A 108,506-nucleotide genomic window follows, 5' to 3' on the forward strand; every position below is an offset into this window, starting at 1 on the left:
GGGCGGGTCGCCGATGCGGCCGACAGCGCGCGTTCGATCAGGTCATGCAGGTTGGCGGGCGTGATCGAAAGCTGCGCCTGGCCGCTTTCCAGGACCGACAGATCCAGCAGATCGTCCAGCAGGCGCGTCAGGCGTCCGGCTTCGTCATAGATGATCTTGGCAAAGCGGTCCCGGTCCGCATCCGACAGGTCAGGGGTGCGCAGGATTTCGGAAAAAGCCCTGACCGAGGTCATGGGCGTGCGCAGTTCGTGGCTGATCTGGCCCAGGAAGGCATCCTTCTGCACGGACAGGGCGGTCAGCTTGTCATTCGCCTCCTGCAACTGGCGCGCGGTGCGGGCCAGTTCGGTTGTCGCATTTTCCAGGCGCTGCGTTTCCTCCTTGGCGCGCTGCGCCTCGGTCGCGACCTGCATCAGGTCCGATACGGTCAGTTCGGACCCGCCCGCCACGCTGTCGATCATCGCATGGGCCGTGGCGGCCCCGATGGACCCTGCCAGCCGCCGTTCCAGCCGCGTCAGAAAACGCGGCGTCAGGTCGGGCAGATAGCCCGATTTGCCCTGGAACGCGGCCTCGGACTGGAAAAAGCGCAGGGCATCCTCGGCCCCCCAGACGCGGCGCGCCATGACCAGAAGGGGTTCCACCTGATCAGACCCGCGCGCGACGCGGCTGTGGCGGACGGGATCGACGGCGCTGACGAAGGACAGGCCCTGCAGACGCTCGACCGGGTCGGGCATCCCGAAAATCGACAGGCCGATGAAGGCCAGGGTGTTGACCGTCAGCGACAGGAAGATCGCGAAGGCCAGCGGATCGACGCCGGGCGGCACGGGCAGCGGGCTGCCGATCCCGACCGAGGGCAGGAAGATCGTGGCCAGCCACAGCGCAAAGCCCAGGCCCACGCCGCCAAAGGCACCCCGCCGGTTGGCGCCGCGCCACAGCAGCCCGCCGATCATTGCGGGCAGCACCTGCGCCATGCCGGTGAAGGCCACCAGCCCCATCGCCGCCAGCGCGGTGGTGCCGCCCGTGGCCTGATAGTAAAGCCAGCCCACCGCCATCACCGCCAGGATCGCCAGACGCCGGGCGTTCAGGACGAAACCGCGCAGGTCCTCGGGGTCGTCCCCCTGCGGCTTGCGGCGCAGCATCAGCCACAGCGGCATCAGCCAGTGGTTCGAGATCATCGTGGCAAGCGCGATGGTGCAGACCACGACCATTGACGTCGCCGCCGAGAAGCCGCCCAGGAAGACCAGGAAGGCCAGCCAATTCTGGCCGGATTGGGCAGGCAGGGTCAGCACGTACAAATCCGGGTTCGCATCAACCGGCAGCAGCTCCTGCCCCATCACCGCGATGGGCAGCACGAACAAAGACATGGCGAACAGATAGGCCGGGAAGGCCCAGCCTGCGGTGGACAGGCGATCCTCGTCCGCGGCCTCGACCACCAGCACCTGGAACATGCGCGGCAGGGCGACGATCGCCGCGCCCGACACGAACAACAGCGCGGTCCAGCGGTCGGGTTTCAGAATCCAGCCGGGATCGCCCGCGCGTTCTGCAATGCGGGCCAGCATGTCTGCCGGGCCGTCGGCCAGTCCCCAGACGACAAACACGCCAAGCGCCAGAAAGGCCATCAGCTTGACGATGGCTTCCAGCGCGATGGCGGTCACCACCCCGTGGTGGCGTTCGTCCGCGGCCAGGTTGCGCGTGCCGAACAGGATGGTGAACAGCGCAAGGCCGCCCGCCACCCACAGCGCCGTGCCGCCGCCACCCGCCATGGGAATGTCGGTCAGGCTGTCGGTGGCGAAGACATCGAAGGACAGGCTGACCGATTGCAGCTGCAGCGCGACATAGGGGGTGGCGGCAATCACCGCGATCAGCGTGACGAAGGCCGCCAGGCGATTCGACTTGCCGAACCGCGCCGAAATGAGGTCGGCGATCGAGGTGACGTGGTGCATCCGCGCGACCCGCACCAGCCGCCGCAGTCCCCACCAAGCGCCCGTGAACACGATCGTCGGCCCTAGATAGATTGTCGCGAATTCCAGCCCCGACCGGCTGGCGTAACCGACCGCTCCGTAAAAGGTCCAGGCCGAGCAATAGACCGACAGCGACAGCGTATAGACCGCCGGATGGTCAAGCCACCGCACCCTGCCCCGCGCGGCGGCGCGATCGGCGGCGAAGGCCACGCCGAACATCAGCGCGACATAGGCCAGACAGCCCGCGACAAGCGCCTCAAAGGGCATGGTCGTGGTCCTGGGCGATGTCGCGGCGGGCGCGCAGGGTCGCGGCGTCGGCCCGATGCAGCGCACGGTGAAGCGCCCAGATGGCGGCGATCAGCACGGCCCAGGTGCCGAACAGCCAGACCGCGCCCCAGGCGAAGCTGACCTGGGCAGGCATCCACCAGACCGGCACCAGGATCAGGCAGGCCGCCAGCACCGGCAGGACGCGGGCCGCATCGCCCAGCCGCCTGCGGCGGAACGAGGCGCGTTCAAGAAACAGCGGCTGGTCCGGCATGGCTCAGTTCAGCATCCGGCGCACCATGGCGCGCAGGTCGTCATTGGCAAAGGGCTTGGCCAGAACCGCATCCGCCTGCGGCAGGTGCAGCGAGGCCTGCCCCCGCGCGGTCAGCATCAGCACCGGCGTCGCGGCCAGGCCTGGATCGTGATCGCCGCGCAGTTCCGCAAGAATTTCCGTTCCCGACCTATGCGGCAGCATCACATCCAGGATCACCAGCCGGGGCTTCGTGCCCCGGATCGCCTCGATCCCGCCCAGGCCGTCGGAATGCAACCCCACCTGCCAGCCTTCGCGGGTCAGGATAAAGCGCACCGCCTCGGCGATGTTGGGTTCATCCTCGATCATCAGGATGTCGAGCATCGCGCCAAGGCCCCCTCACTCTGGCGTTTCAGCACATAATGTGACGCCAAGGTCAGGGCTGTCAAAGCCTGTCTTCAGACGGTGGCCAGGATCGACGGTTCGCGCCGCGCCACGCAATTCGCGCGCGGGCAGATCCGGCAGGCGGGACCGATCAGAAGATCCGGACTGCCGGGGGATCCAGGCTCCTCGGGCAGGATCAGCATCTGCGCCTGGGTCAGGACCGGGCCGTCCGTGCCCATGGGCTGAAGGCGGGTAGCCAGGCTCAGGGTGCGGAAGCGTCGGCCTGAGGGCGCCTCGACCAGTCGGGCGATGGCGGTCTGGGGGGCGGCAAGTGCCTGGAACAGCGGCCACAGGGGGCAGGCGTCGCCCGGACGGGGCAAGGGAAAGCCCGGAGCGGGACGGCGCAGGATCAGCGCGCCGGACCCGTCGCAGACCAGCAGGCCCGCGGAGTCGAAGCCTGCGGGCTTCAGCACCGCCAGCCGCCGCATGACCAGATCCAGCGGTTGGCGCAGCCGCGCCGCCATGCGCAGCGGATCGGAATCCTCGGCCGCCACCGCCAGGGCGGCGTCGGGCAAGGCCGCGCGCTCATCCTCCATCCGCCGCAGATGGACGCGGGCCAGGGCGCGCGCGGCGTCCGAGGCAAGGTCGCCCGCCTCTTCGACCGGGGGCGCGCCGGCGGCCAGCCAGGCCTCGACCTCCTCCTGCGGGGTGAAGATCGCGTCCTGGGTGTCGAAGCTGTCCAGATAGGCCACAAGCGCCTGCGCCGTGTTCGACAGGCGCAGGCTGTCAGCATCCAGATTGGCGTGGAACCGCTGCCGCCAGTCGGGCGGGATCTCGCCCCCCTCGGCCAGGATCGACGCCGTGGACCGGACCGAGGTGACGGCAGACAGAACCTCGTGCAGCGTGGTCAGCAGATAGGGATCCTGCCGCATCCGGTCCGACAGGGTGACAAGCTGGCGTTCCAGCGCATCGGCCCGCCGCGCGGTGGCGATCAGGGCTGCGGCCCAGCCGGGAAAGCGTGCCAGCAGTTCCGGCGCCTGGTCCAGTTCCGGGGCCACGTCGTCGGGCAGGCGCACGGCAGCCTCGCGCAGGGCGGCGATCTGGGCCTCCTCGCGGCCTTCGGCCAGTTCCGCGGCCGATACCTCCAGCGCGGCCGCAAGGCGCAGGACCAGGTGGTCGCCCACCGGACGGCGGTTGTGTTCGATCAGGTTCAGATAGGCGGCCGAAATCCCTGCCGCCCGCGCGACATCCGCCTGCCGCCGCGACAGCGCCAGGCGGCGTTCGCGGATGCGGGTTCCGGTCAGGATGCGGCTGCCGCTGCGCTGCTTCATGACGCAATGAAGCCCGCCCCTGCCTGCCTTTGCAAGCCGCAACGATATCTTAGGATGTTTGCGCGATGATCCCCCCATGATCCTGACTCGCGCCCTTCCCTTTCCGACCATTGCAGGCCTTGCTCTGGCCGCTTTGCAAACGCTAATGCGGCTTTTGCAAAGGTGGGGGGACATCATGGCCACGCAGAAGATCTATGCAGGCACATCCTTGCGCGAAACGCGGGCGCGCAGCGGGCTGACCCAGAAGCGGTTCGCCGACCGGCTGGGGGTCTCGCTGCCCTATCTGTCGCAGATGGAAAACAACCACCGCCCGATCTCGGTGGGCGTGCTGCTGCGGCTGGCCCAGGAATTCGGGGTGGACCTGTCCACGCTGGCGGCGGGCGACGCCGAACGCATGGTGATCGACATGCAGGAAGCCCTGGCCGATCCCCTGTTCGACGCCGTGCCGCCCCTGGCCGACCTGCGCCTTGCCGCCACCAATGCGCCGGTGCTGGCCCGCGCCTTCCTGGATCTGTACCGCGCCCACCGGCAGGGCCAGGAACGCCTTGCCGCATTGGACGAGGCGATCGGCGCATCGGGACAGAACGCCCTCTCCACCCCATGGGAGGAGGTGCGCGACTTCTTCCATTACTGCGACAACTACATCGACGCGGTGGACCGCGCGGCGGAACGCTTTGCCTGCCCGACGGGACAGCGGCTGGACCCGTGGGATGCAGGCGTGGCGGCGCTGGCGCAGCGCGGCATCCGCGTGACGCGCGCCGAACTGCCCGCCAACGCCGTGTTCCGCCGCTCGGGATCCGAGATCCATGTGAATGCCGCCGCCGAACGGCCGACGCAGTTGTTCCAGTTGCTGCACCTGGTCGCCCTGGAACGGCAGGCCGACCTGTTGGAGGCGACGCTGGATCTGGCCCGTTTCCGCAGCCAGACCGCCCGGGACGTGGCGCGGGTGGGTCTTGCCAATTATTTCGCAGGCGCGGCGCTGATGCCCTATCGCGCCTTCCTGTCCGCCGCGCAGGCGGAACGGCACGACCTGGAACGGCTGGCGCATCTGTTCGGCGCCTCGCTGGAACAGGTGGCGCATCGGCTGTCCACCCTGCAACGGCCGGGGGCCAAGGGCGTGCCCTTCTTCTTCGTGCGCGTCGATCAGGCCGGCACCATCACCAAGCGCCATTCCGCCACGCGGCTGCAATTCGCCCGCTTCGGCGGCGCCTGCCCCTTGTGGAACGTCCACCAGGCCTTCGAGCAGCCGGGCCGCTTTCTGCGCCAACTGGCGGAAACGCCGGACGGGGTGCGCTATCTGCTGATGTCGCGCGACGTGTCGAAGCACGCGGGTGCCTTCAACGCGCCGGTCCGCCGCTTTGCCATCGGCCTGGGTTGCGAAGTGGCCCATGCGGGCAGCGTCGTCTATGCCGACGGACTGGATCTGACTAAGCCGCGGGCCTTCGAACCCATCGGGATTTCCTGCCGGATCTGTCCGCGCCCCGACTGCCATCAGCGCTCGGTGCCGCCGATCGATCGCCCGTTGCGCATTCCGGGGGATCGCAACGGACCACTACCTTATGAAATTTCCTAGGGTTAGAAGCTATATCTTGTGTGGTTCGGCGGATTTTCGCCCGAAGGGGCGATGTTCCGCGCATCGGCGGAACCGAGTTCGTCACCAATGTTGCCAGGAAGGCACACATGGGCTTTACCCGCTGCAACTGGAACCAGATCGCCTGAACAAGATCGGGCATGCCGTCGGGGGACATGACTTGCCAAACGTGACGAACCGCCTCAACGCCTCGCTGGAACGCGTCCTGCCCGAAAAGCGCCTGTTCCTGCGATCCGATGACGATACGCGGTTTGTTCGCCTGCGCCCGCTGACGCAGCTGGTTGCGATCAGCGGCATCACGCTGGCCTTCGGCTGGACGCTGGTGGCAAGTTCGGTCCTGGCCATCGACGCGATCAGCGCCGGCTCGTCGCGCGACACCATCGTCATCACCCAGGCCGCGTTCGAGGAGCGGCTGGCCGAACTGTCCCAGGAACGCGACGCCCGCGCGGCCGAGGCGCTTGCCGCCCAGAACCGCTTTGCCGCCGCCCTGGATCAGGTCTCGCAGATGCAGTCCCAGCTGCTGGAATCCGAGGAACAGCGCCGCGAGTTGGAAGCCGGGCTTGACATCGTCCAATCGACCCTGCGTGACGCGATCGGCGAACGCGACAGCGCCCGCGCCATGGCCGAGGCCACGGATGCCCAGCCCGACGCCGCCCACCCCGAGGAAGTCACGGCTGCCCTGGACATCGTGACCGGCGAACTGCGCCAGGCCGCCGACGAACGCGCCACCGCCCTGCAAGAGGCCGAGGCAGCCCGCCGGACGGTCGAGGAACTGTCCTTGGAGCGCGAGGAAATCCTGGCCCGCAACGATGAAATCCTGACCCAGCTGGAAAGCGCCGTGACCATCTCGGTCGAGCCGCTGGACGATGTGTTCCGGTCCGTCGGCATGGACCCCGAGGATGTGCTGGAAACCATCCGCGAGGGTTATTCCGGCGAGGGTGGCCCGCTGACGCCGATGGGCCGTTCCACCCGCGGCGACGCGGCGCTGACCAACAGTGAAGCGAAGGCGAACCAGATCATCGTCACGCTGGACCAGATGAACACCTATCGCATCGCCATGGAAAAGCTGCCGCTGGCCATGCCGGTCAAGAACTCGTTCCGATATACCTCGGGCTTCGGGCGCCGCTGGGGGCGCGCGCATGAAGGAATCGACATGGCAGCCCCGGTGGGCACGCCGATCCATGCCACGGGCGACGGGATCGTGACCTATGCCGGCCGGCAGGGCGCCTATGGCAACCTGATCAAGATCGAACACGAACTGGGGGTCGAAACCCGTTATGGCCACCTGTCCCGGATTCGCGTGAAGACCGGCCAAAGGGTGTCGCAAGGCGAGCTGATCGGTGATATGGGCAACACAGGACGCTCGACCGGGCCGCACCTGCACTATGAAGTGCGCATGAACGGTCGGGCCGTTGACCCGATGAGCTTCATCAAGGCTGCGAGCAATGTTCAGTAAGACCCGAGTGACCGAAAAACCCCAGACACCAGGCACCCCCGCACCCGAATCCTATCAGGCCCCCTTGCCCGAGCGGAGCGAAGCCCCGGTTGCAGCACCTGCCCGCAAGGCCTCGCCCTCGGTCCTGTCTTCGGATCTGACCGTGGTGGGAAACATCCGCACCGAAGGCGACATCCAGATCGAGGGCACGGTCGAGGGCGACATCCGCGCGCATCAACTGGTGATCGGCGAAAGCGCCACCATCCGGGGCGAGATCGTGGGCGACGAGGTGGTGGTGAACGGCCGCGTGGTGGGCCGCGTCCGCGGCCTGAAGGTGCGCCTGTCGGCATCCGCGCGGGTGGAAGGCGACATCATCCACAAGACCATCGCGATCGAATCCGGCGCGCATTTCGAAGGTTCGGTCCAGCGGCAGGAAGATCCGATCGCCAACGGACCCACGAAGAAGCTGGCGCCCCCGGCATCGGAATAGACATCCCGCTTCGACATGAAGGCCCGCCCCAGTGCGGGCCTTTTTTCCGTGCCGACTTTCGCCCGCTGCCGCATAAAGCATCTGGCAATCAAGGGAAATCGGGCGGCGCCACTTGGGCTAGGCTTTGCCAGGCAACGCATGGGAGAATACATGAAACTCGTCAGATATGGCGCAAAGGGCGCGGAGAAGCCGGGGCTTCTGGACAATGACGGGCAGGTTCGCGACCTGTCGGCGCATGTCGCGGATATTGCGGGCGACTGCCTGACGCGCCAGGGCCTGGATGCGCTTCGCGCCCTGGATCCGGGCACGCTGCCGCTGGTCGCGGGCAGCCCCCAGCATGATCTGCGCCTTGGCGCCTGCGTGGGCCAGGTGGGCAAGTTCCTGGCGGTGGGCCTGAACTATGCCGATCATGCCGCCGAGGCCGGGATGGATGTCCCGACCGAGCCGATCCTGTTCACCAAGTGGACAAGCTGCATCGCGGGACCGGACGACGACCTGGCTCTTCCCCCGGATTCGGCCACGACCGACTGGGAGGCCGAACTGGGCATCGTCATCGGCGACGGCGGCAGCCATATCGCAACCGAGCAGGCGACGGATCATATCGCCGGATACTGCGTGATCAACGACATCAGCGAACGCGACTGGCAGTTGCGGCGCGGCGGCACCTGGGACAAGGGCAAGGGCCATGACGGCTTCGGACCCATCGGTCCCTGGCTAGTGACAGTGGACGAAATTCCCGACCCGCGCACGCTGCGCCTCTGGCTGGAGGTGGATGGCCACCGCTTCCAGGACGGCACCACCGAGACGATGGTGTTCGGGCCCCCGGAAATCGTGTCCTATATCTCTCGGTTCACGACGCTGCATCCGGGCGACGTGATCGCCACCGGCACGCCGCCCGGCGTCGGCATGGGGCAGAAGCCGCCCGTCTATCTGCGGCGGGGCCAGGTCATGCGCCTTGGCATCGATGGTCTGGGGCAGCAGCGGCAAAAGGTGGTCTGACATGGGACAGGCGCGATCCATCATCATCACGGGTGCAGGCAGCGGCATCGGGCGGGCCACCGCGCAGCGCTTTCTGACGGCCGGATGGCGGGTCGCGCTGCTGGGACGCAGGGCGGACGCCTTGATTGCCACGGCGGGCGGTGCCCCCGCGCTGATTCTGCCCTGCAACGTGACCGACGAGGATGCCGTGGACGGCGCCTTCGACCGCGCCCATGCCGAATGGGGCCGCCTTGACGTGCTGTTCAACAACGCCGGGCGCGGAGCGGACCCCGCCACGCCGGACCAGATGGACGCCGGCACCTTTCGCGACGTGATCGCCACCAATGTGACGGGCATGTTCCTGTGCGCGCGTGCGGCATTCCGTCTGATGCGCGCACAGAACCCGCAGGGCGGGCGGATCATCAACAACGGCTCCATCGCGGCCCATTCGCCGCGCGCCGGATCCGTCGCCTATACGACCTCGAAGCACGCGGTCACGGGGCTGACAAAGTCCCTGTCGCTGGACGGGCGGCCCTTCGACATCGCCTGCGGCCAGATCGACATCGGCAATGCCGCGACGGACCTTTTGATGCAGGTCAGCACCGGTGGGCCGGGCACTGAGCCGCTGATGGATGTCGCGGTCGTAGCCGATGCGGTGCTGCACATGGCATGCCTGCCCGCGGGCGCGAACGTGCAGTTCATGACCGTGATGGCGACCAACATGCCCTTCATCGGGCGGGGTTAGAGAACCCCCATCGCAGGCGGGACCAGGAAACGCGACGAGCGTTTCCCCCGCCCTTTGTGCGATGGTGCCATCAGAAACATTGCCATCCCGCGATCCGGGTAGGCCGGCGCCCGCCGGGGGCCGGGCGGGCGCTGGCCGGGCTTTTTGAAGCCCGGCAGCATTTGCGGCACCCGCAACGCGTGGCGAAGGCGATGGCCTTCGCTAGTGAAGACGGAACGCTGAACCAAATGTCGATCCTGTCTAACCCGCCAGCACCCGGCGATAGACATGCCAGCTTGCGTGCCCCAGCACCGGCAGCACGACCAGCAGTCCCAGAAATCCTGGCAGGATCGCCAGGAACAGCCAGATCGCGATCATCGCTGCCCAGACCGCCATCACCCCCGGGTTTTCCGCCACCGCGCGGCATGAAGTGATGATGGCGGTGATGAAATCGACCTCCCGCTCCATCAGCAGGGGCAGGCCGACGACGGTAAAGCTGAACAGCACGACGGCAAAGCCGCCGCCGATGATCGTGCCCAGCACCAGCATCACCAGCCCCCTGCCCTGAAACAGAACCTCGGGCGAGGAGGTGATGTTGGTCAGCGCCGAGACGCCCATGAACAGCGCAAAGACAGTATGGGCCACGAAGACCCAGAACATGAACAGCAGCAGGATGACCATCGCCATCGACGGGATCTGGCGCTGGCGCTGTTCGAAGACGACGCGCAGGATGCGGGCGGTATCCAGGGGCTCGCCCGCCTCGATCCGGCGGCTGACCTCGTAAAGGCCGGTGGCGGCGAAGGGGGCGATCAGCGGAAAGCCCAGGATGAAGGGGATCAGCCACCACTCCTCGCCCGACGCGAAGGCGACCGAGGCCAAGGCCCAGCCGCCAAGGACATAGAAGGCCGAGAACATCAGCCCGAAGACCGGCGCGCGGCGAAAGTCGCGCCAGCCCAGGGTCAGGGCCTGTGACAGGTCCGACAGGGCAATATGGCGGGGATCGGGAATTTCATCGGGCAGGCCGTGGTGATCGCGCGCGGGCAGGTCGGATCGGGGCAAGGAATCCCTCCGGTATCAAGACTGGGCGCGCGTTCGGAGATGATGCTAGCAGCGCGGCGAAATGTCGCAAGCCTTAACCGCGATATCGGTTGACCAGGGCCTCGGCCACCGGGGGCGTCACGAATTTCGACACGTCGCCACCCAGGCGGGCGATTTCCTTGACCAGCTTCGAGGCAATGGCCTGGCGGCGGGCGTCGGCCATCATGAAGACCGTCTCGATGCTGGCATCAAGGGCGCGGTTCATGCCGACCATCTGGAATTCGTATTCGAAATCGGCGACGGCGCGCAGCCCGCGCACGATCACCTGCGCGCCCACGTCGCGGGCGCAGTCGATCAGCAGGTTCTCGAACGGGTGGACGACGATCTCGCCCCCGGTGCGGCCTGCGATCTGGTCGCATTCGGCCCGGACCATGGCCACCCGTTCCTCAAGCCCGAACAGGGGCGACTTGTCGCGGTTGATGGCGACGCCGATGACAAGACGATCAACCAGGGCCATCGCACGCTGGATGATGTCGACATGGCCCAGCGTGATCGGATCGAAGGTGCCGGGATAAAGACCGATGCGCATGGATGGGCGCCCTTATGCTTGCCTGCCCCGCAGGGAAAGCCGATTCCCGTTCGGTTTGCAAGCGGTTGGCCGCCGGATCAGGCGCCCATGATCATGCCGGTCAGCGCCTCCTTCTCAGCCGCCAGTTCCTTGAGCCTGCCGCTGACCGCATCGCCGATGGACACGACGCCCAGCATGTTGCCGTCGCCATCCACGACCGGCAGGTGACGGAACCGGCCCTGCGTCATGCGTTCCAGGATCACCAGCGCGTCGTCGCCCATGGCGCAGGTCTGCGGGTCACGGGTCATCACGTCGCGGATCAGGGTGGACAGCACCTCGGGGCCGTTCTTGCCCAGTTGGCGCACGATGTCGCGTTCCGAGAGGATCCCCTGCGGCTTCTTTCCGTCGTCCGACACCACCACGGCGCCGATGCGCTTTTCGGCCAGCATCTTCACGGCATCGGCCAGGGTCGCGTCGGGGCGGATGGTCAGGATCGTCTGCGCCTCGATCCCCGGCTTGCCGGATGTGGATTTCATCGAAAGCAACTGGTTGACGAGCATGAGGCATCCTCCGTTGGCAGTATCGCTGAAGCCCATCCTTTTCCCCGAATCGTGATCCGTCAAGTGCGACCAAGGCTTGGCGCGGCAAGCAGGGCTTCCAGCCGCGCGACCTCGGCCCGCAACCCCTGCGCCAGCAGATCGGCCAGCAGCGACAAGCGGCGGGATGCGCGGTCGTCCGCGTGGCGGATCAGCCAGAAGCTGCGCTTCAACGCGATGCGGTCGGGCAGGACCAGTTGCACGCCCGGCGCGAAGGGGATGGCGAAGTCATGCACGATCCCCACCCCCGCCCCCGCCCGGATCGCCTGCATCTGCACCGAAACCGAGTTCGAGGTGATCGCCGCCGACTGCACCCCGGTTTCGGACAGGTAGTCCAGCTCCCGGTCGAAGATCATGTCGGGGATATAGCCGATCATCCGGTGCTGGCGCAGGTCGGCCAGATCCCGGATTGGCGGGGCCGTGCGCAGGTAATCCTCATGCGCGGCTAGATGCAGGTGGTAATCGGTCAGCCGCTGCACGGTCAGCCGCCCCGTATCGGGCGGGGACACGGCCACCGCCATATCGGCCTCGCGCTTGGTCAGGTTCACCACGCGCGGCAAGGCGACGATCTGGATTTCCAGCCCCGGATGGGCGGCGCACATGTTGCGCGCGACCTGGGGCAGCAGATAGTTCGCGCAGCCGTCCGGCGCGCCGATGCGCAACTGGCCGGTCAGCCCGGCCTCGTGCCGCACCGCCTCGGCCGCGGCATTGGCGCCCTGCTCGGCCGCCTCGGCCGGGGCGACCAGCCGCGCGCCCTCGGCCGTCAGGACATAGCCCTGCGGCGTCTTGGCAAACAGCGCCGCGCCCACCGCCCGTTCCAGCCGCGCGATACGGCGGCCAATGGTGGATGCGTCCATGCCCAGCCTGCGTCCCGCCCCCGACAGGCTTTCGGTCCGCGACACCGCCAGGAAGATGCGCAGGTCGTCCCACTCCATGTCCTGCCCTTTGCAAAAGTGCAAAACGTCTTTGCCATCCTTCCTCTTTATCCGGCAAATCCGCAAGGCTAGGCTGCGCCCAACCAAGGAGGATGTGATGAAAGAGATTCACCACTGGATCGACGGCAAGGAATACAAGGGCACCTCGGGCCGGTTCAGCGACGTCTTCAACCCCGCCACGGGCGAGGTTCAGGCGCGTCTGTCGCTGGCCACCAAGGCCGAACTGGACCACGCCGTCGAACGCGCAGCCGAGGCGCAGGTGAAATGGGGCGCAACCAACCCGCAGCGCCGCGCCCGCGTGATGATGGAGTTCGTGCGCCTGATCAACCGCGACATGGACAAGCTGGCCGAGGCGCTGTCCTCGGAACACGGCAAGACCCTGCCCGACGCAAAGGGCGACGTGCAGCGCGGGCTTGAGGTGATCGAGTTCTGCATCGGCGCGCCGCATCTGCTGAAGGGCGAATTCACCGACAGCGCCGGCCCCGGCATCGACATGTATTCCATGCGCCAGCCGCTGGGCGTGGTGGCGGGCATCACGCCCTTCAACTTCCCGGCCATGATCCCGCTGTGGAAGATGGGTCCCGCCCTGGCCGCCGGAAACGCGATGATCCTGAAGCCCTCGGAACGCGACCCCTCGGTTCCCCTGATGCTGGCGCAACTGCTGCAAGAGGCCGGGCTGCCCGATGGCGTGCTGCAGGTCGTCAACGGCGACAAGGACAGCGTGGACGCGATCCTGGACAACCCGGTGATCCAGGCGGTCGGGTTCGTGGGGTCCACGCCGATCGCGCAATACATCTATGAACGCGCGGCGGCGACCGGCAAGCGTGCGCAATGCTTTGGCGGCGCCAAGAACCACATGATCATCATGCCCGACGCCGACCTGGACCAGGCGGCGGATGCCCTGGTGGGCGCGGGCTATGGCGCGGCGGGCGAACGCTGCATGGCGATCTCGGTCGCGGTGCCGGTGGGCGAAAAGACCGCCGACGCGCTGATCGAACGCCTGGTCCCGCGGATCGAGAAGCTGAAGGTCGGCCCCTATACCGCAGGCAACGACGTGGATTACGGCCCGGTCGTGACCCGCGCCGCCAAGGAAAACATCCTGCGGCTGGTGCAGTCGGGCATCGACCAGGGCGCGGAACTGGTCGTCGATGGGCGCGACTTCAACCTGCAGGGATACGAGAACGGCTTCTTCGTCGGCCCGCACCTGTTCGACCGCGTGACCCCCGACATGGACATCTACAAGACCGAGATCTTCGGCCCGGTCCTGTCCACCGTCCGCGCCGGTTCCTATGAGGAAGCCATCGGCCTGGCGATGAGCCACGAATACGGCAACGGCACCGCGATCTATACCCGCGACGGCGACACGGCGCGCGATTTCGCCAGCCGCATCAACATCGGCATGGTGGGCATCAACGTGCCGATCCCGGTGCCGCTGGCCTATCACACCTTCGGGGGCTGGAAGAAGTCGGGCTTCGGCGACCTGAACCAGCACGGCCCCGACGCCTTCCGCTTCTATACCCGGACCAAGACGGTGACGGCCCGCTGGCCCTCGGGCATCAAGGAAGGCGGGGAATTCAACTTCCGCGCCATGGACTGAAACGGGAAAGGGCGGGGAAAAACCCCGCCCTTTTGTCATGTGATTTCCGGTGATCAGGCCCGCTTGCGCCGGCGCGACAGCACCAAGCCCCCAAGACCGGCCAGCAACAGGACACCCGTCGCAGGCAGGGGCACCGCCGCCGGGCTGACGTCGATGTCGTCAAAGCGCAGGTTCCCCTTGAAGACGCCCGTTCCGGGGGTGCCCAGGGTCAGGTCCACGATGCGCAGGAAGCTGATGTTCCGAAAGATGGCATTGCCGGTGAAATCGACCACATAGCCCTTGTTAACCTCGATGGTCTGATCGCCGATCGTCGATCCGATGCCATAGGAGACCGAGCCGCGATCGGTCTCGAAGGTGATGGGCACCGAGGTGACAAGGCTGATCCACATGCTTGCCAGATCGAAAAGCCCGCCGCCAACCCGGGTCAGCGTGGAATCGACGAACTGGTTTTCCGATCCGCAGTTCTTCGGTGCGCCCTGACAATAGGCCCGGACGACGCGAATCTTGTCGAAGGTGAAGCCGTCCTCGACGTAATTGGTATGAGTTCCCAACGTGGCATCATCGAAATCGATGACGGCAGCCGACGCCCCAAGGCCAGGGACAGCCATCAGCGCAGCAAGCGCCAGGCTCCGCAGAGCTTTCATGTAACACCAAAATCGCTAACAAACACTAAGCTTTGACATAGCTTGCCGATTGCATCCGAGCAAGCTGTTCATTTGATCAGGCGCTCACTGCAACTTGGCTGGAAAAGGCCACACGTGGGCAGGAAAGCTTCGCCCGGCACTTGCAAGGGCGGGTGGCAACGGGTTCCATCGGTCCTGAACCATGAAGGCCTGCCCATGACCGACGCACCCGACCTGACCCTTGGCATCGAGGAAGAATACCTGCTGGTCAGCCCCGACACGGGCGATCTGGCCCCCGCCCCCGATGCGATGATGGCGGCCTGCCGCGAGGCCCTGGGCGACAGCGTCAGCCCCGAATTCCTGCGCTGCCAGATCGAGGTGGGAACGCCCGTGTCCGCCGACATCGCAGAGGCGCGCGGTCACCTGGCCCATCTGCGCCGGACAGTGGCGCGAATCGCGGGGGACTACGGCCTGGCGCCGATCTCGGCATCCTGCCATCCCTTCGCGGACTGGCGCGATCAGTTCCATACCGACAAGGACCGCTATCACCAGCTGTCGCGCGACATGGGGGCGGTGTCGCGGCGGATGCTGATCTGCGGGATGCACGTCCATGTGGGCATCCAGAAGCCCGCGCAGCGGATCGACCTGATGAACCAGATGACCTATTTCCTGCCGCATCTGCTGGCGCTGTCGGCCTCCAGCCCCTTCTGGCAGGGCAGCGACACGGGGCTTGCGTCCTATCGCACCACGGTCTTTGGCGGGATGCCGCGGACGGGCTTTCCGCCGCAGTTCGGCGGCTGGGACGAATTCGAGCGGTCGGTGCAGGTGCTGATCGACCTGGGCGTCCTGGAGGACAGCAGCAAGATCTGGTGGGATCTGCGCCCGTCGTCCCGGTTCCCGACGCTGGAAACGCGGATCTGCGACGCTTCGCCCCGGCTGGACGACACGATCACCCTGGCCGCGCTGAACCAGGCCACGCTGCGGATGCTGTGGCGCCTGTCGCGGCAGAACCAGCGGTGGCGGCAATATGACCCCTTCCTGATCGAGGAGAACCGCTGGCGCGCCACCCGCTATGGCATGGCCGAGGGGCTGATCGACTTTGGCGCAGGGCGGATCATCCCCTTTGCGGAAGGGATCGAGGAATGGCTGGCCCTGATCGCCCAGGACGCCGACGCCCTGGGCAGCCAGCCGCATGTCGCCCGCACCCGAGAGATGGTGGCGTCCGGCGGGTCCGCCGCCCGGCAGCGCGCGGTGCTGGCGCAGGCCACGGCGGCCGGCGCCACGCCCCCCGAAGCGATGCGCGAACTGGTTCGGCATCTGATCGCCGAATTTCATCACGGTCTCTGACCTTGCCAAGCCACCGTCCCATGATGCAATTAAACGCATGTTCAATTTCATCGGGGGGATGAGGACATGGATTTCGCACTGACCGAGGAACAGGCAGCCATCTTCGACATGGCGCGCGATTTCGGCGCGGACCGCATCGCCCCCCATGCCCATGACTGGGAAAAGCAGGGCACTATCCCGCGCGACTTGTGGGCCGATGTCGCGGCCCTGGGCCTTGGCGGGTTGTATGTGTCCGAGGAATACGGCGGATCGGGCCTGTCGCGGCTGGACGGGGTGCTGGTCTTCGAGGCGCTGTCGATGGCCTGCCCCTCGGTCGCGGCCTTCCTGTCGATCCACAACATGTGCGGCGGCATGATCGACAAGTTCGGCTCGGCCGAGACGAAGGCCCGCTGGCTGCCGGGTCTGAGCAGCATGGACAAGGTCTTCAGCTATGCCCTGACCGAACCGGGCAGCGGATCGGATGCCGCCGCCCTGCGCACGCGGGCCGAACGCACCGACACCGGCTGGCGGCTGAACGGGACCAAGGCCTTCATTTCGGGCGGGGGCTATTCGGATGCCTATATCGCCATGGTCCGCACGGGGGCCGAGGGGCCAAGGGGCATCAGCGCGGTGATCGTCGAAGACGGCACCCCCGGCCTGTCCTTCGGCGCGCCCGAGGACAAGATGGGCTGGCGCGCCCAACCGACCGCGCAGGTCCAGTTCGACGATTGCCAGATCCCCGCCGACAACCTGCTGGGCGAGGAAGGTCGCGGCTTTGCCTATGCCATGGCTGGGCTGGATGGCGGGCGGCTGAACATCGCGGCGGCGGCGCTTGGCGGGGCGCAGGCGGCGCTTGAGGCATCCCTGACCTATATGGGCGAACGCCGCGCCTTCGGGCAGTCGCTGGACCAGTTCCAGGCCCTCCAGTTCCGCCTGGCCGAGATGGAAACGGCGCTGCAATCCGCGCGCATCTTCCTGCGCCAGGCGGCCTGGAAGCTTGACACCGGCGCCCCGGATGCGACCAAGTTCTGCGCGATGGCCAAGCTGCACGTCACCGACCGCGCCTTCGAGGTCGCGAACCAGTGCCTGCAATTGCATGGCGGATATGGCTATCTGGCCGACTACGGGATCGAGAAGATCGTGCGCGACCTGCGCGTCCACCAGATCCTGGAAGGCACGAACGAGATCATGCGCCTGATCGTGGCGCGGGCGATGCTGGCCGAACGGGGGTAAGACGTGGAAGACCTGAACATCCGCAAGGCGGGGCGTGCCGGGCGCATCACCTTTACCCGGCCCAAGGCGCTGAACGCGCTGAGCCATGACATGGCACGGGCGATCCACCGCGCCCTGGACGGCTGGCGCGATGACCCGGATGTGGCGCTTGTCATCATCGACGCCGAAGGGGACCGGGCCTTCTGCGCGGGCGGCGACATCGCGGCCGTGTATCGCGCGGGACTGGCGGGCGAACATGCCACCGGCCAACGCTTCTTTGCCGACGAATACCGCATGAACGCGGCGATCGCGGATTATCCCAAGCCCATCGTTGCCTTCATGCAGGGCTTCGTGATGGGCGGCGGCGTCGGCGTGGGGGGACACGCCAGCCACCGCATCGTCGGCGACACGACCCAGATCGCCATGCCCGAATCCGGCATCGGCCTGATCCCCGACGTGGGCGGCACCTGGCTTCTGTCCCGCGCGCCGGGCCGGATCGGCGAATACCTGGCGCTGACGGGCGCGCGGATGGGCGCGGGCGACGCGATCCATGCGGGCTTTGCCGATACCTACCTGCCTGAAAGCGAATGGCCCGACCTGATCGCCCGGCTGGAAGACACCGGCGACGTATCCTTGATCGAGGGCGGGGATGCACCGACCGCCCCCCTGCGCACGATGGACCTGTCGCCCTTTGCCCAGGACACCGTGGCCGACATCATCGACGCCCTGGAGGAGGACGGCAACGCCCAGACCCTGAAGATCCTTCATGCCAATTCGCCCCTGTCGATGGCGGCGGGGCTGGCCATGGTGCGGGCGGCGCGGGGCGACAGCCGGATGCAGGAATCGCTGGCCCGCGAATACCGCTTCACATACCGCGCGACGCAGGACACCGACTTCCTGGAAGGCGTGCGCGCGCAGATCATCGACAAGGACCGCAAGCCCCGGTGGATGGCCGATGCCAGCCCCGCCAATGTCGCGGCGCTGCTGGCGCCCCTGGGGCCGAACGAACTGACCTGGAGTGAACCGGCATGAAGATCGCATTCATAGGACTTGGCAACATGGGCGCGCCGATGGCGCTGAACCTGGCGCAGGCCGGGCATCAGGTCACGGGCTTCGATACCGCCGCCCGCCCCGAGGGCCTGACCCTGGCCGACAGCGCAGCCGCCGCCGCCAGGGATGCCGACGTGGTCATCACCATGCTGCCCAATGGCCAGATCCTGCGCGCCGTGGCCGATCAGGTGATCCCGGCCATGAAGCCAGGCGCGATCCTGTGCGACTGTTCCACGGTGGACGTGGACAGCGCCCGTGCGGTCGCGGACCAAGCCCGTGCGGCGGGCCTGGGGGCGCTTGACGCACCCGTGTCGGGCGGGATCGGCGGCGCCCAGGGGGGCACGCTGACCTTCATGGTGGGTGGCCCGGACGACGCCTTCGCGGCGGTTCGGCCGCTGTTCGACGTCATGGGCCAGAAGGCCGTTCATTGCGGCGATGCAGGTGCGGGACAGGCCGCGAAAATCTGCAACAACATGATCCTGGGCGTGACCATGATCGCCACTTGCGAGGCATTCGCGCTTGCCGACAAGCTGGGCTTGGACCGCCAGAAGATGTTCGACGTCGTATCCACCAGTTCGGGATACAGTTGGTCGATGAACGCCTATTGCCCCGCGCCGGGGGTGGGTCCGAAATCGCCTGCGGACAACGACTACAAGCCCGGTTTCGCCGCCGAACTGATGCTGAAGGACCTGAACCTGTCGCAGGCGGCGGCGTCCTCGGCCGGGGCGGACACGCCGATGGGGGCGCTTGCGCAACAGCTTTATCACCAGTTCGTGGAACACGAGGACGGGCGAGGCCGGGATTTTTCGGCAATGCTGCCACGCTTCGTGGAAAAAAATCGTGAACAAGACGGAACTGTGACGCGGTAAGGGAACCAGGGCGCCACTTGCCCGGTTTTCACCAACGGACGGACAACCGGGCCAAGGGAAATGATGCGCAAGGTGATGGTGATCGCGACCGCTGCCGTGGCAGCCACGCTGATCGCTCTTTTCAGTAACGATACCCCGCAGGCGCAGGGCACGATCCAGGCCAACGCCACCCGGGCCGAGACACGGTCCCTCATGCCCGGTGACATCCTGCCCGCCGAAACCGTCGATTTCATCGAAAGGCCCGGCATCTATGGCCTGGGGTCGGAACTGCCGGGCAGCCGGTATGCCATCGTCGATGGTCACCTGGTCCGCGTCAATCCCAACACGATGCAGCTCCAATCCATCCTGCGAAGGGGAAGCTCCGTCGAATGATGGGGTGAGGGATTGGAGCGGGTGATGGGAATCGAACCCACGTATTCAGCTTGGAAGGCTGCTGCTCTACCATTGAGCTACACCCGCATGGCGGCAGGTATAGCCATGCCGCGCGACAGGTGCAACCGTCATCGGCGGCTTTGAAAGAACCCCGTCAGCAGCGTCCGCGCCCGCTCCGCGTCGATCCCGTCATAGACGTGCGGACGGTGATGGCACTGCGGATGGTCGAAAACCCGGGCGCCATGTTCGACCCCGCCCATGCGGACATCGCTTGCCCCGTAATACAGCCGACCGATGCGTGCGGCGGATATCGCCGCAGCGCACATCGGGCAGGGTTCCAGCGTCACCCACAGGTCATGGTCAGGCAGGCGTTCCGACCCCGCAGCCTGGCACGCCTGGCGGATCGCCAGGATTTCGGCATGGGCGGTGGGATCGGACAATTCGCGCGTGCGGTTTCCCGCCGCCGCCACCACACGCCCGTCCGGGGCCACGACCACCGCGCCCACCGGAACCTCGCCCCGCCGGGCGGCGGCTCTTGCCTGGTCGAGGGCCAGGCCCATATGAGAGGTGAAGCGGCTCATGCCCGCTTGTCGCAAGGGCGGTGCCCCCGCGCAAGTTGCCCTTTCCCCGGACCCGCGCTTTCGCTAGAAGCGCGGCTTTGCCACCGCAGCGATGCGCAGGAGAGATCGCCATGACCGACGACAGCACCCCGAAATCCGCCGACCAGTCCCCCGCCCAGTCCCCTGACCGCATCGCCAAGGTGATGGCCCGCGCAGGCGTCGCCAGCCGCCGTGAGGCCGAGCGGATGATCCTGGAAGGCCGGGTGACGGTGAACGGCAAGAAGATCGACAGCCCCGCGCTTGACGTCCTGCCCACGGACCGGATCGTCGTGGATGGCAAGAAGCTGGACGAGCCGCAGGAAACCCGGCTGTGGCTGTATTACAAGCCCCTGGGACTGGTGACGACCGAATCGGACGAAAAGGGCCGGCAGACGGTGTTCGACGCCCTGCCCCGCGACCTGCCGCGCGTGATGACCGTGGGCCGCCTTGACCTGAACTCCGAAGGCCTGCTGCTGCTGACCAACGACGGCGAACTGAAGCGCCGGCTGGAGCTGCCCTCGACCGGCTGGCTGCGGCGTTACCGTGTGCGCGTGAACGGCACGCCCAGCGACATGACCTTTGCCCCCCTGCGCCGCGGCGCGACCATCGACGGCGAGGAGTTCGCCCCGATGGAGATCAAGCTGGACAGCCAGCAGGGCGCGAACGCCTGGCTGACCGTGGGCATCCGCGAAGGCAAGAACCGCGAGATCCGCCGCGCCATGTCCCATGTCGGGTTGCAGGTGAACCGCCTGATCCGCATCGGCTATGGCCCCTTCAAGCTGAGCGGCATGGAAAAGAACGAGGTCGTCGAGGTCAAGAAACGCGTGCTGCGCGACCAGCTTGGCGGGCTGCTGACGGGCGAGGAGACCGCCCCGAAAGAACGCGAAATGCGCCCCCGCGGCGCGGAAGGCCCGCGCGGCCCGCGCCGGGACGATGGCGACCGCCCGGCCCGCAGCTTCCGCAGAGAGGGCGGCGGCGAAGGCCGTTTCGCCCGCAAGCCTGGCCCGCGACAGGACGGCGACCGCCCCGCCCGTCCCTGGTCCGGCAAACCCCGGTCCGAGGAAGGCGGCGACCGTCCGCAGTTCCGCGGCAAGCGTCCGCAGGGCGAAGGGGATCGTCCGGCCCGCCCCTGGTCGGACAGGCCCCGCGCCGAACGCGACGGCGCGTCCGCTGACCGCCCCCGCTTCGGCAAGCCCGCTGGCGACGGACCGGCCGGCAAGCCGGCCTACAAATCTCGCGGCGACCGGCCCGAGGGCGGCTTCAAGCCGCGCGGGGATCGTGCCGAAGGTGGTTTCAAACCTCGGGGCGACAGGCCCGAGGGAGAAAGAGGCTTCAAGCCGCGTGGTGATCGTCCAGAGGGCGGGTTCAAGCCCCGCCGCGATGCCGATGACGCCGGGCGGGGCTTCAAGCCGCGGGCAGAGGGAAAACCCGGCGACAAGGGGTTCAAGCCGCGCGGCGACCGGGCCGAGGGCGGCTTCAAGCCTCGGGGCGACGGACCCCGTCCGGGCGGAAAACCCGGTGGGGACCGCAAGCCTTTTGGCAAACCGGGCGGGGCCAAGCCCGCGCGCGGGGGTTCAGGCGGCGGCTTTTCAGGCAAGCCCGGCGGTCGCGCTGGCGGCGGGCGACCGGGCGGCAAGCCGCGCGGTTGACGGGTCCTTCCCCCGCCAAATGGCCGGGGGCAGCCTTACTTCGTCAGGATCAGCTTGCCGGCCCGCGTGATGCGAAGCTGATAGATCTGGTCGTCCAGGATGATCAGCGCCTGATTGCCCCCGCGCGTCAGCTGGGTCGCGTCATGCTGCGGGATCCGGGCCAGAACACTGGTGCCGGATTGCGCGAAGTCTGCGGGACGTACTGCGGTCATGGTCAGCCTCTCGAAAATTGGGGTCCGTCTTCCTTCACTTGAAATCTGACCAATTCAGTCTGGATTGTCAAAGTAAAAGAGTCGGAATTATCTGGAGGGGCGGATTTACTCTGACAGGCAGCCGGTGATGGCCCCCGCCATCTGCGAAAGGATCTGCCCGTAAAGCTGCGGCCCTGGCTCAAGATCGCCGCCTTCTGGCGTCAGTTCGTCGCCGGTGCGAATGGCACCGCCGTCCGTCACTGCCTGCACCAGCTTGGGGTCGCTGCCGTATTCGGGAAAGGCGCAGACCGCACCCCCTTCCGTGATACGGGCGCGAATCTCTGCCAACCTTGCGGCCGAAGGCGTGCTGGCATCGCCCAGCGACACCGCGATCGCGGGCTGAAGGCCGAAATGTTCGGTGAAATAGCCGTAGGCGTCGTGAAAGACGACAAAGCTGGCCCCGGCATGGGGCTGAAGCTGCGCAAGAAGTTCTTCGTCAAGGCGGCGGATTTCCTCGGCTGCCGCCACTGCGTTCTGCCTATAGGCGGCCGCATTGTCAGGGTCGATCTTTTCCAGCGTCTCGGCGATGGCAGAGACCCAAAGCTGCGCGTTTTCCGGGTCCAGCCAAGCGTGCGGATCCACGTTACCATGCGCGTCGTCGTGACCATGGTCGTAATCGTGACCACCCTCGTGGCCGTGGTGGTCGTCGCCATGCGCCGCGCCGTGGTCATGCGCCTCGTCATACCCCCGCAGATAGGTGCCCGGCACCTCAAGCAGCCGCAGCTGCGCGACATCGCCCCCGACCGAGGACGCGGCGCGATCCAGCCAGGGCGTCAGTTCCGGCCCCGTCCAGACCAGCAGCCCCGCGTCCTGCAACCCCCGCGCGTCCGAAGGGCGCATCTGGTGGTGATGCGCGCTTGCCCCCTTCGGCAGCAGCACCTGCACCTGCCCCAGATCCCCCATCACCTGCTGGACCAGCGAGGCGGTGACGGGCGTATCCACCACCACCTGCGGCGGTTCGGCCAGCACGGGACCGGCGGCCAGAAGGCCAAGGGCGGAAAGGATCATGCGCATCATGTCACCTCGACAGGTTGGTTTCTTGCAGGGCCGTGCTTATTCATGTTACATGATAACAAGTCAAACAGAATGTGATAAAGTAACAAGATTGCCCGATCACGAACCCCATTCCGCCTTTGCCCCCCATGACCACCGCGCCTGCGAGGCGCGCGTGCTTGACCAGGCGCGTGACCGCCTGGCCGCAAACGGCGCCCGGCTGACCCCCGTGCGGCAGCGGACGCTGGAGATCCTTCTGGAATCACATCGCGCCATGGGCGCCTATGAGGTGCTGGACCGCCTCGCCGCCGAAGGTTTCGGCCGCCAGCCGCCGGTCGCCTATCGCGCCCTTGAGTTTCTGGTGGAACACGGACTGGCGCATCGCCTGCAACGGCTGAATGCCTTTGCCGCCTGCCTGCATCCGGGCCATGACCACGCGCCCGCCTTCCTGATCTGCCGCGACTGCGACATGCTGGCCGAACTGCCCGCCGCGCCCGTTCGCGATGCGCTGACGGACCTGGCTGCCGAATCCGGCTTCCAGGTGGAACGCGTCACGATCGAGGCCCTGGGCCTTTGCCCCGCCTGCGCCGGCGCGGCCCGGCCATGACCGCCCTGATCCAGGCCAGCGGCCTGACGATCCTGCGTCCCGGCGGGTCCGAGACGGTCCTGCAAGGCGTCGACTTCCAGATCCGCCCCGGAGAGATCGTGACGGTCGTCGGGCCGAACGGGTCGGGCAAGTCGTCGCTGGTGCGCGCGCTGCTGGGGCATATGCCGCTGGCGGCGGGCCGGGTCGAACGCAGGGCGGGGCTGCGGATCGGCTATGTCCCGCAGCGGGTTCAGGTGGATACCACCATCCCCATGACCGTGCGCCGCTTCCTGTCCCTGCCCCGCCGGGTCGGCGACCGCGACGCGGCCCGCGCCCTGGCCCGCACCGGGGTCGAAGGGGTCGAGGCCCGCCAGCTGACCCAGCTTTCGGGCGGGCAGTTCCAGCGCGTCCTGCTGGCCCGCGCGCTGCTGCACGACCCGCAGCTTCTGGTGCTGGACGAACCGACCCAGGGGCTGGACCAGCCCGGCATCGTCGCCTTCTACAAGCTGATCGAGGAGGTGCGCCGCCAGACCGGCGCAGCCGTCCTGATGGTCAGCCATGATCTGCTGGTGGTGATGCGCGCGTCCGACCGCGTGATCTGCCTCAACGGGCATGTCTGCTGCGAGGGTACCCCCCAGCATGTCAGCAGCGCCCCCGAATACCGCGCCCTGTTCGGGGCCGAATCCGAAGGCACGCTGGCCTTGTATCGTCACCACCACGATCATGACCACAGCCACGATCACCACCACCACGCCGGGGCGCATTGATGCTGGACGACTTCTTTGTGCGGGCAATGCTGGCGGGTCTGGGCGTCGCGGCGGTGGCGGGTCCCCTGGGCAGCTTCGTCGTCTGGCGGCGCATGGCTTATTTCGGGGATGCGACGGCCCATGCCGCAATCCTGGGGGTGGCGATCAGCCTGGCCTTCCATATCTCGATCTATGCCGGGACGACGCTGGTTGCGGCGGCGATGGCCGCGGCGATCTCGGCCTTGGTGTCTCGGGGGCAGACGGTGGATACGATGCTGGGGGTGCTGTCCCATTCAGCCCTGGCGATCGGTCTTGTGGCGATCAGCTTCGTGCCGCAGGCCCGGTCGGATCTGTCGGCCTATCTGTTTGGCGACATCCTGGCGGTCGGCCCGGGCGATCTGGCGCTGATCTGGGCAGGCGCTGCAGGGGTGCTGGGACTGCTGGCCTGGCGGTGGCAGCGGCTGTTGACGGCATCGCTGAACGAAGAACTGGCGATGGCCGCAGGCATAGACCCCAGGACCGAGCGGCTGGTGCTGTCCCTTGCCCTTGCAATCGTGGTCGCCCTGTCGATTCGAGTCGTCGGATCGCTGCTGATTTCGGCCATGCTTATCGTCCCGGCGGCGGCGGCCCGCGGATTGTCGCGCAGCCCCGAACGGATGGTCGGCAATGCCACGCTGATCGCCGCCGTGGCGGTGATGGCGGGACTGTGGGCCAGCCTTTATCTTGATACCCCCGCCGGGCCGTCCATCATCACGGCCGCGGCGGCTATTTTCATGTTCTCCCAAGCGTTTCGCCGGGCCTAGTGCAGGATTGCAACACCTGGTTCGCAGGCCGTTTCAGGGCGGAACTGATGGTCGGCCAGGGTGTTGGCCAATATGCAACAGTTGCCGCGAACCAGCGACGGATTTGAACCAATGCAGCTTTCAAACGTCTGGGGATTGTGTAACTGTCGCCTCGATGTTGCCGGTGACGGCAGCCTTCAACGAAACGGAGCATGATCATGACCAAATTCGCTACCTTCGCTGCCGCTCTCGGCCTGACCGCCACTTCGGCTCTGGCCGGTGGCTATGTCGCCCCCGTCGTCGACGTCGAGCCCGTCGTTGTCGAGGAGCGTCCCGCTTCGACCAACGCTGGCCTGGTTGTCCCGGCCCTGCTGCTGCTGGGCGTCATCGCCGCCGTTGCTTCGGACGACGACGACTCGGAGTAATCTCTGAACGGAACTTCGGTTCTGTCAGGTATAAGGGCTGGCCTTGGGCCGGCCCTTTTTCGTTGCGCCTCGACATCATCCCGGCGCGGGCGTAGCATCGTCCCGATCGTGCGTGCAGATTGGGGGTATGATGCGCAGCCTTCTGATCCTGGGCCTTCTGGCCTGGCCCCTGGCGGCGAACGCGCAGTCCGACACGGAAGACGGGATCGGCCTTGTCGAGCGCGGCTTGGGGATCATCGCCGACAACCTGTGGAATGAATTCGGCCCGCAACTGAACGAGCTGGGGCAAGGCATGGGGGGCGCGCTGTCGGATCTGGCACCGGTGCTGGAGGATCTGGCGGTGCTGGTCGATGACCTGGGCAACTACCAGGCGCCCGAACGGTTGGAGAATGGCGATATCGTGATCCGCCGCAAACCCGGCGCACCGCCTCCTCCGCCCCTGGGGGCTGGCGAAGCGGACGGTCCTGATGCCCCACAGGTGCCCATCGACCCGGACCAGCCTGAAATCCCCTTGTAGACCGCGCCGTGCCGGATCGGATAAGCTGCGGAAAAACAAGGGGGATGGATTGATGGGCGACCTGTTGGCGGCGCAGGCCGGGGACTTGTTTCGGATCGGCTTGCTGGCGGCATTGCTTTTGACCACCCTGCGCAATCGCCCCATCACGGGGATGCTGCTGCCCCTGGTCGCGGGCGCGGTTTTCGTGGCGGTCATTATCCCGCTGACCGGCGCCACGACACGGCCCGAGCCGATGGCCACGCAGGTCCTGGCCGGACTGCTGGTGAATGCGGCCTATATCGCGATCGGCCTGGGGCTGTGGTCGCTGTGGCAAACGCGCCGGCGCTAGGCCAGAAGCCGCATCATTTCGGCACGCAACTCTGACAGTTCGAACGGCTTGGCGATAAAGCCGTCCGCCCCCAGGGCCAGGCCGCGCCGCCTTTCCACGATGGATCCCCGCGCGGTCATCAGCAGGATGCGCACGTCCGACATGCCGGGATCGGCGCGCAGCAGCTCCACGATCTCATAGCCCGACATGTCGGGCAGCATCACGTCCAGCAGCACAAGATCGGGGCGTTCCGCGCGGATGGCCGCCACGGCGGCCCCACCCTGGGACAGGCGGGAATGGGCATGGCCGTCGCGGGCCAGCAGGAATTCCAGGGCCATGGCGATGTTGTCCTCGTCCTCGACAACAAGAATGCGCGCCATGAGCCAAGCTTTCCTGGACGACAGGGAAATGCCGGGCCGGGGATCGCCCCCGGCCCGGATCGGGATCAGACGTTGTCGTCTGCGAAGATGTTCTTCTTGTGGCTGTCGTTCGGCACGAACAGGGTGCCGATGATCACCGTCATCACGGCGATCACGATCGCATACCACAGGCCAGCATAGATGTTGCCGGTCTGGGCCGAGATCGCGAAGGCGGTCGCGGGCAGCAGGCCGCCGAACCAGCCGTTGCCGATGTGATACGGCAGCGACAGGCCGGAATAGCGGATGCGGGTCGGATAGAGTTCCACCAGCTGCGCCGCGATCGGGCCATAGACCATCGTCACCAGCACGATCAGATAGGTCAGGATCAGCACGATCTGGATGTTCTGGCCGTTGAAGATGTCGAAGAAGTGGTCGGCCTTGGCGACGGTGGTGTTGTCGGCCGCCACCAGGGGATAGCCCGCAGCGGTCAGCGCGGCATTGACCTCGGCCGTGAAGCGGGCCTTTTCGGCCGCCAGGGCATCGCCGGTCAGCGCATTGCCGTCATAGGCCTGCACGACCGTCTCGCCGATCTGGACCGAGGCGACGGTCCCCGCCGGGGCATCGACCGTCTGCTGGACGTTGACCGAGGATTTGGACAGCGCAGCCTTGAGGATGTCGCAGCTGTTGTTGAACTGCGCCGTGCCCACCGGGTTGAACTGGAAGGAACAGTCATCGGGTGCCGCCGTCACGGTGACGGGCGTGTTCTGCGCCGCGGCCAGCGCCGGGTTGGCGACGCTGGTCAGCATCGGGAAGACCCACATATAGGTCGCAGCGGCCAGGGCGCAGCCGCCCAGGATGATCGGCTTGCGGCCGATGCGGTCGGACAGCGAGCCGAAGAAGATGAAGCCCGCGGTGCCCAGGATCAGCGACCAGGCCACGAAGACGTTGGCGCTGAACTGGTCCACCTTCACGACGTTCTGGATGAAGAACAGCGCGTAGAACTGGCCCGAATACCAGACCACGGCCTGCCCGGCGGTCAGGCCCAGCAGCGCGATCAGGGCGATCTTGCCATTGCGCCAGTTGCCGAAGGCTTCCTTCAGCGGTGCCTTGGACTGCGCGCCTTCTTCCTTCATCTTCTTGAAGGCGGGGGATTCGTTCATCTGCAGGCGGATGTACAGCGAGATCAGCAGCAGGAAGACCGAACCCAGGAACGGAATGCGCCAGCCCCAGGCCTTGAACGGCTCCAGCATGACCTGTGCGCCGGTGGCGTCCAGAAGCGGCTGGCCGTCCAGGCCCAGTTGCGGCACGGCCGGATAGTTCGCGTTCACATAGGAGGTGACCAGCAGGATCACGACCAGCGACAGCAGCAGGCCCAGCGTCGCCGTGGTCTGGATGAAGGACGTGAAATAGCCGCGCTGATTGGCCGGGGCATGTTCGGCCACATAGACCGCCGCGCCGCCATATTCGCCGCCAAGCGCCAGACCCTGCAGCATCCGCAGCGCGATCAGGATGATCGGCGCGGCAATGCCCCAGGACGCATAGCCCGGCAGCAGGCCGACCAGGAAGGTCGAGAAGCCCATGATCAGGATGGTGGCCAGGAAGGTGTATTTCCGGCCGATCAGGTCGCCCAGGGCGCCGAAGACAAGCGCGCCGAAGGGACGCACCAGGAAGCCCGCGGCAAAGGCCAGCAGCGCGAAGACGTTGCGCGTGGCTTCCGGGAAGGCCGTGAAGAACTGCGCGCCGATGATCGCCGCCAGCGAGCCGTAGAGATAGAAGTCATACCATTCGAAGATCGTGCCCGCGGACGAGGCCAGGATGACCTTCTTTTCCTCGGACGTCATGGGACGCGAACGGGTCGTCGCGTCGGGCGATGCATAAGCCATCAATCCTCCTCCTGTTGATCCAGCCGTTGGCTGGCATGGGATGCCGACGGTCAAGCCTTCTCCGGCCGCGATTCAGCATGGATCGCGTGCGGGGGATTGCTCGTCGGGTCGGTGTGGCGGCACCCGGTTCCTCCTGCCCGGAGGCCGCCTCGTCATGGGGCGCGTGGCCCCCTTCGCGTCAGGCCCTGTTCATCCGGTTGGCGATCAGGTCTTCCACCACCTCGGGTTCGGCCAGGGTCGAGATGTCGCCCAGGCTGCCATAGTCGTTCTCGGCGATCTTGCGCAGGATGCGGCGCATGATCTTGCCGGAACGGGTCTTGGGCATGCCGGGCGCCCATTGGATCACGTCGGGCTTGGCGATGGGGCCGATTTCCGTGCGGACCCATTTCTCCAGCTCGCCGCGCAATTCGTCACTGGGCTGCACGCCGTTCATCAGCGTGACATAGGCATAGATGCCCTGCCCCTTCAGCGGATGCGGGTAACCGACCACGGCGGCCTCCGCGACCTTTTCATGGGCGACCAGGGCCGATTCGACCTCGGCCGTGCCCATGCGGTGGCCGCTGACGTTGATCACGTCGTCCACGCGGCCGGTGATCCAGTAATAGCCGTCCTCGTCCCGGCGGCAGCCGTCGCCGGTGAAGTAATAGCCCGGATATTGCTGGAAATAGGTTTCCATGAAGCGCTGGTGATCGCCCCAGACGGTGCGCATCTGGCCGGGCCAGCTATCGGCGATGCACAACACGCCCTCGGCCGGGTTGCCTTCGACCACCTTGGCGGATTCGGCCTCAAGGATGACCGGCTTGATGCCGAAGAAGGGCAGCGTGGCCGAACCGGGCTTGGTTTCCGTGGCGCCGGGCAAGGGCGTGATCAGGTGGCCGCCGGTTTCCGTCTGCCACCAGGTATCCACGATGGGGCAGCGGCCCTTGCCGATGTTGTCGTTGTACCAGTTCCAAGCCTCGGGGTTGATCGGCTCGCCCACGGTCCCCAGGATGCGCAGGGACGACAGGTCGTGGCCCTGGATCGGGTCGGTGCCCTTGGCCATCAGGGACCGGATTGCGGTCGGCGCGGTATAGAACTGCGTGACCTTGTGCTTGGCGCAGACTTCCCAGAAGCGGCCGGCGTCGGGATAGGTGGGCACCCCCTCGAACATCACGGTGGTCGCGCCATTGGCCAGCGGGCCATAGACGATATAGCTGTGGCCCGTCACCCAGCCGACATCCGCCGTGCACCAGAAGACGTCGCCGTCCTTGTAGTCGAAGGTGTATTGATGCGTCATCGCGGCATAGACCAGATAGCCGCCGGTCGTATGCACGACCCCCTTCGGCTTGCCGGTCGAGCCCGAGGTGTAGAGGATGAACAACGGATCCTCGGCACTCATCGGGCGCGGCGGGCAGTCGGGGCTGGCGGTTTCCATCAGCGCCTTCACGTCCACGTCGCGGCCCTGGATCCAGGTCGTCTGGTCGCCGGTATGCTTGACCACCAGGCAGCGCACCCGGTCGGAACAATGCAGCAGGGCGGCGTCGGTGTTCGATTTCAGGTTCGTCCTGCGCCCGCCGCGGGGCGCGGTGTCGGCGGTGATGACCACTTTGGCGCCGCAGTCGTTGATGCGGTTCGCCAGCGCATCGGGCGAGAAGCCCGCGAAGACGATGGAATGGATCGCCCCGATCCGCGCGCAGGCCAGCATCGCATAAGCCGCCTCGGGGATCATCGGCAGATAGATCACCACCCGGTCGCCGCGCATGATACCCTGGGACAGCAGGACATTGGCGAAGCGGTTCACCTTTTCCGACAGTTCCGCATAGGTGATGTGCTGGGCAGGCGTCGCAGGATCGTCAGGTTCAAAGATGATCGCCGTCTGGTTGGCGCGGGCGGGCAGATGGCGGTCCACGCAATTCACCGAGGCGTTCAGGATGCCATCCTCGTACCACTTGATCGCCACCTTGCCGAAGGTGAAGTCGGTATTCTTGACGATGCTATAGGGATGGATCCAGTCCAGGCGGCGCCCTTCGCGGTCCCAGAACGATTCGGGGTCTTCGATCGATTCGGCATACAGGCGGGCATAATCCGCCGGTCCCACATGGGCTTTTTCGAAGCCCGCCGGAATCGGATGCTTTTCAATCGCTTCGCTCGTCATGGTCCCCTCTTCGCTGTTGCGCCGCGCCGCTGGTCTTGCCTTTCCGGCCAGTCACAGCAAGCCTTTCAAGCGCGCCCCGAAGCAATGTTAATCACATCTTTGGTTATCTGTTAAGTGTTTTTATTAAAACGATAATTTAGTAAATTAATTGACGAGATAAGATGCTGAACGGTAAATTCTTCACAAGACTTGCAAATCGCGACAGCGGGCGCCAGCGTCCAGCAGTGATGAAGGATCCCGTCCGATCCACCACCGACGAAGCCCGCGACCAGGGCAGACAGATCCTGGCCGCGATGCGCCATGCCGTGCTGGCGGTGAACGATCCGATGACTGGGCATCCGCATCTGTCAAAGATCGCCTGCCAGATCGACGGCGCAGGTGTGCCGGTGGCGCTGCTGTCGGGGTTGGCGGTCCACAGTCGTGTGCTTGCCGGCGATCCCCGCGCCGCGCTGCTGGTGGAAGCGCAGGGCGGCAGGGGCGATCCGATGACCTGGCCGCGCCTGTCCTTGCAGGTGACGGCCAGCGTGATCGCCGATCCGGGCGGGCTGCGTGACCGCTGGCTGGCCGCGCATCCCAAGGCGGCGGTCTTCATCGACCTGCCCGATTTCCGGTTCTGGCGGCTGCTTCCCCAGGCAGGTTTTCTGAATGCGGGCTTCGGGGCGGCGTTCCGGCTGTCGCCCGCCGATCTGGGCATCGCATGAAAAGACCGCCGCGACGGGTCGCGGCGGTTCATCGACGTTGCGGGCCTTCCTACTGCGGCCGGTCCATCCTGGCATAGACGCAGACCTTGCCCCGGACAGCGGACGGCCAATTCAGCCGGATCTGCCGGCGGCTGGTGCCGATCTCCGTCTGGACCCAGGGTGCCGAATCCACCTGGGTCCCGGCGGCATTGGTGATCGCGCTTTCGGCAATGACCGACTGCACCGACTTGGCCCACCCCTTGAAGGGCAGCCCGTCGATCACCGGCAGGATCCAGGCGGCCGATGGTGAAACCTGATTATGCTGCAACATCAGGGGGTTCGAAACATAGTTCTGGATCCCGTTGAAGGTGTTCCCCTCGAACTGCAGGTTCCGCATGTTGTTGTAGTTCAGGTCCGCGATCGAGGTATCGACACGCTCGATCCGCTCGATCTCGCCATAAAGCGCCTTGAAGACATTGCTGGTCACGGTCAGGCCGTGGATGAAATGCCCGGTGCCATAGGGCTTGACCGTCAGCCAGGCAAACCAGGGGGCGGTGTTGGAACACAGGCAGGTGTTGCCGTTGATCGTCAGCCCTCCAAAGCTGAATTCGGAACCCGTATAGTCCGGCTCGGCGCTGTGTTCGTTGGTCCATTCGATCGAGGCATTGTCGATATAGTTGCCGTTGATCGTCGTCTGCACATTGGGCTGGGTCAGAACCAGCCCGGCATAGCGCAGCCCCTCGCCCGATCCGTCGCCCTGGAACCAGTGGTTGCCCGAGATGATGTGCCCGCCGCCATCGGCGACCATGAAATGCGCGAATCGGACAAAGCGGTTGTCTCGGATCTTCACGTCATTCGCGTTGACGTTGATCGCGATGGTGGTCCGCTGCTGCGCGGGCAGGTCCATCTCGTTCGACAGGAACTGGCAGCGGTCCACCAGCAGGTCCTGGCATCCCCGGCCGAGGGAGGTGATGCCCCGGTCCTTGGGCTTGGTCACATAGCAGTCCCGAAGCGCGATCATCTCGCCCTTGGGGGGCAGCATGATCCCGCTGGCCACGCCTTCGCAGTTCAGATCCAGATCGACGAAATTCAGCCGCGACAACTGCTCGACACCCGAAAAGTCGAACAGATAGCGATAGCGTTCGAAGACATAGCTGCGCGTCCCTGCCCCGCCATACAGCGGCTGCGACAGCGTCAGCGTCCTGGCGGCCACGTCCTTGGCGGTGACATAGACCTCGCGTCCAACCCCGTTGCCGGTGATCCGGCTGCCGGTCTCGATGGCGGCGACGTTCAGGACATTGCTCAGCCGCAGGGGCTGCGCGGGATCATAGGTCGCGGCACTGGTCCATCGGCCGGTGTCCCAGGCGGTGCCCGCCTTGGCGCTGAGGCTGCCGTTGCAGATCACGCGGCGGTTGGAAAACCCGGTCAGGTCGGGCGCCAGATTTCCCACGACCAGCGGCTCCTCCAGGTCCACGCGCCGGCCGCACAGATCCAGCGAGACATGGTCAGTATAGCCGAACAGCGCCTGCAACGCCTTCTTCATGCCAAGCGTTTCGTCACCGAAAGCAGCAGCATAAGTCGGGAAGTTGAAGCTCTGCATGAAAGACACGCTTGTGCTCGCGGGTGTGCGGATGGTGCCCTTGAAGCGGATCCGGCTGTTGATGCCCAGATTGCCGTTGATGAAGAACGTTCCTTCGGGCACCAGGATCCAGCCGCCATTCGCCGCTTGGTCGGCCGCGACAAAGGCCGCGCGGTCGTTGGTGACGTTGTCCCCCTTGGCGCCGAAATCGCGCACGTCCACCCAGTCGATCAGCGACGGGATGAAGGCCGCCGTCACATCCTCGATGCGAATCGATTCGATGCGGAACGCCCCGCCGTTGGCGCCCACCAGATCCAGTCCGAAATGACCATAGACCGGGGCGGTGCCCCAGGCCATGTCCACGCCCCCGCGCGATCCGACGCCGACGATGGCGCTGATTTCCACCACCTCGCCATAGGCGGTCAGGGGCACGGTCGGCCCCACCTCGACCAGCCCGTTCACATGCGCGCGCGACCCGTTGCCCGCCCAGCCGGCGATGCGCGCGGAACACAGCGCGCCCGCCACCGCCTTGATCCGGGCCGAGATGCGCAGATAGACGCCGGGGATCATCGGCGTTTCGCCCATGAAGCGGACTGACGTCGTGGTCTGCTGCTTCATCACCTCGAGACAGGTTCCGAAATCCTGGTCGGCCGGAACCAGCGCGGCGTTCATGGCCGATGCCCAAGTCGGGCTGCCTGGCGTGCCGTTCGTCGTGGACCAGGCATTCAGCCCGCCCCGGAACGCGGGCGGCATCAGCAAAAGCCCGTTGGTGATCGCGATGTTCATGACCTATCTCCTTCAGCCGCGGCAGGCGCATGGGTGAAGGGATAGTTACCAAACGGTTAATGCAGGATTGACGGGGCGGGCGTTGCTGCCCCGCCCCGCGCAACGGTTTCAGAAATGGATGGCCCGGCCATAGGCGTCCAGAACCGCCTCGTGCATCATCTCGGAGAGCGTCGGGTGCGGGAAGACCGTTTCCATCAGGTCCTGCTCGGTCGTCTCAAGCTGGCGGCCGATGACATAGCCCTGGATCAGTTCCGTCACCTCGGCCCCGACCATGTGGGCCCCCAGCAATTCGCCGGTCTTGGCGTCGAAGACGGTCTTTATCATCCCTTCCGGCTCGCCAAGCGCGATGGCCTTGCCGTTGCCCACAAAGGGGAAGCGGCCCACCTTGATCTCGTGCCCCAGTTCCTTGGCCTTGGCCTCGGTCAGCCCGACCGACGCGACCTGCGGGTGGCAATAGGTGCAGCCCGCGATTGAGGACGGCTTGACCGGATGGGGATGCCCCCCCGCGATCAGTTCGGCCACCATCACGCCCTCGTGGCTGGCCTTGTGGGCAAGCCAGGGCGCGCCCGCCACGTCGCCGATGGCATAAAGCCCCTCGACGCCCGTGCGGCAGTATTCGTCGGTCAGGACATGGGTGCGGTCGATCTTTACGCCCAGGTCCTCAAGCCCCAGATTCTCGACGTTGCCGACGATGCCCACGGCGGAAATCACCGTGTCGAAGTCCTGCGTCTCGGTCTTGCCGCCCGTTTCGATATGGGCAGTCACGGTGGCGCCCTTGCGGTCCAGCTTCTTGACCGTGGCCTTTTCCAGGATCTTCATGCCCTGCTTGACGAACTGCTTTTTCGCGAAAGCGCTGATCTCGGCATCCTCGACCGGCAGCACGCGGTCCATCACCTCGACGACCGTGGTATCGGCCCCCAGCGTGTTGAAGAAGCTGGCGAATTCGATGCCGATGGCGCCCGATCCGATGACCAGCAGCTTCTTCGGCATGTGCGGCGGCATCAGCGCGTGCTTGTAGTTCCAGACCAGCTTGCCGTCAGGCTCCAACCCCGGCAGTTCGCGCGCCCGCGCGCCGGTCGCCAGCACGATGGACTTGGCGGTCACTTCCTCGGTGCCCTTGTCCGTCTTGACGCTGACCTTGCCGGGGGCAACCAGCCGCGCCTCGCCCATGATGGTGGTGACCTTGTTCTTCTTGAACAGGTGGCCAATGCCGCCGGTCAGCTGCTTGGCGACGCCGCGCGACCGGGCCACGACCTTTTCCAGGTCGAAGCCGATCCCCTCGGCCGACAGCCCGAAATCCTTGGCACGGTGCATCAGGTGGAACACCTCGGCCGACCGCAGCAGCGCCTTGGTGGGGATGCAGCCCCAGTTCAGGCAGATGCCGCCCAGATGCTCGCGCTCGATGCAGGCGACCTTCAGGCCCAGTTGCGCGCCCCGGATCGCGGCGACATAGCCGCCCGGGCCGGCACCAATCACCACCATGTCGAAATTCTGGGCCATCAGCTATCCTCGTCTGGTCACGATAGTTCAGCGTTAAACCATTCTTTCAGGGGGGACAAGTCGGCCGGTTACGCGGCGTCAGCGGCCCGCCGGTCGGACGGATCGGACTGCTTTTCGTCCAGGGCGGCCTCGACCACAATGGTCGTGGCATTGGGCGTGATCACCGCGAAGTTGCCCTGTTCCTCGGGCGTCAGCGCGCGGCGGCGGGTGGTGCGCCAGCCCGCATAGACCGTCAGCAGCGCCAGCAGCAGACCCATATAGACCCAGAACCCGTCCGGCCCGATGACCTCCATCAGCCAGCCGGTGATGACCGGGCCGCCCATCGACCCGATGCCATAGATGAACAGCAGCCCGGCCGAGGCCGCCGCCATGTCCGTCTGGTCCAGGTAGTCGTTGGTATAGGCCAGCAGCAGCGCATAGATCGGGTTGACCAGCCCGCCCATTAGCGCGCCCGCGATCACCAGCCCCAGCGTGCCGGGCTGCATAGCCAGCACTGCGACCCCCGTCGCAGCCCCTACGGCCGACAGCATCAGCACCAGCTTGCGACGGTCATAGCGGTCGGAAATCCAGCCGATCGGATATTGCATCACCAACCCGCCCGCATAGCTTGCCGCCACGAAGATCGAGATCTGGGCGACCGATAGGCCGATGGCCGCGCCCCAGACGGACGACATGCCGGACAGCACGGCAAAGACCCCGCCGATCAGGAAGATGCCCACGCATCCCAGCGGAGAGGCGCGGTAAAGCTGCCTGAACGTCATGCGCTTGATGGTCTGGAACTGCGGTGCGGGACGTGCCGACAGAAGGATCGGCATGAAGGCAAAGGACACCAGCACGGATGCGACGATGAACAGCGTATAGCCGCCCGGATCGCTGACATTCAGCAAGGCCTGCGCCGCCACGATCCCCAGAAGCTGCACGATCATATAGGCCGACAGGGTCTGGCCCCGGTTCTCGTTCGTCGATCCGGCGTTCAGCCAGCTCTCGGACGTGATGTAGACGCCGCAGAAGCAGTATCCGATGATGACGCGAAGAAGGGTCCACCAGATCCAGTTGGGTTCGACCGAATACAGCACCAGCACGGACGAGATCATCGACCCAAGCGCCGCGAAGACCCGCACATGGCCCACGTTCTTGATCAGCGCAGGCACAGACAGGCTGCCCAGCAGGAAGCCCGCGTAATAGCCCGACATCGCGACCGACATCTGGAACGTCGGGATGCCCTCGATCCCGCCGCGGATGCCCAGCAGCGTCCCCTGCATCCCGTTGCCGACCATCAGCAGCAGGATCCCCAGGAACAGCGGCCATGTGGTTCGCAGCACGGAAAGCATCATTCATCTCTGATCGGGTTGCAGGAGCGTCCCTGTCTCGCCCATCCGGCGCAAAGGGGCCACCCGGAAAGCGACCCTATGGGATCAGCAGCGACGAATCGCCATAGCTGAAGAAACGGTAGCCCGTCCCAACCGCATGGGCATAGATTTCCCTGATCTTTTCCGGCCCCATCAGCGCCGAGACCAGCATCAGCAGCGTCGATTTCGGCAGGTGGAAATTGGTCATCAGCCCGTCGGTCACCCGGAAGTGATAGCCGGGATAGATGAAGATGTCGGTCGTCCCCTGAAAGGGTCGGACCGTTCCATCGTCCTGCGCGGCAGATTCGATCAGCCGCAGCGCGGTGGTGCCGACCGGGATCACGCGCCTCCCCTCCGCCTTGGCGCGGTTGATCGCAATCGCCGCACCCGCGCCGACCTCGCCCCATTCGGCATGCATCCGGTGGGTGGTCACGTCCTCGACCTTGACCGGCAGGAAGGTGCCCGCACCGACATGCAGGGTGACATGGACGAACTCGACGCCCTTCGCAGCCAGGGTGTCCAGCAGGGCGTCGTCGAAATGCAGGCTGGCGGTGGGGGCCGCGACGGCGCCCTGCCGAGCCGCCCAGACTGTCTGGTAGTCCTGCCGGTCTTGGTCATCGGGCGCCCGCAACGCGGCGATATAGGGCGGCAAGGGCATGGCGCCCACCTTTTGCAGCGCCGCATCGAAGACGTCCCCTTCCGCATCGAAGCGCAGGCGCAATTCGCCATCCGCGATCTGGGCCACCTCGGCGGACAGGGCATCGCCGAACCGGATCACCTCGCCCGGGCGCAGCTTTCGCAAGGGTTTGGCCAGGGCGCGCCAGCCATCGGCCTGGGGTTCCAGAAGCGTCACCTCGATCCCCGCCACGGCCTCACCCTGAGGCGTGACGCGCGTCCGCGTTCCGGTCAGTCGGGCGGGAATGACCTTGGTGTCGTTCAGCACCAGCACATCGCCCGAACGCAGGATGTCCGGCAGGTCGCTGACACGGCGATCCGCAATCCTGCCGCCTTCGGCAAGCAGCAGGCGCGCCGAGGTGCGCGGACGGGCCGGACGCGTGGCAATCAGGCCGGGAGGCAGGTCGAAATCGAAATCGGACAGCTTCATGGCCGCGCTTCTGCGACAGGCCGCCGTGCCGGTCAAGACACGCATCCTTGAATTCCAACCAAAAAAGTCACCTTTACTTTCCCGACAGAATCGCTAGGTTCCCGCTTGATAGGAGACCTGTGATGATCGTCTGCCATTGCACGCAAATCTCGGATCATGAGATCAAGGCGGCCATCGACTGGATGCGGACCGCGGATCCAGAAACGATCATCACGCCGGGCAAGATCTATCACGCCTTGGGCAAACGGGCCGATTGCGGCGGATGTATGCCGCTCTTTCTGGACACCATGCGTCACTGCGATAATCTGGGCGTGGCCCCGCCGATTTTGCGGGCAAAAACAGATATCGCAAAGGACACCCACCATGAAGGGCGACGCAAAGGTCATCGACTATCTCAACGCGGCGCTGCGGTCTGAACTGACCGCCGTCAGCCAGTACTGGCTGCACTATCGTTTGCAGGAAGACTGGGGCTTTGGCCGCATCGCCGACAAGTCGCGCGAGGAATCCATCGAGGAGATGCATCACGCCGATCGGCTGATCGCGCGCATCATCTTCCTGGAAGGCCATCCGAACCTGCAAAAGCTCGATCCGCTGCGCATCGGCCAGAACCTGCGCGAAACGCTGGAAGCGGATCTTGCCGCCGAACATGATGCCCGTTCCCTGTATCTGGAGGCGCGCGAGTATTGTTCCAGCGTCAACGACCAGGTGTCCAAGGCGCTGTTCGACGACCTGATCAAGGACGAGGAAGGCCATATCGACTTCCTGGAAACGCAGATCCAGCTCTACGAGACGATCGGCGCCCAGAACTATGGTCAGTTGAACGCAAAGCCCGCCGACAAGGCGGAGTAATCCTTTGGGCCATCCCTTGCTGGGGTGGCCTTAGCCCTTGACGCGACGCAGCAAGGTCAACGCCAACAGCGCCGCGATCAACATGGGCGCCGCATCGGGCAGAGGGACAGGGACCAGCGGCGGCAATTCGGGCGATGGTGGCTGTTCGATAGCCGGCGTCGTGGGCTGGCCAGGCTTATTCGGAATGGGACCGGTGCTCCCCTCAGGGGGGTTGGACGATGTCTCCTCGACCACCGGTTTGCCCTTGCCCGGCGAACCTGACACCGGTGACCCGCTACCTCCGCCCCACACAGGAACCGGCCAGGACCCTGGGCCGGCGGCGCTGCCCGGGATTCCCGAGGCAAGCGCAATCGCCAGCGGTCCGGCCGCATCCGTCAACAGCGCCATGGGTTCGAATGGCAGTTGATAGGCGTCGTAACCCGCAGGCACCTTGCCTTCCAATGGGCTGTCATCACCCACGACCAAGGTCAGCCGATCGCCATACTGATCACGCTGGACAGCATGAACGGCCGGCCGAAATCCCATGTGGGGGAAAAAATACAGGCACTGTTCTTCGGACGTGCAAAGGGGCTGCATCGCGACACTCGGGACAACATGCCGGTATCAGCGATCCAGCCCGCCCTGCGGGTCTTGAACAATGGCACCGACAAACATGAACAACTTGTTAGCCTCTTCTGGCTAACAAGGGGGTGCCACATTGTAATATGTCTAAATAGTCAGCCTGTTCGGATGGAACCAAACCTGACCTATTCCAACCAACGGCGCGCCAGATCGGGCAATTCGTCGAAATGTCCGATCAAGGCGTCGGGTGCGAGGCGGGAAATCGCCTCCCCCTCGGGTCCGAAGGACACCAGGGCCACCCGAACCCCCGCCGCCGTTGCGGTCTTGCGGTCCGTTTCGGTATCGCCCACCAGAAAGGACGCCTGGACCGTGCCTCCGGCGCGTTCCACCGCTGCGCGATAGGGGCGCGGATCGGGTTTCCTGACCGGCAGCGTATCGGCCGCAACCAGGGATGCGAACCGGCTGCGCACCCCAAGCGCATCCAGCAGGGTTTCGGCCAGGGCGCCGGGCTTGTTGGTGCAGACCGACAGGATATGCCCGTCGGCCGCCAGGCGGTCCAGCGTCTCCTCGACGCCCGGATACAGCTTGGTGTGGACGGCGATGTTTTCGCCGTAATGATCCAGCAGCCGGGGATAATCCTCATCCTCGGCGCCCGGCGGCAGCAGCATGTCAGCGCTCATCCGGCCGTATCCTGCCCGCAGCATCGCCCGCCCGCCGTGGAACGCAGTCAGCGCATCCGCCACCGGGTCCAGGGCAACCTCGATCCCGCGCGCTGCAAAGCAGGCATTCGCCGCCGCGATCAGATCGGCCGAGGTATCGGCAAGCGTCCCGTCCAGATCGAAGACCACCGTTCCCGCCATGCCCCTGCCCTTCCCGTAACGATCCGACACCAAAGGTGAACACACGGGGCTTTCCCCTGCGCGTCGCCCCGATTAGAACGCCCCGCAACGAATTTGAACAGGCATTGGGGACAGGCATGGCAGAGAAACCCGTGGCGATCGTGATCCTTGCGGCCGGACAGGGCAGCAGGATGCAATCCGACCTGCCCAAGGTGCTGCACCGGCTGGCAGGCGCGCCGCTGATCGGCCATGCGCTTGGTGCGGCGCGCACGCTGGAACCGGAACAGGTGATCGTCGTTGCGGGCCATGGCGCCGACCTTGTGACCAAGGCCGTGGGCAGGATCGACCCCGAGGCGCGGATCGTCCTGCAATCCGAACAGCTTGGCACCGGCCATGCCGTCCGCCAAGCCCTGCCGGAACTGGAGGGTTTCGAGGGCCGCGTGATCGTCCTTTACGGCGACACCCCCTTCATCGGCGAGGATACGCTGGCGGCGCTGGCCGCGCACCCCGCCGACCTCGTGGTCCTGGGCTTCGAGGCCGAGGATCCGGGCCGCTATGGCCGGTTGATCCTGACGGCGCGCGGTCTGGAACGGATCGTGGAATTCAAGGACGCCGACGCGGCCACGCGCGAGATTGCGCTGTGCAATTCCGGTGTGATGGCGCTTGATGCAGCCCTGCTGCGGCAACTGATCGTCCGGCTGACGAACCAGAACGCATCGGGCGAATACTACCTGACCGACCTGGTGGCCCTTGCCCGCGCCGAAGGCCGCAGCACCGATGTCGTGACCTGCGACGAATCCGAGACGCTGGGCATCAACACCCGCGCGGAACTGGCCACGGCCGAGGCGGCGTTCCAGGACCGCGCCCGCACCCGCGCGCTGGAGGACGGCGTGACGCTGTGCGATCCCGGCACCGTCTGGTTCGCCCTGGACACGGTGATCGGCCGCGATGCGGTGATCGGCCAGAATGTCGTCTTCGGTCCCGGCGTGACCGTTGAGTCGGGGGCCGAGATCCTGCCCTTCTGCCATCTTGAGGGGTGTCATGTATCCTCGGGCGCGACGGTCGGACCCTTCGCCCGCCTGCGTCCCGGCGCGGAACTGGGCGGCGACGTGCATGTCGGCAACTTTGTGGAAATCAAGAACTCCGTTCTGGACGAAGGCGTGAAGGTCGGCCACCTGACCTATCTGGGTGACGCCCATGTGGGCGAACACACGAACATCGGCGCGGGAACCATCACCTGCAACTATGACGGCGCCATGAAGCACCGGACCGAGATCGGCGCCCGCGCCTTCATCGGCAGCGACACGATGCTGGTGGCGCCCGTGCGCGTGGGCCATGACGCCCTGACCGGATCGGGTTCGGTCATCACCGAGGATGTGCCCGATGGCGCCCTTGGGCTTGGCCGGGCACGGCAGACCACGAAGCCGGGCCTTGCCATCCGCCTGATGGCCGCCCTGCGCGCGAAGAAGGAGGCCCGCTGATGTGCGGCATCATCGGTATCCTCGGCTCTCACGAGGTGTCCCCGCAACTGGTCGATGCACTGCGTCGGCTGGAATACCGCGGCTATGACAGCGCCGGGGTCGCGACCGTCGATGCCAGCGGCCGCCTGGACCGGCGCCGCGCGGTAGGCAAGCTGGTGAACCTGTCCGACCGGCTGGTCCACGACCCCCTGCCCGGCCATATCGGCATCGGCCACACCCGCTGGGCCACCCATGGCGCGGCGACCGAAGTGAACGCCCATCCCCACCAGTCCGGCCCCGTGGCCGTGGTCCACAACGGCATCATCGAGAACTTCCGCGAATTGCGCGAGGAACTGGGCAGTCTGGGCATCCAGCCGCAATCGCAGACCGACACCGAGACCGTGGCGCTGTGGACCGCGCATTACATGACCCAGGGTGCGACGCCGATCGAGGCCGCGCGCCAGACGCTGTCGCGGCTGAAGGGGGCCTTTGCCCTGGCCTTCCTGTTCGACGGCGAACAGGACCTAATGATCGCCGCCCGCAAGGGCAGCCCCCTGGCCATTGGCCACGGCGACAGAGAGATGTTCCTGGGATCGGACGCGGTTGCGCTGGCGCCCTTTACCGACCGGATCACCTATCTGGAAGACGGCGACCACGCCGTCCTGACCCGCGCGGGGGTGCAGATCTTCGACGCCGAGGGCAACCAGACCAACCGCATCGAAGCCCGTATCGACACGGGCGCGACCGCCATCGACAAGGGCGGTTACCGGCATTTCATGGCCAAGGAAATCGCCGAACAGCCCGTGGTGATCGGCGACGTGCTGAACCACTATGTCAAGGGCGACCGGATCGTCCTGCCGGATGGAATCGATTTCCAGGGCATTGACCGGATCAGCCTGGTCGGCTGCGGCACCGCGCATCTGGCGGGCCATGTCGCGAAATACTGGTTCGAACAACTGGCGGGCCTGCCCTGCGACATCGACGTGGCGTCCGAGTTCCGCTATCGCGAACCGCCCCTGTCCGCCCGCAGCTGGTTCATCGCCGTCAGCCAGTCGGGAGAGACCGCCGACACCCTGGCCGCGCTGCATTATGCCAAGGACCATGTCGCCCGGACCATCGGGCTGGTCAACGTGGGCACCTCGGCCATCGCGCGGGATTCCGACATCGCGTTGCCCACCCTGGCAGGGATCGAGGTCAGCGTGGCCTCCTCCAAGGCCTTCACCTGTCAGTTGACGGTGCTGGCGATCCTGGCGCTGAAGGCCGCCCATGACCGGGGGCGCATCGACGATGGCGCATTGGCGGCGCATCTGGCCGACCTGCGGTCCATTCCCGGCCTGATGCAGCAAACGCTGGCCCTGTCGGATGCCTGCCGCGCGCAGTCGGAATGGCTGTCCCAAGCCCGCGACGTGCTGTTCCTGGGCCGGGGCGCCCTTTATCCGGTGGCCCTGGAAGGGGCGTTGAAGCTCAAGGAACTCAGCTATATCCATGCCGAGGGCTATGCCTCGGGCGAATTGAAGCACGGGCCGATTGCGCTGATCGACCGCGACGTGCCGGTGATCGTGCTGGCCCCGCATGACGCGCTGTTCGAAAAGACCGTGTCCAACATGCAGGAGGTCATGGCCCGCCACGGCCCGATCCTGCTGTTGTCGGACGACGACGGCCTGGCCTCGGCCAGCCATGGGGTTCAGGGAAGCCTGCGGATGCCCTCGGGCGGCGGAGTCTTCCAGCCGATCCTTTATGCGATCCCGATGCAGTATCTGGCCTATCACACGGCCGTGGCCAAGGGCACCGACGTGGACCAGCCCCGCAACCTTGCGAAATCCGTCACGGTCGAGTGACGACAGGCGCGCGGGCCGGACCCGCGCGCCATTGCCTTATGCGACCTCGGCGCGGCCCTCGGCGGCGATCCGGGCGTCCAGTTCCAGCATCTGGTGGACGGCATTCGCGGCCTCGGCGCCCTTCTTGACGAAGTGGTCGCGATAGAAACCCGTCAGCAGTTCGGTTTCCTGATAGTTGTGCGGCGTCAGCGAAACCGAAAAGCACGGCACGCCGGTTTCCAGGCCGACATTCATCAGCCCGGTGACAACGGCGGTGGCGACGAAATCGTAGCGATAGATGCCGCCATCCACCACCAGGGCCGCGGCCACAACGGCGTCGTATTTGCCGGTCTGGGCCAGCTTCTTGGCCAGCAGCGGCATCTCGAAGGCGCCGGGCACGTCATAGGCCACGACGGTCGCGCCGGGGATCAGGCGCTTCTGTTCGGCCAGAAAGCCTTCGTGCGCGCGGTCCACGACATCGGAATGCCAGCGGGCCTTGATGAAGGCGATGCGGGGGGTCTTGTGGGTCATCTTTCAGGAACCTTACGTTGCTTGCGTATGGTCCCAGGACACGAGCCATGACCGCCCCCTGGGAGGGACGCGGCCACGGTTCTCTTTCATCCAGACTATGACTGTCGGCCCCGGAGTTTCACCGGATCTGCTGGCCCTTTCGTTGCCGAAAGGCGCTCGCGGGCTGTGACCGCCGGTGGGGAATTGCACCCCGCCCTGAGAACGGCCCCTGATTACCACGCATCTGCCCGTCCGCCAAGGGGCGCGCGTCACCCCATCCGCGCCAGGGCCTGTTCGACCGCGCCGCGCAACTGATCCTCGCCATAGGGCTTGCACAGCAGGATGGTCTGGCCGGGACAGTTCACCGGAAGGTGGCTGTCACCGGTCGCATAGACCACCGCCAGTCCCGGCTGGATTTCCACGGCATGCCGCGCCAGATCGTTGCCGTTCATGTCGGGCAAGCCAAGGTCGGTCAGCAGCAGGTCGAAGTCCTGTTCCTTCAGCTTGCTCAGCGCCGGGGCGGCCTTGCCTGCCTGGAAGACGTCATGGCCCATCTCCTCCAGCATGATGGCTGTGTCCGCGCGGATCAGGGCGTTATCCTCGACCAGAAGGATGGACACAGGGCGGTCCGGGCGGGGATCGGGCTGCGGCCGGGGATCGGGTTGCGATGCGGACGCGGGCTGCGGCGTGGGATCAGACGTGCCCTGCGCCTCGGCCGCCAGGGTTTCCTGCCGGGCATTGGCGATCACATGACGCAGCCGGCGGGCCAGGGCCTCGCGCGGATAGGGTTTCGACAACAGTTCGACACCCGGATCCAGCCGCCCGCCATGGACGATGGAATTCTCGGTATAGCCCGAGGTGAACAGCACCCCCAGCCCCGGCAGGATCTCTTGCGCGCGGCGCGCCATGTCCCGGCTGGACAGCCCGCCGGGCATCACCACATCGGTGAACAGCACGTCGATATGCAGCCCGCTTTCAACCACCGCAAGCCCAGCCTGCGCGTCCCGCGCGGTCAGCACCTTATAGCCCAGCGATTCCAGCAGATCGACCACGGTGGCGCGCACCGCCTCGTCATCCTCGACCACCAGGATGGTCTCGGAACCGCCCACCACGGGACCGTTGAACTGCGGGGCGTCGGTTTCCTCGTCGCTGTCGGATCGGGGCAGATAGATGCGCACGGTCGTTCCTTCGTTCACCTCACTATAGACCGACACGTGCCCCCCCGATTGCTTGACGAACCCATAGACCATCGACATCCCCAGACCGGTGCCGCGCCCTTCGGGCTTGGTGGAATAGAAGGGATCGAAGATCCGCTCCAGCACCTCGGGGCTCATGCCGCAGCCGGTGTCGGTCACGGCCAGCATCACGTAATCTCCGGCCCGAACATCGCCCGCCGTCACCGCATAGGCATCATCCAGTTGCGTGTTCGCCATCTCGATGGTCAGGCGGCCGGGGCCGTCCATGGCATCGCGGGCATTGATCGCCAGGTTCAGAAGCGCGCTTTCCAGATGAGCGCGATCCACGCAGATATTCCACAAACCTTCGGGCACGATCACCTCGACCTCGATCGCCTCGCCCAGGGAACGGCGCAGCATCTCGTCCATTTCGTTGACCAAGCGGCAGGGCTGGATCACCCGCGGCTCCAGCGGCTGGCGGCGGCCAAAGGCCAGAAGCTGGCTGGCAAGCTTGGCCCCGCGTGCGACAGCGGACAGGGCATTGTCCACCCGCTGGCCGGCCCTGGCATTGCCCTCCACGTCCTTGGACAGCATCTGAAGGTTTCCGGCGATCACCTGGAGAAGATTGTTGAAATCGTGCGCCACGCCGCCGGTCAACTGCCCCATGGATTCCATCTTCTGCGACCGGTGCAGCGCCCGTTCCGTGGTGCGATGCCGGTCGATTTCGTCGGCGACGCGGGCCTCGAGCGTTTCGTTCAGGCGGCGCAACTGTTCCTCGGCCCGCTCGCGATGGGTTATCTGGCGCTGCAAATCCTCGGCCTGGGCCTGCAACTGCGCCTCGGACAGGCGCTGTTCGGTGATGTCGGTGTGAACGCCCACCCATTCCCTGATATCGCCCCCGTCGTTCAGCGTGGGCACGGCGCGGATGGCGAAAATGCGGTACTCACCGTCCGCGCAACGCACCCGGTGTTCCCATTCGAAGGTCGTTTGGCCGGCAAGCGCCCGGTGCCAGGCCTCGACAGTGGGGGCGCGGTCGTCGGGATGCACGGCATCCGCCCAGCCGTATTCCTGATAGTCGTCGAAATCCTGGCCGGTCAGCGCGGCCCAGCCCCTCTGCTCACCGATCATCCGGCCATCGGCGCTGTTGGTCCACAAGACGCTGTGAATTGCCTCCACCGCGGCGCGGAAGCGGTCGTTGCTGTCGCGTAGCTGGTTTTCGGTCTGCTTGCGATCCTCGATGTCGATCAGGATCATGTAGACGCCGTCGATCCGCTCCTCTCCCGACTTCCGGGGCAGGCAACGCATCTCGAAGGCACGAGGGCGGTCGCCGGGCAGGCGGACGGTTGCATCGACATTCACCGTTTCGCCCAGAAGGGCGCGGTTCAGCATATCCTCGGTCAGGGCGGCCTGGGCGGATCCCAGGATGTCCCCGATCCGCTTGCCGATCACCTGTTCATGGGTGATGCCGAACACCTCGAGATAGCACTGGTTTGCGAACCGGAAGACCAGCGACTTGTCCAGGAACGCCACCAGGATCGGCAGGGCGTCGGACAGATGGTAAAGTTCGGCCCGGCTTTCCGCCAGCGCCTCTCGCGCGCGGACCGACTGGGTGATGTCCAGCACCGTGCAAAGCACGCCATCCACGCGGATGCCGGTGTCGTCATAGATCGGCGTGTAGAACAGGTCGAAGACCACGTCCTCGGGGTGGCCGTTGCGGTGCAGGACCATGCGCTGTTCACGGAAGGCCTGAACCTCTCCGCGCAGGCCGCGTTCCAGGATGGCGCGGTTCCAGTCCCAGATTTCGGGCCAGACATCGGGAACCCTGCCGCCCAGGGCGCGCGGGTGATAGTTCGCGGCGATCTCGGCATAGCCGTCGTTGTAGATCATCACGTGATCCGGTCCCCACATCAGCACCTGTGGAATGGGGGAGTTGACCAGCGAATTGACCTTGATCCGCAGGTGCTGCGGCCATCGGTCGATCGGACCCAGCGACGTGCGCGACCAGTCGAAATTCCGCACAAGGTCGCCGCAAGAGCCGCCGCCCACAGGCCAGGAAGAAGGGGAAGACAGCTCTGTCATTATCGTGCGCGCCCGCAAAGTCCGGAATGATCGCCGGAAATTAGGCAGGGATTTCGCAGGCTGCAAGCAAGGACCGTGCGGCAGGAACGCCAGTCAACGTAAATCAATCGGGCGGGCTGGCCCGCCCGCCCGAACCGTTGATCTCAGAACGTGAAATCGCCCAGGTCCAGCTGGCCGCGCTGCATGTCGGCGATGGTGATCGAGGTGGCCGCATCCAGCACCAGCACCAGGTCCGAACCCTGTTGCCTGGCATTGGCGATGATCTGGCTGACCTGGGCGCGGCTGAAATCGTCCAGGTCGATCCGGTCGATGCCATTCTGGAAATCGACGATGCGGTCACGGCCGTCGCCGCGTTCGAATTCGAAGACATCGGCGCCCATTCCGCCGTTCAGGACATCATTGCCCGAATCGCCGTCCAGCCGGTCGTTACCGGTGCCGCCCCACAGCAGGTCGTTACCGCTGCCGCCGTCCAGGTCGTCGTTGTCGGCGCCGCCATACAGACGGTCGCTGCCGCGTCCGCCATCCAGTTCGTCCCGGCCTGCGCCTCCGTCCAGGATGTCGTTGCCGTCGTCGCCGTCCAGTTCGTCGTTGCCGTTCTGGCCCCAGATCCGGTCATCCCCGGCCCCGCCCTCGATCTCGTCCTGGCCGTCGCCGCCATACAGACGGTCTGCGCCGTCGCCGCCATGGATGTCGTCGTTGCCGCCATAACCATTGATCAGGTCATTGCCGCGCAGCCCTGCCAGCCAGTCGGCCAGCGACGTGCCGCCGATGGTGTCCGCCGCGTTGGTGCCTGTCTTGCGTGCCATATGCGTATTCCTTTCCTGAACAGGGGGCCAAGGCCCAAGGCATGACCCCGGTGATGCGAATCGATCCTAGTCCATGGGGGCTGACAGGCTTCTGACCGGGATCGTCAGGAAATTGTCAGCAGGACATCCCTGCGGAAAATGTCAGCGGATTGTCAGCGACATTCCGCTAGTGTCGGGCCATGAAACATCTGCTTGCCATCACCCTTGCCTTGCTTGTTCCGTCCACCGTGGGCGGCCAGCAGGACGTCGTTCCCGACTTCGAACTGGCCCAGGGCGCCGTCGAACGGGGGGAAATCCTGCCGCTGGCCCGGATCCTGGGATTGCTCAAGGACGAACATCCCGGCACCGTGGTCGAGATCGAGCTTGAATACGAAGGCGACATCCGCGTCTATGAGGTCGAACTGATCACCCCCTCGGGCCGGTTGATCGAAGTCGATATGGAAGCCGCAACCGGACGTGTGCTGAAGGTCGAGGAGGAGAACGACGACTGATGCGCGCCCTTGTGGTCGAAGATGACCGCCGCATCGCCTCGGATCTGGAACGTGCGCTGTCATCGGCCGGATTCCGGGTCGAGCGGATCGAGGATGGCGAAACCGCCTGGTTTCGCGGCGGCACCGAAAGCTATGATCTGATCGTGCTGGATCTGGGGCTGCCCCGGCTGGACGGGCTGACGGTCCTGAAACGCTGGCGGGCCGAGGGCTGCGAAAGCCCGGTCCTGATCCTGACCGCGCGCGGCGCCTGGACCGAAAGGGTCGAGGGCATCGATGCGGGCGCGGACGATTACCTGCCCAAGCCATTTCGGATGGAGGAGCTGATCGCCCGCGCCCGCGCCCTTGTGCGACGATCCGGGGGGCGGGCGACCTCGATCCAGCAGGTCGGGGATCTGCTGGTGGACCTGAACCGCATGTCCGTGGCGGTGTCCGGGGTGCCTGTGTCCGTGACGCCTCTGGAATACCGGCTGCTGTCCTATCTGACGCTGCACCGTGACCGGACGGTTTCGCCCTCGGAACTGCTGGAACACCTGTATGGCGACGACGACGCCCGCGACGCCAACGCGCTCGAGGCGGTGATCGCCCGGCTGCGGCGCAAGGTCGGACCGGGCGTGATCCAGACCCGGCGCGGCTTCGGCTATGACCTGGGTGTCGCGGGCTGATGCGGCGGTCCCTGCGGCTGCGGCTGCTGGTGGTCGGCGCTTTTGCGATCATCGCCACATTGGGGGGCGCCGCGCTTGGGCTGGCGCTGCTGTTCGAACGTCACGTCGAACGGGTGGCGGTGAGCGACCTGGAAGCCCGTGCATTGACCCTGGCAGGGATCGTCGAACATGACGCCAATGGGGTGCCCCGCCTTGCCGCACCCCCGGCGGACCGGCTGTATCGGCAGCCCTTTTCCGGGCACTACTGGCAGGTCGCCTTGGGGGACCAGGTGGAACGGTCGCGATCCCTGTGGGACCATACCCTGCCCATGGACCGCCCCGCCCCCCCGCCCGGCCGCAGCGCGGTGCTGTCCCTGCCCGGTCCCATGGGCGAGCGGCTGCTGGTCGTGGAACAGGCGCTGCTGGTGGGGCGCGATCCAGAACCCCTGGTGCTGCGCATCATCGTCGCCGCGGACCGGGCCGAACTGACGGCGGCGAGGCAGGATTTCCTGGATGATCTGATGCCCTATCTGGCCTTTCTGGCCCTGCTGCTGATGACCGCATCCTGGCTGCAAGTCCGCATCGGCCTGGCCCCCCTGGCCCAGGTCGCGGACCGCGTGCAGGCCCTGTCCCAGGGCCGGCGGTCGCGCATCGGCACCGACCTGCCGGACGAAATGCTGCCCCTGTCGCATCAACTGGACGCGTTGCTGGATGCGCGCGATGCCGAACTGCTGCGGGCACGGCACCGTGCCGGCGATCTGGCCCATGGCTTCAAGACCCCGCTCCAGGCGCTGCTGGGCGATGCCCGCGCATTGCGCCAGAGAGGCGAGACGGACATTGCGGACAGTATCGAAATGGTCATTGCCTCGATGCGGCGTCTGGTTGACCGCGAACTGGCGCGCGCGCGCATCCAGTCGGACCGCCGCGCGGCCAAGGCCGATCCTGCGGCGATCACCACGCGGCTGGTCCAGGTTCTGCGCCGGACTCCGAAAGGGTCCGATCTGGACTGGCATTTGCAGGCGCCCCTGACCGGCCCGCAGGCTCGCATCGACCCCGATGACCTGACCGAGGCACTTGGCGCCTTGCTGGAAAACGCGATGCAGCACGCCGTCGCAACCGTCACCGTCACGGTCACGGCCGCATCCGATCGCGTCGTCATCAGCATCTGCGACGACGGCCCCGGCGTCCCGGACGAGGCACTGGCGCGGCTGTCCCAACGCGGGCTGCGCCTTGATGAAAGCGGCGAAGGGCAAGGTATCGGGCTGGCCATCGTCAGCGACATCGCCGAGGCGGCGGACGGACGACTGTCCTTCCGCAATGCCGATCCCGGCCTGTGCATCGAACTGACCCTGGCGGCCGCCCCGCCACCCAAACAGGCGGCTGTCCAGGGGAACGTCCGTCCTAGACGGCGATCCCGTGCCGGCCCGCCAGATCGGTAAAGAACTGCCAGGCCACCCGGCCCGACCGGCCCCCGCGCGTGGCCTGCCATTCGATCGCCTCGGCCCGCAGGGCATCGGGGTCGATGGTCAGTCCGTAAGCCGCGCAGTAGCCCCGCACCATCGCCAGATATTCGTCCTGGGAACAGGGATGGAAACCCAGCCAAAGCCCGAAACGGTCGGACAGGGACACCTTTTCCTCGACCGCCTCGCCAGGATGGATGGCGGTGGCGCGTTCGTTGTCGATCATGTCGCGCGGCATCAGGTGGCGGCGGTTCGACGTGGCATAAAGGATCACGTTCGCAGGCCGCCCGCTGATGCCGCCGTCCAGCACGGCCTTCAGCGACTTGTATTGCGTATCGTCATGGCTGAAGGACAGGTCGTCCGAAAACAGCAGGAACCGCTTGTCCGTGGCGCGACCCAGGATCGCCAGCAACCGCCCGACCGAACCCAGGTCGTCGCGGGCGATTTCCACCAAGACCAGGGGCAGGCCTTCTGCCACGGCCTCGGCATGGACGGCCTTGACCAGCGACGACTTGCCCATCCCCCGCGCGCCCCACAACAGGGCGTTGTTCGCACCGAAGCCGCGCGCGAATTGCAGGGTGTTGTCCAGCAGGATCTGCTTGGCACGGTCTATGCCGATCAACTGGACCAGATCGACCCGGTCCACGACATCGACAGGCTCAAGCCGGTCTGGATCGGGATGCCAGACATAGGCCGTCGCTTCCGTAAAGCTGGGCGCAGGCACAGGCGGCGGGGCCAGGCGTTCCAACGCCTCGGCGATGCGGCGCAGGTCGTCGGGCATCAGGCGTCTTCGTCCCACAGTCCCTGGGCACGAAGTTCCTTTTCGCGCGATTTCTCGATCTGCCGGACCACCTGGATCGAAATCTCGTACAGCCCGTAAACGACCGAGAACAGCACAAGCTGGCTGCCCACGTCGGGCGGCGTCAGACAGGCGGCCAGCGTCAGGATCACCACCACCGCATAGCGGCGCGTGCTGGCCAAGGTCTGGGCGGACACCAGCCCCGCGCGTCCCATAAGGGCCAGGGCCACCGGCAACTGGAACGACAACCCGAAAGCCAGGATGAACCGCGTCGTCAGGTTCAGGTACTCGCTGACCGACCCCTGGAACACGATGCCCGCAAGCTCGGTGTTCGTCGATGCCTCGAGTGCGGCGGGATCGTCGGGCAGCGCCAGCGGACCCTGCTGGAAGCCCAGGAAGAACGAGAACACCATCGGCAGGATGACGTAATAGGCGAATGCTGCGCCAATGGCGAACATCACCGGCGATGCGATCAGGAACGGCAGGAACGCCCGCTTTTCGCTGCGATAAAGGCCCGGCGCCACGAAGCGCCACAATTGATAAGCGATGATCGGGAAGGCCAGGATGAAGCCGCCGAAGAACGAGATCCGCAGGGCCACGGTAAAGCCCTCCTGCAGCTTCAGCAGGATCAGCCCGCATTCCTGCCCGCGATCTTCCAGCGCGGCGCAGATCGGCTTGGTCAGGAAGTTGTAGATCGGGTTCCAGACCAGATAGCACAGGACCATCGCCACCACGAAGGCCAGCGCAGACCAGATCAGGCGGCTGCGCAGTTCCTTGAGATGCTCGATCAGCGGGGCCGAGCTGTCGTCCAGCTCATCGACGTTCTGCGATGACACTTATTGGTCCTTCATGTCCGAACGGCGGACACCGGCGATGCGGCGCGAGGTGTCCGACATCGGGGCGGCGGCGGGTTCGTTTGCGGCCTGCATGGCGGCAGGCACGGGTGGCGCGTCCAGGGGCCGGGCATCGGCGGGGGCGGCAGGCGCCGCCGGGTCCGGCCGGGGCCGAACGGCCTTGTCCAGGCTGGATCTTGGATCCCACTCCTCGAATCGGGTCGCGGCCCGGTCCAGGGCATCCAGGCCCAGCGACTTCTTCGAGGTCAGGTTCTTCAGGTCCCTCAGATCCTTGGTCGCCTCGCTGATGCCGCTGCCCTTGGCGGCATCCTCCATCGCGCTTGTGAATTCCCGCGCCATGGACCGTGCCCGCGCCGTGATCCGGCCCAGGGTATGAAACAGCTTCGGCAAATCCTCGGGACCGATGACGATCAGCGCGACGACACCGATCAGCAGCAGTTCGCTCCACCCGACATCAAGCATTCTGGAACCCCTGTCCCGGTTTCGGGATCACACGCGGGGTTCGTTCGAAGGGGTCACATCGCGGGCTTCGGTGCCCGGAACCGGCTGGATGGGCTGGACCGGCTTGTCCAGGGCGGCATTGCGTTCCGCATTGGCTTCCGAAGTGCCGTCGTTCAGGCCCTTCTTGAAGGCGGTGATGCCCTTGCCGAATTCGCCCATCAGCGAGGAAACCTTGCCGCGGCCGAACAGGACCAGGACCACGATGGCGATAACAAGCAGTGCCATGGGGGACGGCATGTGCATTTCAGTTCTCCAGTTCCAGGGCCAGGCCGCGGCCTGGGTTCAACCAATCTGCGGAATATAGGCCCTATGCCACCGCAGCGAAAGCCCAACTGCCATGATTCGAGGCCTTCTTCATTAATCTGAAACAAACTGACGTTATTTTGAAAAGGCCGTCCCCCGCCGCCCGGCTTGGCAGAGCCGGGCGTGCAGGCCATAAGCACGCATGGATCTGTCGCTTTACATCACCGCTTTCGTGACCCTTTTCGTGGTGATCGACCCTGTCGGTCTTGCGCCGGTCTTCATCGCGCTGACGCCGGGAATGACGGCGGCGCAGCGCCGCCGCATCGGGGCGCGCGCCCTGCTGATCACCGCCGTGCTGATGCTGATCTTCGGCCTTGCGGGCGAGTCGATCCTGGGCGCCATCGGGATTTCGATTTCCGCCTTTCGCATTGCCGGGGGCCTTTTGCTGTTCCTGACGGCGCTGGACATGCTGTTCGAACGGCGCACCGAACGGCGCGAGAACCAGGGCGAAGGCGATCCCCTGCATCACGATCCGTCCGTCTTCCCGCTGGCGATGCCTCTGCTGGCGGGACCGGGCGCGCTTGCCTCGATGATTCTCTTGATGGGCGAGGCGCCGGGCATCGGCCACATGCTGATGGTGAACCTGGTGATGCTGTCCGTTCTGGTTATCGCCATGGCGCTGTTCGTCATCGCCACCCCCCTGGCGCACGCGCTTGGGCGCACGGGCGTGATGGTGGTTACGCGTCTTCTGGGTATGCTGCTGGCGGCGCTGTCGGTGCAATTCGTCATCGACGGGCTGAAGGGATCGGGGCTGTTCCCATGACCGACGACGATACGATGCAGCTTGTCTATTACGGCGCGCTGCTGCTGGTGATCGGGGGCGCGATGGTCTTCGAACTGGCGGGACGCGGCGGACAGGTTCTTCGCCAGTTGATCCTGTGGGTGGTGATCTTTGCGGGCGCCACGCTGGTTGCGAACTGGTGGATCGAAGGCGACGCCCCGGTCCAGCAAGTGCTGGAAAGCGGCCGAATCGAGATCCCGGTCGGCCGCGACGGCCATTTCCACCTGAACGCCCTGGTGAACGGACAGCAGGTGCGCTTCATGGTCGATACGGGCGCGTCGTCCATCGCGCTTGGCCCGGCGGATGCGCGCCGCGTCGGACTGGATCCGGACAACCTCGCCTATGTCGGCACCGCCATGACCGCGAACGGCCGGGTCGAGACCGCCCCCGTCACCATCGACAGGATCGCCATCGGCGACATCGTGGACCGGAATGTCCGCGCCTATGTGATCGGCGCGGATCTGGACGGGTCGTTGTTGGGAATGTCCTATCTGCGGACCTTCGCGCGGGTCAGCTTTGAAGGCGATCTGCTGATCCTGGAACGTTAATCCAGGGCCAGGGGCGGCGTGGGCCCGCTGTCTTCCAGATGCCAGACCGCCTGCCACCGTCCGTCGCGGCGATCCAGCGTCAGGAAATTGCGTTCCGCCACATAGCGGTGCCTTTGGCCCGGCAGCGGTTTGATGCGGATCGGGTGGCCCTGCAAGGGCGCATCGCCCAGCCCCGCGAACAGGCCAAGGGCGCGGGCATAGGCCTTGGGCGGCGCGCGATGCGAGATGCCCGAGGCGACAAGCTGGTGGACCCGCGTGGCGTCCGGTCCCATCTCGGCCCGCGTCGCGAGGTGGATTTCGCCCGACAGCACCGTCACGGGGGCCGCCTTGCGCATCCGCAGCACCTGGCCCAGCATCCGCCGCCATTCGTCGCGATGCGCATGGCTTTGCCACTGGTCGCGCAGGTCGTCCTCGTAATGCTGCATCCGGGGAATCACCATCATCAGCGATTCCATCAGCGACAGGCGCGGCCCCAGCAGGGGCACGCTGGACACCATGAAGACGTGATCGCCCGTGGGGCGCAGCGATTCGACCGCCTTCCAGCCCGCATCCCCCATTACCCGGTGGCGGTGTCGTTCGGACCGCAGGTCGGGCGCGAACAGCGTCACCCCCGGAAGGTCGCGCCGCCATCCCAGGTTATGCCCCGTCGGATCCATGAACAGCGCCGGCACATCCTTGTCGGTCGCGCCGTGCTGGAACAGCAGATACATCCGCCGCGCCACGCGGAACAGCGCCTGCCCCACGGCGGATGACGTGCGGCTTTCGGGCAGCGATCCCCAGCCGTCGCAGATGTCGTGATCGTCCCAGACCGACAGCGACGGCACGCTTGCGAACAGATCCGCACAGCCTTCGGCCGCAAGGACCATCATGTAGCGTTCGGCGAAGCGGCGCTCCAGGTGCCGGGTCAGGCTGTCCAGATCGGCGGGCGACGGATCGGCCGGAACATGATCGGGCCAGGCCTCTGACAGGGGATGGCCGTGCGTCGCCTCGTCGGCATAGATCTGGTCTCCGCCTTGCAGCAGCAGGGCGAAGGGGTCGCGGGCGTGATCGTCCGCAAGGCGCGCCCACATCAGGTTGCGTTCGGCCTGATCGCGATCCAGATCGCCGTTTTCCTCGCCGTTGCAGGACACAAAGGCGATGCGGATGTTCCCGTCCAGACGGGTGGCGACCGGGTGGTCGCGCCCGTCCAGGTGATAACCCGCCTCGCCCACGGCCAGGGTGAAATCGTGCCGCCAGATCGACAGGTCCGCCACCTGCGCCAGCAGCATCGGCGCGATTTCGCCGCCCCGGATGCGCACCGGACCGGGCGCCATGGCGTCCCGAGGGCGGATGGTGATGGCGGCAAGGCGCAGACCCTGGGTATCGCAGCCCCGAAAATGCAGGATCGGACCCGCGAAACCGTCTTCTTGCCTCATCCCGTCGTCGCACCCTTTGGCTGTCTGTCAGGGTGACAGATAAACGCTGTGGCCCGGATTGCACCCCCGCATCAGGATTTTAGCGGCTTTGTGTTCGCCAGGGCCTGCGCCTGACGGGACAAATCCCCGACCAGGGGAAACAGATCCGCCTGCAACGCATGATAGATGTCGGGCTTGCCCTGAAACTGTCCGCCAGTCGGACCACCCGGTTCGGGGAACCAGCCGCCGCGGTCGTGGTCGATCAGCTGCGCATCGGCAAAACGCCACAAGCGGCGATACCACTCCTCTTCCTGAGGCTGCGGATCCAGCTTGATCAGCGCCGCCAGCGCACCGATCGCCTCGGTCACGGGCCACCAGTAACGGTCGGCGCGTCCCACGCGGCCACCCGCGTCCAGCGTATAGGCCAGCCCGCCCTGCCCCAGCCAGGCATCGCGCAGCGCGGTTTCGACCAGCAGCCGCGCCTGCGCTGGCGCAGCACTGTCCGGGCGGCCTGCCAGATCCCAGCATTGCAGCAGCAGGCGCGCCATCTCGAACGAATGGCCAGGAGTGGTGCCGGCTGGACGGAACATCGGGTTGCCCTCGTAACCTGGATCGGGACGCCAGCGGTCGTCGTAATGTTCCGGTATGCGCCACCCGTTCGCGGCGGCCTGCCCCGCAATGAAAAAATCCAGGATCCCGCCCGCGCGCCGCAGGTATTCGCCTTCGCCCACGGCTTCGAAGGCGGCCAGCAGCGCCTCGACCCCATGCATGTTGGCGTTCATCCCGCGATAGGTGGAAAAGGGCTGCCAGTCGCGGGTGAACTCGTCGCGAAACAGCCCCGCCTGCGGGTCCCAGAACCGATCCTCCAGAACCTGTGCGGCATCCGCCAGCAGGCGGTCGGCATCGGGATGCCCCGCCAGTTTCGCCGTGGACGCCGCCAGCAGCACGAAGACATGCCCATAGGCCAGCTTCGTGTCATCGGCGGCCGCCCCGTCCCGCAGCGCCCAGACATAGCCGCCATGCCGGGCGTCGCGATGCCCGCGCCACAGCAGATCCAGGCCCCGGTCGATGATCCCTGCCCTGTCGTCCCGCCCGGCAAGCTGACCCAGGGCATAGGAATGGACCAACCGTGTCGTGACGTGCAGTTCCAGCAGGCCATCCCCCAGGGGCCGCCCCGCCGGGTCCAGGGATGCAAGGCCGTCCGGCACCGCGCTGGCATCGAAGAAATCCAGCGCCCGGTTCGCATCGCGGATCAGGAACTCGCGGTGCGCCGGATCGTGCAGCCATGTCGCGGATGCGTCATTTCCCGGTCTGTTCACGGTTTCACCCCTTGGCTTGCACAAAAAATTCATCACAGCACTTGAAATACAGGACCGGTCATGTCACGTGAATACCCAGCGGGACCGGGCCCCTCTGACGGCAAAGACGCCGTGATGTCGGACCGCATCGAGCGTGCTTCGATGCAAAGTGGCCCTGTTCTGGCGAAGCCCTTGGCATCGGTGCACATTAGCAACGATGAGGGCACATGGAACTTCTTCTACTGGCATTTCTGGGCAAGCCGCTGTGGATGTGGCTGCTGTTTCTGGGCGTGGTGATTGCCCTTCTGGCATTCGACCTGGGCGTCCTGCACAAAGACAGCCATGAAATCGGAGTCGCAGAAAGCCTGCGCATGTCGGCGATGTATATCGTCCTGGGCGTCGCGTTTTCGGGCTTTGTTTACTGGCAGATGGGAACCGAACCCGCGGCCCAGTATCTGACGGCCTTCGTGGTCGAAAAGACGCTGGCGATGGACAACATCTTCGTCATCGCGCTGATCTTCGGCTTCTTCGCCGTCCCCCGCGAATACCAGCACCGGGTGCTGTTCTGGGGCATCCTTGGCGTCATCGTCCTGCGCGCGATCATGATCGGCCTGGGCGCGACGATCGTGGCGAACTATCAGTGGGTGCTGTATCTGTTCGCCGTCTTCCTGATCTTCACCGGCATCAAGATGATGTTCGTGCAAGAGGCGTCCCACGATCTGGAGGGCAACAGGCTGGTGCGCTTCATGCGCAAGCATTTCCGCATCACGGATCAGTTCCACGGCAACAAGTTCATCGTCAAGCAGGCCGATCCCAAGACCGGCAAGCTGGTGCGCTATGGCACGCCGCTGCTGATGGCGCTTGTGATGATCGAGATCGCGGACCTGGTCTTCGCCGTCGACTCGGTGCCTGCCGTGTTCACGATCACGACGGACCCCTATATCGTCTATACGTCGAACATCTTCGCGATCCTTGGTCTGCGGGCGTTGTATTTCGCGCTGTCCGCAATCCTGCATCGCTTTGCCTATCTGAAATACGCGCTGTCGATCCTGCTGGTCTTCATCGGATCGAAGATCTTCATCGCCGACCTGATGGGCTGGGAAAAGTTCCCGCCGACCTGGTCGCTGGGCATCACCTTCGCGATCCTCGGCGTGGGCGTGATCTACTCGCTGTGGAAAACCAACGGGAGCAAGGCCGAAGAGACCCGATCCCATCCGGCCGGCGAATAACACCGAAACCGGCAAGGCGCCCCGCGGGGCGCCTTGTTTGCCGATTCAATCCGGCAGATGACCGTCAAGGCTTTGCACTGCCGCGCGCTTCGTGCAGATTGCGAAAAGCCCGATCTGCTGGATAAAGAGACCCGATGCTTCTGGAAATCATCATCGTCCTGCTTCTGACGATGTTCAACGGCGTTCTGGCCATGTCCGAACTGGCCATCGTCTCGGCGCGGCCCGCGCGGCTGAAGGTGATGGCCGCCGAAGGAAGCCACGGCGCCGAAGTCGCCCTTGATCTTGGAACAGAACCGGGCCGCTTCCTGTCCAGCGTCCAGATCGGCATCACCCTGGTGGGCGTGCTGTCGGGCGCTTTCTCGGGCGCGACGCTGGGCGCGCGCCTGTCCGCGGCGCTGATCGAAGGCGGGTTGTCCCCCGCCCTGGCACAGGCATTGGGCGTCGGCGGCGTGGTCGTGCTGATCACCTATCTGTCCCTGATCATCGGCGAACTGGTTCCCAAGCAGATCGCCCTGCGGTCCCCCGAAGGCGTGGCCGCCCGCATTGCGCCGCTGATCCTGTTCATCTCTCGCATCGCGGCGCCGATCGTCTGGATCCTCGACAAATCCGGCAAGCTGGTGCTGACCCTGCTGCGCCAGTCAGGCGAATCCGAACGCGGCATCTCGGACGAGGAGATCCGCGTCATGCTGTCCGAGGCGCGGTCCGCAGGCGTCATCGAACCCGCCGAAACCGAGATGATCGCGGGCGTCATGCGCATCGCCGACCGGTCCGCCCGCGGGCTGATGACGCCCCGGCACGAGGTCGAAACCGTCGATATCGACGACTCCGGCGCCGACGTGCTGCAACGGTTCCGCGACAGCCGCCGCTCGCGCCTGCTGGTGCGGGAAGGATCGGACGACGACATCATCGGCGTGATCAGCCTGCGCGACCTTTTGTCGGACGACGTGACCGACCTGCGCTCTCTGGTGCAGGAGGTTCCGGTCATCCGCGAGGGCCTGCCCGCGCTGAACGTGATCGAGGAGTTGAAGGCCAGCCCCGCCCACATGCTGCTGGTCTATGACGAATACGGCCATTTCGAAGGCGTGATCACCGCCATGGACCTGCTGGAAGCGATCGCAGGGGATTTCCCTGAACCCGGCGACGACGAACCCAAGGCAGTCCAGCGCGAGGATGGCACTTGGCTGGTCGCGGGCTGGATGCCCGCCGACGAATTCGCCGAAATGATCGGCATCACCCTGCCCGAGGATCGCGGATACGAATCCGTTGCGGGCCTTGTGCTGGACCGGGCGGGCGTTTTGCCCGACGTGGGCGCGCGCATCACCGTATCGGGCTGGCAGATCGAGGTCGTGGACCTTGATGGCCGCCGGATCGACAAGCTGCTGGTGTCGCAGCTTGCCGAAGTCTGACAGGGATCAGGCCGCGCGGCGGTCGCGGCCGATGCCCAGCAACTGATAGATCACCAGGGCGGCCAGCGTCGACGTGCCGATCCCGCCCAGCGCGAAGCCGCCGATGGTCACGGTGAAATCGCCCGCGCCCAGGATCAGCGCCACGCCCACGGTGAACAGGTTGCGCGGATCGGAAAAATCCACGCGGTTATCGACCCATATCCGAGCCATGGCGCTGGCGATCAGGCCGAAGACCGACACCGCGAGGCCCGCCAGCACAGGCGCAGGGATCGTCTGCAGGATCGCCCCGAACTTCGGCGACAGGCCCAGCAGGATCGCGATGGCGGCGGCCATCGGAAAGATCAGCGTCGAATAGACCTTGGTCATCGCCATGACGCCGATGTTTTCGGCATAGGTCGTGACCCCGGTCCCGCCCCCTGCCCCGGCGATCATGGTGGCCAGACCGTCACCCAGGAAGCCCCGGCCAATATAGCGGTCCATGTTCTGACCCGTGATCGAACCAAGCGCCTTGATATGGCCCAGGTTCTCGGCCACCAGGACGATGGCGACGGGTGCGATCATGCTGATCGCGGTCCAGTCGAATTCTGGCGCGGTGAAATTCGGAATGCCGAACCATGCCGCCTGCCCGACCCGGCCGAAGTCGATGCCCGGCACGAGGCCCGCGCCGTTGCCCAGGGCCAGCACCAGCAGATAGCCGAAGGCAAGCGCGATCAGCACCGCGATCCGACGCGTCGCCCGCCCGCCATAGGCCGACACCATGGCCATGCACAGCACCGTCGCAAGCGCGATGGACAGATGCGCCATGCTGCCCTTCAGCTGGCCCACGGCCACCGGCGCCAGGTTCAAGCCGATGGACACGCCGATGGCCCCGGTCACGGCGGGCGGCATCAGCCGTTCCACCCAGCCCGTCCCTGCTGCCATCACCACCAGCCCGATCAGCGCATAGACCAGCCCCGCGGCAATGATCCCGCCCAAGGCCACGCCGATGTTCGGGTTGGCCCCGCCGCCGGCGAAACCCGTCGCGGCCATGACCACGGCGATGAAGGCGAAGGACGATCCCAGGTAACTGGGCACCCGCCCGCCCGTGATGAAGAAGAACAGCAGCGTGCCGATGCCGGAAAAGAACACGGCCACATTCGGATCGAACCCCATGATCAGCGGTGCCAGGATCGTCGATCCCGACATGGCCAGCAGGTGCTGCACGCTCATCGGGACGGCGGCGGCCAGCGGCAGCTTTTCATCGGGAAGAACCGTCGCGCCGGTGGCCGGGCGCCAGGTTGGAAAATAGCCCATCGTCTTCTCTTGTCATGATTCCGTCGGCGGGCTTAGCCCATCCCCGCCGGCAGGCCAATCACCTGCGCCGTGCTATTTGGCGGCCATGTCGCTGATGGGTGGACCGCTACCCAGGCATTGCGGACCCATGACCACGCCGCCACGTTGGCAACAGGCGTTGCCCAATGAAAAACCCCCGCCGGTTGGGCGGGGGTCGAAGATGTCAGGCTGTGTCGCGGATCACTCGCGGTTGCCCATGAACTGAAGCAGGAACATGAACAGGTTCAGGAAGTCCAGGTACAGCTGCAAGGCACCCATAATGGCGGTCTTGCCCAGGAAATCCCGATCCGAACCGGCCAGTCGCAGATAGGTGTTCTTGATGTTCTGCGTGTCATAGGCGGTCAGGCCCGCGAAGATCAGCACGCCCAGGATCGAAATCGCGAACTGCATCGCCGAGGATTGCAGGAAGATGTTCACGATCGACGCCACGATCAGGCCGATCACGCCCATGATCAGGAAGCTGCCCCAGCCCGAGATGTCCTTCTTCGTGGTATAGCCCCACAACGACAGACCCGCGAAGGCGATGGCCGTCACCAGGAAGGTCTGCACGATCGAGGTGCCGGTATAGACCAGGAAGATCGAGCTGATCGACAGGCCCATCAGCGCCGCGAAGCCATAGAACAGCATCGTGGCCGCCGAGACGGACAGGCGGTTGATCGCGGCGCCAAAGGCGAAGACCACCAGCAGGGGCGCGAACATGATCACCCATTTCAGGGGCGAGGCATAGATCGCCGTCCCCAGCTGGGTCAGCTGCCCCGACGCGTCCACGGCGGCGGTGCTGATGCCATAGGCGGCGACGGCGGTTACACCCATGCCGACCGCCATCAGCCCATAAACCTTGTTCATATAGGCCCGCAGCCCTTCGTCGATCACCCCTTGGCGGGTGCCGACGCTCTGCGTGGTGCGGTAAGTGTTGTAATCTGCCATCAATCTCTCCCTATGAGACCTGCCGGCGTCTGCCGGTTTATGGCCATCATATTGGCATGATACGCCTGTGATTCAATGCCGTTAAGGGGTCGAATACCCCCAGTTTTACGCAGATGTTACAAGCTCACGATGATCTTGCCCACGGACCTGCGGCTGCGCAGCAGATCGAAGGCCTCGGCGATGCGGTCCAGGGGCATGGCCTGCCCCACGACCGGCGCAAGCTGGCCCTCCTGGAACATCCGAAACAGGCCGGCCATGCTGTCCGACACCGCCCTCGGATCCAGCCGCGCATAGCCCCCCCAATAGAATCCATGGATCGAGATGTTCTTGACCAGCGCATGATTGAGCGGCAACGCCGGAGGCCTGCCGCCCGCAAAACCGATCGCCAGGAAATGACCGCCGGGCTTCAACGCTCGGAAGGCGGCCTCTCCGGCGCTGTCGCCTACCGCGTCATAGATCACATCGACGCCGCCCAGTTCCCGCAGCGCGCCTTTCAGGTCCGCGCATTCGGCGCTGTCGATCACGACGGCGGCGCCCGCCGCGCGCACGGTCTCCAGCCGATCCTGCCCGCGCGCCACGCCGATGACGCGGGCGCCCATGGCGCGCCCGATCTCGACCGCCGTCAGGCCGACCCCGCCCGCCGCCCCCAGGACCGCAAGGGTCTGACCAGCTTTCAGGTTCGCGCGGGCGGCAAGGGCCAGATGGCTGGTGCCATAGGCGATCTGGAAACCGGCCGCCTGCTCGAACGTCATGGCGTCGGGAATTGCGGTGCAGGCGGCGGGTGGGACGGCGATCATTTCAGCCATCGTCCCCGCCGCCAGGACGGCGACGCGGTCGCCAGGGTGAAAGCCGCTGCCCGTCGGGGCCGACACGACTTCCCCCGCACCTTCAAGACCGGGGACGAACGGGGGATCCTGGCGTTCCTGGTATTCGCCGCGCGCCTTCAGCAGATCGGCAAAGTTCAGCGCCGCCGCACGCAGGCGGACCAGAAGCCGATCCGGTCCCGGTTGCGGCGCGGCCTGCCGTTCGACAGCCGGTTCATCCCCCAGTTGTCTGACGAAGGCGATTCGGATTTCGCCCAAATCATCGGCGGTGGAAGTTTTCGTCAAATCCTTCATCCTCTTATCCAGGGCCGTGCTAGGGCGGTGGCAGACCTGTCTTTTTGGTCAGGAACGGGGCCGTTAACCAGTTTAACACTCGAAAATTGAGAAGGGTTAAGCTAGTGCTTCCTTAGATTGCATAAGGTGGTAACGATGAAACACGGTGTTGATGTTCATGTTGGCAAGCGTATCCGGCATCGTCGCTGGATGATCGGAATGACCCAACAGCAACTGGCCGACAAGGTCGGTATCAAGTTCCAGCAGATCCAGAAATACGAAACCGGCATGAACCGCGTCTCGGCGTCCCGGCTGTGGGATATCGCCCGCGCGGTGGATGTCCCCGTCAGCTTCTTCTTCGAAGGGCTGCACGAAGGCGATGTGCCGGAAAACATCGCAGGCGACATCCTGGCGGACAAGGAGGCGCTGCAACTGGTGCGCGCCTATTACACGATGCCGGTCGCGCAGCGCCGCCAGATCTTCGAACTGGCCCGCGTCCTGTCCGACGCCGCCTGACGCAAGGGCGCGGGGTCTTCCCCCGCGCCCTTACCTTCCTGCCCCCCACTGGCAGGCCGATGCCGTTCGCGCTAGTCCTGTCGGTGAAACCAGGCAGGGGGCGGCGATGCAGGACGCGCAGGACATCATCAACGCGGCGCACCAGATGGCCGACGCCGCGCGCGCGGCCATCTTGCCGTTCTTCCGCACGGGCCTTGCCGCCGACAACAAATGGCAGACCGGCTTCGACCCCGTGACCGAGGCCGACCGCGCCGCCGAACGTGCGATGCGCGAGGTGCTGGCCCGGCTGCGCCCCAACGACGCCATCCTGGGCGAGGAATACGGCGCGACCGAAGGCACCACCGGCCTGACATGGATCCTGGATCCCATCGACGGCACCCGTGCCTTCCTGTGCGGAGCGGCCAGTTGGGGGGTGCTGATCGGCGTCTCGGACGGCCAGGACATCCGATATGGCCTGATCGACCAGCCCTATACCCGCGAACGGTTCGAAGGGGGACTGGGCCGGGCACGGCTTGTATCGGATTCGGGCGAATTCGCCCTGGCTGTCCGCAAGGTCGATCTTGCGCAGGCGACGCTGCTGACGACCTATCCCGAAGTCGGCACCCCGGCCGAGGCCGAGGCCTTCCATCGCGTGTCCGGCCAGGTGCGGCTGACGCGCTATGGCCTTGACTGCTATGCCTATGGCCTGCTGGCCCTGGGGCAGGTGGATCTGGTGATTGAAGCAGGGCTGCAATCCTATGACATCGCCGGCCCCCTGGCCGTGGTCCGGGCAGCCGGCGGGATCGTCACCGATTGGCGGGGCGGCCCCGCCCACCACGGGGGCCAGGTCATCGCGGCGGCCTCGGCCGAACTGCACCGGGCTGCGCTGGACCTGCTGAACGGGGTGACGGCATGACCGACCAGATCCCCGCCCCGGATCAGCAGGCGACCGAGGACGAATTCCTGCCCCGGCAGGAACTGCTGGACCAGATCGACGACGCCGTTCAGTCGGGCGACGCCGAACGGCTGAACATCCTGCTGGAGCCGATGCACGGCGCCGACATCGCCGACATCATCGAACGCCTGCCCCCCGCCGGGCGCCGCGCCTTCCTGGACCTTTATAGCGGAGAGATCGACGGCGAGATCCTGTCCGAGATCGACGAGGCCATCCGCGACGAGGTGATCGAGCAGTTGCCGCCCGAGGTCGTCGCCGAAGCCGTCCGCGAAATGGACAGCGACGACGTGGTGGACCTTGTCGAGGACATGGATGAGCCGGAACGGCAGGAAATCCTCGCCGCGCTTGACGCCACCGACCGCGCCGCCGTCCAGCAGTCGCTCGGCTATCCCGAATATTCCGCCGGCCGCCTGATGCAGTCCGAGGTCGTGACCGCGCCCGAACACTGGACCGTCGGCGAGGCCGTGGCATTCCTGCAATCCGAGGACTGGCTGCCCGAACAGTTCTATCACATCGTCCTGGTCGATCCGCGCCGCCATCCGATCGGCTATGTGACGCTGGGCCGGCTGCTGGCCTCCAGTCCCGCGACCCCCCTGCGCGACATCACCGAGGACAGCTTCCGCACCATCAGCGCCTTCGCCGACGAAGGCGACGTGGCCTATGTCTTCAACCAGTATCACCTGATCTCGGCCCCCGTGGTGGACCGCGACGACCGGCTGGTGGGCATCATCACCATTGACGACGCCATGGCGGTCCTGAACGAGGAACACGAGGAAGACATCCTGCGCCTGGCGGGCGTGGGCGATGAAAGCCATGTGTCCGACGGCCCGCTGGCGACCGCGCGGCAGCGCCTGCCCTGGCTGGTCGTCAACCTGTTCACGGCATCCCTGTCGGCCATCGTGATCTCTCAGTTCGAGGCGACGATCGCCACGCTGGTGGCCCTGGCCGCGCTGATGCCCATCGTCGCCTCGACCGGGGGGATCGCGGGCACGCAGTCGCTGGCGGTGGCGGTGCGGGCGCTGGCCACGCGCGAACTGGGCCGGGCCAATGCGCGGCGCGTCGTCCGGCGAGAGCTGGTGGCGGGCATGCTGAACGGCATCTGCCTGGCGCTGATCCTGGGGGTGGCGGGGTCCCTGATCTTCGGCGATGTCCGGCTGGGCCTGGTGCTGGGGGCGGCGATGATCGTCAACCAGATCGTCGCGGCCCTGGGCGGGGTCCTGGTGCCGCTGACGCTGAACAAGCTGGGGCTGGACCCGGCGCTCGCCTCGGGCACCTTTGTCACGACGATGACGGACGTGATGGGCTTCTTCGCCTTCCTGGGCCTTGCCACGCTGGTGCTGCTGTGACCGATCTGGACAAAGCCGCCCTGCGCGCCCGCGCCCTGGCCGCCCGCGCGGCGGGGGGTGATGGGGACGCGCTGACCCGCCACCTGACCGCCGCCCTGGCCCCGCATCGGGGCAAGGTGCTGTCAGGTTATTGGCCGATGCGGGACGAAGCCGATCCCCGCCCCGCAATGGAGGCGCATGACGGCCCGCTTTGCCTGCCGGTCGTCACGGCCAAGGCGGTGCCGCTGGTCTTTCGCCGCTGGCAAGGCGAGGCCCTGGTGCCCGGACCCTTCGGCACGTCCCACCCCGCCGATTCGCAGCCGATCCTGTTCCCGCAGGTGCTGATCGTGCCGCTGGCGGGCTTCGACAGCCAAGGGAATCGCATCGGCTATGGCGGCGGCTATTACGACCGCACCCTGCAATTGCTGCGTGAAACCGGCCAAGTCCATGCCATCGGGCTGGCCTTCGCAGTGCAGGAACTGCCCGCGATTCCGGCGGAACCTTTCGATCAACCGCTGGATCTGATCGTGACCGACCGTGAAACGATCCGGCCCGCAGATTGATTTCGGCGATTGTGACAAGTTTGCATCAGCTGTGAACAACCGGGGGATGACCTGGGGACAGGGCTGTGGATAAGGTCGGGACGGCCGGTCCTAACCCCCTTTCCCGGGTCGAAATATTTCCCTTTGGGGGATGTTGATGGACCGCACCGTATCTTCTTTGTGAACGAATCTGCGAGTTGCCTGACGGCCTTGCTGTCAACCGGAATCCGCGCGTCCTGCGACAATAAAACAGTTGAAAGACGCCTCGGTTGGGATCAATTTTGTGGTCTGCGGCGTTGGTCATACCAGATGTGGTGGCAGGTGAGTCACAATCACCCAGACCCGTCGCTTCGTGATTTTCGACCTGACGGGCGGTTCTGCCGCCCGGACCCGTCGCGCTTTGCGCGAAGGGGCGGCCCCGTGCCGCGTGGCGCAAGTCGCGGGACCAGGGACGACGATAGGAAAGGGCTACTGGCATGAAGATCGAACGGCGTTTCACCACCCCGGAAGGGGGCGCATACGGCGGCATCGCCTTCACCACGACCACCAGCGAGATCCGCAATCCCGACGGCAAGATCGTCTTCCGCAACGACCAGGTGGAAATCCCTGAAGGATGGAGCCAGGTCGCCAGCGACGTGATCGCCCAGAAATATTTCCGCAAGGCGGGCGTGCCCGCGGCGCTGAAGCGCGTCAGGGAAAAGGGCGTTCCCGAATTCCTGTGGCGCAGCGTCCCGGACGAGGATGCTCTGGCCGCCCTGCCCGAAGACCGGCGTTACGGCGGCGAGACAAGCGCGCGGCAGGTCTTTGACCGGCTGGCCGGGGCTTGGACCTATTGGGGTTGGAAAGGCGGGTATTTTTCCAACGAAGAAGACGCCCGCGCCTATCACGACGAGATGCGCTTCATGCTGGCCCGCCAGATGGCCGCGCCGAACAGCCCGCAATGGTTCAACACCGGGCTGCACTGGGCCTATGGCATCGACGGCCCGTCGCAGGGGCATTTCTACGTCGATTACAAGACGGGCAAGCTGGTCAAGTCCGACAGCGCCTATGAACATCCCCAGCCGCATGCCTGTTTCATCCAGTCGGTCAGCGACGACCTGGTGAACGAGGGCGGCATCATGGACCTGTGGGTTCGGGAAGCGCGGCTCTTCAAGTACGGCTCGGGCACCGGCACCAACTTCTCCTCGCTGCGCGGCGAAGGGGAACGGCTGTCGGGCGGCGGCAAGTCCTCGGGCCTGATGGGTTTCCTGAAAATCGGCGACCGGGCGGCGGGCGCGATCAAGTCGGGCGGCACCACGCGCCGCGCGGCCAAGATGGTGATCTGCGACATGGATCACCCCGACATCGAGGCCTTCATCAACTGGAAGGTCATCGAGGAACAGAAGGTCGCCTCGCTGGTCGCCGGGTCCAAGGCGCATGAGGCCCGGCTGAACGACATCTTCGCCGCCATCCGCGACGGCGATGGCGAGACGGATCCCGCGAAGAACGACGCCCTGAAAGCCGCCATCCGTGCCGCCAAGCGCGCGATGATCCCGGAAACCTATGTCAACCGCGTGCTGCAATACGCGCGCCAGGGCTTCGACAGCATTGAGTTCCCGACCTATGACACCGACTGGGACTCGGAAGCCTATGTCAGCGTTTCGGGCCAGAACTCGAACAACTCGGTCCGGGTGACGGACGCCTTCCTGCAAGCCGTCCGCGACGATGCCCCGTGGGAGCTGCTGCGCCGGACCGACGGCAAGGTCGCCAAAACCGTCTCCGCGCGGGAATTGTGGGACCAGGTCGGCCACGCCGCCTGGGCCTGCGCCGATCCCGGCATCCAGTTCCATGACACGGTGAATGCCTGGCACACCTGCCCCGAGGACGGGCCGATCCGCGGGTCGAACCCGTGCAGCGAATACATGTTCCTGGACGACACGGCCTGCAACCTGGCCTCGATGAACCTGCTGACCTTCTTCGCGGATGGCCGGTTTGATGCCGACGCCTATGTCCATGCCACCCGCCTGTGGACCGTGACGCTGGAGATCAGCGTGCTGATGGCGCAGTTCCCGTCGAAGGAGATCGCGCAGCGGTCCTATGACTTCCGCACGCTGGGCCTGGGCTATGCCAATATCGGCGGCCTTCTGATGAACATGGGCCTGGGCTATGACAGCGACGAGGGCCGGGCGCTTTGCGGCGCGCTGACGGCGGTGATGACGGGCGTGGCCTACGCGACCAGCGCGCAGATGGCGGCGGAACTGGGGGCCTTCCCCGGCTACGGGCGGAACGCCAACCACATGCTGCGGGTGATCCGCAACCACCGCGCCGCCGCCCATGGCACCGGCGCCTATCAGGCGGTGAACGTGGCCCCCGTCGAACTGGACGGCGACAACTGCCCCGACGCCCGGCTGGTCGCCATTGCCCGGCAGGCCTGGGATCAGGCGCTGGCCCTGGGCGAGGATCACGGCTTCCGCAACGCGCAGGTCACGGTGATCGCCCCCACCGGCACCATCGGCCTGGTCATGGACTGCGACACCACCGGGATCGAGCCCGACTTCGCCCTGGTCAAGTTCAAGAAGCTGGCGGGCGGCGGTTACTTCAAGATCATCAACCAGTCGGTCCCTGCTGCCTTGGCCACCCTGGGCTATGCCCCCGCGCAGATCGAGGAGATCGTGGCCCATGCCGTGGGTCACGCCACTTTGGGCAACTGCCCGGGCATCAACCACACCGCGCTTGCCGGCCACGGCTTCGGCCTGGCCGAGATCGAGAAGATCGAGGCCGCGCTGGCGACCGCCTTCGACATCCGCTTCGTCTTCAACCAGTGGACCTTGGGCGAGGATTTCTGCAAGGGCACCCTGGGCATCCCGGCGGCCAAGTTGGCCGACCCGACCTTCGACCTGCTGCGCCACCTGGGCTTTACCCGCGCCCAGATCGACGCCGCCAATGACCATGTCTGCGGCACCATGACCCTGGAAGGCGCCCCGCATCTGCGCGCGGAACACCTGCCCGTCTTCGACTGCGCCAATGCCTGCGGCAAGACGGGCAAGCGTTACCTGTCGGTCGAAAGCCACATCCGCATGATGGCGGCGGCGCAGTCCTTCATCTCGGGCGCGATCTCGAAGACCATCAACATGCCGAACAGCGCGACCATCGCCGATGCGCTGGCGGCATACGAGTTGTCCTGGTCGCTGGGCATCAAGGCCAACGCGCTTTACCGCGATGGCTCCAAGCTGTCGCAGCCCCTGGCGGCGGCCCTGGTCGAGGATGACGAGGAAGCCGAGGAGATCCTCGCCACCGGCAGCGCGCAGGAAAAGGCCGCTGTGGTCGCCGAAAAGATCGTCGAGCGGATCATCGTCAAGGAGGCCGTCCGCAGCCACCGCGAGAAGCTGCCGCAGCGCCGCAAGGGCTATACCCAGAAGGCGGTGGTGGGCGGGCACAAGGTCTATCTGCGCACCGGCGAATATGACGACGGCAAGCTGGGTGAGATCTTCATCGACATGCACAAGGAAGGCGCGGGCTTCCGGGCGATGATGAACAACTTCGCCATCGCCGTGTCGGTGGGCCTGCAATACGGCGTGCCGCTGGAGGAATTCGTGGACGCCTTCACCTTCACACGCTTCGAGCCTGCTGGCATGGTGCAGGGCAACGACAGCATCAAGAACGCGACCTCGATCCTGGACTATGTCTTCCGCGAGCTTGCCGTCAGCTATCTGGACCGCACCGACCTGGCGCATGTGAAGCCCGAAGGCGCCCGCTTCGACGACATGGGCGGAGGAGAGCGCGAGGGGTTGAACGTCACCCCGGTCAGCGAGCAGGCGGAGCTGAAGTCGCTGACCATGCTGAAGCAGATCAGCAGCGCGGGCTATCTGCGCAAGCGGTTGCCCCAGGACCTGATGGTGTTGCAGACAGGCGTGTCGGCCACGGCGATCATGACGGCCGAACCTGGCGCGATGGACCTGCGCACGAAGGCCAAGATGCAGGGATATGAGGGCGATCCTTGCGGGGAATGCGGAAACTATACCTTGGTGCGGAACGGAACCTGCATGAAGTGCAACACCTGCGGCGGAACGAGCGGCTGTAGCTGACTCTTTTCCAGTCAGAACCACACGATAAGGCCCGCCGCCATTGCGCAGCGGGTCTTCTTGGCATTCACAACCCCAGGTATATGAATGCGTTACCCTGATCCTCAGATAGAGGCCATTTGTCTATATCTTTGACAGTCAATAATAATTTCTTTGGACGCCAAAAATTTCTTTCTGATGGATCAAAGGTTCGTTAACCTTTTAACGGTGCGCCAAGAGTCGCATCAGTTTCGTAGGAGGTGCGAGTGAACATGAAATTCAAAGCGGCCGCAGTCGTCGCGTTTGCCTTGGCGGGCACCAGCGCCGGAGCGGCGACATTCACCTTTGCCGGGCTTGCTTCGGGTCCGGGGGGAAATGCCTGCCCTCCGGGTGGACTGGCGAATTGCGTCTATAATGACTCCTATGCCATCGCGAAATACAACTTCGACGACGGCGTGGCAGGGGCTGTCGAAACAAACGACATCATTTTCCCATCCATCGACGGAAGCGAGTTCACGATCTCGTTCAACTCTGGATCGACCAAGGCTGGCACCTGGAGCTTTAGCCCGGGCGCCGGGGATCCGACCATCGTGACCGCCTTCGCCATCAAGGGCGGCAGCGGCGGTGCTGCCATCTATGAATGGGATCCCAGCAGCGGAACCGATTTCAGCAGCATCAGCTTCGACATGGCGCTGGATGCTGGCGACAAGGCGCTGTCGAATATCACCTTCTGGGATACCACCTCGCCTGCGCCCGTCCCCCTGCCGGCTTCCGCATTGCTGCTGCTTGCGGGCATGGGCGGCTTCGCGATGCTGCGTCGCCGGAAGGCTGGTTGAACAATATCTGAAAGGCGGCCCGTGCAACCGAGCCGCCTTTTTACATCAGTCAGCAATCTGGCGGATGACATCCGGGATCGCGCGCAATTGGCGACCCCGGAGTGGGCGCGGGATTATCTCATGACTCTGTAACCTGCGCTGCATGATCCCGGGCGAAGTAAGATCGGCAATTTCCCTCATGCCGCCCGAGATGATTCACCTGGATTACCGGCTTCTCTGCTTGCCCTCATGCAAAGAAGCCTGAGAGAGGCTCGGGCAAGCGGGTGTCACAAAACCACCTCGCCGACATGAGGGGTGCAAGCACAAGGGTGCTGACTACAAAGCTTGGGGTGGAAACCGCCGAGGCGTCATCCTAGATTGTGGCCAGTGATGCTCGATGAGCAAGGAGCCGGGGCTTGTCCGAAACAGTGCGACGCTTCCCTTCATCCAGCCTCGTCGGCGCTGCATTGGCCGCGGGGGTGATCTGCGCCTGGATCGCCGTGCATGTCTTTGCCGTCTGGCACCTGGACGCGGCAGCTTCGCCCCTTCTGGCGACCGCCTGCCTGATCGGGCTGACCTGGCTGTCGGTCGGGCTGTTCATCGTCGCCCATGACGCGATGCATGGCGCGATCGTTCCGGGAAGCCCCCGGACGAACAGGGCCTTCGGAACCCTGGCGCTGCTGCTTTTCGCGGGGTTTTCCTGGCGCAAGCTGATCGTCAAGCACATGGCCCATCACCGTCATGCCGGCACCGATGACGATCCCGACTTCAGCCACGGCGGACCGGTCGCATGGTATATCGACTTCGTGCGCACCTATTTCGGCTGGCGCGAGTTCTGGGTGCTGGGAACGTCGGTCATCCTCTATGCGCTGATCCTGGGACCGCGCTGGCCTTATGTCGCGTTTTGGGCCGTGCCCTCGATCCTTGCCTCGATGCAGCTTTTCATCTTCGGCACCTGGCTGCCGCACCGGCCGGGGCATGACGCCTTTCCCGACCGGCACAACGCGCGGTCCACCCGGTTCGGCAATCCGCTGTCGCTGCTGACCTGCTTTCACTTCGGCGGCTATCACCATGAACACCATCTTTACCCGTCGGTGCCGTGGTGGCGGTTGCCCTCGACCCGGAAAAGAGGTGGGGCATGAACGTCCTGATGCCGATCGTCATCGTCGTCCTGACCGTGGTGGCCATGGAGGGCATCGCCTATTCCGTCCACCGCTGGATCATGCACGGTCCCCTGGGCTGGGGTTGGCACAAGTCGCACCACGAGGAAACCCACGGCCCGTTCGAGAAGAACGACCTTTACGCGGTGGTCTTCGCCGTGATCTCGATCCTGCTGTTCGCGATCGGCAGCGCCTGGTGGCCGTGGCTGTGGTGGGTCGCGGTCGGCGCGACCGTTTACGGCGTGATCTATTTTATTGTCCACGACGGGTTGGTCCACCAGCGATGGCCCTTCCGCTATGTCCCCCGGCGCGGCTATTTCCGAAGGCTTTACCAGGCACACCGTCTGCACCACGCGGTCGAGGGCCGGGACGATTGTGTGTCCTTCGGCTTCGTCTATGCGCCGCCGGTCGAGGATCTGAAGGCGCGGCTCAAGGCCTCGGGCGTTCTGGCGCAGCGCCAGTCGCAGCATCCCGACGCATGGCGGGCCGACCGCGCCGAAGACTGATCTGTCAACACGTCTCGCGGTCCCCTTTCCTGCCTATGCTGCCTGTTTCCCATTGTCCTGCGCCCTGATGCGGGCATCATTTGGTCTGATGAATTCAACAAAGCTGTTGAAAAGCTTATGCCGTCATAGATCATCCCCCCTCAGGCACCGACACGGCTGAACATCAGAAGAACCGCGAATTCCATTCGCCAGTCGGGTCGGACCTGACCGTTGCGATGGGTGGCCTTTGGAGGAGGCGCCGCCCGATCGTGCCAGACATGGGACTGCATCAGGGAGGAGACACCATGAGACACGCAAGACTTTGCGGACTGCTTCTGACGACTGCCCTTGCAACGCCGGCCTTTGCCCAGGACAACCTGGAAACGCTGCAGGGAATGCAGCGCACCGACGCCACCTTTACCCGCATCGATCAGGCCGGCCCGAACGCAGAAGCGCTGAAGGCCATCGTGCCGCATATCAACGTGCCCGACGGATTCGAAGTCAGCCTTTACGCGGTCGTCCCGGACGCACGGTCCATGGCGGTCGCGCCGCAGGGCACCGTCGTCTTTGTCGGCACGCGCAAGGACAAGGTCTGGTCGGTCGTGGACCGTGACCGCGACCGGGTCGCCGACGAGGTGATGGATTTCGCCCCCTCGCTGACCTTCGACATTCCGAACGGGCCCTGCTTCTCGCCCGACGGGTTCCTGTATATCGCGGAACGCAATCGCGTGCTGCAATTCCCCGCGGCCGAGTTCTTCTTTGAAGGCCCCGATCCCGCCGTGGGCACCGTCGTGTCCCAGGGCCAGCTGATCCCGGCCGAGGAGGAAAGCTTCAACCACACCGCCCGCGTGTGCCGCATCGGGCCGGACGGCAAGCTTTATATCTCGCTGGGCCAGCCCTACAACGTGCAGCCCCAGGACAAGCTTGAGAAATACGACGAGATCGGGATCGGCGGCATCATCCGCATGAATACCGACGGCACCGAACGAGAGGTCTTCACGCGCGGCGTCCGCAACTCGGTCGGGCATGACTTCAACCCGGCCAATGGCGACCTGTGGTTCACCGACAACCAGGTGGACGGAATGGGCGACGACATCCCGCCGGGCGAGTTGAACCGCCAGACCGAGGCAGGCCAGCATTTCGGCTTCCCCTGGACCAATGCCGAGGTCGAGGTTCCCGACTACAAGGACGTCCCGCGCCCCGAGGGGGTGGAGTTCGTCGAGCCGCAGGTCAAGATGGACGCCCATGCGGCCGACCTTGGGATGCGGTTCTATACCGGCAATTCCTTCCCCGAGGAGTATCGCGGCGGCATCTTCTCGGCCCAGCACGGCAGTTGGAACCGGACCACGCCCATCGGCGCGCGGGTCATGTTCACCCGCCTTGACGCCGACGGCAATGCCGCCGGGACCGAGGTCTTCGCCGACGGCTGGCTGGACGAGGAAACGGGCGAATACCGGGGCCGCCCCATGGACATTGCCTTCCTGCGCGACGGGTCGATGCTGGTGTCGGACGATTTTGCCGGGGCGATCTGGCGGATCGCCTATACCGGCGATGCTTCGACGCAGGACAGTGCCGCCGGAGGCACGGATGCGCCAGCGGCCGATGCGCCTGCCAGCGCCGCAGCCGACGGTGCCGGTGGCGACGACGCGGCGGAAACCCTGCCCTCGGCGCCTGCCAACTGATCCAAGCCGGGGCGGTGAACGCCGCCCCGGACCCCTCCACGAAGGCAGCACATCATGAGATCATTTTTCGGCGCGGTTCTTGTCGCCGCGTGCGGCCTGGGTGCCGGTGCCGTTCTGGCGCAGACCGCCACCCCGCCGGCCCAGACCCAGACATGCCGGGTCTGCCACGGCCTTGACGGGACGGGGACCAACCCGATGATCCCCAATATCGGCGGGCAGAGCGAGGAATATCTGTCCAAGCAGTTGCAGGATTTCCGTGCAGGCAGGCGCGAGGATCCGCAGATGAGCATCATCGCGCGCGACCTGACGGACGAGGACATCAAGGCCCTTTCCGCCTGGTTCGCCTCGATTACCGCAACCTACGCCCTGCCCCAGTGATCCGCTGTCCTGCCGTCAGGCCACGCGGTCCGACGGTTCGCGGCCGGCAAAGAAGGCGTCCAGGTTGTCCAATGCCCTGAAGCCCATGGCATCGCGGGTTTCTTCGGTGGCCGAACCGATATGAGGCAGCAGGAAGACGTTGGGCAAAGCCGCCAGGGCGGGATTGCCGCCCGGTTCGGTCCTGAACACATCCAGGCCGGCGGCGAAAATCCGGCCCGACCGCAGCGCCTGGACAAGCGCATCCTCGTCGATCAGGATCCCCCACGCCGTGTTCACGACGATGGCCTTGTCGGGAAGCATCGCCAGGGTCCGGGCATTGATGATCCCGTCATTGCCGGGCGTCGCCGGGCAGTGCAGGCTGAGAACGTCCGACCCGGACAGAAGGCTTTCCAGGCTGTCGTGGAAGATCAGGCGGCGACAAGGTCTTGCGGGGACAGCACCCTGTCATCGGGATTCAGCATCAGGTCGTAATCCCGCGCGGCCCTTTGCTCGACGGCGGGGCGGAGCCTGCGGGTCAACACCAGCCTGGGTTTGGTCATCATGGCCCCCTGCATGTCGCCACCCGTGCCCAAGGCACGGTCGGCCGCGGTTCATTCAGGGCCATCTAGGCGAGCTTGCTGACGAATAGATCGAAAAAATGCAAAATGTCCCCCAAAAGTACAGTTGCGCAAATCCGTTTCGTCGGCCCTAGTGAACAGGCAATATAATGTCGCGCCAAGCGGCTTCATTGTCTGGGAGGACACCGATGACCGACACAGTCGACTCAGCGCGATTTTCGCGCCGATCTTTCCTGCGCACCGGCGCCATGGGCGGGACCGCCGCTGCGGCAGTGGCCCTGGCGGCGCCGCCCGTGCTTGCACAGGCCCCGATCGTCATGAAGATGCAGACGTCGTGGCCCGCCTCGGACATCTGGCAGCAGATGGCCCAGGATTACGTGACACGGGTCGAGGAAATGTCGGGCGGTCGCTTGACGGTCGACCTGCTGCCCGCCGGGGCGGTCGTCGGTGCCTTCCAGGTGATGGATGCGGTGCATGACGGCGTGATCGACGCGGCCCATACCGTGCCGGTCTATTGGTACGGCAAGTCCAAGGCCGCCTCGTTCTTCGGGACCGGCCCGGTCTTCGGCGGCTCGGCCTCGACCATGCTGGCCTGGTTCTATCAGGGCGGCGGCGCCGAGCTTTACCGCGAACTGACCCAGGATATGCTGGGCCTGAACGTCTATGGCTACATGGGTATGCCGATGCCCGCGCAGCCCTTCGGCTGGTTCAAGAACCCGGTCAACACCGTCGCCGACGTGCAGGGGCTGAAATACCGCACCGTGGGCCTTGCGGCGGACCTGTTGCAGGGCATGGGGATGTCCGTGGCCCAGTTGCCCGGAGGCGAGATCGTGCCCGCGATGGAACGCGGCGTGATCGACGCCTTCGAATTCAACAACCCGACATCCGACCGCCGCTTCGGCGCGCAGGACGTGGCCACGAACTATTACCTGGCGTCCTATCACCAGGCCTCGGAATCGTTCGAATTCATCTTCAACCGCGATTTCATGGACGACCTTCCCGAGGATCTGCAGGCGATCCTGAAATACGGCGTCGAGGCATCGGCGACGGCGAACCTGGCCCTGGCGATGCGCGAATATTCCAAGGATCTGGCCGAACTGGCTGCGGGTGGCGTGACCGTTCACCGGACCCCGCAAGAGATCCTGTCCGCCCAGATCGAGGCCTGGGACAAGCTGATCGTGGACCTGGAATCCGATCCCTTCAACAAGAAGGTCATGGACAGCCAGCGCGCCTGGACGGAACAGGTGGCCTTTTACGAGCTGATGAACGCGCCGGACCTGGGGCTTGCCTACGAACACTACTATCCCGGCAAGCTGAAGCTGTGACCGCCGGGGGCGCGGGATATCCCCGCGCCCGCCCGCCCCGTGACGTGGCTGCCAGGAGCTTTCCGCAATGCAGAAGTACATCCAGTTCGCCGACGCCCTTTCGGCCTGGTTCGGCAAGGCCTTTGCATGGCTGATCATCCTGATGACCATCGGGATGAGCTATGAGGTCATGGTCCGCTATCTGTTCAACCGGCCGACGCCCTGGGCACTGGATATCAGCTTCATCATGTATGGCACGCTGTTCATGATGGGCGGCGCCTATACGCTGTCGCGCGGCGGCCATGTGCGGGGCGACTTCCTGTATCGGCTGTGGTCGCCCCGCACCCAGGCGCGGGTCGATCTTGTCCTGTACTTCCTGTTCTTCTTTCCGGGCATCCTGGCGCTGATCTTTGCGGGATGGAAATACGCCGCCCGATCCTGGAGCTATGGCGAGGTTTCGGTGAACAGCCCCGCCGGCATCCCGATCTATCAGTTCAAGACGGTGATCGTCGCGGCCGGGATCCTGCTGTTCCTGCAAGGGATCGCGCAGGTCATGCGCTGCATCATCTGCATCCGCACCGGCACCTGGCCGCCGCTGGCCCACGACATCGAGGAAACCGAGACGATCCTGATGCATCAGGAAACCCACGACCAACCCCACGGCCCGGCCTGACGCCGGCATGTCCCCCTTGCCACCCCCGAAGCTGGAGCTAGCGCCGTGACCGATCCCCAGATCGCCCTGTTCATGCTTGGTATCTTCATTTTCTGCGTGTTTCTGGGCTTTCCCATTGCCTTTACCCTGATGGCCATCGGCATCGGGTTCGGCTATTACGCCTATTACGATCCGGGCCGGATGTGGCGGGCGTTCAACCGCCTGGAAGACGACGCGGGGCTTTGGGAATCCACGCGGCTTTGGATCGAGGGGCTTTACAACAACCGGATCTTCGACCTGTTCGTGAACCAGACCTATACGGTCATCTCGAACGAAGTGCTGACGGCCGTGCCGCTGTTCCTGTTCATGGGATACATCGTCGAGCGCGCCAATATCGTGGACAAGCTGTTCAGCACCCTTGCGGTGGCGACGCGCAGCATTCCGGGCGCCCTGGGTGTCGCGGCCCTGATCACCTGCGCGCTGTTTGCAACCGCCACAGGGATTGTGGGGGCCGTGGTAACGCTGATGGGCCTTCTGGCGTTTCCGCAGATGCTGAGGATGCGGTACAGCCACAGCTTCGCGGCGGGGATCATATGCGCGGGCGGCACCCTGGGGATCCTGATCCCGCCGTCGATCATGCTGATCGTCTATGCCGCGGCGTCCGGGGTGTCGATCGTCCGGCTGTATGCCGCGGCGCTGTTGCCGGGCCTTGTGCTGGTCGGCCTCTATTTCATCTATATCGTGACGCGGGCCATCCTGAACCCCACCCTGGCACCCAAGCCGACCGAGGAAGAGGTTCCCAGCCTGCCGCTGGGCAAGCTGCTGTGGTTGCTTGCCACCAGCTTTCTTCCGCTGGCCATGCTGATCCTGGCTGTTCTGGGCTCGATCCTGTTCGGCCTTGCGACCCCGACCGAGGCCGCTTCGATCGGTGCCCTGGGCGGCATCCTTCTGGCCATCGCCTATCGCGCGATGACCTTCGACCGGCTTCGCGAAAGCGTCTATCTGACGGTCCGCACCACGGCCATGGTCTGCTGGCTGTTCGTGGGATCCTATACCTTCTCCGCCGTCTTCAGCTATCTGGGCGGAGAACAGGTGATCGCGGAATTCGTGGCCGGGCTGGATCTGACGCCGATCCAGTTCCTGCTCATGGCGCAGCTCATCATCTTCCTTCTGGGCTGGCCGCTGGAATGGTCGGAAATCATCATCATCTTCGTGCCGATCTTCCTGCCCCTACTGCCGATGTTCGGGATCGACCCGCTATTCTTCGGGGTGCTTGTCGCCCTCAACCTCCAGACCAGCTTCCTGACGCCGCCCATGGCGATGAGCGCCTATTACCTCAAGGGCATCGCGCCAGCCAACGTCAAGCTGACCGAGATCTTCTCGGGGGTGCTGCCCTATTGCGGCCTTGTCATCATCGCCATGGTGCTGATGTATGTCTTCCCGCAGATCGTCTTCAGCCTGCCGGATGCCGTCTATGGCGTCGCGCGATAAGACATCTGCGGTGCTGGGGCTGGAGGCGGTCGAGATGCGCGACCGCTTGGCCTCGGGCGCGCTGCGGGCGGCCGATCTGGTCCGCGCCTGCCTGGCCCGCATCGCAGAACTGGAACCCGATGTCGGCGCCTGGGCTTGGATCGACGAGGGCTATGCCCTGGCGCAGGCGGAACGGCTTGACCAGTGGCGCCAGTCCGGTCGGCCGCTGGGGCCGCTGCACGGCCTGCCCATCGGCCTGAAGGATGTCATCGACACCAAGGGCATCCCGACCGAGAACGGCACGCCCATCGACGCGGGCCGGGTTCCGGCCGAGGACGCCTGGATCGTCGCGCGCCTGCGCGCGGCGGGGGCGATCATCCTGGGCAAGACGGTGACGACCGAATGCGCCTTCCTGCATCCGGGACGGACCCGCAACCCGCACAACCCCGACCACACGCCAGGCGGGTCTTCCCAAGGATCGGCTGCGGCAGTCGCCGCGGGCATGGTGCCGCTGGCGGTGGGCACGCAGACGGGCGGTTCGGTGATCCGCCCCGCCGCCTTCTGCGGGATCGTCGGGATGAAACCCAGCTTCGGCCTGATCCCCAGGACGGGTATCCTGATGCAATCGCCCACCCTTGACACCGTTGGCGTCTTCGCCCGCAGCGTCGCCGATTGTGCGCTTCTGGCCCAGGTGCTTGCGGGCCACGATCCTGCCGACCACGCGACCGAGCCCCTGCCCGCGCCCCCCCTGCTGGATACCGCCCTGGCCCAGCCGCCGGTGACGCCGGTCTTTGCCTTCCTGAAGCCCCCGGGCTGGGACCGCGCGCATCCGCAGACCACGGCGGCGGTGCAGGAACTGGCCGCCTTCCTGGGCGACCAGTGTTTCGAGGTGACGGTCCCCGGGCTGGAAGACGCCGCCGCGATCCGACGCCGCATCAATGTCGCCGAAATGGCAAAGTGCTATTATGCCCTGGAACGGCGCGGCCGGGACCGGATGTCCGATATCCTGAAGGCTGCCATGGACGAGGGGAAGGCGGTTCTGGCGCGCGACTATATCGCTGCCCTTGACTGGCCGATGCTGCTGAACGCCGCCATGGCACCCGTTTTCGCGCGCTGCGACGCGATCCTGTGCCCGGCGGCGCCGGGGCCTGCGCCTGCGGGACTGGCCGATACCGGCGATGCGATCTTCAACGGGCTGTGGACCCTGACGGGGATGCCGGCGGTGACGCTTCCGGTGTTCCGGTCAGAGGATGGCCTGCCGATGGGCATTCAGCTGGTCGGGCGGCGGGGCGACGACGCCAGGCTGCTCCGCACGGCCCGCTGGCTGGCTGCGCATCTTGAAACCTCGGGTCAAGAAGGATGACAACATGAACCTGTTTTTGGCGATCTTCGCCTTCGTCGTTCTGGTGGCATTCCTGGCCATCCTGGTGATCCACGTCCCCCGCATCGACCTGATCTGCGTGATCGGGGTCGCGGTCGCCCTGGCGGCCTGGGATCTTTACACGACGTTCCGGTCGCGAAGCGGATCTCGGTAACGGGCGGACGGCTGCTTCAATACATGACGCTATAGAGCGTGATGGCGACGGGTGCGTCGCTTTCAAGCTGCGCGCTGCCTCGGGCAAGCAGCCAGCCGTCGGCACGCTGCAACTCTGCAACGACCTGCTGGGGCGAAGTGCTGTTCAAGGCGGCGGGCATGGGAAGGGACAGGCTCATCTTCGTCGCCTTGCCGTCGCTTTCGGCAGCTTTCCGGGCGGGGTGGCGACCGGCAGGGTCGTCAAGGTGGACGACAAGCTGTCCCTCGGGGATGGCCTTGCCGCCTTCGAAGTCGATCGTGATCTTGATATCGGTGGGGCGTGCCGTGTCCGCGCCTGCACCCGCCGCGACCATTGCGGTGACAAGGGCCAGCAACATCATACGGTAACCTGCAAGCCGCTTCATCGGGTGTTCCTTCCTGCTTCGGGGAAACGGGGCGCAGGACCGCGCCCCGTTCCAGGCGCTCTCAGACGATATAGAAGTCTTCGGCCGAAAGGCCGAGATTGGCGCCCAGCCGCGCGAACCGGATCGCATCCGCCTGACCCGCGCCATCGGCGTCATAGGACAGGAAGCCGCTGGTGCTGTCATAGACGATGCGGTCGTCCGCATCCTGTGCGGCGCCGCCGGGACTGCTGCGGAATGCCCCGAAGGCGAGGCTGCCCAGGTCGCCAATCGCATCGAAGACATTGCTGGCCAGAAGGATCAGGTCTTCGGCCACGTCGAAGTCCGAGATCCGGTCGATGTTGCCGTCGCCAAGCGCCGTCGAGAAGCGGAAGCTGTCCTCGCCCGCGCCGCCGATCAGGAAGTCTGCGGCCAAGCCGCCGTCCAGAAGGTCGCTGCCGGCCCCGCCGCGCAGGGTGTCCATACCCGCCACGCCCGGCTGGACGGGTTCGGGCGGGAATTCCACCGATACGTTCAGCTTGTAGGTCGACCCTTCGGGAACGGACGGCGACCAGCCATCGCCCGGCGCGGTGGGCGACCAGCTTCCTTCGAGGATGTAGTATGTCCCCGTTTCCTCGACCGTGAAGACGGTGCTGGAATCGCGGTTGCTGTTCGATCCGGGATCGCCGCCGCCATCGTCGTTTTCCGCGACGACGTTGCCGTCGCTGTCCAGCAGCCTGACCCAGCTGTCATGGACATTGGGATCGGCGATGCCATCGATGTCGATGGTGATCACCGTGCCCGCCGCCAGATCGATGCGATAGTAGCCGCCTTCACCGGTGCCGGTGGCGTTGACCGTCGTGTGCAGGACGGTGGTCGAATCGAAGATATCCGGGTCCGCCGTCAGCGAGAAGTTGTTGGAAATGTCGAAGGCAGTCGCCATCGAGTCGTTGGTCGCGTCCGATCCCAGCGTGGCATAGCCGCTGCCCAGGCCGGGGCGCGGCACGGCAGGACCCTGATCCGCGAAATCCCCCATAAGGGTATCGTCGCCGGCCCCGCCCTTCAGATCGTCGCTGCCGCCCTGCCCGGTCAGCATGTTGGCTGCGCGATCCCCTGTCAGCCGGTCGTCCCAACCCGAGCCTGCGACGTTCTCGATGGAAACATAGGTGTCGCCTTCGGATTGCCCGCCTGCCAGGCCGATGCGGACCCCGGCCGCGGCATCGGCGTAATCCGCCGTGTCGCGCCCCGCGCCGCCCATCAGCATGTCGCGTCCGCCGCCGCCCGCCAGCGTGTCGTCGCCCGAACCGCCGGACAGGACGTTGGAGCCATCGGTGCCGGTGATGTGGTCGTCGAAGAACGACCCGACGGCGTTTTCGAAACCGGAAAGGATGTCGTGGCGGATGACGGTGCCACGTCCCACGATCTGCACGGGTCCATCGGCATCGCCGCCACGGGCGGAGCCATCGGCAAGGTCGATCCTGACGGCGGCCGAGCTGCCTTCATAGACGACCGTGTCGATCCCGCTGCCGCCGTCCAGGTAATCCTGGCCCGCGCCGCCGATCACCGTGTCATCCCCGCCTTCGCCATAGATGATGTCGCCGTCGTTGCCGCCATCCAGCAGGTCGTTCCCGTCGCGGCCGTTGAAATAGTCGCCGCCCCCCTGTCCGCGGAAGTGGTTCGCGTCCGCCGTGCCGATGAAGCGGTCGATCCGGTCGTCCGAGCCGATCAGGTTCTCGATGCCGAAGAAGGTGTCGCCCGATCCGGTGCCGCCGCTGGCAACGTTGGTTTCCAGGTTGACCAGCAACTGGAACGGGCTTTCCCGGCTGAAATCGACCGTATCGATGCCCGCGCCGCCCCGGAAGACATCGACGCCGTCCTGGCCCATCATCAGGTCATCGCCGTTGCCACCGTCCAGCGTGTCGTCGCCGGCGCCGCCGAAGATGGTGTCGTTGCCGTCCCCGCCGTAAAGCGCATCATTCCCGTCGTCGCTTTCGGTCTGGTCCTCCAGTTCCGCGACGGGGATCGTGTTGTTGACGTCGCGGCTGGCCAGCGAATCGCGACCGCCGATGATCAGGTCGTCACCGCCAAGACCGAAGATCGTATTGCCGCCCGCACCCCCATTCAACGAGTCATTGCCGCTTTCGCCGACCAGAATGCTGTCCAGGGCCGGGCCCCCGTTGTCGGCCGGACCTGCATCGTCGTCATCGCCCGGTTCAACAACCGTTCCGCCGGCATAGACGATGTTCTCGACATTGGCGACGTCGCCCAGGTCAAGACCCTCGCCAATGACGATGATCGTGTCGTTCCCGCCGTCGGCCTCCTCTCGCACGATGTCATCGGCAGAATCGACGAAATAGACGTCGTCGCCGCCATTGCCCGCCATGCGGTCGCCGCCGCCGCGCCCGTCCAGGACGTTGTTTCCGTCATTGCCGATCAGGATGTCGGCAAAGCGGCTGCCGATGCCCTTTTCGACATAGTATTCGGTCTGGTCCGCATTGTGCCCGGCAAAGATCGACACATTGTTGCTGTGACCGTTCACGCTGGAAAACTGACCCGCGCGCAGATCCAGGATCGTCCCCGCCGTGGAGCCGGAAAAATCAATGGTGTCGTCGCCGCCCGTGTCGTGGATGACAAAGCCGATGTCGCGCTGCATCCCGGTCGAGGTCAGTTCATAGCCATAGACGGTGGCATTGAAGCCATAGACGTCGTTCCCGGTGTTCAGGTTGATCGTCTGATAGACCCGCTCTCCGTTTTCATCCACCGTCGAGAAGTAACGGCGGATCACCACCTCGATGTCGGCCATCAGCGGCGTCGCGGCCGACCAGCGGCTTTCCTCGCCCACGTCGATCCCGTCGAAATAGGACATGACGCTGTATTGCTGGCGGTCATAGATCCAGGTCGCATTGTTCAGATAGTTGATCTGCACGCCGCCGGGGCCGCTGTAGTTATACAGGCCGGGATGGTTCAGGCCGAACTCGTGCCCGAATTCATGGACAAAGGAATCGAACACATAGCCGCCGATATCCGTCAGGTTCGGCTCTGTGTCGTGGAACCGCTGGCCGATGCTGACATAGCGGTTGCTGGAAAACGCGCTGCCATCGCTGGGTTCGCCCAGTTCGGGGCTGACCACCTGCATCCAGTCCGTGTTGCGATTGAAGGGCACGTCATCGACGATTTCGAACTGCAAGGGCGTGACCGAGGACCAGACCGACAGGGCGCCAATGGCCGCCTCTTTGTAGTCGGGATGGTTGTTCAGTTCGTGAACATTGATCCGCAAAGGCTCTGCCGCAATCGCGGGTGTCAGGCTGCGGTTCAAGGCACCGACATAGGTCAGGAACGCCTCATAGTCTTCGCTTTTCCCGAAAGGATTGTCGGGCGTCTGATCGTTGATCCACCATTCTTCGCTGGTCTGGCTCATGGTCGGCATAGGCTGGCTCTCCCTGTTCGGCAACTTCGGGTAGTGAATGTTGCATGGCGCGATGCCCTGAAGACCTGGCACGCAAGGCGTGTGTCGCTTCAAGAACTTATCACCAAAGTTGATCATGAGACTGCCACCCGAGCCTGTCCACGACCGAAGCGTCAGCTCAAGGCTTGTTGCCATTTCATTAGTAACAATGGGTTACGAGGAAATGTCTAGATACTCGGCGGAAAGTCGCCTCACGGAATTGCAGGATGCGCAAATCTTTGCTTTCACGAAATGTTAGGGGAACCGATGGGAGTGCAGGTTTTGCAAGCCCAGCGTTGCAGTTCAACTGAAAGATGAAGAGTCGCGAACGGTTTGACCAAGCAGAGGCTTATGGTTTGCCGCAAAGGGCAGAATATCGTGGAATGCAGTTTGGGTAAGGAAGGTTGACCTTACGTCCGGCTTGCAGCTTGTGCAGGGAACCGGCTTTACAGGCGGTCGCTGGTGGCGCAACTTGCCTCATCGGAGACCTGCCCAAGAAATACGCACCGCGAGGCCCATGGCGACAACGCGGTCGCAAGATCAACAGAGAGCGAAAGGATCATTCGCATGAAATATCTGTCCCATGGCCTGCTGGCCGTGTCGGCGCTGGCGCTGACCACCGCCTTTGCCGAAGCCAAGACCTTCGTCTATTGCTCGGAAGCCTCGCCCGAGGGCTTCGATCCCTCGCCCTATACGGCGGGCACGACGTTCGACGCGTCGGGCCATCCGATCTACAACCGCCTGACCGAGTTCAAGAAGGGCACGACCGAGATCGAGCCGGGCTTGGCCGAAAGCTGGGAAGTGTCCGAGGACGGCACGGAATACACCTTCAAGCTGCGCCAGGGTGTCAAGTTCCATTCGAACGACCGCTTCACGCCCACCCGCGACTTCAACGCCGACGACGTGGTCTTCTCGTTCCAGCGGCAGGGCGATCCGAACCACCCGTGGCACCAGTACATTCCTGGCATCACCTATGAATACTATACCTCGATGGACATGCCGAACCTGGTGAAGTCCGTCGAGAAGATCGACGACTATACCGTCAAGTTCACGCTGAACCGTCCCGAGGCGCCGTTCCTGGCGAACATCGCGATGCCCTTCGCATCCATCGTGTCCAAGGAATACGCCGACACGCTGGAAGCGGCGGGGGCCAAGGAAGGCCTGAACAACGCGCCCATCGGGACGGGTCCGTTCCGCTTCGTAGCCTATCAGAAGGACGCGGTGATCCGCTATCAGAAGAACGCCGACTATTGGGGCGAGGCGCCCAAGATCGACGACCTGATCTTCGCGATCACGCCCGATCCTTCGGTCCGCCTGCAAAAGCTGAAGGCCGGCGAATGCCACCTGATGCCCTATCCCTCGCCCGCCGACCTGGAATCGATCCGGGCCGACGACAGCCTGAAGCTGGACGAACAGCCGGGCCTGAACGTGGGCTATCTGGCCTATAACACCACGGTTGCGCCCTTCGACAATCCGAAGGTCCGCAAGGCGCTGAACATGGCCATCAACAAGGAAGCCATCATCGACGCCGTGTTCCAGGGCGCTGCGGAACCGGCCAAGAACCCGATCCCGCCGACCATGTGGTCCTATAACGAGGCCGTCGAGGACGATCCCTACGATCCCGAAGCCGCCAAGGCCATGCTGGAGGAAGAAGGCGTCACCGACCTGTCGATGAACATCTGGGCGATGCCCGTTCAGCGGCCCTACATGCCCAATGCCCGCCGCACGGCCGAACTGATGCAGGAAGACCTGTCCAAGGTCGGCGTCAATGCCGAGATCGTGTCCTATGAATGGGGCGAATACCTGCAGAAGTCGATGGAAGCCGGGCGCGACGGCGCGGTGATCCTGGGCTGGACCGGCGACAACGGCGACCCCGACAACTTCCTGTCGGTGCTGCTGTCCTGCGATGCCGCCAAGGAAGGCGGCGCCAACCGCGCCTTCTGGTGCAACGAGGAGTTCTCGGACCTGCTGCAACAGGCCAAGGTAACCTCGGAGCAGGCGGAGCGCACAAAGCTTTACGAACAGGCCCAGGTCATCTTCAAGGAACAGGCCCCCTGGCTGACCATCGCGCATTCGACCCAATACGTGCCGATGCGGGCCGAGGTGACGGGCTTCGTGATGAGCCCGCTTGGCGACTTTACCTTCGAGAACGTAGATTTGGCCGAATAAGCCTTTTCGCGTGATATCGTCCGACAAACGAACGCGCGGGTCGAAAACCCGCGCGTTCCCTAAGGAACAAGGCACATGGTCCGCTTCCTCCTTTCGAAACTGCTGTATCTGATCCCGACATTCCTGGGGATCACGATCGTCGCCTTCGGCTTCGTCCGCATCCTGCCGGGTGATCCGGTGCTGCTGATGGCGGGGGAACGCGGCGTGTCGCCCGAACGCCATGCCGAACTCAGCGCGCAACTGGGCTTCGACAAACCGCTGGTGATGCAATATCTGGATTTCCTGGGGCGCCTGCTGCAGGGCGACCTGGGCAATTCGCTTGTCACCAAAAGGCCCGTCCTGGACGAGTTCCTGGCCCTGTTCCCGGCGACGCTGGAACTGGGCCTTTGCGCGATCATCATCGCCACGCTGATCGGCGTGCCGGTGGGCGTGCTAGCCGCGATCAAGCGCGGCAGCTGGTTCGACCAGGTGTCCATGACCTCGGCCCTTGTGGGTTTTTCGATGCCGATCTTCTGGTGGGGCCTTCTGCTGATCATCTTCTTTTCCGGCTATCTCGGCTGGACGCCGGTGTCGGGCCGCATCAGCCTGATGTATTACTTCCCCGAAGGAACTGGCTTCATGCTGATCGACAGCCTGATGTCGGGACAGGACGGCGCGTTTGCATCCGCCGTCAGCCACCTGATCCTGCCCTCGATCGTGCTGGCCACTATCCCGCTGGCGGTGATCGCGCGCCAGACCCGCTCCGCCATGCTGGAGGTGATGGGCGAGGATTATGTCCGCACCGCCCGCGCCAAGGGGATGCCGTCGCGCCGCGTGATCGGCGTCCATGCGCTGCGCAACGCGATGATCCCGGTCGTGACCACCATCGGCCTTCAGATCGGCGTGCTGATCGCCGGCGCCATCCTGACCGAGACGATCTTCAGCTGGCCCGGCATCGGCAAGTGGATGATCGATTCCATCTCTCGCCGGGATTATCCGGTGGTGCAGTCGGGCCTGCTGCTGATCGCGGGCCTTGTGATGCTTGTGAACCTGCTGGTCGATCTGACCTATGGCCTTATCAACCCGAGGATCCGCGCGACATGAGCGATACCGTCCAACTGTCCAGCAGCGCGATCCGCCGCCAGATGCTGGCCGAATTCTGGTTCTATTTCCGCCAGAACCGGGGCGCCGTGGCCGGACTGGTCGTCTTCATCCTGCTGGTTCTGACCGCGGTCTTCGCGCCGCTTCTGGCGCCGCATGACCCGACGACGCAATACCGCGATGCCTTCCTGTTGCCGCCCGTCTGGCAGGAGGGCGGCCGGGCTGAGTTCCTGCTGGGCACCGATGCCGTGGGCCGGGACATGCTGTCGCGGCTGATCTTCGGCGCGCAGTATTCGCTGTTCATCGGCATTGTCGTGGTGGCCATCGCCCTGGTCGGCGGCGTCATCATCGGGCTGATCGCGGGCTTTTTCGGAGGCTGGGTCGATTCCGTCATCATGCGGGTGATGGACGTAATTCTGGCCTTCCCGTCGCTGCTGCTAGCCCTGGTGCTGGTGGCCGTGCTGGGACCGGGGCTGACCAATGCGATGATCGCCATCGCCATCGTCTATCAACCCCATTTCGCCCGCCTGACCCGCGCCGCCGTCATGGGCGAGATGCGGCGCGAATACGTCACCGCCGCGCGCGTGGCGGGCGCGGGCAACCTGCGCCTGATGTTCAAGACTATCCTGCCCAACTGCCTTGGCCCGCTGATCGTGCAGGCCACGCTGTCCTTTTCCTCGGCCGTGCTGGATTCGGCGGCGCTTGGGTTCCTGGGCATGGGCGCGCAGCCGCCCGCGCCCGAATGGGGCACCATGCTGGCCGAGGCGCGCGAATTCATTCTGCGCGCCTGGTGGGTCGTCACCTTGCCGGGGCTTGCCATCCTGATCTCGGTCCTGGCGATCAACATGATGGGCGACGGATTGCGCGATGCGCTTGACCCCAAGCTGAAGCGGAGCTGACCGATGTCCCTTCTGACCATCCGCAACCTGACCGTCCGCTTCGCCACCGCCACCGGAAGCTTCACCGCGGTGGACGGGGTGGACCTGTCCGTGGACCGAGGCGAGGTTCTGGCCATCGTCGGCGAATCCGGGTCCGGCAAGTCGGTGTCCATGCTGGCGGTGATGGGTCTTCTGCCCGACACCGCCACCGTCACCGCCGACGAGATGACCTATGACGGCCAGGACATGCTGGCCATGACCGATGCGCAACGGCGCAAGCTGATCGGGCGCGAGATCACGATGATCTTCCAGGAACCCGTGGCCTCGCTGAACCCGTCCTTCACGGTGGGTTTCCAGATCGAGGAAGTGCTGCGCTTCAACCTGGGCCTGTCGGGCAAGGCCGCCCGAGACCGCGCGCTGGAGCTGTTCCGCGCAGTCGGCATTCCAAGCCCCGAGGAAAAGCTGAAATCCTATCCCCACCAGTTGTCGGGCGGGCAGTGCCAGCGGGTGATGATCGCCATCGCCATCGCCTCGAACCCGCGGCTGCTGATCGCGGACGAACCCACGACCGCGCTGGACGTAACCATCCAGAAGCAGATCCTGGATCTGCTGATGTCCTTGCAGGAAGACTACGGCATGGGCCTGATCCTGATCACCCATGACATGGGCGTGGTGGCCGAAACCGCCGACCGCGTGGTGGTCCAGTACAAGGGCCGCAAGATGGAGGAGGCCGAGGTGCTGGATCTGTTCGAAAACCCGCAAAGCCCCTATACCCGCGCGCTGCTGTCGGCACTGCCGGAACACGCGACCGGCGACCGCCTGCCCACCGTGTCCGACTTCTTCGACAAGGAGGCCGTATGATGACCCCCGTTGTCGAAGGACGCGCCATCGTCCGCGATTACCACGTCCCGGGCAACATGCTGCGCCGCGCCAAGAATGTTCGTGCCGTCAAGGGCATCGACTTTGCGGTACAAAAGGGCAAGACCCTGGCCATCGTCGGCGAATCCGGGTCGGGCAAGTCCACGCTGGCCCGCATCATCGCGCTGATTGACGCGCCCAGCCAGGGCGAATTGCTGATCGACGGGCAGCGCGTGGACATCAGTGCCCGCCGTCCTGGCCCGGATCTGCGGTCCAAGGTGCAGATGGTGTTCCAGAACCCTTACGGCAGCCTGAACCCGCGCCAGAAGATCGGCGACGTGCTGACCGAGCCGCTGGTCATCAACACGGACGTTCCCGCCGCCGAACGCCGCGACCGGGCGCGGGCGATGCTGCAAAAGGTCGGACTGATGCCCGAGCACTACAACCGCTATCCGCACATGTTTTCCGGCGGGCAGCGGCAGCGGATCGCCATTGCGCGGGCCCTGATGCTGAACCCCTCGCTGCTGGTTCTGGACGAACCCGTCTCGGCCCTGGATCTGTCGGTGCAGGCGCAGGTCCTGAACCTTCTGGCCGACCTTCAGGACGAGATGGGGTTGACCTATGTCTTCGTCAGCCACGACCTGTCGGTCGTCCGCTATATCGCGGACGAGGTGATGGTGATTTCCGAAGGCGTGGCGGTGGAACAGGGAACGCGCGACGCGATCTTTGCCAACCCGACCCATCCCTATACCCGCCAGTTGTTCGCCGCGACCCCCGTCACCGATGTCGAGGCGATCCGGGCACGGGTGGCCCGCCGCAAGGCCGCACGACAGGGCGCCCCCGTCTAGGCCAACAGTCACGAATGTGCCTGATCAACCCCCTGCCGAAAGGCAGGGGCGGCGTCTTTGCGCTGCAACAGCGGCGCAGCCTACTGCTGTGATGGCCTAGTTCGTCGTGAGGGCAGTTGCACTGCGACACATGCCCTGCCGCCATCCACGTCGATGATGACGCATAGGCAAGACACGGCAATCAGCTCTGGATGAGCGGACAAGCCGGTCGAACGCTTCGAAAAACCACAGGACCCGCCCCGAGGGATGGATGGTGCAATCTAGCCTTCGAAAGGAAAGTGGCAGCCCGTAGGGGAGTCGAACCCCTCTTTTCAGGTTGAAAACCTGACGTCCTAACCGATAGACGAACGGGCCACTTTTTCGCGCCGCCCTGTCTTTGCCAGGTGGCGTGGGGCGGTGTTTAGGCAAAGCCGCAGGGGGGCGCAAGCGGAAATTTCGGGGGATGTGGAAAATAATTTGCGTCACCGGGCAGGGCTTGCGGCACGCGGGTGTCAGACCCCGACGCCATCCTCGGCAGCGGCCAGGAAAGCGGCAACGAAGGCTGCGCAGCGGCGATCGGCAGCGCATTCGGCCCCCTGCCCCCAGGGACGGAACCGCAGGCGGAACGCGGCCAGGCGGATGGCAGGGTCAACCGGGGGATAGCCGATGCGGGTCAGGCTGTCGGCCAGCGGCAGGTCCGGTCCCTGCCCCCCCGGCAAGGCTAGGCCCTCCTGCGCCAGGCGCTGCCAGTCGAAGCGGGGGCCGGGGTCGATCTTGCGGCCGGGGGCCATGTCGGAGTGGGCGATCACGCCCTGAGGACCGATCTGCCAGCGGGCCATGACGTCGCGCAGCAGGGCAACGACCGCATTCATCTGGGCCAGGGGAAAGGGACGGTCACCGGGATTGGCGATCTCGATCCCGATGCTGCGCGAGTTCACGTCATCCCGGCCCCGCCAGGAACCGGCGCCGGCGTGCCAGGCGCGGCGATCCTCGGGGACAAGGGCTTCGGTTCGGCCGTCCTCGTGAACCAGCCAGTGCGCGCTGACCTCGGCCCTGGGGTCGCAGAGGCGCGCGCGGGCCTCGGCGGTGTCCGCCATGCCGGTATAGTGCAGGACGATCAGTTCGGGACGCTGGCCGCGCCTGTCGCCGTGGTTGGGGCTGGGAAAGCCGTCGCTCACAATGGGGGCTGGCTGCCCGTGCGCATGGATTGGGGCACGATCACGACAGGTTCGCCGGCACGGGGCGCGGGGACGACAGCGGGCCTGACCACCCGGACCTTGGCCACGCCCATGGTGGGCGGGATCGGCACGGGGCTTTGTCCCGCGATCTCCGCAGCGGTGGGGGCATAGAAGGGTCGCGCGACCGGGATGGTGCTGGGCGGTTCCGTGGCCGTCACCAAGGCAGCCTCTCGCGCAGCGCGGTATTCGCCATAGCGGGTCGGGCCGAAGTTGTAGTTCGGGTTCCAGCCCAGGTGTTCGCCACAGCCGGCAAGCGCCAGCACCGAAAGGATCAGACAGCCGCGCATCACGCCTCCTGGATATGCCACTGGGGCGACCCTACCACCAGCGTCTGGGCTTTGCCACAAATCCGGCGGCGCGTTCCAGGACAAGGGCATGATTCAGCAGCTCGCCTTCCTCGAAGGGGCGGCCGAACATCTGCAGGCCCAGCGGCAGCCCCTGCTTGTCCTGGCCCACGGGAACCGCGATGCCCGGCAGACCGGCAAGGTTCAGCGTGACGGTGAAGACGTCGTTGAGATACATCTGCACCGGGTCGCTGCTGTCCATGGCCCCCAGGCCGAAGGCCGCCGAGGGCGTGGTGGGCGCCAGGATCGCGTCGATGCCTTCGGCAAAGGCGATCTCGAAATCGCGCTTGATCAGCGCGCGGACCTTGCGGGCGCGGTTGTAATATGCGTCGTAGAAGCCCGCAGACAGCACATAGGTGCCGATCATCACGCGGCGCTGCACCTCGGGGCCAAAGCCCTCGGCGCGGGTCTTTTCATACATCTCGGTGATGCCGTCGCCCTGGCCCAGCCGGGCGCGGTGGCCATAGCGCACCCCGTCATAGCGGGCGAGGTTCGACGATGCCTCGGCAGGCGCGATGACGTAATAGGCGGGCAGCGCGTATTTCGTGTGGGGCAGGCTGATGTCCACGATCTCGGCGCCCGCGTCGCGCAACATCTCGGCGCCCTTGTGCCACAGCGCGTCGATTTCCGGCGGCATCCCTTCGACGCGGTATTCGCGCGGAATGCCGATGCGCTTGCCGCGGATGTCGCCGGTCAACAGGGATTCGTAATCGGGAACGGCCACGTCGGCACTGGTCGAATCCTGCGGATCGACGGATGCCATCGCGCCCAGCATGATCGCCGCATCGCGCACCGTCTTGGTCATCGGCCCGGCCTGGTCCAAGGACGACGCATAGGCGATCACGCCCCAGCGGCTGACCCGGCCATAGGTGGGCTTCAGCCCCACGATGCCGGTGAAGGCCGCGGGCTGGCGGATCGACCCGCCGGTGTCGGTCCCGGTCGCGGCCAGGCACAGATCCGCCGCAACCGCTGCAGCCGAGCCGCCCGAACTGCCCCCCGGCGTCAGTTGCCGGTCGTCCACCTTCCAGGGGTTCACGGCCGGGCCATAGCAGCTGGATTCGTTGGCCGAACCCATCGCGAATTCGTCCTGGTTCAGCTTGCCCAGCATCACCGCGCCCGCGTTCCACAGGTTCTGCGTCACGGTGGATTCGTATTCCGGCCGGAAGCCTTCCAGGATGCGGCTGGCGGCCTGCGACGGCACGCCCCTCACGCAGAAGACATCCTTGATGCCCAGCGGGATCCCGGTCAGCGCGGTCGCCTCGCCGGCCTTGATGCGGGCATCGGCGGCACGGGCCATGTCGCGCGCCAGGTCCGGCGTGTGGTGGACAAAGGCGTTCAGCGCGCCCGCGCCTTCGATGGCGGTCAGGCAGGCTTCGGTCAGTTCGACGGCGGTGGTGTCGCCCTTGCGCAACGCGTCGCGCGCATCGGCGATGGTCAGCGTGTTCAGGTCAGTCATTCCACCACCTTCGGGACGGCAAAGAACCCCTCGCGCGCATCGGGGGCATTGGACAGGATCCGGTCGGCCATGCTGCCGGTCGTCACCTCGTCCACGCGCCGTTTCAGGCGCATGGGGGTGACGCCGGTCATCGGCTCGACGCCGGTGACGTCCACCTCGTTCAGCTGTTCCATGAAGTGCAGGATGCCGTTCAGTTCGCGCGCCAACGCGGGCAAGGCGGCGTCATCGACGGCGATGCGTGCCAGATGGGCGACCTTGCGGGCCTGATCCTCGGTGATCGACATGACGTTTCCTTTCGTTGGGCGCGGGTTTACAGCCCCCGACACGCCCCCGCAAGAAGCGCCTCAGCCCCCGATCACCACCGTGCCGTCCACCACGGCGACCGGCACCGGGTCCAAGCCGCAATCGGCGCCTGCCACGGCCGCGCCGGTCAGGATGTCGAAGCGGGCGCCATGGGCGGAACACATCAGCATCGTCCCGTCGGCCGAGACAAGCCGATCGCTGCGGTAATCCAGCGGCAGATACTGGTGCGGGCAGGCGTTGACATAGGCGCGCAGGTCGCCGCCCGCGCGCAGCAGCAACAGCGGAAAGGCCCCCCTGCCGGTCGTCACCGACAGGGACAGGACGCCACAGCCCACCTGCGCCGCCTTGCAGACAGGGGTGCCCGGCGCGGGGGCGGATGAATAATCGGTCCAGGCCATGTGCGTGATCTTGTGAAAAGACCCGCCCCCGGACAAGGGGCGGGCCAGAATGGGCGTTGACCTATTCGGCGGGTGTTGCGGACAGCACGCCGCGGCGGACCTGGTCTTCCTCGATCGACTCGAACAAGGCGCGGAAATTGCCTTCGCCGAAGCCATCGTCGCCCTTGCGCTGGATGAATTCGAAGAAGATCGGCCCGATCACCGTTTTCGAGAAGATCTGCAACAGGATCCGCGTCTCTCCTCCGCCGACCACGCCTTCGCCGTCGATCAGGATGCCGCGTTTCTTCATGCGGTCGATGGGTTCCTGGTGATCCTTCACGCGGCGGTGCGACATCTCGTAATAGGTGTCGGGCGGTCCCGGCATGAACTCCATCCCTGCATCCGCGATCCGGTCGGTGCCGGCATAGATGTCCTCGGACGCGATGGCGATGTGCTGGATGCCCTCGCCCTTGTATTCGCGCAGGTATTCCTCGATCTGGCTGTGGTCGTCGGTGGATTCGTTGATGGGGATGCGGATCTTGCCATCGGGGCTGGTCAGCGCGCGGCTGACAAGGCCGGTCTGCTTGCCCTTGATGTCGAAATACTTGATCTCGCGGAAATTGAACGTGTCGTGGTAGAACTTGTACCACGTATCCATGTTGCCCCGGATCACGTTGTGGGTCAGGTGGTCAAGGTAGTAGAAGCCGAAGCCTTCGGGACAGGGATCGGGTTCGCCCAGCCAGTCGTAGTCGGCGTCATAGGCGCTGCCTCCGGCGCCGTATCTGTCGATGAAATACAGAAGCGATCCGCCGATGCCGTAAACGGCTGGGGCGTCGATTGACTTGCCGGGGCCTGTATATTCGGTGGCGCCCAGATCCAGAGCGCGCTTCAACGCCACCTGGGCATCGACCACGCGCCAGGCCATTGCCGGCGCACAGGGGCCGTGTTCGGCGACGAAGCCTGCAGCATGGCTGTGAGGATCGGCGTTCAGCAGATAGTTGATGTCGCCCTGGCGATACAGGGTGATGTCCTTGGTCCGGTGCCTGGCCACAGGCGTGAAGCCCATCTGTCGGAAGATCCGATCCAGCACCTGCGGGTCGGAATGGGCGTATTCGACAAACTCGAAGCCGTCGGTTCCGGCGGGATTGATGTCGCTGATCGTCGCCTTGGGGGCGTTGTGCGGGAACGGTCCCATGGCTTCCTCCTGTTCGTTGCGCGTGCAACAAGAATGTCACAAGGGACATGCACGATGCTTGCGAAACGGCCCATTGTGGGGCAGGATTCGCACGAAACATGCGGGAAGGGGCTATATGACGCACGTTGCAAGCCTCGACAGCTTCGACCTTGCAATCCTTGCCGCCTTGCAGCGGGACGGCGCCATGACCAATGCCGCCCTGGCCGAGGTTGTGAACCTGTCCGCTTCCCAGTGTTCGCGCAGGCGGGCCGCCCTGGAACAGTCCGGTGTGATCGAGGGATATGCGGCCCGGCTCAGCGCGGCGAGGCTGGGCTATGGCCTGCGCGCCATTATCCGCGTGAACCTGGCCAGCCACGGGCAGCGCAAGGACGACGATTTTTCCCGCTTCGTCGAAAGCCACGCCCAGATCAGGTCAGCCTTTTCGGTGTCGGGCGATGCCGACTACATCCTGGACGTGCATGTACGGGACCTGGATGCCTTTGCCGACTTCGTCCACCGCCACCTGCTGCCCCATCCGCAGGTGTCCCAGGTCCGGTCGGAGATCGTGTTGAAGACGTTGAAGGACGACCGGGGGCTGCCGCCGGTCATTCCCTGAAAGCGACTTAGCCGCAGCTCGAGGTGACGATGACCGGAAGCAGCGTCACGGCACTGGCGACCGCCCCCACCCAGTTGCCCGACCGGACCAGCAGTCTTTGCGTCTCGCTGCCCCCTGCCCGGTTCAGCGCGACCAGCAGGCCGTGCAGGCCCAGCCCGACCAGCCACAGCAGGATCATCCCGCCCGGATGCAGAGGGCCAAGGGGCGTCGCGCGGTCAGGCCAGTCCAGGGCGCAGCCCAGGCCGTGCAGTCCATAGACTGCGGAAAACAATCCTCCCCACAGCATCGGCCCGGCCAGCATCTGTGCGACCCAGATCATCAGCCGATCTCCTGCACGGCAATGACGCCCAGGGACAGGACGGAGGTGGTCAGCCAGAAGGTCTGGAACAACTGCCAGACGGGTGCCGCGCCCCGGCGCTGGCTGCCGGTCCGTCCCTGCCGGGCGTCGCACAGGCTGCGCAGTCCCAGCATCAGCGCCACGACCCCGTGGAACACGGAATACCCAAGCAACACCGCGCGCAGGGCGTCTCGGGCATGGCGGCGGGGATCGTCCAGCAGCATCGCCAGCCCGCCCAGAAGCACAAGCGCCAGCCCTGCGGCCAGAACGCCCGCCAGCGCGAAGCCCGCGCCAGACGGGGTGGCCCGCCGCGTTTCGGCCAGCCGGGCGGCAAGGGTGGCCACGGTCATGACCGACAGGGCGGCCCCGGCGGTCAGCAGCGCGCCAAGGCCAAGGCCGCTGACGGGGGCAGGCCAGTTCGGGGCGATGACCGTCAGGAACCCCACCCCGAACAGCAGCGATGCATAGAGCGTGCCGTCCGCGACCAGCAGCGTGACCGTTCCACTGTAGGCAAGGGTCTGGCGGACTTGCCAGTGTTCGGGCAGGGACAGGCCCGGCGCGGCCTGGATGGCGGGCGCATCGGCCCTGCTGCCCATGAAGCCGCCCCATTGCCAGCCCGCCCACAGGATCGCGGCGATAGCCAGCGGAGTCACGACATAAAGGCCCGCCAGCATCAGCAGGAAGAAGCTGCCCAAGACCATGGCGGTCCAGATCGGCAGGGCGGTATTGCCCGGCATCACCGCGACGTGGCTGGGGCGGCCCGTGCCGGCATCCGTCACCAGAACCTCGCGCCGGTTGCGCGGCGCGCCGGGCAGCAGCCCCTCGCCCCGCGCCAGGGGCAGGATGGCCCCGGCATCGTCCCGTCCCGGTCCGGGCAACGAGGCGAAGTTATAGGACGGCGCGGGCAGGGCCATCGCCCAGTCCAGCGTCGGCGCCCGCCAGGGGTTGCGGTGGCTGCGCCGCCCGAACAGCCACTGCATCGCGATGTCCAGCACGAACAGCGCGAAACCCATCGCCATGACCATCCCGCCGATGGACGATATCAGGTTCAGCCATTCCCATTCGGGGTTGTCGGGATAGCGGTCGATCCGGCGCGGCATCCCCAGCAACCCGGTCAGGTGCATCAGGAAGAAGGTGCCGTGAAAACCCACCAGGATCAGCCAGAACGCGGTCTCGCCCAAGGCGCGCACGCGAAAGCGGCCGCTGATCATCGGCATCCAGTAGGTGATCCCGGCCAGAATCGGAAAGACGAAGCCGCCGACCAGGACGTAATGCAGATGCGCCACGACGAAATGCGTGTCGTGAGCCTGCCAGTTGAACGGAACCATGGCCAGCATCACGCCCGTCAGCCCGCCCATGACGAAGGTGAGGAAGAAGCCCGCGACATGCAGCATCGGCAGGCGCAATTCCACCCGGCCCGCCCACATGGTCCCGATCCAGGCGAAGATCTGGACCGAGGTCGGCACCGCCACCAGGGCCGAGGCGGCGGAAAAGAAGGCCAGGGCCATGTGCGGGATGCCCACCGTGAACATGTGATGCACCCACAGCCCGAAGGACAGGAACACCAGCCCCAGGATCGCCGCCACGATCGCCCCATAGCCCAGGATCGGCACGCGCGCGAAGACCGGGATGATGGTGGACAGCACGCCCGCGGCAGGCAGGAAGATGATATAGACCTCGGGGTGGCCGAACAGCCAGAACAGGTGCTGCCACAGCATGGGGGAACCCCCGCGCATGACCTCGAAGAAGGGCCAGTCGAAGGCGCGTTCCAGTTCCAGCAGGATGGAACCCAGGATCAGCGGCGGAAAGCCCACCAGCATCATCGCGGCCGTTCCCAGCATGTACCAGCCCATCAGCGGCATCCGCGTCAGGGCCATGCCCGCCGCGCGCAGGCGCAGGATCGTGACGATGATCTCGACCGCCGCCGCGACGGCCGAGATTTCGACGAAGGTGACGCCCAGCAGCCAGACATCGGCGTTGATGCCGGGGGAATAGGTCTTGCCCGACAGGGGCACATACATGAACCAGCCGCCGTCCGGGGCCACGCCGAACAGAAGCGAGGACAGGATGATGATCCCCCCGAACAGATAGCACCAGTAGCCAAGCGCCCCCAGGCGCGGAAAGGCCATGTCCCGCGCGCCCAGGATTTTGGGCAGCAGCCACATGGAAAGCCCTTCCAGCATGGGAATGGCGAACAGGAACATCATGATGCTGCCGTGCATCGTGAAGATCTGGTTATAAAGCTGCGTGTCCAGGAAGGCCCCGTCCCGCGTTGCAAGCTGCGCCCGGATCAGCATCGCCAGCACGCCGCCGATGGCGAAGAACGCGAAGGACGTCGCCATGAACCGCAGCCCGATTGTGCCGTGGTTGACCGAACAGACGGTCCCCCGCCAGCCCGGCAGATCCGACCAGACCCGATCCAACTGCCGGTGCAGCAGCAGGGCCTTTCGGGGCGGATTTGGGGCGATGGCGTGTTGATCTTCGGTCATGGAAGGCTTTCGGCGGAAACGAAGGGCGGCGGGGCGGCGGGATCATAGACCACCACCTCGAAGCGCATGGCGGCATGGCCGATGCCGCAGAACTCGGCGCACAGGCCCTCGTGCGTGCCGGGCGCGTCGGCCATCAGGCGGTGGACGTTGCGGTGGCCAGGGATCGCGTCCATCTTGCCGCCAAGCTGGGGCACCCAGAAGGAATGGATCACATCGCGGCTGGTTAGCACGATGTCGAAGGGCTGGCCTGCGGGGACATACAGCACCCCCTCGGTCTCGACCGGGCCGGACGGGCCGGGCTGGACGAAGCGCCAGCCCCATTGCTGCGCCTCGGCCTGGACCTGAAGGGCGCCGTCGTCGCGCGCGATCATCCGCTCGCCCGCCCACAGCGCGAAGGCCAGAAGCACGGCCAGGACCGACATGCTGAAGCCCAGCCCCCACCAGATCGTCCAGCGCCGTTCGTCCGAGGGGCGCGGGCCGCGCCAGACCGCAAGCCCGGCCAGCGCCAGGACCAGGACGGTGATCAGGCCGGACCCGATCAGCATCGCCCACCACAGCGCGGCAATCTGCTCGGCGGCAGGACCGGCCGGGGCCAGCGTGCTGAAGGCGCTGTCGCATCCGGCCAGAAGGGGAACCGCAAGCGCGGGCCAAGCCTTCCCCTTGCGCGAACCGAAAGGACAGTGCCGATGCGACAAAAGCGAACCTGGCGGCAACGCCGCAGGCTTTCCGACCCGATCGAGGAGCACGCGGCCTTCAACGACACTGAATCCAAGTTCGCGATTGCGGGCCATCCGCTGCACGCGATGCTGATCACCTATCCTATCGCGCTTGCGTTCCTGACCTTCGGTGCCGATGCGATGTTCTGGTGGACTGGCGATCCATTCTGGCCGCGCGCGGCCGTGTGGACGGCGGGCATAGGTTTCATCATGGGCGTTATCGCCGGCATCAGCGGCACGGTCGAATTGCTGATCGTGCCGGGCATCCGCATCCGTGCGCCAAGCTGGACACATGCCATCCTGGCCTGCACGCTGCTGTCGGTCCTGGGCGTCAACTGGGGCTATCGCCTGCCCGACCCGCAAGAAGCCGTGCTGCCGGTGGGCATCCTCATCTCGGCCCTGGGGCTTCTGATGACCACGATCACCGGATGGCACGGCGGCAAGCTGGTCTTCGACTATCAGATCGGGACACAGCAGGATCATGGCAACTGACCCCGAGGTTCCTGGATGAACGGCAGCAACTCTGCCGCCCAGGCAAGGTCAGGCTTGGCAAGCACCAGCCACAGGATTGCGGCAATCGCAGGCAGGATCACGGCAAGCGCGATGCCGGGATAGGGCATCCGATAGCCGCGGGTCGGATCGTCGCCCTGGCCATGTCGCTGCAGGCCCGACTGTTCGATCAGATGGCCGATCCAGGCATGGACCATCGCCATCGCGCTGACAAAGGCCAGCTTGGCGATCAGCCACAGGTCGAACACCTCGGCCACGAAAATCAGCGCGGTTCCGGCGACCACCGCGATCACGGCGGCCGGGGTCGCGAAACCGACGTATCCATAGTGGGTCAGCATCCGAAACTCGGTATAGCGGAGCTGCCGCTGGGCGTGCCCATAGGTGATCAGCAACAGCGGCAGGGCGACCAGCCCCGCACACCAGCACAGCATCGCCGCGATATGGATCGCTTTCAGCGTCGCGATCATGCGGCAAAGCCCTGCCGCCAGCTTCGCCGCAGCATCCAGCCCGCCAATGCCGCCATCGGCAGGAAGCCCGGCGCCCAAAGGATCAGCCCCGCCAGACGCTGATCGTCGATCGCGCCAAGACCCCACATGGCCGCGCCGTCAACATGCTGAAGATACAGCACCCCCGGCGCAAAGGTCAGGATCGCGCCCAGGAAACCCATCACTCCGGCAAGGCCCAGCGTCAGGAAGCTGTGGCTCAGCACCTGATATCCCAAGGCTTCTGATCGACTGCCGGTCAGGACGACGGACCAGAACGCCCAGGCGGGCAGCAGCAAGGCCGCCTGCATGGCCCAATAGACCGCGTCCGACCGCCAGATCGCATCATAAACCGCAGGCAGGTGCCACGCCGCCATCGCCGCGGCCATTCCAGCCGCGCCGGCCTGCGCCGGCAGGCGTCGGGCCAGGGGCCAGGCCCATGCCAGCGCAGGGGCGGCCACGCCGGCCAGAAGAAGGTGATGCGCCGCCCGGGCCGAAAACAGGGCGACGGTCAGCGCACAAAGCGGCGACACGAAGGCAATCGCAAGCGCGATGACAGCCACACCCCCTGCCCTGCCGGCCCCATGCCGCCACAACATCCAGGCCAGCACCGCCAACCCGATCAGCACCGGCGGATCGATGTTCCAGGCGGTCCACAGATCGCCAGGGGCAACACCTGGTCCGCAATAAGGCTGATCCATTGGTCCTCGCTGTCATCCGCACCGATGCGATTGGGTCAAGCCCAGGGCGGGCCAGAAGGATAACCCGAACGGCCCCCAGAGGTTTCGTGCAGCATCGCGCGGGATTGCGGTCACAAGGGCGCTTGGACGGCCCGGATCAAGGCCACGACAGCCTGGGCCGGGCGTTGCCCGTCATCTGACCCGCTGCCATGTCCCTGCATTGCGGCAGATCATCATCACGCATCCGCCGATGTCCAGCGCATCGCCGCGCAGAACCAGGCGAGCGGTATAGCTGCGTCCGGTTTCGGGGTTTATGATGCGGCCCTTGCCATAGCCGCCGTTCCCCGTGGGGGCGATCCCGTCAAGGATCACCGCGCCAAGGTCGCTTGCCGCGACAGGCCGGCCGCTTGCATCGAAGGTTTCGACGACGGTTCCGCACAAGGCGCCGCCGCAGGGCACGATCTCGACATGGCCAAAGCCGCCGCTCTTGCCGGGCTGGGTGCGCCAGGTGCCGGCAAGCGGATCGGCGGCCCAGGCAGGCTGGGCAATCAGGGCAAGTGCAACAAGGGTAAGAACGCGTGTCATGGCCCCAGCTTAGCCGGTCGGCGGACTTTGGCAATGTCAGGACGGCCCCTGTTGTTAAACAACGTCGCCGTCGCCATTCAGCGTTGGGAAAAAGCCTCTTGGCCTCCAGACGCCAACCAGCCTTACCGAGCACCTGGAGCGGCACAAATACGTGACAGGTGCAACAACGGAGTTCGGCGGCAACGGCCTGTCAAGGCAAGGCGGAAGCGCGCTGTCCAAGATCATCGACGCAGTCCACGCAGCTTCCGGCAGCGAACTTCCCAAGGCCAACTTCGTGTCGTCGCGGAAGGTGGCGATGAACCGGATCAGGACAAGGAAATCTGCTGCATCATAACCCGCTTGGATATCGCCCGCGCTACCTATGGCAACGAGTTTACGCGATCAGCCATCAGTTCTTTCCCGAAGAGCGACATGCTCCAGAAGACGTTCCTTTCCGAGGAGGAGCTTCGGCACAGCTTCACCAGCTTCATGCCACGGCGCGGCCTTCTTCGGTGGCAGGTTCGCCGTAAGTTTTCTCTGACAAAGGCAAGATGCCCGCCAAGATGTTGGCGGGCATCCTTGTCATGCTTTTTAGGGCAGCGGGTCTAACACTCGGCCCCGTGTGTCCTGCTGAACGGAGTGTTTCAGTGCGACCCGGCCCCTTTCCTCATTCAGTGGGCGACGGCACCCGCAGACCGATCGTCGCGCGTCGCGGCGATCCGGGCCGCTTCGGCCGCCTCTTCGGCGGCCTCGTCCCATTCGACCGGTTCCGGCATCCGCACCAGGGCGTGCTTCAGGACTTCGCGGACATTGCTGACCGGGATGATGGTCAGCCCCGTCTTCACTTTGTCCGGGATCTCGGCCAGATCCTTTTCATTGTCGGCCGGGATCAGCACCGTCTTGATGCCCCCGCGCAGCGCGGCCAGCAGCTTTTCCTTCAAGCCGCCGATGGCCAGCACGTTGCCGCGCAGCGTCACCTCGCCCGTCATGGCGACATCCTTGCGAACCGGGATGCCGGTCATCACCGACACGACCGAAGTCACCATGGCGATACCGGCCGACGGACCGTCCTTCGGGGTCGCCCCCTCGGGCACGTGGACGTGGATGTCGCGGCGGTCGAACTCCGGCGGCTTGACCCCGATTTCCGGCGCGATCGAGCGCACGAAGCTTGATGCCGCGTCGATCGATTCCTTCATCACGTCGCCCAGTTTCCCGGTCGTCTTCATCCGGCCCTTGCCCGGCAGGCGCAGCGCCTCGATCTGCAGCAGGTCACCGCCCACCGAAGTCCAGGCCAGACCCGTCACCACGCCAACCTGATCCTCTTTCTCGGCCAGGCCGTAACGGTGGCGGCGCACGCCCAGATACTCCTCGGCCTTGGCGGCATCCACCGTCACGGACTTGACCTGACCCTTCAGGATCTCGGTCACGGCCTTGCGGGCCAGCTTGGCGATCTCGCGTTCAAGCGAACGCACCCCGGCTTCCCGCGTGTAGTAGCGGATCACATGGGTCAGCGCCTCGTCCGTCACCTCGAACTCGCCCTTGCGCAACCCGTTCGCCGCGATCTGCTTGGGCAGCAGGTGCTGGCGCGCGATCTCGCGCTTCTCGTCCTCGGTATAGCCGGACAGGCTGATGATCTCCATCCGGTCCAGAAGCGGCCCCGGCATGTTGTAGCTGTTGGCCGTGGTCACGAACATCACGTTCGACAGGTCGTATTCCACTTCCAGATAGTGGTCCACGAAGGTCGCGTTCTGTTCGGGATCCAGCACCTCGAGCATCGCGGATGCAGGATCGCCGCGGAAGTCCTGGCCCATCTTGTCGATCTCATCCAGCAGGATGAGCGGGTTGGTCGTCTTGGCCTTTTTCAGGGCCTGGATGATCTTGCCCGGCATCGACCCGATATAGGTCCGGCGGTGGCCGCGGATTTCCGATTCGTCACGCACGCCGCCAAGGCTGATGCGGATGAATTCGCGCCCCGTCGCCTTGGCCACGCTGCGCCCAAGCGAGGTCTTGCCGACGCCCGGAGGGCCGACGAGGCACAGGATCGGGCCTTTCAGCTTCTGGCTGCGCGTCTGCACGGCCAGGTATTCGACGATCCGTTCCTTGACCTTTTCCAGGCCGTAGTGGTCGGCATCCAGGATCTTTTCGGCACCGACCAGATCCTTGCGGGTGCGCGACTTGACGCCCCAGGGCAAAGCCAGCAGCCAGTCGAGGTAGTTGCGCGACACCGTCGCCTCGGCCGACATCGGGGACATCGACTTCAGCTTCTTCAGTTCAGCCTCGGCCTTGTCGCGGGCCTCCTTGCTGAACTTGGTCTTCTTGATGCGCTCCTCAAGCTCGGCGATCTCGTTCTGGCCGTCCTCGCCGTCGCCAAGCTCCTTCTGAATGGCCTTCATCTGCTCATTCAGGTAATACTCGCGCTGCGTCTTCTCCATCTGGGTCTTGACGCGGGACTTGATCTTCTTCTCGACCTGCAGGACGGACATCTCTCCCTGCATCAGGGAATAGACCTTCTCCAGCCGCTCGGCCACGTCCAGCGTGTCCAGCAGATCCTGCTTCTTGTCCAGCGCGATGCCCATGTGGCCCGCGACCAGATCGGCCAGCTTGCCGGGCTCCTTCGCCTCGGCCACGGCGGTCACGACCTCTTCGGGGATGTTCTTGCGGACCTTGACGTAACGCTCGAACTCCTCGGCCACGGTGCGGACCAGGGCGGTGACGGTCGCGGCATCGCCCGGCGTTTCGGCCAGGATGATGGCGGTGGCTTCGAAATGGTCGTCGTTCGGCACGAAATCGGTGATCTGCACGCGCTCGCGCCCCTCGACCAGCACCTTGACGGTGCCGTCGGGCAGCTTCAGCAGCTGCAGCACATTGGCCAGCACGCCGGCGCGGAAAATGCCGTCTTCCGTGGGTTCATCGACCGAGGCGTCCTTCTGCGCGGCCAGAAGGATGGGGCTATCCGATTCCATCACGGCTTCCAGGGCGCGGACCGACTTCTCGCGGCCCACGAACAACGGAACGATCATGTGCGGAAAGACCACGATGTCGCGCAGCGGCAGCACCGGATAGGTCGAAGATGCAAATTCGTTCATTAGGCGTTCCTTTCTGCCCGAAGCCGTGGCCCCGTCATGGCGACACACGGCCCCTGCGTGGTGACAATCTAGGGGTGCGTTACGCCACGTTCAATATGATGCAAAGAATACCGCATATTTCCCGATCCCGCACGCCCACCACCACCTATCGCGGGATCACGATTTCGGCGCGCAGCCCCCCCAGCCGCTGTCCCCGCCCCAGCCTCAACTGTCCGCCATGCGCACGCGCCACGTCCGCGGCAATGGCAAGGCCCAGGCCCGCACCCCCGCCACTGTTGCGTCCCCGCGCGGGGTCCAGCCTGGTGAATGGCCGCATCGCCGCATCCAGGCTGTCGTCCGGGATGCCGGGACCGTCGTCCTCGACCCCGATGCGCAGGCTGCGCGGCCCAAGCGTGGCATCCAGTTCCGCACGGGTGCCATAGCGTGCGGCATTGCCAAGCAGGTTTTCCAACGCGCGGCGCAGCATGTCGGGCCGGAAGGTCGCGCGCCCGCCAGCGTCGCCGTCCAGGCCGCGCAGCCTGGCCTGCTGGCCCGCGCGTTGCGCATCGGCAAGGATGGCCTCCAGGAACTCGGCGACCGGGACGGGTTCGGCCGGGCTGTCCTGCGCCTCGTCCCGTGCGTAATCCAGGAAGGCATCCACCATGCGGTTCATCTCTGCGATGTCGCTTTCCATCGCGCGCAGATCCTCGTCATCGGGGGGCATGTCGGACGACATCATCGACAAGCCCAGCCGCAGGCGCGTAAGCGGCGTGCGCAGGTCATGGCTGATGCCCGACAGCATCATCTTGCGCTGTTCGTTCTGGCGTTCCAGCCGGTTGCGCATGTCCAGGAAGGCGGTGCCCGCGCTGCGCACCTCGGACGCGCCAGAGGGACGATAGGCCACGATCCGGCCCTTGCCGTAATCTTCCGCCGCTTCGGCCAGCCGACGGATGGGACGCAACTGATTGCGCAGGAAGACCGTGGCGATCCCTGTCATCAGAAACGAGGTGAACACCATCAGCACCAGCAGCTGATGGGGATTGGACGCGCTGACCCTGCGGCGGTCGAAGGCCAGGGCATAGGGTCCGGCCTCGCCATCGATGGTGACGATCACCCGCTTGTCGTCGCTGGCCAGATCAATCGCCCGGATCGCGGGCAGCGTCTCGCGCAGCACCTCGATCACGATGCGGCCCGAAAAGTCATAGAACAAGCGTCTGTCGCCCTGTTGGCTGCCCGCAGGCTCACTGATGGTCACATCGAGCGGCACGGCGATTTCGCGGCCCGCGTCACGCTGTCCCCCTGCGCGATCGATGCGCGCCGCGACAAAGGCCAGTTCGCGCGCCATGCTGCTGGTCATTTGCCGGGTCACATCCTCGAAATGGCGCTGCAGGAACATGACGCTGACCACCAGCGTGACGACAACCACGGGCAGGAACAGGATCAGCGCCGCGCGCCCGTAAAGCCCGCGCGGCAGAAATCCCTTCAGCCAGCCGTCGCCTGCCTGGTTTGCCATGGAAACCCCTGTCGGTCGTGCTAAGGCTAATGGCATGGACGGACGGACGAAAGACCCCCTGCGCATCCTGGCCCCGAACCCGTCGCCGCTGACCGGGCCGGGCACGACGACCTTTCTGCTTGGCCGGTCCGAGGTCGCGGTGATCGACCCGGGACCCGACGATCCCGGCCACCTGGACGCGATCGTGCAGGCTGGGCGGGGTCGGATCAGCCATATCCTTGTCACGCACGCGCACCTTGATCACAGCGGCGGCGCGCGCCGTCTATCCGACATGACCGGCGCACCGATCCTGGCCTACGGCGACGCGCTGTCGGGCCGATCGCCAATGATGCGGCGGCTGGCGGATCAGGGCGTCGGCGGAGGCGAGGGGCTGGATCTGGCCTTTGCCCCCGACATTTCCCTTCGCGACGGAGACGTCGTCCAGGGCGACGGCTGGCAACTGGTAGCCATGCACACCCCCGGCCATGCGGGTGGCCATCTGAGCTTCCTGTGGGACGACCAGATCTTCTGCGGCGATCTGGTGATGGGCTGGTCCTCGACCATCATCTCGCCCCCGGACGGGGATCTGGGGGATTACCTGCGGTCGCTGGACCGCCTGGCGCAGTTACGGCCACGCCGCCTGCTGCCCACGCATGGCGACGCCATCGAGGAACCACTGGCCCGCCTGGCCGACCTGGCCGCCCACCGGCGCCAGCGCAGCGCCCAGATTTTGGCTGCACTGCGTAATGGCCCCGCGGATGCCGCAACGCTGGCGGCCCGCATCTATGAGGTGGCCCCTGCCCTGATGCCCGCCGCCACGCGCAACGTCCTGGCGCATCTTCTGGCCCTGTCCGATCTGGGCGCCGTGGCCCCGCTTGATCCGCTTGGTCCGGACACAAGATTCATGTCTTTGTGAAAAAATCCGCATTCGCCCTCTGGACGACCTTGCGGCCCATTGCTATACGGCCCCCGTGTTCCGGCGTAGCTCAGCGGTAGAGCAGTTGACTGTTAATCAATTGGTCGTAGGTTCGATCCCTACCGCCGGAGCCAGTATCCTATCACTAGCTTGAAGATATTGGATATTTCCCCTTCGTGACCGCAGTCCGGGGATGGAGTGCACGACTCGGTGCACATGGCGATGCCCAACGCATTGCACAGGAGGCTCCGAATGTCGCGGAGTCGAAACGGTCAAATACATCTATATCGCCGCGGAGCCGGCTACCTGTGGCGACGGCGATGGCCATCCGGCACCAATCGGCATCAAGCAGAAACAAACTGTTTTTTGTGTTTTTCTCTTCGCACTCAAGTCCCCTCCGACGCGAAGATACTGTCCGCTCGTCTCACAGGAGATTACTGACCATGCCTTCGCCATGACGGTGGGGAATGGAATGGCGATTGAGCCTCAGATCATGGCACGGATGCTCACCGAACTTGCTCGGTTTGAGATCGCAGCCTTTGAGCAGGAGAGAGCCTATGCTCCCGCCCGGTGCCCAGTTGCCGCTCGATGTGCCATGGAGCGACAGCTCGCGATCAGCGAAGCCCTCCGTCAGGCCTTAGCTGTTGGGGATCGAGAGGTCGCAAGGGCACCGCTCCGCACGGTTGCGAGACACCTCGGCATTCACCTGGATGAGAGTGACATCGACTGGCCGGCGCTGGCTTATCAAGCCAGCCGCGTCCTGGTTGATATTGCTAAAGAACGGGCGCGCCGCGAGGACGGGCAGTACATCAACCAGAGCGACTGGTTCCAAGCGGGGATGAACGTTGCTGCTCATTCTGCCAGGTTTACGCATGTGGCGAGCGCAGATTTGCTGGGCTCGTTCGCCTTGGCCGGAGATCGTGATCACACCCCATCCCAGTTCGCTTCGCGACCCGATGCCACCGGCTGTCGTGCTGTCGAGATCAAAGAGGGGGCGCAGTCATGTGCGCAGAAGACCGCTGGCTTGAAGGACCATAGTTCCGCAGCAACAAAGTACCAGCCCGTCGAACCTAACATATCTACCGCCGCGCCAATGCCCTTGCAGAAGCCACCGGCGGAACGTGTGAACAGACCTGCAACCGTTGATTTGCGCAAGCTATCTGATGGCAGTTGCCGGACTTTCAAGGCTGGACATGACCTGCACCTTGGGGAAATGCTGACGCTGCATTTCGAACTGAAAGCCCTCGGCTATGGCAACGATTGGTCCCGAATGCAGCGACCCAACCCAGCCGCTGGCAAAAAATGGGTCGAAAGCAATCTCGGGAAGCCGGAATTTGCAGTGAAGTACTGGGTCGAGATGCTGGGCGATATACCGGACCGGCCGGACTTCCTGCGCCTGTCGGCCGACCTAGCGGCGGGCCGCTTCGATCTCGTGCTGGCCGAGAGCCTCGACCGGATCAGCCGGCCGATGAAGGACACCGCCGAGTTCTACGCCATCGCCAGCTTTCACGGGATCGCCATCCACACAGTGGATGCGGGCGAGATCGACAAGCTGCGGATCGGCATCACCTCGATCATGGCCGAGATGCTCATCGACAACCTGCGCGCCAAGACCCACCGAGGACTGAGGGCACGGGTGGAGGCGGGGCAATTCCGCAGGGACTATACCCGCCATCTGGCCGAGCAGAACCGCGGCGCGGCGGACCGTATAGCCCGGCGCAACAGCGTCCTTCGTGGC

Annotated in this window: 105 protein-coding genes, 3 tRNA genes and 1 riboswitch (1 of these 109 running past the window's edge); of the genes, 55 read left to right on the forward strand and 53 right to left on the reverse strand. The window is 65.4% G+C overall.

Going from position 1 to position 108,506, the window contains the following annotated elements:
• The 4 genes from RAH32_RS03085 to RAH32_RS03100 form a co-directional block, all read right to left on the reverse strand.
• A protein-coding gene (locus tag RAH32_RS03085) for an ATP-binding protein (protein ID WP_306604955.1) crosses the window boundary here: on the reverse strand, positions 1 to 2,225 show its 5' portion. It extends 427 nt beyond the left edge of the window; the window shows 2,225 of its 2,652 coding nt (coding positions 1–2,225); its start codon is at positions 2,223 to 2,225; its stop codon lies off the left edge, out of view.
• A complete protein-coding gene (locus tag RAH32_RS03090) occupies positions 2,215 to 2,496 on the reverse strand; it encodes a hypothetical protein (RefSeq protein WP_306604957.1) in 282 nt (93 codons plus the stop codon). Before RAH32_RS03090 ends, RAH32_RS03085 begins: the two co-directional genes overlap by 11 nt.
• Before the next feature lie 3 nt (positions 2,497 to 2,499).
• On the reverse strand, positions 2,500 to 2,856 hold the full coding sequence (locus RAH32_RS03095; protein WP_306604959.1) for a response regulator transcription factor: 357 nt from the start codon (positions 2,854 to 2,856) through the stop codon (positions 2,500 to 2,502).
• Between the two features lie 74 nt (positions 2,857 to 2,930).
• The gene (locus RAH32_RS03100; RefSeq protein ID WP_306604961.1) at positions 2,931 to 4,187 is read right to left on the reverse strand and encodes a helix-turn-helix transcriptional regulator; all 1,257 of its coding nucleotides are present in this window, start codon (positions 4,185 to 4,187) and stop codon (positions 2,931 to 2,933) included.
• A gap of 175 nt (positions 4,188 to 4,362) precedes the next feature.
• Here RAH32_RS03100 and RAH32_RS03105 point away from each other — a divergent pair, with 175 nt between their 5' ends.
• From RAH32_RS03105 to RAH32_RS03125, 5 genes are all read left to right on the forward strand, one after another.
• Positions 4,363 to 5,760 carry a helix-turn-helix domain-containing protein gene (locus RAH32_RS03105; RefSeq protein WP_306604963.1) on the forward strand — a complete coding sequence of 466 codons (1,398 nt, stop codon included), beginning with the start codon at positions 4,363 to 4,365 and terminating at the stop codon, positions 5,758 to 5,760.
• Positions 5,761 to 5,947: 187 nt separating this feature from the next.
• Complete coding sequence (locus tag RAH32_RS03110) at positions 5,948 to 7,234, forward strand: M23 family metallopeptidase (RefSeq protein WP_306604965.1); 1,287 nt, start codon at positions 5,948 to 5,950, stop codon at positions 7,232 to 7,234.
• Entirely contained in the window at positions 7,224 to 7,703 is a 480-nt protein-coding gene (locus RAH32_RS03115; RefSeq protein WP_306604967.1) for a bactofilin family protein, read from the forward strand. The genes RAH32_RS03110 and RAH32_RS03115 overlap by 11 nt, the downstream gene beginning before the upstream one ends.
• A gap of 150 nt (positions 7,704 to 7,853) precedes the next feature.
• Positions 7,854 to 8,702, forward strand: a complete 849-nt coding sequence (locus RAH32_RS03120) for a fumarylacetoacetate hydrolase family protein (protein WP_306604969.1) — start codon at positions 7,854 to 7,856, stop codon at positions 8,700 to 8,702.
• A gap of 1 nt (position 8,703) precedes the next feature.
• Positions 8,704 to 9,426 carry an SDR family oxidoreductase gene (locus tag RAH32_RS03125; protein WP_306604971.1) on the forward strand — a complete coding sequence of 241 codons (723 nt, stop codon included), beginning with the start codon at positions 8,704 to 8,706 and terminating at the stop codon, positions 9,424 to 9,426.
• Positions 9,427 to 9,666: 240 nt separating this feature from the next.
• On the opposite strand, the gene RAH32_RS03130 is transcribed toward RAH32_RS03125, so the two are convergent.
• From RAH32_RS03130 to RAH32_RS03145, 4 genes are all read right to left on the reverse strand, one after another.
• Positions 9,667 to 10,464 carry a DUF2189 domain-containing protein gene (locus tag RAH32_RS03130; RefSeq protein WP_306604974.1) on the reverse strand — a complete coding sequence of 266 codons (798 nt, stop codon included), beginning with the start codon at positions 10,462 to 10,464 and terminating at the stop codon, positions 9,667 to 9,669.
• Between the two features lie 73 nt (positions 10,465 to 10,537).
• The gene (gene coaD, locus RAH32_RS03135) at positions 10,538 to 11,032 is read right to left on the reverse strand and encodes a pantetheine-phosphate adenylyltransferase (RefSeq protein WP_306604975.1); all 495 of its coding nucleotides are present in this window, start codon (positions 11,030 to 11,032) and stop codon (positions 10,538 to 10,540) included.
• A 77-nt stretch (positions 11,033 to 11,109) separates the two neighbouring features.
• Positions 11,110 to 11,571, reverse strand: a complete 462-nt coding sequence (locus RAH32_RS03140; RefSeq protein WP_306604977.1) for a CBS domain-containing protein — start codon at positions 11,569 to 11,571, stop codon at positions 11,110 to 11,112.
• Between the two features lie 59 nt (positions 11,572 to 11,630).
• Entirely contained in the window at positions 11,631 to 12,542 is a 912-nt protein-coding gene (locus RAH32_RS03145) for a LysR family transcriptional regulator (protein ID WP_306604979.1), read from the reverse strand.
• 97 nt (positions 12,543 to 12,639) lie between these two features.
• Between RAH32_RS03145 and RAH32_RS03150 the strand changes: the two genes are divergently transcribed.
• A complete protein-coding gene (locus RAH32_RS03150; RefSeq protein ID WP_306604981.1) occupies positions 12,640 to 14,139 on the forward strand; it encodes a CoA-acylating methylmalonate-semialdehyde dehydrogenase in 1,500 nt (499 codons plus the stop codon).
• Positions 14,140 to 14,192: 53 nt separating this feature from the next.
• Here the strand turns inward: RAH32_RS03150 and RAH32_RS03155 are convergent, their stop codons facing one another.
• Positions 14,193 to 14,783, reverse strand: coding sequence for a VPLPA-CTERM sorting domain-containing protein (locus RAH32_RS03155; RefSeq protein WP_306604983.1), 591 nt, complete (start codon positions 14,781 to 14,783; stop codon positions 14,193 to 14,195).
• 195 nt (positions 14,784 to 14,978) lie between these two features.
• On the opposite strand from RAH32_RS03155, the gene RAH32_RS03160 reads away from it, so the two are divergent.
• The 5 genes from RAH32_RS03160 to RAH32_RS03180 all read left to right on the forward strand — a co-directional run bounded on the left by RAH32_RS03160 (position 14,979) and on the right by RAH32_RS03180 (position 19,591).
• The gene (locus RAH32_RS03160; protein ID WP_306604985.1) at positions 14,979 to 16,109 is read left to right on the forward strand and encodes a carboxylate-amine ligase; all 1,131 of its coding nucleotides are present in this window, start codon (positions 14,979 to 14,981) and stop codon (positions 16,107 to 16,109) included.
• A 66-nt stretch (positions 16,110 to 16,175) separates the two neighbouring features.
• The gene (locus RAH32_RS03165) at positions 16,176 to 17,321 is read left to right on the forward strand and encodes an acyl-CoA dehydrogenase family protein (protein ID WP_306604986.1); all 1,146 of its coding nucleotides are present in this window, start codon (positions 16,176 to 16,178) and stop codon (positions 17,319 to 17,321) included.
• A 3-nt stretch (positions 17,322 to 17,324) separates the two neighbouring features.
• On the forward strand, positions 17,325 to 18,332 hold the full coding sequence (locus RAH32_RS03170) for an enoyl-CoA hydratase/isomerase family protein (RefSeq protein WP_306604988.1): 1,008 nt from the start codon (positions 17,325 to 17,327) through the stop codon (positions 18,330 to 18,332).
• Positions 18,329 to 19,219: a 3-hydroxyisobutyrate dehydrogenase gene (gene mmsB, locus RAH32_RS03175; protein WP_306604990.1), complete on the forward strand. Its 891-nt coding sequence runs from the start codon at positions 18,329 to 18,331 to the stop codon at positions 19,217 to 19,219. Before RAH32_RS03170 ends, mmsB begins: the two co-directional genes overlap by 4 nt.
• A 60-nt stretch (positions 19,220 to 19,279) precedes the next feature.
• Complete coding sequence (locus RAH32_RS03180; RefSeq protein ID WP_306604992.1) at positions 19,280 to 19,591, forward strand: hypothetical protein; 312 nt, start codon at positions 19,280 to 19,282, stop codon at positions 19,589 to 19,591.
• A gap of 13 nt (positions 19,592 to 19,604) precedes the next feature.
• Here the strand turns inward: RAH32_RS03180 and RAH32_RS03185 are convergent.
• Positions 19,605 to 19,678 (reverse strand) — tRNA-Gly (locus RAH32_RS03185).
• Between the two features lie 41 nt (positions 19,679 to 19,719).
• Positions 19,720 to 20,172 carry a nucleoside deaminase gene (locus RAH32_RS03190; protein ID WP_306604994.1) on the reverse strand — a complete coding sequence of 151 codons (453 nt, stop codon included), beginning with the start codon at positions 20,170 to 20,172 and terminating at the stop codon, positions 19,720 to 19,722.
• A gap of 110 nt (positions 20,173 to 20,282) precedes the next feature.
• Here RAH32_RS03190 and RAH32_RS03195 point away from each other — a divergent pair, with 110 nt between their 5' ends.
• Positions 20,283 to 21,839, forward strand: a complete 1,557-nt coding sequence (locus tag RAH32_RS03195; RefSeq protein ID WP_306604996.1) for a pseudouridine synthase — start codon at positions 20,283 to 20,285, stop codon at positions 21,837 to 21,839.
• 35 nt (positions 21,840 to 21,874) lie between these two features.
• Here the strand turns inward: RAH32_RS03195 and hemP are convergent, their stop codons facing one another.
• Both hemP and RAH32_RS03205 read right to left on the reverse strand, forming a co-directional pair.
• Positions 21,875 to 22,051 carry a hemin uptake protein HemP gene (gene hemP / locus RAH32_RS03200; protein ID WP_306604998.1) on the reverse strand — a complete coding sequence of 59 codons (177 nt, stop codon included), beginning with the start codon at positions 22,049 to 22,051 and terminating at the stop codon, positions 21,875 to 21,877.
• Positions 22,052 to 22,156: 105 nt separating this feature from the next.
• Complete coding sequence (locus RAH32_RS03205) at positions 22,157 to 23,098, reverse strand: zinc ABC transporter substrate-binding protein (protein ID WP_306605000.1); 942 nt, start codon at positions 23,096 to 23,098, stop codon at positions 22,157 to 22,159.
• A 97-nt stretch (positions 23,099 to 23,195) separates the two neighbouring features.
• Between RAH32_RS03205 and RAH32_RS03210 the strand changes: the two genes are divergently transcribed.
• From RAH32_RS03210 to RAH32_RS03235, 6 genes are all read left to right on the forward strand, one after another.
• Positions 23,196 to 23,690 (forward strand): Fur family transcriptional regulator, encoded by a 495-nt coding sequence (locus RAH32_RS03210; RefSeq protein ID WP_306605002.1) that lies wholly within the window; start codon positions 23,196 to 23,198, stop codon positions 23,688 to 23,690.
• The gene (locus tag RAH32_RS03215) at positions 23,687 to 24,436 is read left to right on the forward strand and encodes a metal ABC transporter ATP-binding protein (RefSeq protein ID WP_306605004.1); all 750 of its coding nucleotides are present in this window, start codon (positions 23,687 to 23,689) and stop codon (positions 24,434 to 24,436) included. The genes RAH32_RS03210 and RAH32_RS03215 overlap by 4 nt, the downstream gene beginning before the upstream one ends.
• The gene (locus RAH32_RS03220; protein ID WP_306605006.1) at positions 24,436 to 25,218 is read left to right on the forward strand and encodes a metal ABC transporter permease; all 783 of its coding nucleotides are present in this window, start codon (positions 24,436 to 24,438) and stop codon (positions 25,216 to 25,218) included. Before RAH32_RS03215 ends, RAH32_RS03220 begins: the two co-directional genes overlap by 1 nt.
• Positions 25,219 to 25,415: 197 nt before the next feature.
• Positions 25,416 to 25,622, forward strand: coding sequence for a hypothetical protein (locus tag RAH32_RS03225; protein ID WP_373429652.1), 207 nt, complete (start codon positions 25,416 to 25,418; stop codon positions 25,620 to 25,622).
• 127 nt (positions 25,623 to 25,749) lie between these two features.
• The gene (locus RAH32_RS03230; protein ID WP_306605010.1) at positions 25,750 to 26,139 is read left to right on the forward strand and encodes an AAA+ family ATPase; all 390 of its coding nucleotides are present in this window, start codon (positions 25,750 to 25,752) and stop codon (positions 26,137 to 26,139) included.
• A gap of 52 nt (positions 26,140 to 26,191) precedes the next feature.
• Positions 26,192 to 26,467: a hypothetical protein gene (locus RAH32_RS03235; RefSeq protein WP_306605012.1), complete on the forward strand. Its 276-nt coding sequence runs from the start codon at positions 26,192 to 26,194 to the stop codon at positions 26,465 to 26,467.
• Here RAH32_RS03235 and RAH32_RS03240 read toward each other — a convergent pair.
• From RAH32_RS03240 to acs, 3 genes are all read right to left on the reverse strand, one after another.
• Positions 26,464 to 26,826, reverse strand: a complete 363-nt coding sequence (locus RAH32_RS03240) for a response regulator transcription factor (protein WP_306605014.1) — start codon at positions 26,824 to 26,826, stop codon at positions 26,464 to 26,466. The genes RAH32_RS03235 and RAH32_RS03240 overlap by 4 nt on opposite strands.
• Positions 26,827 to 26,891: 65 nt before the next feature.
• Positions 26,892 to 28,688 carry an MFS transporter gene (locus RAH32_RS03245; protein ID WP_306605016.1) on the reverse strand — a complete coding sequence of 599 codons (1,797 nt, stop codon included), beginning with the start codon at positions 28,686 to 28,688 and terminating at the stop codon, positions 26,892 to 26,894.
• Between the two features lie 178 nt (positions 28,689 to 28,866).
• Positions 28,867 to 30,822, reverse strand: coding sequence for an acetate--CoA ligase (gene acs / locus RAH32_RS03250; protein WP_306605018.1), 1,956 nt, complete (start codon positions 30,820 to 30,822; stop codon positions 28,867 to 28,869).
• 227 nt (positions 30,823 to 31,049) lie between these two features.
• Here acs and RAH32_RS03255 point away from each other — a divergent pair, with 227 nt between their 5' ends.
• Positions 31,050 to 31,523: a pyridoxamine 5-phosphate oxidase gene (locus RAH32_RS03255; RefSeq protein ID WP_306605020.1), complete on the forward strand. Its 474-nt coding sequence runs from the start codon at positions 31,050 to 31,052 to the stop codon at positions 31,521 to 31,523.
• A 49-nt stretch (positions 31,524 to 31,572) separates the two neighbouring features.
• Here the strand turns inward: RAH32_RS03255 and RAH32_RS03260 are convergent, their stop codons facing one another.
• The 4 genes from RAH32_RS03260 to queA form a co-directional block, all read right to left on the reverse strand.
• Positions 31,573 to 33,867 (reverse strand): glycosyl hydrolase family 28-related protein, encoded by a 2,295-nt coding sequence (locus tag RAH32_RS03260; RefSeq protein WP_306605022.1) that lies wholly within the window; start codon positions 33,865 to 33,867, stop codon positions 31,573 to 31,575.
• Positions 33,868 to 33,975: 108 nt separating this feature from the next.
• The gene (lpdA, locus tag RAH32_RS03265; protein ID WP_306605212.1) at positions 33,976 to 35,370 is read right to left on the reverse strand and encodes a dihydrolipoyl dehydrogenase; all 1,395 of its coding nucleotides are present in this window, start codon (positions 35,368 to 35,370) and stop codon (positions 33,976 to 33,978) included.
• A 65-nt stretch (positions 35,371 to 35,435) separates the two neighbouring features.
• A complete protein-coding gene (locus tag RAH32_RS03270; protein WP_306605214.1) occupies positions 35,436 to 36,698 on the reverse strand; it encodes an MFS transporter in 1,263 nt (420 codons plus the stop codon).
• A 76-nt stretch (positions 36,699 to 36,774) separates the two neighbouring features.
• Positions 36,775 to 37,821, reverse strand: a complete 1,047-nt coding sequence (gene queA / locus RAH32_RS03275) for a tRNA preQ1(34) S-adenosylmethionine ribosyltransferase-isomerase QueA (RefSeq protein WP_306605024.1) — start codon at positions 37,819 to 37,821, stop codon at positions 36,775 to 36,777.
• 122 nt (positions 37,822 to 37,943) lie between these two features.
• Here queA and RAH32_RS03280 point away from each other — a divergent pair, with 122 nt between their 5' ends.
• On the forward strand, positions 37,944 to 38,237 hold the full coding sequence (locus tag RAH32_RS03280; RefSeq protein WP_306605026.1) for a (2Fe-2S)-binding protein: 294 nt from the start codon (positions 37,944 to 37,946) through the stop codon (positions 38,235 to 38,237).
• Complete coding sequence (gene bfr, locus RAH32_RS03285; protein WP_306605027.1) at positions 38,185 to 38,670, forward strand: bacterioferritin; 486 nt, start codon at positions 38,185 to 38,187, stop codon at positions 38,668 to 38,670. The genes RAH32_RS03280 and bfr overlap by 53 nt, the downstream gene beginning before the upstream one ends.
• 30 nt (positions 38,671 to 38,700) lie before the next feature.
• Here bfr and RAH32_RS03290 read toward each other — a convergent pair whose 3' ends face one another.
• Both RAH32_RS03290 and RAH32_RS03295 read right to left on the reverse strand, forming a co-directional pair.
• Complete coding sequence (locus RAH32_RS03290; protein WP_306605029.1) at positions 38,701 to 39,246, reverse strand: hypothetical protein; 546 nt, start codon at positions 39,244 to 39,246, stop codon at positions 38,701 to 38,703.
• A gap of 170 nt (positions 39,247 to 39,416) precedes the next feature.
• Positions 39,417 to 40,091: an HAD hydrolase-like protein gene (locus tag RAH32_RS03295; protein WP_306605031.1), complete on the reverse strand. Its 675-nt coding sequence runs from the start codon at positions 40,089 to 40,091 to the stop codon at positions 39,417 to 39,419.
• A 116-nt stretch (positions 40,092 to 40,207) separates the two neighbouring features.
• Here RAH32_RS03295 and glmU point away from each other — a divergent pair, with 116 nt between their 5' ends.
• Positions 40,208 to 41,551, forward strand: a complete 1,344-nt coding sequence (glmU, locus tag RAH32_RS03300; protein WP_306605033.1) for a bifunctional UDP-N-acetylglucosamine diphosphorylase/glucosamine-1-phosphate N-acetyltransferase GlmU — start codon at positions 40,208 to 40,210, stop codon at positions 41,549 to 41,551.
• Entirely contained in the window at positions 41,551 to 43,368 is a 1,818-nt protein-coding gene (gene glmS / locus RAH32_RS03305; protein ID WP_306605034.1) for a glutamine--fructose-6-phosphate transaminase (isomerizing), read from the forward strand. Before glmU ends, glmS begins: the two co-directional genes overlap by 1 nt.
• Before the next feature lie 36 nt (positions 43,369 to 43,404).
• Here glmS and RAH32_RS03310 read toward each other — a convergent pair whose 3' ends face one another.
• The 3 genes from RAH32_RS03310 to RAH32_RS03320 form a co-directional block, all read right to left on the reverse strand.
• Positions 43,405 to 43,878: a 6,7-dimethyl-8-ribityllumazine synthase gene (locus RAH32_RS03310; protein ID WP_306605035.1), complete on the reverse strand. Its 474-nt coding sequence runs from the start codon at positions 43,876 to 43,878 to the stop codon at positions 43,405 to 43,407.
• 74 nt (positions 43,879 to 43,952) lie between these two features.
• Positions 43,953 to 44,085, reverse strand: a riboswitch (FMN riboswitch).
• A gap of 41 nt (positions 44,086 to 44,126) precedes the next feature.
• On the reverse strand, positions 44,127 to 47,051 hold the full coding sequence (locus RAH32_RS03315; RefSeq protein ID WP_306605037.1) for a PAS domain-containing protein: 2,925 nt from the start codon (positions 47,049 to 47,051) through the stop codon (positions 44,127 to 44,129).
• A 203-nt stretch (positions 47,052 to 47,254) separates the two neighbouring features.
• Positions 47,255 to 47,917 (reverse strand): calcium-binding protein, encoded by a 663-nt coding sequence (locus tag RAH32_RS03320; protein ID WP_306605039.1) that lies wholly within the window; start codon positions 47,915 to 47,917, stop codon positions 47,255 to 47,257.
• A 179-nt stretch (positions 47,918 to 48,096) separates the two neighbouring features.
• Here RAH32_RS03320 and RAH32_RS03325 point away from each other — a divergent pair, with 179 nt between their 5' ends.
• From RAH32_RS03325 to RAH32_RS03335, 3 genes are read left to right on the forward strand one after another with little or no spacing between them, the layout of a single operon-like run.
• Complete coding sequence (locus tag RAH32_RS03325; protein ID WP_306605042.1) at positions 48,097 to 48,408, forward strand: PepSY domain-containing protein; 312 nt, start codon at positions 48,097 to 48,099, stop codon at positions 48,406 to 48,408.
• On the forward strand, positions 48,408 to 49,070 hold the full coding sequence (locus RAH32_RS03330; RefSeq protein ID WP_306605043.1) for a response regulator: 663 nt from the start codon (positions 48,408 to 48,410) through the stop codon (positions 49,068 to 49,070). Before RAH32_RS03325 ends, RAH32_RS03330 begins: the two co-directional genes overlap by 1 nt.
• On the forward strand, positions 49,070 to 50,488 hold the full coding sequence (locus RAH32_RS03335; protein WP_306605045.1) for a sensor histidine kinase: 1,419 nt from the start codon (positions 49,070 to 49,072) through the stop codon (positions 50,486 to 50,488). Before RAH32_RS03330 ends, RAH32_RS03335 begins: the two co-directional genes overlap by 1 nt.
• On the opposite strand, the gene RAH32_RS03340 is transcribed toward RAH32_RS03335, so the two are convergent.
• The 4 genes from RAH32_RS03340 to tatA are packed head-to-tail and all read right to left on the reverse strand — an operon-like array spanning position 50,451 to position 52,906.
• Positions 50,451 to 51,290: an ATP-binding protein gene (locus RAH32_RS03340; protein WP_306605047.1), complete on the reverse strand. Its 840-nt coding sequence runs from the start codon at positions 51,288 to 51,290 to the stop codon at positions 50,451 to 50,453. The two genes, RAH32_RS03335 and RAH32_RS03340, sit on opposite strands and share 38 nt — an antisense overlap.
• On the reverse strand, positions 51,290 to 52,144 hold the full coding sequence (gene tatC, locus RAH32_RS03345) for a twin-arginine translocase subunit TatC (RefSeq protein ID WP_306605050.1): 855 nt from the start codon (positions 52,142 to 52,144) through the stop codon (positions 51,290 to 51,292). The genes RAH32_RS03340 and tatC overlap by 1 nt, the downstream gene beginning before the upstream one ends.
• Positions 52,145 to 52,624, reverse strand: coding sequence for a Sec-independent protein translocase protein TatB (tatB, locus tag RAH32_RS03350; protein ID WP_306605052.1), 480 nt, complete (start codon positions 52,622 to 52,624; stop codon positions 52,145 to 52,147).
• A gap of 27 nt (positions 52,625 to 52,651) precedes the next feature.
• Positions 52,652 to 52,906, reverse strand: a complete 255-nt coding sequence (gene tatA, locus RAH32_RS03355) for a twin-arginine translocase TatA/TatE family subunit (protein ID WP_306605054.1) — start codon at positions 52,904 to 52,906, stop codon at positions 52,652 to 52,654.
• A 202-nt stretch (positions 52,907 to 53,108) separates the two neighbouring features.
• Between tatA and RAH32_RS03360 the strand changes: the two genes are divergently transcribed.
• Complete coding sequence (locus RAH32_RS03360) at positions 53,109 to 53,729, forward strand: MarC family protein (RefSeq protein WP_306605056.1); 621 nt, start codon at positions 53,109 to 53,111, stop codon at positions 53,727 to 53,729.
• A complete protein-coding gene (locus tag RAH32_RS03365; RefSeq protein WP_306605058.1) occupies positions 53,726 to 54,295 on the forward strand; it encodes a retropepsin-like aspartic protease family protein in 570 nt (189 codons plus the stop codon). The genes RAH32_RS03360 and RAH32_RS03365 overlap by 4 nt, the downstream gene beginning before the upstream one ends.
• Here the strand turns inward: RAH32_RS03365 and RAH32_RS03370 are convergent.
• Positions 54,292 to 55,710: an alkaline phosphatase D family protein gene (locus tag RAH32_RS03370; RefSeq protein WP_306605060.1), complete on the reverse strand. Its 1,419-nt coding sequence runs from the start codon at positions 55,708 to 55,710 to the stop codon at positions 54,292 to 54,294. The two genes, RAH32_RS03365 and RAH32_RS03370, sit on opposite strands and share 4 nt — an antisense overlap.
• Positions 55,711 to 55,781: 71 nt before the next feature.
• Entirely contained in the window at positions 55,782 to 57,008 is a 1,227-nt protein-coding gene (locus RAH32_RS03375) for an AGE family epimerase/isomerase (RefSeq protein WP_306605062.1), read from the reverse strand.
• Positions 57,009 to 57,214: 206 nt separating this feature from the next.
• Between RAH32_RS03375 and RAH32_RS03380 the strand changes: the two genes are divergently transcribed.
• Complete coding sequence (locus RAH32_RS03380) at positions 57,215 to 58,216, forward strand: TerC family protein (protein ID WP_306605064.1); 1,002 nt, start codon at positions 57,215 to 57,217, stop codon at positions 58,214 to 58,216.
• Positions 58,217 to 58,350: 134 nt separating this feature from the next.
• Complete coding sequence (locus RAH32_RS03385) at positions 58,351 to 59,622, forward strand: hemolysin family protein (protein WP_306605066.1); 1,272 nt, start codon at positions 58,351 to 58,353, stop codon at positions 59,620 to 59,622.
• Between the two features lie 6 nt (positions 59,623 to 59,628).
• Here RAH32_RS03385 and RAH32_RS03390 read toward each other — a convergent pair whose 3' ends face one another.
• From RAH32_RS03390 to RAH32_RS03400, 3 genes are all read right to left on the reverse strand, one after another.
• Positions 59,629 to 60,915 (reverse strand): solute carrier family 23 protein, encoded by a 1,287-nt coding sequence (locus RAH32_RS03390; protein ID WP_306605068.1) that lies wholly within the window; start codon positions 60,913 to 60,915, stop codon positions 59,629 to 59,631.
• Positions 60,916 to 61,134: 219 nt separating this feature from the next.
• The gene (locus RAH32_RS03395; protein WP_306605070.1) at positions 61,135 to 61,881 is read right to left on the reverse strand and encodes a Bax inhibitor-1/YccA family protein; all 747 of its coding nucleotides are present in this window, start codon (positions 61,879 to 61,881) and stop codon (positions 61,135 to 61,137) included.
• Between the two features lie 116 nt (positions 61,882 to 61,997).
• Positions 61,998 to 62,990, reverse strand: coding sequence for an NADPH:quinone oxidoreductase family protein (locus tag RAH32_RS03400; protein ID WP_306605072.1), 993 nt, complete (start codon positions 62,988 to 62,990; stop codon positions 61,998 to 62,000).
• Positions 62,991 to 63,134: 144 nt separating this feature from the next.
• Between RAH32_RS03400 and RAH32_RS03405 the strand changes: the two genes are divergently transcribed.
• The 10 genes from RAH32_RS03405 to RAH32_RS03450 all read left to right on the forward strand — a co-directional run bounded on the left by RAH32_RS03405 (position 63,135) and on the right by RAH32_RS03450 (position 74,855).
• Positions 63,135 to 63,494, forward strand: coding sequence for a helix-turn-helix domain-containing protein (locus RAH32_RS03405; protein ID WP_103173300.1), 360 nt, complete (start codon positions 63,135 to 63,137; stop codon positions 63,492 to 63,494).
• A gap of 106 nt (positions 63,495 to 63,600) precedes the next feature.
• Complete coding sequence (locus RAH32_RS03410) at positions 63,601 to 64,389, forward strand: inositol monophosphatase family protein (RefSeq protein WP_306605075.1); 789 nt, start codon at positions 63,601 to 63,603, stop codon at positions 64,387 to 64,389.
• Positions 64,386 to 65,774 carry a magnesium transporter gene (gene mgtE, locus RAH32_RS03415; protein ID WP_306605077.1) on the forward strand — a complete coding sequence of 463 codons (1,389 nt, stop codon included), beginning with the start codon at positions 64,386 to 64,388 and terminating at the stop codon, positions 65,772 to 65,774. Before RAH32_RS03410 ends, mgtE begins: the two co-directional genes overlap by 4 nt.
• Positions 65,771 to 66,316, forward strand: coding sequence for a 5-formyltetrahydrofolate cyclo-ligase (locus tag RAH32_RS03420; protein WP_306605079.1), 546 nt, complete (start codon positions 65,771 to 65,773; stop codon positions 66,314 to 66,316). The genes mgtE and RAH32_RS03420 overlap by 4 nt, the downstream gene beginning before the upstream one ends.
• Before the next feature lie 455 nt (positions 66,317 to 66,771).
• Positions 66,772 to 70,359, forward strand: coding sequence for a vitamin B12-dependent ribonucleotide reductase (locus tag RAH32_RS03425; protein WP_306605081.1), 3,588 nt, complete (start codon positions 66,772 to 66,774; stop codon positions 70,357 to 70,359).
• 248 nt (positions 70,360 to 70,607) lie between these two features.
• Entirely contained in the window at positions 70,608 to 71,171 is a 564-nt protein-coding gene (locus RAH32_RS03430) for a VPLPA-CTERM sorting domain-containing protein (protein ID WP_306605083.1), read from the forward strand.
• 395 nt (positions 71,172 to 71,566) lie between these two features.
• Complete coding sequence (locus RAH32_RS03435; protein WP_306605085.1) at positions 71,567 to 72,292, forward strand: fatty acid desaturase; 726 nt, start codon at positions 71,567 to 71,569, stop codon at positions 72,290 to 72,292.
• Positions 72,289 to 72,816, forward strand: a complete 528-nt coding sequence (locus RAH32_RS03440; protein ID WP_306605086.1) for a sterol desaturase family protein — start codon at positions 72,289 to 72,291, stop codon at positions 72,814 to 72,816. Before RAH32_RS03435 ends, RAH32_RS03440 begins: the two co-directional genes overlap by 4 nt.
• 284 nt (positions 72,817 to 73,100) lie before the next feature.
• A complete protein-coding gene (locus RAH32_RS03445) occupies positions 73,101 to 74,477 on the forward strand; it encodes a PQQ-dependent sugar dehydrogenase (protein WP_373429653.1) in 1,377 nt (458 codons plus the stop codon).
• A gap of 54 nt (positions 74,478 to 74,531) precedes the next feature.
• Positions 74,532 to 74,855 (forward strand): c-type cytochrome, encoded by a 324-nt coding sequence (locus tag RAH32_RS03450; protein ID WP_306605089.1) that lies wholly within the window; start codon positions 74,532 to 74,534, stop codon positions 74,853 to 74,855.
• Positions 74,856 to 74,870: 15 nt separating this feature from the next.
• On the opposite strand, the gene RAH32_RS03455 is transcribed toward RAH32_RS03450, so the two are convergent.
• Entirely contained in the window at positions 74,871 to 75,266 is a 396-nt protein-coding gene (locus RAH32_RS03455; RefSeq protein ID WP_306605218.1) for an NAD(P)-dependent oxidoreductase, read from the reverse strand.
• Positions 75,263 to 75,397: a hypothetical protein gene (locus RAH32_RS03460; RefSeq protein WP_306605091.1), complete on the reverse strand. Its 135-nt coding sequence runs from the start codon at positions 75,395 to 75,397 to the stop codon at positions 75,263 to 75,265. The genes RAH32_RS03455 and RAH32_RS03460 overlap by 4 nt, the downstream gene beginning before the upstream one ends.
• A gap of 203 nt (positions 75,398 to 75,600) precedes the next feature.
• Here RAH32_RS03460 and RAH32_RS03465 point away from each other — a divergent pair, with 203 nt between their 5' ends.
• From RAH32_RS03465 to RAH32_RS03485, 5 genes are all read left to right on the forward strand, one after another.
• The gene (locus tag RAH32_RS03465; RefSeq protein WP_306605093.1) at positions 75,601 to 76,737 is read left to right on the forward strand and encodes a TRAP transporter substrate-binding protein; all 1,137 of its coding nucleotides are present in this window, start codon (positions 75,601 to 75,603) and stop codon (positions 76,735 to 76,737) included.
• A 67-nt stretch (positions 76,738 to 76,804) separates the two neighbouring features.
• Positions 76,805 to 77,389, forward strand: coding sequence for a TRAP transporter small permease subunit (locus tag RAH32_RS03470; RefSeq protein WP_306605095.1), 585 nt, complete (start codon positions 76,805 to 76,807; stop codon positions 77,387 to 77,389).
• A 45-nt stretch (positions 77,390 to 77,434) separates the two neighbouring features.
• Positions 77,435 to 78,859, forward strand: a complete 1,425-nt coding sequence (locus tag RAH32_RS03475; RefSeq protein ID WP_306605097.1) for a TRAP transporter large permease — start codon at positions 77,435 to 77,437, stop codon at positions 78,857 to 78,859.
• The gene (locus tag RAH32_RS03480; RefSeq protein WP_306605099.1) at positions 78,843 to 80,201 is read left to right on the forward strand and encodes an amidase; all 1,359 of its coding nucleotides are present in this window, start codon (positions 78,843 to 78,845) and stop codon (positions 80,199 to 80,201) included. The genes RAH32_RS03475 and RAH32_RS03480 overlap by 17 nt, the downstream gene beginning before the upstream one ends.
• A 4-nt stretch (positions 80,202 to 80,205) precedes the next feature.
• Entirely contained in the window at positions 80,206 to 80,373 is a 168-nt protein-coding gene (locus RAH32_RS03485) for a hypothetical protein (protein WP_306605101.1), read from the forward strand.
• Between the two features lie 16 nt (positions 80,374 to 80,389).
• Here the strand turns inward: RAH32_RS03485 and RAH32_RS03490 are convergent, their stop codons facing one another.
• Both RAH32_RS03490 and RAH32_RS03495 read right to left on the reverse strand, forming a co-directional pair.
• Positions 80,390 to 80,776, reverse strand: a complete 387-nt coding sequence (locus RAH32_RS03490) for a hypothetical protein (protein WP_306605103.1) — start codon at positions 80,774 to 80,776, stop codon at positions 80,390 to 80,392.
• 61 nt (positions 80,777 to 80,837) lie between these two features.
• Positions 80,838 to 84,170, reverse strand: coding sequence for a M10 family metallopeptidase C-terminal domain-containing protein (locus tag RAH32_RS03495; protein ID WP_306605105.1), 3,333 nt, complete (start codon positions 84,168 to 84,170; stop codon positions 80,838 to 80,840).
• A gap of 594 nt (positions 84,171 to 84,764) precedes the next feature.
• Between RAH32_RS03495 and RAH32_RS03500 the strand changes: the two genes are divergently transcribed.
• The 5 genes from RAH32_RS03500 to RAH32_RS03520 all read left to right on the forward strand — a co-directional run bounded on the left by RAH32_RS03500 (position 84,765) and on the right by RAH32_RS03520 (position 90,030).
• Positions 84,765 to 86,366, forward strand: a complete 1,602-nt coding sequence (locus RAH32_RS03500) for an ABC transporter substrate-binding protein (protein ID WP_306605107.1) — start codon at positions 84,765 to 84,767, stop codon at positions 86,364 to 86,366.
• Positions 86,367 to 86,441: 75 nt separating this feature from the next.
• Positions 86,442 to 87,449 (forward strand): ABC transporter permease subunit, encoded by a 1,008-nt coding sequence (locus RAH32_RS03505; RefSeq protein WP_306605109.1) that lies wholly within the window; start codon positions 86,442 to 86,444, stop codon positions 87,447 to 87,449.
• Positions 87,446 to 88,345 carry an ABC transporter permease subunit gene (locus RAH32_RS03510; RefSeq protein WP_306605110.1) on the forward strand — a complete coding sequence of 300 codons (900 nt, stop codon included), beginning with the start codon at positions 87,446 to 87,448 and terminating at the stop codon, positions 88,343 to 88,345. The genes RAH32_RS03505 and RAH32_RS03510 overlap by 4 nt, the downstream gene beginning before the upstream one ends.
• A gap of 3 nt (positions 88,346 to 88,348) precedes the next feature.
• A complete protein-coding gene (locus tag RAH32_RS03515) occupies positions 88,349 to 89,185 on the forward strand; it encodes an ABC transporter ATP-binding protein (RefSeq protein ID WP_306605111.1) in 837 nt (278 codons plus the stop codon).
• A complete protein-coding gene (locus tag RAH32_RS03520; protein WP_306605220.1) occupies positions 89,185 to 90,030 on the forward strand; it encodes an ATP-binding cassette domain-containing protein in 846 nt (281 codons plus the stop codon). The genes RAH32_RS03515 and RAH32_RS03520 overlap by 1 nt, the downstream gene beginning before the upstream one ends.
• A gap of 279 nt (positions 90,031 to 90,309) precedes the next feature.
• Here the strand turns inward: RAH32_RS03520 and RAH32_RS03525 are convergent.
• The 7 genes from RAH32_RS03525 to hppD all read right to left on the reverse strand — a co-directional run bounded on the left by RAH32_RS03525 (position 90,310) and on the right by hppD (position 94,922).
• Positions 90,310 to 90,384 (reverse strand) — tRNA-Glu (locus RAH32_RS03525).
• A 137-nt stretch (positions 90,385 to 90,521) separates the two neighbouring features.
• On the reverse strand, positions 90,522 to 91,187 hold the full coding sequence (locus tag RAH32_RS03530; RefSeq protein WP_306605113.1) for an N-acetylmuramoyl-L-alanine amidase: 666 nt from the start codon (positions 91,185 to 91,187) through the stop codon (positions 90,522 to 90,524).
• Positions 91,184 to 91,534: a hypothetical protein gene (locus tag RAH32_RS03535; protein WP_306605115.1), complete on the reverse strand. Its 351-nt coding sequence runs from the start codon at positions 91,532 to 91,534 to the stop codon at positions 91,184 to 91,186. The genes RAH32_RS03530 and RAH32_RS03535 overlap by 4 nt, the downstream gene beginning before the upstream one ends.
• Before the next feature lie 31 nt (positions 91,535 to 91,565).
• Entirely contained in the window at positions 91,566 to 93,047 is a 1,482-nt protein-coding gene (gene gatA, locus RAH32_RS03540) for an Asp-tRNA(Asn)/Glu-tRNA(Gln) amidotransferase subunit GatA (protein WP_306605116.1), read from the reverse strand.
• A complete protein-coding gene (gene gatC / locus RAH32_RS03545) occupies positions 93,044 to 93,331 on the reverse strand; it encodes an Asp-tRNA(Asn)/Glu-tRNA(Gln) amidotransferase subunit GatC (protein ID WP_306605117.1) in 288 nt (95 codons plus the stop codon). The genes gatA and gatC overlap by 4 nt, the downstream gene beginning before the upstream one ends.
• A gap of 60 nt (positions 93,332 to 93,391) precedes the next feature.
• The gene (locus RAH32_RS03550; protein ID WP_306605119.1) at positions 93,392 to 93,748 is read right to left on the reverse strand and encodes a Rieske (2Fe-2S) protein; all 357 of its coding nucleotides are present in this window, start codon (positions 93,746 to 93,748) and stop codon (positions 93,392 to 93,394) included.
• A 61-nt stretch (positions 93,749 to 93,809) separates the two neighbouring features.
• Positions 93,810 to 94,922 (reverse strand): 4-hydroxyphenylpyruvate dioxygenase, encoded by a 1,113-nt coding sequence (gene hppD / locus RAH32_RS03555; protein WP_306605121.1) that lies wholly within the window; start codon positions 94,920 to 94,922, stop codon positions 93,810 to 93,812.
• A 115-nt stretch (positions 94,923 to 95,037) separates the two neighbouring features.
• Between hppD and RAH32_RS03560 the strand changes: the two genes are divergently transcribed.
• On the forward strand, positions 95,038 to 95,517 hold the full coding sequence (locus RAH32_RS03560) for an Lrp/AsnC family transcriptional regulator (RefSeq protein WP_306605123.1): 480 nt from the start codon (positions 95,038 to 95,040) through the stop codon (positions 95,515 to 95,517).
• 7 nt (positions 95,518 to 95,524) lie between these two features.
• Here RAH32_RS03560 and RAH32_RS03565 read toward each other — a convergent pair whose 3' ends face one another.
• From RAH32_RS03565 to coxB, 3 genes are read right to left on the reverse strand one after another with little or no spacing between them, the layout of a single operon-like run.
• On the reverse strand, positions 95,525 to 95,836 hold the full coding sequence (locus RAH32_RS03565; RefSeq protein ID WP_306605125.1) for a hypothetical protein: 312 nt from the start codon (positions 95,834 to 95,836) through the stop codon (positions 95,525 to 95,527).
• Entirely contained in the window at positions 95,836 to 98,343 is a 2,508-nt protein-coding gene (gene ctaD / locus RAH32_RS03570; RefSeq protein WP_306605127.1) for a cytochrome c oxidase subunit I, read from the reverse strand. Before ctaD ends, RAH32_RS03565 begins: the two co-directional genes overlap by 1 nt.
• Positions 98,340 to 99,038: a cytochrome c oxidase subunit II gene (gene coxB, locus RAH32_RS03575; RefSeq protein ID WP_306605129.1), complete on the reverse strand. Its 699-nt coding sequence runs from the start codon at positions 99,036 to 99,038 to the stop codon at positions 98,340 to 98,342. The genes ctaD and coxB overlap by 4 nt, the downstream gene beginning before the upstream one ends.
• On the opposite strand from coxB, the gene RAH32_RS03580 reads away from it, so the two are divergent.
• Positions 99,030 to 99,551 (forward strand): DUF2231 domain-containing protein, encoded by a 522-nt coding sequence (locus tag RAH32_RS03580; protein ID WP_306605131.1) that lies wholly within the window; start codon positions 99,030 to 99,032, stop codon positions 99,549 to 99,551. The two genes, coxB and RAH32_RS03580, sit on opposite strands and share 9 nt — an antisense overlap.
• On the opposite strand, the gene RAH32_RS03585 is transcribed toward RAH32_RS03580, so the two are convergent.
• The 5 genes from RAH32_RS03585 to RAH32_RS03605 all read right to left on the reverse strand — a co-directional run bounded on the left by RAH32_RS03585 (position 99,539) and on the right by RAH32_RS03605 (position 105,873).
• Positions 99,539 to 100,036: a CopD family protein gene (locus tag RAH32_RS03585; protein ID WP_306605133.1), complete on the reverse strand. Its 498-nt coding sequence runs from the start codon at positions 100,034 to 100,036 to the stop codon at positions 99,539 to 99,541. The genes RAH32_RS03580 and RAH32_RS03585 overlap by 13 nt on opposite strands.
• Positions 100,033 to 100,752 carry a cytochrome c oxidase assembly protein gene (locus RAH32_RS03590; protein ID WP_306605135.1) on the reverse strand — a complete coding sequence of 240 codons (720 nt, stop codon included), beginning with the start codon at positions 100,750 to 100,752 and terminating at the stop codon, positions 100,033 to 100,035. The genes RAH32_RS03585 and RAH32_RS03590 overlap by 4 nt, the downstream gene beginning before the upstream one ends.
• Positions 100,753 to 100,923: 171 nt before the next feature.
• Positions 100,924 to 101,316, reverse strand: coding sequence for a DUF2147 domain-containing protein (locus RAH32_RS03595; RefSeq protein ID WP_306605137.1), 393 nt, complete (start codon positions 101,314 to 101,316; stop codon positions 100,924 to 100,926).
• Positions 101,317 to 101,966: 650 nt separating this feature from the next.
• On the reverse strand, positions 101,967 to 104,381 hold the full coding sequence (gene lon, locus RAH32_RS03600; RefSeq protein ID WP_306605139.1) for an endopeptidase La: 2,415 nt from the start codon (positions 104,379 to 104,381) through the stop codon (positions 101,967 to 101,969).
• 145 nt (positions 104,382 to 104,526) lie between these two features.
• Positions 104,527 to 105,873 (reverse strand): ATP-binding protein, encoded by a 1,347-nt coding sequence (locus RAH32_RS03605; protein WP_306605141.1) that lies wholly within the window; start codon positions 105,871 to 105,873, stop codon positions 104,527 to 104,529.
• A 34-nt stretch (positions 105,874 to 105,907) separates the two neighbouring features.
• Here RAH32_RS03605 and RAH32_RS03610 point away from each other — a divergent pair, with 34 nt between their 5' ends.
• The 3 genes from RAH32_RS03610 to RAH32_RS03620 all read left to right on the forward strand — a co-directional run.
• Complete coding sequence (locus RAH32_RS03610; protein ID WP_306605143.1) at positions 105,908 to 106,768, forward strand: MBL fold metallo-hydrolase; 861 nt, start codon at positions 105,908 to 105,910, stop codon at positions 106,766 to 106,768.
• Positions 106,769 to 106,827: 59 nt separating this feature from the next.
• A tRNA-Asn gene (locus tag RAH32_RS03615) sits at positions 106,828 to 106,902 on the forward strand.
• 338 nt (positions 106,903 to 107,240) lie between these two features.
• Positions 107,241 to 108,506, forward strand: a 1,266-nt coding sequence (locus RAH32_RS03620; protein WP_306605145.1) for a recombinase family protein, incomplete at its 3' end; no start/stop codon positions are given.

The organism is Paracoccus yibinensis, assembly GCF_030846195.1.
Lineage (GTDB): Bacteria > Pseudomonadota > Alphaproteobacteria > Rhodobacterales > Rhodobacteraceae > Paracoccus > Paracoccus yibinensis.

What these genes read in the sequence shown, in the direction of transcription:
- RAH32_RS03295 (WP_306605031.1), bottom strand. Translation starts at nt 40,091, where the DNA reads ATGGCGGGAACGGTGGTCTTCGATCTGGACGGGACGCTTGCCGATACC.
- RAH32_RS03270 (WP_306605214.1), bottom strand. Translation starts at nt 36,698, where the DNA reads ATGCTTTCCGTGCTGCGAACCACATGGCCGCTGTTCCTGGGGATCCTG.
- RAH32_RS03605 (WP_306605141.1), bottom strand. Translation starts at nt 105,873, where the DNA reads ATGGCAAACCAGGCAGGCGACGGCTGGCTGAAGGGATTTCTGCCGCGC.
- queA (WP_306605024.1), bottom strand. Translation starts at nt 37,821, where the DNA reads ATGAAGCTGTCCGATTTCGATTTCGACCTGCCTCCCGGCCTGATTGCC.
- RAH32_RS03260 (WP_306605022.1), bottom strand. Translation starts at nt 33,867, where the DNA reads ATGAACATCGCGATCACCAACGGGCTTTTGCTGATGCCGCCCGCGTTC.
- RAH32_RS03215 (WP_306605004.1), top strand. Translation starts at nt 23,687, where the DNA reads ATGACCGCCCTGATCCAGGCCAGCGGCCTGACGATCCTGCGTCCCGGC.
- RAH32_RS03445 (WP_373429653.1), top strand. Translation starts at nt 73,101, where the DNA reads ATGAGACACGCAAGACTTTGCGGACTGCTTCTGACGACTGCCCTTGCA.
- RAH32_RS03240 (WP_306605014.1), bottom strand. Translation starts at nt 26,826, where the DNA reads ATGGCGCGCATTCTTGTTGTCGAGGACGAGGACAACATCGCCATGGCC.
- RAH32_RS03430 (WP_306605083.1), top strand. Translation starts at nt 70,608, where the DNA reads ATGAAATTCAAAGCGGCCGCAGTCGTCGCGTTTGCCTTGGCGGGCACC.
- RAH32_RS03470 (WP_306605095.1), top strand. Translation starts at nt 76,805, where the DNA reads ATGCAGAAGTACATCCAGTTCGCCGACGCCCTTTCGGCCTGGTTCGGC.
- RAH32_RS03245 (WP_306605016.1), bottom strand. Translation starts at nt 28,688, where the DNA reads ATGGCTTATGCATCGCCCGACGCGACGACCCGTTCGCGTCCCATGACG.
- RAH32_RS03190 (WP_306604994.1), bottom strand. Translation starts at nt 20,172, where the DNA reads ATGAGCCGCTTCACCTCTCATATGGGCCTGGCCCTCGACCAGGCAAGA.
- RAH32_RS03180 (WP_306604992.1), top strand. Translation starts at nt 19,280, where the DNA reads ATGATGCGCAAGGTGATGGTGATCGCGACCGCTGCCGTGGCAGCCACG.
- lon (WP_306605139.1), bottom strand. Translation starts at nt 104,381, where the DNA reads ATGAACGAATTTGCATCTTCGACCTATCCGGTGCTGCCGCTGCGCGAC.
- RAH32_RS03140 (WP_306604977.1), bottom strand. Translation starts at nt 11,571, where the DNA reads ATGCTCGTCAACCAGTTGCTTTCGATGAAATCCACATCCGGCAAGCCG.
- RAH32_RS03105 (WP_306604963.1), top strand. Translation starts at nt 4,363, where the DNA reads ATGGCCACGCAGAAGATCTATGCAGGCACATCCTTGCGCGAAACGCGG.
- RAH32_RS03220 (WP_306605006.1), top strand. Translation starts at nt 24,436, where the DNA reads ATGCTGGACGACTTCTTTGTGCGGGCAATGCTGGCGGGTCTGGGCGTC.
- RAH32_RS03195 (WP_306604996.1), top strand. Translation starts at nt 20,283, where the DNA reads ATGACCGACGACAGCACCCCGAAATCCGCCGACCAGTCCCCCGCCCAG.
- RAH32_RS03585 (WP_306605133.1), bottom strand. Translation starts at nt 100,036, where the DNA reads ATGATCGCGACGCTGAAAGCGATCCATATCGCGGCGATGCTGTGCTGG.
- glmS (WP_306605034.1), top strand. Translation starts at nt 41,551, where the DNA reads ATGTGCGGCATCATCGGTATCCTCGGCTCTCACGAGGTGTCCCCGCAA.
- RAH32_RS03390 (WP_306605068.1), bottom strand. Translation starts at nt 60,915, where the DNA reads ATGGGCTATTTTCCAACCTGGCGCCCGGCCACCGGCGCGACGGTTCTT.
- RAH32_RS03325 (WP_306605042.1), top strand. Translation starts at nt 48,097, where the DNA reads ATGAAACATCTGCTTGCCATCACCCTTGCCTTGCTTGTTCCGTCCACC.
- RAH32_RS03385 (WP_306605066.1), top strand. Translation starts at nt 58,351, where the DNA reads ATGCTTCTGGAAATCATCATCGTCCTGCTTCTGACGATGTTCAACGGC.
- RAH32_RS03225 (WP_373429652.1), top strand. Translation starts at nt 25,416, where the DNA reads ATGACCAAATTCGCTACCTTCGCTGCCGCTCTCGGCCTGACCGCCACT.
- RAH32_RS03380 (WP_306605064.1), top strand. Translation starts at nt 57,215, where the DNA reads ATGGAACTTCTTCTACTGGCATTTCTGGGCAAGCCGCTGTGGATGTGG.
- RAH32_RS03320 (WP_306605039.1), bottom strand. Translation starts at nt 47,917, where the DNA reads ATGGCACGCAAGACAGGCACCAACGCGGCGGACACCATCGGCGGCACG.
- RAH32_RS03480 (WP_306605099.1), top strand. Translation starts at nt 78,843, where the DNA reads ATGGCGTCGCGCGATAAGACATCTGCGGTGCTGGGGCTGGAGGCGGTC.
- RAH32_RS03310 (WP_306605035.1), bottom strand. Translation starts at nt 43,878, where the DNA reads ATGACCCACAAGACCCCCCGCATCGCCTTCATCAAGGCCCGCTGGCAT.
- RAH32_RS03535 (WP_306605115.1), bottom strand. Translation starts at nt 91,534, where the DNA reads ATGCGCGGCTGTCTGATCCTTTCGGTGCTGGCGCTTGCCGGCTGTGGC.
- RAH32_RS03395 (WP_306605070.1), bottom strand. Translation starts at nt 61,881, where the DNA reads ATGGCAGATTACAACACTTACCGCACCACGCAGAGCGTCGGCACCCGC.
- RAH32_RS03125 (WP_306604971.1), top strand. Translation starts at nt 8,704, where the DNA reads ATGGGACAGGCGCGATCCATCATCATCACGGGTGCAGGCAGCGGCATC.
- RAH32_RS03505 (WP_306605109.1), top strand. Translation starts at nt 86,442, where the DNA reads ATGGTCCGCTTCCTCCTTTCGAAACTGCTGTATCTGATCCCGACATTC.
- hemP (WP_306604998.1), bottom strand. Translation starts at nt 22,051, where the DNA reads ATGACCGCAGTACGTCCCGCAGACTTCGCGCAATCCGGCACCAGTGTT.
- RAH32_RS03465 (WP_306605093.1), top strand. Translation starts at nt 75,601, where the DNA reads ATGACCGACACAGTCGACTCAGCGCGATTTTCGCGCCGATCTTTCCTG.
- RAH32_RS03255 (WP_306605020.1), top strand. Translation starts at nt 31,050, where the DNA reads ATGAAGGATCCCGTCCGATCCACCACCGACGAAGCCCGCGACCAGGGC.
- coaD (WP_306604975.1), bottom strand. Translation starts at nt 11,032, where the DNA reads ATGCGCATCGGTCTTTATCCCGGCACCTTCGATCCGATCACGCTGGGC.
- mgtE (WP_306605077.1), top strand. Translation starts at nt 64,386, where the DNA reads ATGACCGACCAGATCCCCGCCCCGGATCAGCAGGCGACCGAGGACGAA.
- RAH32_RS03580 (WP_306605131.1), top strand. Translation starts at nt 99,030, where the DNA reads ATGCGACAAAAGCGAACCTGGCGGCAACGCCGCAGGCTTTCCGACCCG.
- RAH32_RS03280 (WP_306605026.1), top strand. Translation starts at nt 37,944, where the DNA reads ATGATCGTCTGCCATTGCACGCAAATCTCGGATCATGAGATCAAGGCG.
- RAH32_RS03235 (WP_306605012.1), top strand. Translation starts at nt 26,192, where the DNA reads ATGGGCGACCTGTTGGCGGCGCAGGCCGGGGACTTGTTTCGGATCGGC.
- RAH32_RS03365 (WP_306605058.1), top strand. Translation starts at nt 53,726, where the DNA reads ATGACCGACGACGATACGATGCAGCTTGTCTATTACGGCGCGCTGCTG.
- RAH32_RS03460 (WP_306605091.1), bottom strand. Translation starts at nt 75,397, where the DNA reads ATGATGACCAAACCCAGGCTGGTGTTGACCCGCAGGCTCCGCCCCGCC.
- hppD (WP_306605121.1), bottom strand. Translation starts at nt 94,922, where the DNA reads ATGGGACCGTTCCCGCACAACGCCCCCAAGGCGACGATCAGCGACATC.
- RAH32_RS03165 (WP_306604986.1), top strand. Translation starts at nt 16,176, where the DNA reads ATGGATTTCGCACTGACCGAGGAACAGGCAGCCATCTTCGACATGGCG.
- bfr (WP_306605027.1), top strand. Translation starts at nt 38,185, where the DNA reads ATGAAGGGCGACGCAAAGGTCATCGACTATCTCAACGCGGCGCTGCGG.
- gatC (WP_306605117.1), bottom strand. Translation starts at nt 93,331, where the DNA reads ATGTCGATCACCGAGGATCAGGCCCGCAAGGTCGCCCATCTGGCACGC.
- tatA (WP_306605054.1), bottom strand. Translation starts at nt 52,906, where the DNA reads ATGCACATGCCGTCCCCCATGGCACTGCTTGTTATCGCCATCGTGGTC.
- RAH32_RS03560 (WP_306605123.1), top strand. Translation starts at nt 95,038, where the DNA reads ATGACGCACGTTGCAAGCCTCGACAGCTTCGACCTTGCAATCCTTGCC.
- RAH32_RS03510 (WP_306605110.1), top strand. Translation starts at nt 87,446, where the DNA reads ATGAGCGATACCGTCCAACTGTCCAGCAGCGCGATCCGCCGCCAGATG.
- RAH32_RS03100 (WP_306604961.1), bottom strand. Translation starts at nt 4,187, where the DNA reads ATGAAGCAGCGCAGCGGCAGCCGCATCCTGACCGGAACCCGCATCCGC.
- RAH32_RS03495 (WP_306605105.1), bottom strand. Translation starts at nt 84,170, where the DNA reads ATGAGCCAGACCAGCGAAGAATGGTGGATCAACGATCAGACGCCCGAC.
- RAH32_RS03120 (WP_306604969.1), top strand. Translation starts at nt 7,854, where the DNA reads ATGAAACTCGTCAGATATGGCGCAAAGGGCGCGGAGAAGCCGGGGCTT.
- gatA (WP_306605116.1), bottom strand. Translation starts at nt 93,047, where the DNA reads ATGACTGACCTGAACACGCTGACCATCGCCGATGCGCGCGACGCGTTG.
- mmsB (WP_306604990.1), top strand. Translation starts at nt 18,329, where the DNA reads ATGAAGATCGCATTCATAGGACTTGGCAACATGGGCGCGCCGATGGCG.
- RAH32_RS03550 (WP_306605119.1), bottom strand. Translation starts at nt 93,748, where the DNA reads ATGGCCTGGACCGATTATTCATCCGCCCCCGCGCCGGGCACCCCTGTC.
- RAH32_RS03490 (WP_306605103.1), bottom strand. Translation starts at nt 80,776, where the DNA reads ATGAAGCGGCTTGCAGGTTACCGTATGATGTTGCTGGCCCTTGTCACC.
- RAH32_RS03090 (WP_306604957.1), bottom strand. Translation starts at nt 2,496, where the DNA reads ATGCCGGACCAGCCGCTGTTTCTTGAACGCGCCTCGTTCCGCCGCAGG.
- RAH32_RS03485 (WP_306605101.1), top strand. Translation starts at nt 80,206, where the DNA reads ATGAACCTGTTTTTGGCGATCTTCGCCTTCGTCGTTCTGGTGGCATTC.
- RAH32_RS03335 (WP_306605045.1), top strand. Translation starts at nt 49,070, where the DNA reads ATGCGGCGGTCCCTGCGGCTGCGGCTGCTGGTGGTCGGCGCTTTTGCG.
- acs (WP_306605018.1), bottom strand. Translation starts at nt 30,822, where the DNA reads ATGACGAGCGAAGCGATTGAAAAGCATCCGATTCCGGCGGGCTTCGAA.
- glmU (WP_306605033.1), top strand. Translation starts at nt 40,208, where the DNA reads ATGGCAGAGAAACCCGTGGCGATCGTGATCCTTGCGGCCGGACAGGGC.
- ctaD (WP_306605127.1), bottom strand. Translation starts at nt 98,343, where the DNA reads ATGACCGAAGATCAACACGCCATCGCCCCAAATCCGCCCCGAAAGGCC.
- RAH32_RS03340 (WP_306605047.1), bottom strand. Translation starts at nt 51,290, where the DNA reads ATGCCCGACGACCTGCGCCGCATCGCCGAGGCGTTGGAACGCCTGGCC.
- RAH32_RS03150 (WP_306604981.1), top strand. Translation starts at nt 12,640, where the DNA reads ATGAAAGAGATTCACCACTGGATCGACGGCAAGGAATACAAGGGCACC.
- RAH32_RS03590 (WP_306605135.1), bottom strand. Translation starts at nt 100,752, where the DNA reads ATGGATCAGCCTTATTGCGGACCAGGTGTTGCCCCTGGCGATCTGTGG.
- RAH32_RS03160 (WP_306604985.1), top strand. Translation starts at nt 14,979, where the DNA reads ATGACCGACGCACCCGACCTGACCCTTGGCATCGAGGAAGAATACCTG.
- RAH32_RS03595 (WP_306605137.1), bottom strand. Translation starts at nt 101,316, where the DNA reads ATGACACGCGTTCTTACCCTTGTTGCACTTGCCCTGATTGCCCAGCCT.
- RAH32_RS03360 (WP_306605056.1), top strand. Translation starts at nt 53,109, where the DNA reads ATGGATCTGTCGCTTTACATCACCGCTTTCGTGACCCTTTTCGTGGTG.
- RAH32_RS03115 (WP_306604967.1), top strand. Translation starts at nt 7,224, where the DNA reads ATGTTCAGTAAGACCCGAGTGACCGAAAAACCCCAGACACCAGGCACC.
- RAH32_RS03520 (WP_306605220.1), top strand. Translation starts at nt 89,185, where the DNA reads ATGACCCCCGTTGTCGAAGGACGCGCCATCGTCCGCGATTACCACGTC.
- RAH32_RS03500 (WP_306605107.1), top strand. Translation starts at nt 84,765, where the DNA reads ATGAAATATCTGTCCCATGGCCTGCTGGCCGTGTCGGCGCTGGCGCTG.
- RAH32_RS03515 (WP_306605111.1), top strand. Translation starts at nt 88,349, where the DNA reads ATGTCCCTTCTGACCATCCGCAACCTGACCGTCCGCTTCGCCACCGCC.
- RAH32_RS03440 (WP_306605086.1), top strand. Translation starts at nt 72,289, where the DNA reads ATGAACGTCCTGATGCCGATCGTCATCGTCGTCCTGACCGTGGTGGCC.
- RAH32_RS03290 (WP_306605029.1), bottom strand. Translation starts at nt 39,246, where the DNA reads ATGCAGCCCCTTTGCACGTCCGAAGAACAGTGCCTGTATTTTTTCCCC.
- tatB (WP_306605052.1), bottom strand. Translation starts at nt 52,624, where the DNA reads ATGCTTGATGTCGGGTGGAGCGAACTGCTGCTGATCGGTGTCGTCGCG.
- RAH32_RS03405 (WP_103173300.1), top strand. Translation starts at nt 63,135, where the DNA reads ATGAAACACGGTGTTGATGTTCATGTTGGCAAGCGTATCCGGCATCGT.
- RAH32_RS03095 (WP_306604959.1), bottom strand. Translation starts at nt 2,856, where the DNA reads ATGCTCGACATCCTGATGATCGAGGATGAACCCAACATCGCCGAGGCG.
- RAH32_RS03370 (WP_306605060.1), bottom strand. Translation starts at nt 55,710, where the DNA reads ATGAGGCAAGAAGACGGTTTCGCGGGTCCGATCCTGCATTTTCGGGGC.
- RAH32_RS03205 (WP_306605000.1), bottom strand. Translation starts at nt 23,098, where the DNA reads ATGATCCTTTCCGCCCTTGGCCTTCTGGCCGCCGGTCCCGTGCTGGCC.
- RAH32_RS03230 (WP_306605010.1), top strand. Translation starts at nt 25,750, where the DNA reads ATGATGCGCAGCCTTCTGATCCTGGGCCTTCTGGCCTGGCCCCTGGCG.
- RAH32_RS03450 (WP_306605089.1), top strand. Translation starts at nt 74,532, where the DNA reads ATGAGATCATTTTTCGGCGCGGTTCTTGTCGCCGCGTGCGGCCTGGGT.
- RAH32_RS03145 (WP_306604979.1), bottom strand. Translation starts at nt 12,542, where the DNA reads ATGGAGTGGGACGACCTGCGCATCTTCCTGGCGGTGTCGCGGACCGAA.
- RAH32_RS03155 (WP_306604983.1), bottom strand. Translation starts at nt 14,783, where the DNA reads ATGAAAGCTCTGCGGAGCCTGGCGCTTGCTGCGCTGATGGCTGTCCCT.
- RAH32_RS03410 (WP_306605075.1), top strand. Translation starts at nt 63,601, where the DNA reads ATGCAGGACGCGCAGGACATCATCAACGCGGCGCACCAGATGGCCGAC.
- RAH32_RS03330 (WP_306605043.1), top strand. Translation starts at nt 48,408, where the DNA reads ATGCGCGCCCTTGTGGTCGAAGATGACCGCCGCATCGCCTCGGATCTG.
- RAH32_RS03425 (WP_306605081.1), top strand. Translation starts at nt 66,772, where the DNA reads ATGAAGATCGAACGGCGTTTCACCACCCCGGAAGGGGGCGCATACGGC.
- RAH32_RS03565 (WP_306605125.1), bottom strand. Translation starts at nt 95,836, where the DNA reads ATGATCTGGGTCGCACAGATGCTGGCCGGGCCGATGCTGTGGGGAGGA.
- RAH32_RS03610 (WP_306605143.1), top strand. Translation starts at nt 105,908, where the DNA reads ATGGACGGACGGACGAAAGACCCCCTGCGCATCCTGGCCCCGAACCCG.